The 115,343-nt window shown below is 40.7% G+C and carries 92 protein-coding genes (2 of these 92 running past the window's edge); 49 read left to right on the forward strand and 43 right to left on the reverse strand.

Annotated elements, in window-relative coordinates; all coding sequences use genetic code 11:
• Positions 1 to 947, reverse strand: the 5' portion of a protein-coding gene (gene recJ / locus DVR12_RS04815; protein ID WP_116975108.1) for a single-stranded-DNA-specific exonuclease RecJ. 763 nt of this gene lie to the left of the window's left edge; only the first 947 of its 1,710 coding nucleotides appear in the window; the start codon lies at positions 945 to 947; its stop codon lies beyond the left edge, outside the window.
• Positions 948 to 993: 46 nt separating this feature from the next.
• On the reverse strand, positions 994 to 1,959 hold the full coding sequence (locus DVR12_RS04820) for a polyprenyl synthetase family protein (RefSeq protein ID WP_116974342.1): 966 nt from the start codon (positions 1,957 to 1,959) through the stop codon (positions 994 to 996).
• A gap of 313 nt (positions 1,960 to 2,272) precedes the next feature.
• Here DVR12_RS04820 and DVR12_RS04825 point away from each other — a divergent pair, with 313 nt between their 5' ends.
• From DVR12_RS04825 to DVR12_RS04840, 4 genes are all read left to right on the forward strand, one after another.
• On the forward strand, positions 2,273 to 3,817 hold the full coding sequence (locus DVR12_RS04825) for an OmpA family protein (RefSeq protein ID WP_116974343.1): 1,545 nt from the start codon (positions 2,273 to 2,275) through the stop codon (positions 3,815 to 3,817).
• Positions 3,818 to 3,971: 154 nt separating this feature from the next.
• A complete protein-coding gene (locus tag DVR12_RS04830; RefSeq protein WP_116974344.1) occupies positions 3,972 to 5,924 on the forward strand; it encodes a KUP/HAK/KT family potassium transporter in 1,953 nt (650 codons plus the stop codon).
• Between the two features lie 171 nt (positions 5,925 to 6,095).
• Positions 6,096 to 7,841: a DUF4091 domain-containing protein gene (locus tag DVR12_RS04835; protein WP_116974345.1), complete on the forward strand. Its 1,746-nt coding sequence runs from the start codon at positions 6,096 to 6,098 to the stop codon at positions 7,839 to 7,841.
• A gap of 205 nt (positions 7,842 to 8,046) precedes the next feature.
• Positions 8,047 to 9,792, forward strand: a complete 1,746-nt coding sequence (locus tag DVR12_RS04840) for a DUF4091 domain-containing protein (RefSeq protein WP_116974346.1) — start codon at positions 8,047 to 8,049, stop codon at positions 9,790 to 9,792.
• 85 nt (positions 9,793 to 9,877) lie between these two features.
• Here DVR12_RS04840 and ftsZ read toward each other — a convergent pair whose 3' ends face one another.
• The 13 genes from ftsZ to mraZ form a co-directional block, all read right to left on the reverse strand.
• Positions 9,878 to 11,671 (reverse strand): cell division protein FtsZ, encoded by a 1,794-nt coding sequence (gene ftsZ, locus DVR12_RS04845; protein WP_116974347.1) that lies wholly within the window; start codon positions 11,669 to 11,671, stop codon positions 9,878 to 9,880.
• Positions 11,672 to 11,832: 161 nt separating this feature from the next.
• Positions 11,833 to 13,236 (reverse strand): cell division protein FtsA, encoded by a 1,404-nt coding sequence (gene ftsA, locus DVR12_RS04850; RefSeq protein ID WP_116974348.1) that lies wholly within the window; start codon positions 13,234 to 13,236, stop codon positions 11,833 to 11,835.
• Complete coding sequence (locus DVR12_RS04855) at positions 13,233 to 14,330, reverse strand: cell division protein FtsQ/DivIB (RefSeq protein ID WP_116974349.1); 1,098 nt, start codon at positions 14,328 to 14,330, stop codon at positions 13,233 to 13,235. Before DVR12_RS04855 ends, ftsA begins: the two co-directional genes overlap by 4 nt.
• A gap of 3 nt (positions 14,331 to 14,333) precedes the next feature.
• The gene (murC, locus tag DVR12_RS04860; RefSeq protein WP_233522129.1) at positions 14,334 to 15,698 is read right to left on the reverse strand and encodes a UDP-N-acetylmuramate--L-alanine ligase; all 1,365 of its coding nucleotides are present in this window, start codon (positions 15,696 to 15,698) and stop codon (positions 14,334 to 14,336) included.
• 17 nt (positions 15,699 to 15,715) lie between these two features.
• On the reverse strand, positions 15,716 to 16,810 hold the full coding sequence (gene murG, locus DVR12_RS04865) for an undecaprenyldiphospho-muramoylpentapeptide beta-N-acetylglucosaminyltransferase (protein ID WP_116974350.1): 1,095 nt from the start codon (positions 16,808 to 16,810) through the stop codon (positions 15,716 to 15,718).
• 40 nt (positions 16,811 to 16,850) lie between these two features.
• Complete coding sequence (locus DVR12_RS04870) at positions 16,851 to 18,047, reverse strand: FtsW/RodA/SpoVE family cell cycle protein (RefSeq protein ID WP_116974351.1); 1,197 nt, start codon at positions 18,045 to 18,047, stop codon at positions 16,851 to 16,853.
• A 40-nt stretch (positions 18,048 to 18,087) separates the two neighbouring features.
• Positions 18,088 to 19,428: a UDP-N-acetylmuramoyl-L-alanine--D-glutamate ligase gene (gene murD / locus DVR12_RS04875; RefSeq protein ID WP_116974352.1), complete on the reverse strand. Its 1,341-nt coding sequence runs from the start codon at positions 19,426 to 19,428 to the stop codon at positions 18,088 to 18,090.
• Between the two features lie 32 nt (positions 19,429 to 19,460).
• Positions 19,461 to 20,720 carry a phospho-N-acetylmuramoyl-pentapeptide-transferase gene (mraY, locus tag DVR12_RS04880; protein ID WP_116974353.1) on the reverse strand — a complete coding sequence of 420 codons (1,260 nt, stop codon included), beginning with the start codon at positions 20,718 to 20,720 and terminating at the stop codon, positions 19,461 to 19,463.
• Positions 20,721 to 20,806: 86 nt separating this feature from the next.
• Positions 20,807 to 22,273, reverse strand: coding sequence for a UDP-N-acetylmuramoyl-L-alanyl-D-glutamate--2,6-diaminopimelate ligase (locus DVR12_RS04885; protein WP_116974354.1), 1,467 nt, complete (start codon positions 22,271 to 22,273; stop codon positions 20,807 to 20,809).
• Complete coding sequence (locus DVR12_RS04890; RefSeq protein WP_116974355.1) at positions 22,274 to 24,379, reverse strand: penicillin-binding protein; 2,106 nt, start codon at positions 24,377 to 24,379, stop codon at positions 22,274 to 22,276.
• 198 nt (positions 24,380 to 24,577) lie between these two features.
• Positions 24,578 to 24,979 carry an FtsL-like putative cell division protein gene (locus DVR12_RS04895; protein WP_233522130.1) on the reverse strand — a complete coding sequence of 134 codons (402 nt, stop codon included), beginning with the start codon at positions 24,977 to 24,979 and terminating at the stop codon, positions 24,578 to 24,580.
• 67 nt (positions 24,980 to 25,046) lie between these two features.
• Positions 25,047 to 25,958, reverse strand: coding sequence for a 16S rRNA (cytosine(1402)-N(4))-methyltransferase RsmH (gene rsmH, locus DVR12_RS04900; RefSeq protein WP_116974356.1), 912 nt, complete (start codon positions 25,956 to 25,958; stop codon positions 25,047 to 25,049).
• A 10-nt stretch (positions 25,959 to 25,968) separates the two neighbouring features.
• On the reverse strand, positions 25,969 to 26,436 hold the full coding sequence (gene mraZ / locus DVR12_RS04905; protein ID WP_116974357.1) for a division/cell wall cluster transcriptional repressor MraZ: 468 nt from the start codon (positions 26,434 to 26,436) through the stop codon (positions 25,969 to 25,971).
• 486 nt (positions 26,437 to 26,922) lie between these two features.
• Between mraZ and DVR12_RS04910 the strand changes: the two genes are divergently transcribed.
• From DVR12_RS04910 to DVR12_RS04955, 10 genes are all read left to right on the forward strand, one after another.
• The gene (locus DVR12_RS04910; protein ID WP_116974358.1) at positions 26,923 to 27,753 is read left to right on the forward strand and encodes an outer membrane protein assembly factor BamD; all 831 of its coding nucleotides are present in this window, start codon (positions 26,923 to 26,925) and stop codon (positions 27,751 to 27,753) included.
• Positions 27,722 to 28,063, forward strand: coding sequence for a DNA-directed RNA polymerase subunit omega (locus tag DVR12_RS04915; RefSeq protein ID WP_089762923.1), 342 nt, complete (start codon positions 27,722 to 27,724; stop codon positions 28,061 to 28,063). Before DVR12_RS04910 ends, DVR12_RS04915 begins: the two co-directional genes overlap by 32 nt.
• Positions 28,064 to 28,160: 97 nt before the next feature.
• Positions 28,161 to 29,378, forward strand: coding sequence for a bifunctional phosphopantothenoylcysteine decarboxylase/phosphopantothenate--cysteine ligase CoaBC (coaBC, locus tag DVR12_RS04920; RefSeq protein WP_233522131.1), 1,218 nt, complete (start codon positions 28,161 to 28,163; stop codon positions 29,376 to 29,378).
• The gene (gene porD / locus DVR12_RS04925) at positions 29,371 to 30,294 is read left to right on the forward strand and encodes a type IX secretion system protein PorD (protein ID WP_116974359.1); all 924 of its coding nucleotides are present in this window, start codon (positions 29,371 to 29,373) and stop codon (positions 30,292 to 30,294) included. The genes coaBC and porD overlap by 8 nt, the downstream gene beginning before the upstream one ends.
• Positions 30,295 to 30,302: 8 nt before the next feature.
• On the forward strand, positions 30,303 to 30,788 hold the full coding sequence (locus DVR12_RS04930; RefSeq protein ID WP_116974360.1) for a DUF4296 domain-containing protein: 486 nt from the start codon (positions 30,303 to 30,305) through the stop codon (positions 30,786 to 30,788).
• Positions 30,789 to 30,806: 18 nt separating this feature from the next.
• Entirely contained in the window at positions 30,807 to 31,499 is a 693-nt protein-coding gene (locus DVR12_RS04935; RefSeq protein ID WP_116974361.1) for a CoA transferase subunit A, read from the forward strand.
• A 36-nt stretch (positions 31,500 to 31,535) separates the two neighbouring features.
• Positions 31,536 to 32,192: a CoA transferase subunit B gene (locus DVR12_RS04940; protein WP_116974362.1), complete on the forward strand. Its 657-nt coding sequence runs from the start codon at positions 31,536 to 31,538 to the stop codon at positions 32,190 to 32,192.
• A gap of 180 nt (positions 32,193 to 32,372) precedes the next feature.
• The gene (locus tag DVR12_RS04945; protein WP_147323407.1) at positions 32,373 to 33,743 is read left to right on the forward strand and encodes a DUF5723 family protein; all 1,371 of its coding nucleotides are present in this window, start codon (positions 32,373 to 32,375) and stop codon (positions 33,741 to 33,743) included.
• 122 nt (positions 33,744 to 33,865) lie between these two features.
• The gene (locus DVR12_RS04950) at positions 33,866 to 34,708 is read left to right on the forward strand and encodes an aminotransferase class IV (protein WP_158563200.1); all 843 of its coding nucleotides are present in this window, start codon (positions 33,866 to 33,868) and stop codon (positions 34,706 to 34,708) included.
• Between the two features lie 21 nt (positions 34,709 to 34,729).
• The gene (locus tag DVR12_RS04955) at positions 34,730 to 36,037 is read left to right on the forward strand and encodes a cryptochrome/photolyase family protein (protein ID WP_116974365.1); all 1,308 of its coding nucleotides are present in this window, start codon (positions 34,730 to 34,732) and stop codon (positions 36,035 to 36,037) included.
• 40 nt (positions 36,038 to 36,077) lie between these two features.
• On the opposite strand, the gene DVR12_RS04960 is transcribed toward DVR12_RS04955, so the two are convergent.
• A complete protein-coding gene (locus DVR12_RS04960) occupies positions 36,078 to 36,872 on the reverse strand; it encodes a 1,4-dihydroxy-6-naphthoate synthase (RefSeq protein ID WP_116974366.1) in 795 nt (264 codons plus the stop codon).
• 24 nt (positions 36,873 to 36,896) lie between these two features.
• Positions 36,897 to 37,565: a futalosine hydrolase gene (gene mqnB, locus DVR12_RS04965; protein WP_158563201.1), complete on the reverse strand. Its 669-nt coding sequence runs from the start codon at positions 37,563 to 37,565 to the stop codon at positions 36,897 to 36,899.
• A gap of 113 nt (positions 37,566 to 37,678) precedes the next feature.
• Between mqnB and DVR12_RS04970 the strand changes: the two genes are divergently transcribed.
• From DVR12_RS04970 to fabD, 3 genes are all read left to right on the forward strand, one after another.
• Positions 37,679 to 38,092, forward strand: a complete 414-nt coding sequence (locus DVR12_RS04970; protein WP_116974368.1) for a 6-pyruvoyl trahydropterin synthase family protein — start codon at positions 37,679 to 37,681, stop codon at positions 38,090 to 38,092.
• Between the two features lie 41 nt (positions 38,093 to 38,133).
• Positions 38,134 to 38,721: a GTP cyclohydrolase I FolE gene (folE, locus tag DVR12_RS04975; RefSeq protein WP_116974369.1), complete on the forward strand. Its 588-nt coding sequence runs from the start codon at positions 38,134 to 38,136 to the stop codon at positions 38,719 to 38,721.
• Positions 38,722 to 38,864: 143 nt separating this feature from the next.
• Positions 38,865 to 39,755 carry an ACP S-malonyltransferase gene (fabD, locus tag DVR12_RS04980; RefSeq protein ID WP_116974370.1) on the forward strand — a complete coding sequence of 297 codons (891 nt, stop codon included), beginning with the start codon at positions 38,865 to 38,867 and terminating at the stop codon, positions 39,753 to 39,755.
• A 35-nt stretch (positions 39,756 to 39,790) separates the two neighbouring features.
• On the opposite strand, the gene DVR12_RS04985 is transcribed toward fabD, so the two are convergent.
• The 3 genes from DVR12_RS04985 to DVR12_RS04995 all read right to left on the reverse strand — a co-directional run bounded on the left by DVR12_RS04985 (position 39,791) and on the right by DVR12_RS04995 (position 42,347).
• Positions 39,791 to 40,642, reverse strand: a complete 852-nt coding sequence (locus DVR12_RS04985) for a GNAT family N-acetyltransferase (RefSeq protein WP_116974371.1) — start codon at positions 40,640 to 40,642, stop codon at positions 39,791 to 39,793.
• A gap of 74 nt (positions 40,643 to 40,716) precedes the next feature.
• Positions 40,717 to 41,181: a GNAT family N-acetyltransferase gene (locus DVR12_RS04990; RefSeq protein WP_116974372.1), complete on the reverse strand. Its 465-nt coding sequence runs from the start codon at positions 41,179 to 41,181 to the stop codon at positions 40,717 to 40,719.
• 17 nt (positions 41,182 to 41,198) lie between these two features.
• Entirely contained in the window at positions 41,199 to 42,347 is a 1,149-nt protein-coding gene (locus DVR12_RS04995; protein WP_147323408.1) for a serine hydrolase domain-containing protein, read from the reverse strand.
• An 83-nt stretch (positions 42,348 to 42,430) separates the two neighbouring features.
• Here DVR12_RS04995 and DVR12_RS05000 point away from each other — a divergent pair, with 83 nt between their 5' ends.
• The 4 genes from DVR12_RS05000 to DVR12_RS05015 all read left to right on the forward strand — a co-directional run bounded on the left by DVR12_RS05000 (position 42,431) and on the right by DVR12_RS05015 (position 47,611).
• Positions 42,431 to 42,922, forward strand: a complete 492-nt coding sequence (locus tag DVR12_RS05000; RefSeq protein WP_158563202.1) for a DinB family protein — start codon at positions 42,431 to 42,433, stop codon at positions 42,920 to 42,922.
• Positions 42,923 to 42,970: 48 nt separating this feature from the next.
• Positions 42,971 to 43,669 (forward strand): NUDIX hydrolase, encoded by a 699-nt coding sequence (locus DVR12_RS05005; protein ID WP_116974375.1) that lies wholly within the window; start codon positions 42,971 to 42,973, stop codon positions 43,667 to 43,669.
• Positions 43,670 to 43,741: 72 nt separating this feature from the next.
• Complete coding sequence (locus DVR12_RS05010; RefSeq protein ID WP_116974376.1) at positions 43,742 to 45,655, forward strand: sensor histidine kinase; 1,914 nt, start codon at positions 43,742 to 43,744, stop codon at positions 45,653 to 45,655.
• A 36-nt stretch (positions 45,656 to 45,691) separates the two neighbouring features.
• Complete coding sequence (locus DVR12_RS05015) at positions 45,692 to 47,611, forward strand: tetratricopeptide repeat protein (protein WP_116974377.1); 1,920 nt, start codon at positions 45,692 to 45,694, stop codon at positions 47,609 to 47,611.
• A 75-nt stretch (positions 47,612 to 47,686) separates the two neighbouring features.
• Here the strand turns inward: DVR12_RS05015 and DVR12_RS05020 are convergent, their stop codons facing one another.
• Positions 47,687 to 48,697 (reverse strand): beta-ketoacyl-ACP synthase III, encoded by a 1,011-nt coding sequence (locus tag DVR12_RS05020; RefSeq protein WP_116974378.1) that lies wholly within the window; start codon positions 48,695 to 48,697, stop codon positions 47,687 to 47,689.
• Positions 48,698 to 48,879: 182 nt separating this feature from the next.
• Between DVR12_RS05020 and ruvA the strand changes: the two genes are divergently transcribed.
• From ruvA to DVR12_RS05045, 5 genes are all read left to right on the forward strand, one after another.
• Positions 48,880 to 49,467, forward strand: a complete 588-nt coding sequence (ruvA, locus tag DVR12_RS05025; protein ID WP_116974379.1) for a Holliday junction branch migration protein RuvA — start codon at positions 48,880 to 48,882, stop codon at positions 49,465 to 49,467.
• A 35-nt stretch (positions 49,468 to 49,502) separates the two neighbouring features.
• Positions 49,503 to 56,774 (forward strand): T9SS outer membrane translocon Sov/SprA, encoded by a 7,272-nt coding sequence (sov, locus tag DVR12_RS05030; RefSeq protein ID WP_116974380.1) that lies wholly within the window; start codon positions 49,503 to 49,505, stop codon positions 56,772 to 56,774.
• A gap of 125 nt (positions 56,775 to 56,899) precedes the next feature.
• Positions 56,900 to 57,241, forward strand: a complete 342-nt coding sequence (locus tag DVR12_RS27470) for a hypothetical protein (RefSeq protein WP_147323409.1) — start codon at positions 56,900 to 56,902, stop codon at positions 57,239 to 57,241.
• Between the two features lie 100 nt (positions 57,242 to 57,341).
• The gene (locus tag DVR12_RS05040; RefSeq protein ID WP_233522132.1) at positions 57,342 to 59,588 is read left to right on the forward strand and encodes a TonB-dependent receptor; all 2,247 of its coding nucleotides are present in this window, start codon (positions 57,342 to 57,344) and stop codon (positions 59,586 to 59,588) included.
• A gap of 9 nt (positions 59,589 to 59,597) precedes the next feature.
• Positions 59,598 to 60,812 carry a sialidase/neuraminidase family protein gene (locus tag DVR12_RS05045; protein WP_116974383.1) on the forward strand — a complete coding sequence of 405 codons (1,215 nt, stop codon included), beginning with the start codon at positions 59,598 to 59,600 and terminating at the stop codon, positions 60,810 to 60,812.
• Between the two features lie 73 nt (positions 60,813 to 60,885).
• Here DVR12_RS05045 and DVR12_RS27545 read toward each other — a convergent pair whose 3' ends face one another.
• The 8 genes from DVR12_RS27545 to dprA form a co-directional block, all read right to left on the reverse strand.
• Entirely contained in the window at positions 60,886 to 61,047 is a 162-nt protein-coding gene (locus DVR12_RS27545) for a hypothetical protein (protein ID WP_158563203.1), read from the reverse strand.
• A 150-nt stretch (positions 61,048 to 61,197) separates the two neighbouring features.
• On the reverse strand, positions 61,198 to 61,953 hold the full coding sequence (locus tag DVR12_RS05050; protein ID WP_116974384.1) for an SDR family NAD(P)-dependent oxidoreductase: 756 nt from the start codon (positions 61,951 to 61,953) through the stop codon (positions 61,198 to 61,200).
• A gap of 30 nt (positions 61,954 to 61,983) precedes the next feature.
• Positions 61,984 to 63,912 (reverse strand): PKD domain-containing protein, encoded by a 1,929-nt coding sequence (locus tag DVR12_RS05055; RefSeq protein WP_116974385.1) that lies wholly within the window; start codon positions 63,910 to 63,912, stop codon positions 61,984 to 61,986.
• Between the two features lie 65 nt (positions 63,913 to 63,977).
• On the reverse strand, positions 63,978 to 66,596 hold the full coding sequence (locus tag DVR12_RS05060; protein WP_147323410.1) for a PKD domain-containing protein: 2,619 nt from the start codon (positions 66,594 to 66,596) through the stop codon (positions 63,978 to 63,980).
• An 18-nt stretch (positions 66,597 to 66,614) separates the two neighbouring features.
• Entirely contained in the window at positions 66,615 to 67,406 is a 792-nt protein-coding gene (locus DVR12_RS05065; protein ID WP_116974387.1) for an alpha/beta fold hydrolase, read from the reverse strand.
• Positions 67,390 to 69,000: an apolipoprotein N-acyltransferase gene (gene lnt, locus DVR12_RS05070; protein ID WP_116974388.1), complete on the reverse strand. Its 1,611-nt coding sequence runs from the start codon at positions 68,998 to 69,000 to the stop codon at positions 67,390 to 67,392. The genes DVR12_RS05065 and lnt overlap by 17 nt, the downstream gene beginning before the upstream one ends.
• A gap of 284 nt (positions 69,001 to 69,284) precedes the next feature.
• On the reverse strand, positions 69,285 to 70,757 hold the full coding sequence (guaB, locus tag DVR12_RS05075) for an IMP dehydrogenase (protein WP_116974389.1): 1,473 nt from the start codon (positions 70,755 to 70,757) through the stop codon (positions 69,285 to 69,287).
• A 121-nt stretch (positions 70,758 to 70,878) separates the two neighbouring features.
• Positions 70,879 to 71,979, reverse strand: a complete 1,101-nt coding sequence (gene dprA, locus DVR12_RS05080) for a DNA-processing protein DprA (RefSeq protein ID WP_116974390.1) — start codon at positions 71,977 to 71,979, stop codon at positions 70,879 to 70,881.
• 94 nt (positions 71,980 to 72,073) lie between these two features.
• On the opposite strand from dprA, the gene DVR12_RS05085 reads away from it, so the two are divergent.
• Positions 72,074 to 72,880 (forward strand): 5'-nucleotidase, lipoprotein e(P4) family, encoded by an 807-nt coding sequence (locus tag DVR12_RS05085; RefSeq protein WP_116974391.1) that lies wholly within the window; start codon positions 72,074 to 72,076, stop codon positions 72,878 to 72,880.
• Between the two features lie 403 nt (positions 72,881 to 73,283).
• Here the strand turns inward: DVR12_RS05085 and DVR12_RS05090 are convergent, their stop codons facing one another.
• The 4 genes from DVR12_RS05090 to pckA form a co-directional block, all read right to left on the reverse strand.
• Positions 73,284 to 75,164: an OmpA family protein gene (locus DVR12_RS05090; RefSeq protein ID WP_116974392.1), complete on the reverse strand. Its 1,881-nt coding sequence runs from the start codon at positions 75,162 to 75,164 to the stop codon at positions 73,284 to 73,286.
• Positions 75,165 to 75,422: 258 nt separating this feature from the next.
• Positions 75,423 to 76,049, reverse strand: a complete 627-nt coding sequence (locus DVR12_RS05095; RefSeq protein WP_116974393.1) for a 7-carboxy-7-deazaguanine synthase QueE — start codon at positions 76,047 to 76,049, stop codon at positions 75,423 to 75,425.
• Positions 76,050 to 76,059: 10 nt separating this feature from the next.
• Entirely contained in the window at positions 76,060 to 76,947 is an 888-nt protein-coding gene (folD, locus tag DVR12_RS05100) for a bifunctional methylenetetrahydrofolate dehydrogenase/methenyltetrahydrofolate cyclohydrolase FolD (RefSeq protein WP_116974394.1), read from the reverse strand.
• Positions 76,948 to 77,312: 365 nt separating this feature from the next.
• A complete protein-coding gene (gene pckA / locus DVR12_RS05105; protein WP_116974395.1) occupies positions 77,313 to 78,914 on the reverse strand; it encodes a phosphoenolpyruvate carboxykinase (ATP) in 1,602 nt (533 codons plus the stop codon).
• Positions 78,915 to 79,219: 305 nt separating this feature from the next.
• On the opposite strand from pckA, the gene DVR12_RS05110 reads away from it, so the two are divergent.
• The 6 genes from DVR12_RS05110 (at position 79,220) to DVR12_RS05135 (ending at position 85,518) form a co-directional block, all read left to right on the forward strand.
• Complete coding sequence (locus tag DVR12_RS05110; RefSeq protein ID WP_116974396.1) at positions 79,220 to 80,512, forward strand: aminopeptidase P family protein; 1,293 nt, start codon at positions 79,220 to 79,222, stop codon at positions 80,510 to 80,512.
• A gap of 93 nt (positions 80,513 to 80,605) precedes the next feature.
• Complete coding sequence (pssA, locus tag DVR12_RS05115; RefSeq protein ID WP_116974397.1) at positions 80,606 to 81,376, forward strand: CDP-diacylglycerol--serine O-phosphatidyltransferase; 771 nt, start codon at positions 80,606 to 80,608, stop codon at positions 81,374 to 81,376.
• Between the two features lie 67 nt (positions 81,377 to 81,443).
• Entirely contained in the window at positions 81,444 to 81,689 is a 246-nt protein-coding gene (purS, locus tag DVR12_RS05120; RefSeq protein ID WP_116974398.1) for a phosphoribosylformylglycinamidine synthase subunit PurS, read from the forward strand.
• Between the two features lie 110 nt (positions 81,690 to 81,799).
• Positions 81,800 to 82,468 (forward strand): 16S rRNA (cytidine(1402)-2'-O)-methyltransferase, encoded by a 669-nt coding sequence (gene rsmI, locus DVR12_RS05125; protein ID WP_116974399.1) that lies wholly within the window; start codon positions 81,800 to 81,802, stop codon positions 82,466 to 82,468.
• 21 nt (positions 82,469 to 82,489) lie between these two features.
• Positions 82,490 to 83,551 (forward strand): winged helix DNA-binding domain-containing protein, encoded by a 1,062-nt coding sequence (locus DVR12_RS05130; protein WP_116974400.1) that lies wholly within the window; start codon positions 82,490 to 82,492, stop codon positions 83,549 to 83,551.
• A 77-nt stretch (positions 83,552 to 83,628) separates the two neighbouring features.
• Entirely contained in the window at positions 83,629 to 85,518 is a 1,890-nt protein-coding gene (locus tag DVR12_RS05135; protein WP_158563204.1) for a M1 family metallopeptidase, read from the forward strand.
• A gap of 33 nt (positions 85,519 to 85,551) precedes the next feature.
• On the opposite strand, the gene DVR12_RS05140 is transcribed toward DVR12_RS05135, so the two are convergent.
• From DVR12_RS05140 to DVR12_RS05170, 7 genes are all read right to left on the reverse strand, one after another.
• Positions 85,552 to 86,532 (reverse strand): patatin-like phospholipase family protein, encoded by a 981-nt coding sequence (locus DVR12_RS05140; RefSeq protein WP_116974401.1) that lies wholly within the window; start codon positions 86,530 to 86,532, stop codon positions 85,552 to 85,554.
• Positions 86,533 to 86,564: 32 nt separating this feature from the next.
• Positions 86,565 to 87,131 carry a DinB family protein gene (locus tag DVR12_RS05145; RefSeq protein WP_158563205.1) on the reverse strand — a complete coding sequence of 189 codons (567 nt, stop codon included), beginning with the start codon at positions 87,129 to 87,131 and terminating at the stop codon, positions 86,565 to 86,567.
• Between the two features lie 194 nt (positions 87,132 to 87,325).
• Positions 87,326 to 87,535, reverse strand: coding sequence for a hypothetical protein (locus DVR12_RS05150; protein ID WP_116974403.1), 210 nt, complete (start codon positions 87,533 to 87,535; stop codon positions 87,326 to 87,328).
• Between the two features lie 11 nt (positions 87,536 to 87,546).
• Complete coding sequence (locus tag DVR12_RS05155) at positions 87,547 to 87,954, reverse strand: hypothetical protein (RefSeq protein WP_116974404.1); 408 nt, start codon at positions 87,952 to 87,954, stop codon at positions 87,547 to 87,549.
• A gap of 12 nt (positions 87,955 to 87,966) precedes the next feature.
• Complete coding sequence (locus DVR12_RS05160; protein WP_233522133.1) at positions 87,967 to 88,554, reverse strand: RNA polymerase sigma factor; 588 nt, start codon at positions 88,552 to 88,554, stop codon at positions 87,967 to 87,969.
• Between the two features lie 121 nt (positions 88,555 to 88,675).
• Positions 88,676 to 89,305 (reverse strand): 16S rRNA (guanine(527)-N(7))-methyltransferase RsmG, encoded by a 630-nt coding sequence (rsmG, locus tag DVR12_RS05165; protein WP_116974405.1) that lies wholly within the window; start codon positions 89,303 to 89,305, stop codon positions 88,676 to 88,678.
• A 28-nt stretch (positions 89,306 to 89,333) separates the two neighbouring features.
• Positions 89,334 to 90,470 carry a glycosyltransferase gene (locus tag DVR12_RS05170; RefSeq protein WP_116974406.1) on the reverse strand — a complete coding sequence of 379 codons (1,137 nt, stop codon included), beginning with the start codon at positions 90,468 to 90,470 and terminating at the stop codon, positions 89,334 to 89,336.
• A 165-nt stretch (positions 90,471 to 90,635) separates the two neighbouring features.
• Between DVR12_RS05170 and tgt the strand changes: the two genes are divergently transcribed.
• From tgt to DVR12_RS05240, 14 genes are all read left to right on the forward strand, one after another.
• Entirely contained in the window at positions 90,636 to 91,766 is a 1,131-nt protein-coding gene (gene tgt / locus DVR12_RS05175) for a tRNA guanosine(34) transglycosylase Tgt (RefSeq protein WP_116974407.1), read from the forward strand.
• Between the two features lie 31 nt (positions 91,767 to 91,797).
• Positions 91,798 to 92,880 (forward strand): LptF/LptG family permease, encoded by a 1,083-nt coding sequence (locus DVR12_RS05180; protein ID WP_116974408.1) that lies wholly within the window; start codon positions 91,798 to 91,800, stop codon positions 92,878 to 92,880.
• A 509-nt stretch (positions 92,881 to 93,389) separates the two neighbouring features.
• Entirely contained in the window at positions 93,390 to 94,715 is a 1,326-nt protein-coding gene (locus DVR12_RS05185) for a citrate (Si)-synthase, eukaryotic (RefSeq protein ID WP_116974409.1), read from the forward strand.
• A gap of 108 nt (positions 94,716 to 94,823) precedes the next feature.
• Entirely contained in the window at positions 94,824 to 96,917 is a 2,094-nt protein-coding gene (gene recG, locus DVR12_RS05190) for an ATP-dependent DNA helicase RecG (protein ID WP_199417068.1), read from the forward strand.
• Positions 96,918 to 97,095: 178 nt separating this feature from the next.
• Entirely contained in the window at positions 97,096 to 100,737 is a 3,642-nt protein-coding gene (locus tag DVR12_RS05195) for a DUF7948 domain-containing protein (RefSeq protein ID WP_147323411.1), read from the forward strand.
• 6 nt (positions 100,738 to 100,743) lie between these two features.
• Positions 100,744 to 101,766, forward strand: coding sequence for a PorP/SprF family type IX secretion system membrane protein (locus DVR12_RS05200; RefSeq protein WP_116974412.1), 1,023 nt, complete (start codon positions 100,744 to 100,746; stop codon positions 101,764 to 101,766).
• A gap of 136 nt (positions 101,767 to 101,902) precedes the next feature.
• Positions 101,903 to 102,484 carry a hypothetical protein gene (locus tag DVR12_RS05205; protein ID WP_147323412.1) on the forward strand — a complete coding sequence of 194 codons (582 nt, stop codon included), beginning with the start codon at positions 101,903 to 101,905 and terminating at the stop codon, positions 102,482 to 102,484.
• A gap of 291 nt (positions 102,485 to 102,775) precedes the next feature.
• A complete protein-coding gene (locus DVR12_RS05210; RefSeq protein ID WP_116974414.1) occupies positions 102,776 to 103,456 on the forward strand; it encodes an HAD hydrolase-like protein in 681 nt (226 codons plus the stop codon).
• Positions 103,457 to 103,468: 12 nt separating this feature from the next.
• Positions 103,469 to 104,605, forward strand: a complete 1,137-nt coding sequence (locus DVR12_RS05215) for a TIGR03364 family FAD-dependent oxidoreductase (protein ID WP_116974415.1) — start codon at positions 103,469 to 103,471, stop codon at positions 104,603 to 104,605.
• 378 nt (positions 104,606 to 104,983) lie between these two features.
• Complete coding sequence (locus DVR12_RS05220) at positions 104,984 to 105,682, forward strand: LOG family protein (protein WP_116974416.1); 699 nt, start codon at positions 104,984 to 104,986, stop codon at positions 105,680 to 105,682.
• 204 nt (positions 105,683 to 105,886) lie between these two features.
• Complete coding sequence (locus tag DVR12_RS05225) at positions 105,887 to 106,528, forward strand: O-methyltransferase (RefSeq protein WP_116974417.1); 642 nt, start codon at positions 105,887 to 105,889, stop codon at positions 106,526 to 106,528.
• A 24-nt stretch (positions 106,529 to 106,552) separates the two neighbouring features.
• Positions 106,553 to 107,992, forward strand: a complete 1,440-nt coding sequence (locus DVR12_RS05230; protein ID WP_116974418.1) for a glucosaminidase domain-containing protein — start codon at positions 106,553 to 106,555, stop codon at positions 107,990 to 107,992.
• A gap of 49 nt (positions 107,993 to 108,041) precedes the next feature.
• A complete protein-coding gene (gene hpt / locus DVR12_RS05235) occupies positions 108,042 to 108,578 on the forward strand; it encodes a hypoxanthine phosphoribosyltransferase (protein WP_116974419.1) in 537 nt (178 codons plus the stop codon).
• A gap of 103 nt (positions 108,579 to 108,681) precedes the next feature.
• Positions 108,682 to 110,418 (forward strand): YfbK domain-containing protein, encoded by a 1,737-nt coding sequence (locus DVR12_RS05240; protein ID WP_116974420.1) that lies wholly within the window; start codon positions 108,682 to 108,684, stop codon positions 110,416 to 110,418.
• Between the two features lies 1 nt (position 110,419).
• On the opposite strand, the gene DVR12_RS05245 is transcribed toward DVR12_RS05240, so the two are convergent.
• The 3 genes from DVR12_RS05245 to DVR12_RS05255 form a co-directional block, all read right to left on the reverse strand.
• Positions 110,420 to 111,361 carry a class I SAM-dependent methyltransferase gene (locus tag DVR12_RS05245; protein ID WP_233522134.1) on the reverse strand — a complete coding sequence of 314 codons (942 nt, stop codon included), beginning with the start codon at positions 111,359 to 111,361 and terminating at the stop codon, positions 110,420 to 110,422.
• Positions 111,362 to 111,602: 241 nt separating this feature from the next.
• Positions 111,603 to 112,763: a molecular chaperone DnaJ gene (gene dnaJ, locus DVR12_RS05250; protein WP_116974421.1), complete on the reverse strand. Its 1,161-nt coding sequence runs from the start codon at positions 112,761 to 112,763 to the stop codon at positions 111,603 to 111,605.
• Positions 112,764 to 112,878: 115 nt separating this feature from the next.
• A complete protein-coding gene (locus tag DVR12_RS05255) occupies positions 112,879 to 113,430 on the reverse strand; it encodes a nucleotide exchange factor GrpE (RefSeq protein ID WP_233522135.1) in 552 nt (183 codons plus the stop codon).
• Between the two features lie 162 nt (positions 113,431 to 113,592).
• Between DVR12_RS05255 and DVR12_RS05260 the strand changes: the two genes are divergently transcribed.
• Together DVR12_RS05260 and DVR12_RS05265 are read left to right on the forward strand one after the other, a co-directional pair.
• Positions 113,593 to 114,765: a class I SAM-dependent rRNA methyltransferase gene (locus DVR12_RS05260; protein WP_116974422.1), complete on the forward strand. Its 1,173-nt coding sequence runs from the start codon at positions 113,593 to 113,595 to the stop codon at positions 114,763 to 114,765.
• Positions 114,766 to 114,883: 118 nt separating this feature from the next.
• A protein-coding gene (locus DVR12_RS05265; protein ID WP_116974423.1) for a hypothetical protein crosses the window boundary here: on the forward strand, positions 114,884 to 115,343 show its 5' portion. It continues 278 nt past the right edge of the window; 460 of the gene's 738 nt are visible here — the first part of the coding sequence; its start codon is at positions 114,884 to 114,886; its stop codon lies off the right edge, out of view.

The raw sequence follows: 115,343 nt of genomic DNA on the forward strand, positions 1-115,343 counted from the left end.
AAAATAGCGGCGATTGCAGCGGCTTTTTCTTCATCTGTTTCAATAAAGAGATTCACGGCTTTTCGGGCATCGTCCATCCTGCCGGCGGCATTTACACGTGGTGCAATAACAAAGACGAGGTTGGAGATAGTAAGTTTTTCTTTCAGGGCGCTGAGTTTTATCAGTGCTTTGATACCCGGGAGCGGGTTGTCATTGACTTTAATTAACCCATGAAATGCAAGGATTCTGTTTTCACCGACCATTGGAACAATATCGGCGGCGATGCTGGTAGCAACGAGATCGAGGTATTGATTGACCTCAGAAACGGGCAGTCCTTTCTTTTGAGCAAAAGCAGAAATGAGTTTGAATCCTATTCCACATCCGCTTAATTCCTTAAAAGGGTATGGGCAATCGTGTTGTTTAGGATTTAGGATTGCAACTGCAGGAGGAAGAATGTTATCCGGGAGGTGATGATCACATATAATGAAATCTATTCCCCATTCCCTGGCAGTGGAAATATGATCGATAGACTTGATACCGCAATCCAAAGCGATGATCAGGCTAAACTCATTGTCACGTGCATATTCTATCCCTTCTTTAGAGATACCGTATCCTTCTCTGTAACGGTGAGGGATATAGAATTCGATATTGGTGTAGATTTTTTGTAGAAAAGCGTACACAGTTGCAACAGCGGTGGTGCCGTCTACATCATAATCGCCGTATACTAGGATTTTTTCATGTTGAAAGAACGCCAGTTCAATTCTGGAGATGGCCTTATCCATGTCTTTCATGGTCCAGGGATCGTGAAGGTCCTGGAGGGAAGGTCTGAAGAACTGCCGTGCAGTTTCGAAGGTAGTGATATTACGCTGTACCAGTAATCTACAGAGTAAGGGATGAATACGTAACGAAGACTGCAGGAGTTGTTCCTGATTTGGTTGATATGCCTTTACTGACCAGCGCTTTTGCATCATTAGAATTTATGGCGATTGCATATTACATTATTTTTTATTCTTTCTAAAATGTTCGGTCGGTAGTAAAACGAACGAGGGCTTCGAGCCCTCCTCTGATTTCATTATCAGGGAATTTTTTAAGAATTGCTAATGCATCGTCGCGGTATTCAAACATTTTTTGTCTGGTATAATCGATGCCTCCGGAGGCTTTAACCAGGTTAATTACTTCTTCTACCTTGTCTTTATCCGTATTATGATTTTTTACAATATTGATAATTTTACGACGGGTTTCGGTAGAAGCATTATCGAGGGTATAGATTAGGGGAAGCGTCATCTTTTTTTCCCGGATATCTATACCGGTGGGTTTTCCGATTTTGGCGGAGCCATAATCGAAAAGGTCGTCTTTAATTTGGAAGGCAACCCCTACTTTTTCGCCAAAAAGGCGCATTTGTTCGGTAATTTCTTCGTCTCCAGAGCTTGCCCAGGCGCCTGCAGCGCATGCGGAGGCGAGGAGGGAAGCTGTTTTTCTGCGAATTATTTCGAAATAGATATCTTCTTTAATATTGAGTTTTCTGGTTTTTTCGATTTGGAGGAGTTCTCCTTCGCTCATTTCCTTAACGGCCACAGATAATAATTGCAAAGTTCTGAAGTCATTATTGTTAAGGGATAGCAGTAAACCTTTAGACAGGAGGTAATCGCCGACCAGGACGGCTATTTTATTTTTCCAGAGGGCATTAATAGAGAAAAGGCCTCTTCTTTCATTGGCATCATCCACAACGTCGTCATGCACGAGAGTAGCAGTATGAAGCAGTTCTACTAGGGCAGCAGCCCGGTAGGTGCTTTCATTGACTTCTTCATTAAAGAGTTTGGCAGATAAAAAAACGAACATAGGACGGATCTGCTTTCCTTTTCTTTTAACAATGTAATGCATGATCCTATCCAGCAACGGCACATGACTTTTTACTGAATCCGCAAATTTGTGCTCAAAATCTCTTAATTCTTTACTTATCAGGTTTTTAATCTCGTCCATGTCTCAAATAAAAAGGATTGCTAAGCTAGGTTTTATCTATCACATTTTAACATTTTGGCCTCTAATTTGTATAAGGAGTATAACATTCCTTTAACAGCAGTTAAGGAATCTGTTAACAAAGTATACACATAACCTTAACAGAACTGGAATTAAGGTATATAAATAGTTTCATTTAAGCTTTGTTAGTGAAGGACTTATCAATGAAAATAATATTGCAAGAAAAATTTGTATATTCATTTATGATATTTACCTTTGCTAGGTAAAAAACGGGTTATTAGTAAATTTTTAACAGTTTTTAATAAAAAAAACAATTATGGCAAGCAAAAAGTACTTATTACTGGCAGGCGCTGTGGGTTTACTGGCAGCATCTACTAGTTTTGCACAGGTTACACCAACCGGCTATGATGCGCTAGACTCCACTAAGGTTGGGCGCGGCCGTATGGTACAACAAACTAACTTCCTGAACCACCAATCAAATTTCCCGGCTAAGCCGAGAGATATGTGGGAACTGGGTCTTTCTGGTGGTCTTCACCTGATCGACGGAACTGTTCCTGCTTGGCCTGGTTTCGGTGGTGGTATTTCCCTGAGAAAAGCATTGGGTCATACTTTCTCTGTTAGAGCTGAATACATCGGTTCTATCGATAAAGGTCAGGACTATAAACTGCGTCCAACAGTTATTGCTAATGGTAATCCATGGGCTAAAACTGCTGCTCTGAATGGTGGTTATATCGTTCCTAACTACAGATCACAAAATCACCAACTGTCTTTAGACATGATCGCGTCTCTGAGCAACATCCTGTTCTACAGAGCTGAACCAAAAATCAACTGGTACGTATTAGCTGGTTACTCTATTGTATCTGCTGACGTTGACGTTGATGCATTAGATGCTAACGGTAACGGTTATGACTATTCTGGTATCAACTTCGGTGCTAAACGCAGCGATATCAGAAAACAACTGAACGACCTGAGAGACAAGAAATATGAGCAAAATGCTCCTTCTCAAGGTAACAGAATCGCTATTGGCCGTCACAACGACAACCAACTGATTCGTCACGCTCTTGACGTTGGTACTGGTATCGCGTTCAAAATCTCTAAACGCTTCAACCTGGGTGTGGAAGAAAAACTTACCATGCCATTTGATGCTTACTTAGATGGTTATCCTGGTCCTGGTGGTTCTACCAAAGACTTCTATTCTTACACTTCATTACGCCTGAACTTCAACCTGGGTAACTCTTCTAAAAGAGTTCAACCATTATGGTGGATCAACCCATTGGAGTATGCTTACAGCGAGCTCAGCGCTCCTCGTCACATGAAACTCCCAGCACCAATTTTACCTGATGCTGATGGTGATGGCGTAACTGACCAATTCGATCGCGAACCTAACACTCCTGCTGGTGCACCTGTTGATTCTCACGGTGTTGCTAAAGATACAGACGGTGATGGCGTTCCTGATTACAAAGACAAACAACTGATCACTCCTACTTACTGCCAACCAGTTGATGCTGATGGCGTTGGTAAATGCCCAGATCCTGAGTGCTGCAAACACATCACTCCTGCTTGCGCAAGCCTGGTGCTGCCTAGCGTTTCTTTCAAAGGCACTACTACTAAAGTAGGTAAAGATCAAGAAGCTATCCTCGCTTCTGTTGCTTCTACTCTGAAAGCTAATCCTTCTTGCAACGTGCTGGTTACTGGCCACGCTGGTGCAAAAGGTAAGAAAGGTGGTGTTGACCTGAGCAGCCGCCGTGTAGACGCAGTTATCGACTACCTGGCTGATAAACAAGGTATCGATCGCGGTCGCTTCATCAAACAAAATACTCCTGGTGATTCTGGTACTGTTGACTTAGCTCCTGCTAACTAATATTACCTCTCATCGAGTAAATATTCTCAAACCTCTCCCGATCTTCGGGAGAGGTTTTTTCTTACCCCGTATTTTTTTCCTCCCAACAATTTATTGTTGGAGTATCAATATTTCCCCATAATTTTGTGGGCTTTTTTAACCAACTTTTTATTACGTGGGCATTAACATTAACAAGGTTACAGTAGCCGGATTGGTTGTAGCTCTTGGAATTATCTATGGAGATATCGGTACTTCTCCTCTCTACGTTTTTAAAGCCATAGTGGGTGGTAATCCTATCAGCGATTTGCTGGTAATCGGAGGTATCTCCTGTATTATATGGACGCTAACCCTACAAACCACTGTTAAATACGTCATTCTCACCCTACGAGCCGATAACAAAGGGGAAGGTGGTATTTTCTCCCTCTATGCACTCGTCCGACGCCACGCTAAATGGACTGTAATATTCGGTATGATCGGCGGTGCTGCCCTCCTCGCAGATGGGATCATTACTCCTCCTATCACCGTTACCTCCGCAATAGAAGGACTTAGAACCCTGGAGGTATTTAAAGACTTAGGACAAATGACCATCGTAAAAATTGTACTCGCAATCATTACTGGTCTTTTTATCATGCAGCAATTCGGAACCGTTTCCATTGGCCGAATGTTCGGCCCCATAATGGTCCTCTGGTTCTCTATGCTCGGTGTTCTGGGAATTTCACATATTGCCGATGACCTTAGCATCCTTAAGGCATTCAGCCCTCACTATGCTATCGAACTTCTTACTATATACCCCAGCGGTTTCCTTATCCTGGGCGCTGTATTCCTTTGTACCACCGGGGCTGAAGCCCTCTATTCCGACTTAGGCCACTGCGGTAAGGGAAATATCCGCGTTTCCTGGATTTTTGTGAAAACCTGCCTTATTCTTAATTATCTGGGTCAAGGTGCCTGGTTATTAACTCAAAAAGGTCAGATTCTCCCTAAAGATCAAAATCCATTCTTTACAATTATGCCTGAATGGTTTGTCATCTTTGGGGTTCTTATAGCCACCATGGCATCTATTATAGCCAGCCAGGCCTTGATTTCCGGCTCATTTACCCTGATAGCCGAAGCTATGCGCCTAAATCTCTGGCCTAAAATGAAAGTGAACTACCCGACAGAAATGCGTGGCCAATTATACATTCCTGGTATTAATACCATGCTCTTTGTTGGCTGCGTGTCTATCGTGCTCCTGTTCCAGGAATCTGGCAATATGGAAGCAGCTTACGGATTGTCTATTACCATCTGTATGCTCATGACTTCCTGCCTCTTCGCCTTCTATCTATACACCAAACGAGTCTGGATCGGATGGATTCTCCTATATATGGCAGTGTATTTCACTATAGAATTCTCGTTCTTCTTTGCCAATATGGTGAAATTCACTCACGGTGGTTATGTAACTGTAATTGTGGCCGGTGGACTCTTCCTGGTGATGATTGTTTGGTTCAAATCCCGCAAGATTAAAAATCGATATGTCGAATTCGTACGACTGGAAGATTACCTGCCAATTATACAGGAATTAAGTAATGATACTTCTATTCCTAAATATGCTACTCACCTAGTATATATGAGCAGTGCAGATAATCCTAAAGAGATAGAACATAAAATTATCTATAGTATCCTTAATAAAAAGCCTAAACGGGCCGATATATACTGGTTTGTACACGTAGATGTGGTTGATGAACCGTATCTGAGCGAATACTCAGTTCAAACCATCATTCCAAATGAAGTAATCAGGGTAGAATTCCGTTTAGGGTTTAAGGTAGAACAACGTATCAACCTGATGTTCAGAATGGTAGTGGAAGATATGGTGCGCAATAAGGAGGTGAACATCACCAGCCGTTACGAATCATTAAGCAAGAATAATGTAGTAGGAGACTTCCAATTCATCGTAATGGAAAAATTCCTGTCACATGATAATGATCTGCCGCTTTATGAACGTATGATCATGAAAATGTATTTCTTCCTGAAGAAAATCTCCCTTTCTGAAGAAAAAGGCTTCGGTCTCGACTCTAGCTACGTTACTATTGAAAAGTATCCTTTAGTTGTAGCTCCTGTTACCAACCTGCAACTCCGGCGTATTATTCACTAGTTTAGAATAAACTGATCATGATAAGAGCGAAGATTATGTCATAATCTTCGCTCTTATTATTTATCCCATAACAGTATTACAAGAAAAATCCCGATTTTTTTTAGATATTTAGTTCTTATGAAAACCAGGGGCAGAAATCCCTGCAATGAAAAACATCTATAAAATGTAGCAATGGTGAACAAATTTTTTGGCATGCTGGTATTACTGGCATTGCAACAAAACTTATTGGCTCAATCTCCAGCCACAGACTATGCAGAACTTCCCAATCCCAAGCCCACTAATCAGGCGTCCTGGAATGCAGTAAAAGATGCTAAGTTGCATGCTGCTTTCGGCTCTTCAAATCTGCGTTATGAAAAGGGAAAAGCACCGTCAGAACAATTATCAACCCAGTGGTCTGTAAATGCCTGGAGAAATGAAAGAGTACATACCCAGTTTCTGCTTTGGTCTGCAACCGCACAACCACCACTTAGTATAAAGGTAGATGCCCTCACTAGCAACAAGGGGGATAAAATCCCGGCAACAGCCATAACTACGGGGTTTATAAGATATGTATTGACAGATAGCCTGAATAAGAAAGGCGAGGGGTGTGGATATCGCAAACCCGGAGAATATGATTCTTCTCTGGTAGCTGATGGAATTGATATTATTAACAAGAGAGCTTTGGCTGCTGCCACCACACAACCGGTATGGTTAAGCATCCAGGTACCAGCCTCTACTCCGGCCGGTATCTATAAAGGAAAAATAACCGTTATTGGCACTAAAGAACCAATAAGTCTTCCTTATGAAATAGTAGTTTCAGAACATTTATTACCTGCACCCAAAGACTGGCAATTTCACCTCGATTTATGGCAAAGTCCGGATGCGATAGCACGAATTCATCGGGTTAAGCCATGGTCTGATGAGCATTTTAAGGCAATGAAACCTTATATGCAAATGCTGGCAAATGCTGGGCAGAAAGTAATTACTACCGCCATTATCTACGATCCATGGAATGCACAGACAAAAGATATTTACAGCTCAACAGTTAAATGGACCAAAAAGAAAGATGGAAGCTGGAAATACGACTATACAATTTTCGATAAGTGGGTGCAGTTCATGATAGATCTGGGAATAAAGAAGGAAATCAACTGCTACAGTATGATTCCGTGGAATCTTAAATTTCATTATTACGATGAGGCACTGGCAAAAGATACATTTATAGTTGCCAAACCAGGTACTAAAGAATATACTTCGCATTGGGAACCGATGTTAAAAGATTTTGCTGCTCATCTGAAAGCCAAAGGATGGTTTAAAATTGCAACTATTGCGATGGATGAAAGACCAATGGATGCAATGCAGGAGGCAATTAAGGTAGCAAGGAGTGCAGATAAGGACTTCAGACTGTCACTGGCAGGCAGTTATCATGCTCCACTGGCATATGAACTATATGATTATTGTATTGCATCAGCAGAAACATTTCCTACAGATGTACTAAGGAATCGAATCGAAAAAGGATTACCTACTACTTTCTATACCTGTTGCGCCGAAGATTATCCGAATACCTTTACATTCTCTCCGCCGGGAGAATCAGCTTTCATGGGTTGGTATGCTGCAAACAAAGGCTTTAATGGATATCTGAGATGGGCATATAATAGCTGGAATACTGATCCGCTAAGAGATTCCCGTTTCGGTAATTGGGCAGCCGGAGATACCTATTTCGTATATCCTGGTGCCAGATCTTCTATGCGTTTCGAAAAAATGGTAGAAGGTATACAGGCTTATGAAAAGATCAGAATCCTGAAGGATTTATCGAAGGGTAATCCTACCGCGTTGGCGAAAATCGATAAGATCCTTAAACTGTTCGAAATAAAAGACTTGAAATCAAAAGCAGCAGCTGATTTACTTGCTAAGGCTAACAAGGAGTTAAGCGAATTATAGGCTGGTTTGGAGTATAATATTAGCTTGATAAGAGCGAGGATTATGTAGTAGATCAATACATAATCATCGCTCTTGAAATTTAGGGCCTGTTACGAGTGCTCTCAGTAGCTTTACATGAAAAATCCCGATTTTTTTTGGATATTTAACTCTTATGGAAACCAGGGGCAGAAACCCCTGCAATGAAAAACATATATAAAATGTAGCAATGGTGAACAAATTTTTTGGCATGCTGGTATTACTGGCATTGCAACAAAACTTATTGGCTCAATCTCCGGCCAAAGACTATGCAGAACTTCCCGATCCACGACCCGCTAATCAGGCATCCTGGAATGCAGTAAAAGATGCTAAGTTGCATGCTGCTTTCGGTTCTTCCAACCTGCGTTATGAAAAAAGAAAGGCTCCTTCAGAAGAATTATCCACCCACTGGTCTGTAAATGCCTGGAGAAATGAAAGAGTGCATACACAGTTTCTGCTTTGGTCTGCAACCGCACAACCACAGCTTAGTATAAAAGTAGAAGCCCTAACTAACGAAAAAGGGAATAAAATCCCTGCAACAGCCATAACTACAGGGTTTATAAGATATGTAATGACAGATAGCCTGAATAAAAACGGTGGAGGTTGTGGATATCGCAAACCCGGGGAATATGATTCTTCCCTGGTAGCTGATGGAATTGACATCATTAATAAAAGAGCTATGGTTGCTGCAACTACTCAACCAGTATGGTTAAGCATTCAGGTGCCTGCTTCCACTCCAGCCGGTGTTTATAAAGGTAAGGTAACCGTTACCGGTGGAAAAGAACCAATAAGTCTTCCGTATGAAATAGTGGTTTCAGAACATCTATTACCTGATCCGAAGGATTGGCAGTTTCACCTCGATTTATGGCAAAGTCCGGATGCGATAGCGCGAATTCATCGGGTAAAGCCATGGTCTGATGAGCATTTTAAGGCTATGAAACCTTATATGCAAATGCTGGCAAATGCAGGACAGAAAGTAATTACAACCGCTATTATCTACGATCCCTGGAATGGTCAGACACAGGATATTTACGGCTCCACAGTTAAATGGACCAAAAAGAAGGATGGAAGCTGGAAATACGATTATACGGTTTTCGATAAGTGGGTGCAGTTCATGATGAATCTGGGTATAAAAAAGGAAATCAATTGTTACAGTATGATTCCGTGGAATCTTAAGTTTTATTACTATGATGAAGCACTGGCTAAAGATACCTTTATAGTTGCCAAACCTGGAACTAAAGAATATACTTCGCATTGGGAACCGATGTTAAAAGATTTTGCTGCTCACCTGAAAGCTAAAGGTTGGTTTAATATTGCAACTATTGCGATGGATGAAAGACCAATGGATGCAATGCAGGAGGCAATTAAGGTAGCAAGAAGTGCAGATAAGGACTATAGACTATCACTGGCAGGCAGTTATCATGCTCCGCTGGCATATGAGCTATATGATTATTGTATTGCATCAGCAGAAACATATCCTGCGGATGTATTAAAGAACAGGGTAGAGAAAGGATTACCCACTACCTTCTATACTTATTGTGCAGAAGATTATCCGAATACTTTTTCATTCTCCCCGCCCGGAGAATCGGCCTTTATGGGTTGGTATGCTGCAAATAAAGGTTATAATGGATATCTGAGATGGGCATATAATAGCTGGGTGCCTGATCCGCTGAGAGACTCACGTTTCCGGAGCTGGGCGGCCGGGGATACCTATTTCGTTTATCCAGGTCCGAGATCTTCAGTACGTTTTGAAAAAATTGTAGAAGGGGTACAAGCTTATGAAAAGATCAGGATCCTGAGAGCTTTGTTGAAGAATAATTCTGGAGCGCTGGCGAAGATTGATGAAATTCTTAAAATGTTTGAAATAAGAGATCTGAAATCTAAGCCGGCAGCTGAAATACTGGCAAAGGCAAATAAGGAATTGAGTGAATTATAAGAGATTGCAGATAGCATAAAAAAATCCTCCAGGGAACTGGAGGATTTTTTTTTAACACAACTAAAAAACAATCAAATATCGTTCATCAATCGGGCTTTTTCCCATCTAAAAAGGTATTGATAGTATTGATTTCAGGGTGATAATTCTGGCCCTGATCACCAACAGTATAATTTGAATAGAATTGTTCTGCAGAACCTGCACCGTTTTCCAGGTTTACATTCCTACGTAGGTAAGCAGGAACATTTTCCAGTTCAGCGTTATTTTCCATGTTCTTTACATTGAAGCTGATGCTACGTAACTTGGCAACTCTTTCTGCTTGTTTACGTTTTTGTTCTTCCAGATCTTCATATGCCTGGTGCATTGGAACCTCTGGAGGAGCAGGTGGAGTATTTATGTTATTTTCTTCTTCTTCTTTAAATACCATTTTCATTTCGGGAGCAGGAGTAGATCCTGGTTCCACATAAATGTGTGCTGGCCTGTTCAGGTATCCACCAGAAGCGCTACCAGTTTGAGGCTGAATAACGTTTATATTCTGCTGTGGAATACTTTGAGTTGCCGGATGTTGATAAACCGGTTGTTGAATCGGTTGAGAGTACATCTGCGGCTGTTGTGGTGTCGGATCAGGAGATGGAGTTGGTTGAGCAGGAGGTACCTGTTGCACATTCAGCACATAATTCTGGCGTGAAGGTGCAATTGGCATCTGTTGCTGCGGTTGATTGAAAGAAGTTTCAGGATGTACAGTGGTAGGTTCCATTAATCTCGGAGCCATAATATCCTGTGATTCCTGGAATAATACGCCTTGAGATTGTTGTACATTCATTTTCTTTTCATCACCATCTTTACCTAATTGCATTACAATTTTAGGTTCAACTTTTTCCTGATTGGAAGGAGTTGATTTATATTGAGTAATAGGTTTTTGTTCGAAACCTGTAGCAATAATGGTAACACTTAATTGGCGATCGAGGGTAGTGTCGTAACCCACACCAAGGATAATATCGCAATCATCACCAGCCTGGCTTTGGACATAAGCCTGGATGATATCCATTTCATCGAGGGTGTGTTCGAATTCACCTTCAGAAGAAGAGATATTGATAAGAATCCATTTAGCGCCGCGGATATCGTTATCATTCAGCAATGGAGAAGACAATGCATCTTCGATTGCGGTTTGAGCACGGTTTTCACCTTCAGCAAGAGCAGAACCGAGAATAGCCACACCACCATCGCGCATAACCGTACAAACGTCCGCAAAATCGACGTTGATCTGGCCGGTGGAGTTGATTACATCGGTAATACATTTAGCTGCGGTAGCTAAAACGTTATCAGCTTTTTCGAATGCAGCCTTGAATTTAAGGTCACCGAATTTCTGACGTAATTTATCATTAGAGATGATCAGAAGAGTATCAACATAATCTTTTAATCTGTTAATACCTTCATCTGCCTGAAGCATCCGTTTTTTTCCTTCGTAAGAAAATGGGGTGGTAACAATGCCTACAGTAAGAATACCCAGCTCTTTACAAATACGTGCAATGATAGGTGCGCCACCGGTACCGGTACCACCTCCCATGCCTGCCGTAATGAAGGCCATTTTGGTATTAACCTCTAATATTTTTTTGATTTCTTCAAAGGACTCTTCTGTAGCCTGCTTTCCTATTTCAGGATTTGCACCGGCTCCAAGCCCTTGAGTAAGATGGGGGCCCAACTGTATTTTGTTGGGAACGGGGCTGTTAGCAATAGCTTGAGCATCGGTATTGCAAATAATGAAATTTACCCCTTCAATGCGTTGGCTATACATATGATTCACAGCGTTGCTACCACCGCCACCAATACCGATGACTTTGATGATAGAAGACTTTTCCTTAGGGAGATCAAAATGTATCATGACTCTATACTTTTATGGGTTAGTACGAATAATTAATAATGAACTATGGTGCGTAGGTGCTATTCTATTACTATGGTACTTTAGTCCTTTCATTATTAATTAGTGTGCTTTAGTTCTTAATTATAAAACGTTTCGTTTTTGCAACAATTGCGCCATTTCCGTTAAAGTTTTGCATCTTCTTCTTCTGTAAACATATCAATGATCTTAGTTTTCATTTTATCTAAGAAATTTTTAAGGGATGCATTCCTTTCTTTTGCTTTACGGTCCTGTATTTCCTGGGAACTTGGACTATTTTCTTCTATCCATTCTTCTTGCGGAGCAACAGTTTGTGAAGCTTGTTCTTTTGCGAAATAGCTTGTATTAATTTTTACATAGTTCTCTTCCAGCGCTTTCCGATCATTTTCGAAGTCGTTATACCCTTTCAATATCAGGCCAACACAAGTTGCGTACATTGGTTTGGTTAATTCTTCGATATGCCCGCTCGCCAGGTGCTCATTGGGGAATCCTATACGTGCACTTGCACCGGTGGTATATTCTGTCAGCTGTATCAGGTGCTTTAATTGAGATCCTCCACCAGTAAGGATAATACCACCATTCAGCATTTTGTTGTCCATTCCAATTTGCTTCAGATGATACACCACAAAGTCGAGGATTTCGCTCATGCGTGCTTGTATAATATGGGCCAGATTCTTCACTGAAATTTCTTTGGGGCTCTGGCCTCTTAATCCTGGTATTGTTATATATGCGTTACTTTTGGCTTCATCTGCAAGTGCATAACCGAATTGCACTTTCATTTGTTCGGCTTGTGTTTTGAGTACACCCAAGCCGTTTTTAATATCATTGGTGATATTTTCACCACCATAAGGAATGACAGCAGTATGTTTCAGAATACCTTCATAGAATACCGCCAGATCTGTTGTACCACCTCCGATATCAACAATGGCAACACCTGCCTCAAAATCCATGTCACACATTACAGCAGCAGCGGAAGCTAATGGTTGTAATACCAGATCGCGTATTTTCAAACCAGATTTCTCCACACTACGGTTAATATTTCTGATGGCGTTTTTATCGCCGGTAATGATATGAAAGTTTGCCCCTACCTTCACGCCAGACATTCCGATTGGGTAGGTGATATTTTGCAGACTATCTACAATGTATTGTTGAGGGATCACATCAATGATCTGATCACTTGCAGGAATAACTGTTTTATACTGATCGTTGATCAGTTGGTCAATATCTTTTTGGGATATCTCAGCATCAGTGTCGTTGCGTACGATATCTCCACGGGTTTGCAAACTTTTAATATGATGGCCTGCGATGCCAACATAAACTTCATTAATTTCCAGGTTGGGGTTGGACGCATAACAATTCTCGAGTGCTTGCCTGATAGCTTTAATAGTTTGATCTATGTTCAGCACCATTCCGTGCTGCACACCAAACGACGTAGCTTTACCGAATCCCAGGATTTCCAGTTTCCCGTATTCATTCTTCCTTCCTGCTATGGCAGCAATCTTCGTAGTACCAATGTCGAGTCCTACAATGATGGGAGCTTCCTGATTCATGGCGTTTTTTGTTTTTTTGATGTGTTAACAGATTTATTCCCTGGTTTATACACTGCCTTGGGCTGTTGTTTGGCTGGCGCTTTCTCTTTTGCTTTCACTTCTTTTGCAGGTTGCGCTTTTGCCTTTGGTTTTGCGGCTTCCACTTTTTCTTTTGGAGGTGCCGCTGGTTTTGGTGCAGGAGCTACAATCGGATTTGTTGATGCCGTTGCTGCTTCTGCTGGTGCCTCATCGTCTTCATCTGAAATAGGTCGTTCGTCTTTTGCAGGTAGTTCTATACTATCTTTAGTCAGAACTGGCTGCAAAGGTGCAACTCCTTCTTTTCTAGTGCAAACCACCTCATTTTCAAACGCAATGTTGATGCGACTATATTTGTTCCAACCTACCTTATTTAACCCTTCTTTATAGAAGGCAAGTAGCTTGTTGAATTTTTTTTCGATATCTATTCCGTCTCCAAATACAATCACCTGGTCACCGAGTTTGGGAATAAATTCAAATTTACGGTCTGGTGTTATCATCAACTGTTCTACCTGTGCCATCCAGAATGGATCTTTACCAATGAATGACCCCATTTCCACGATTTGCATACTAAGCAAACTATCTGATTGCTGCAGTTTTGCTGCATCAGTAGGGAAGCCTGTAAACACGGGTACTCTAGCTGCATAACGACTAGATACAGGAATATGTTCTCCGGTGATATCCAGATAATAACTATTTCCTGAAAAAGTAAAAATCCTTGCCACTGGTTCCCGCTGTTCTACCTTAATATTCAGGTTATGTCCATTATCGATGTAGATCTCTGAGTTTTTTACCCAGGCTTCTTTATCTACAATAGCTTCCAGCTTCCTGATATCAATTGTACTGATTCGTTTTCCTATTGGGTTCAATGCTTTGTCTTTAGTTATTAAAGCTTTGATATCTTTCGATCCAATAAAAAAATTATCGTCGGCACCTTGAAATTTTACAACAATATTTTTGCATTTACCTGCATCCTTATCCTGGATTGCAGCCACCAGCAACACTACAAAGCCTATTACCCCTACGGCCCAGAGGCCTATAGTAGCAACACGTTTTAATATGTTGGTGGTTTTGCTCATTTTTTACTTTTTATTATTTTGAAGCAAGGCGGCAATCGGATCTTTTAACTGATCAATATCACCTGCTCCTGCTGTTATGAGTAATGGAGTTTCCTGCGTTTGCAGGTATTCCAGTACTTTATCTTTTGGTACAATCGTTACCGGTACTTTTATTTTTGATGCGATCATTTCACTGCTTACACCTTCGATTGGTAATTCACGAGCCGGGTAAATGGGAAGTAATATTACTTCGTCGGCCAGTGAGAGGCTTTCGGCAAAGCCGTCTGCCAGGTCGCGGGTTCTGGTAAAAAGGTGTGGTTGAAAAATAACTGTAGCCTTTTTGCCGGGGAACAGTGCTTTTGCACTATTGATCAAAGCCCGTAATTCTTCAGGATGGTGTGCATAATCATCCACATACACCTGGTCATCACTTTTTACAGCATATTCAAATCGGCGTTTGATGCCTTTGAATGTGCTAACAGCAGCTTTGATTTTATCGCTATCGATACCTAGAATTTGTGCTACGGAAATTGCAGCTATTGCATTTTCTACGTTATGCATTCCTCCCAGATGTAGCTCCACATTCTCTATTCTTTTGCCTGGTAACACTACATCGAATACATAACCTCCATTGTTCATGCGTATATTTTCGGCATAGGCGTTGGCAACATCGTTTTGCAAACTGTATAGCAATTTGTTAGGTGCTGCAAGCTCGTTATTGCGATGCAGGCCGAACTTAGCAATCAGCGTGCCATTAGGCTTAATATTATGGGTATACTGAATAAATGCTTCTTCCATTGCCTCCGGAGTACCGTAAATATCGAGGTGATCTGCATCCATGGCAGTTAATACGGCAATATCCGGACTTAATTTCAGGAAAGACCTGTCGTATTCATCTGCTTCTATTACAGCAACACCCTTCTCACTGCTCCAGAAATTTTTATGGTAGTTGACACTGATTCCACCTAAAAATGCATTACATCCATATCCACTATCTGTAAGTATATACGCAATCATTGTGGAAACGGTTGTCTTACCATGAGTTCCTGCTACCGTAATAGCAAAAAGTGACCGGGTAATTTCCTGCAAAACATCACTGCGCTTAACCACTTCGTAACCATTTTCCCTGAACCATTTCAGTTCTGAATGCGTAGCAGGGATTGCTGGCGTATATACTATCAGGTTAGCTTCTTTATCTGCCAATTCAATATCATCTGTATAATGGATCTTCATTCCCTCCTCTTCCAGTTGCCTGGTCAATGGGGTTGCTGTTCGGTCGTAACCACTCACCGCAATTTTCTTTTCGTTAAAGAAGCGGGCAATAGCACTCATTCCGATACCACCGATACCGATGAAATAAACTCTTTTTATGTTATTCAGATCCATCATTTTTTATTCACTATCGCTTATTTAATAAGCTCTAACACTTGCCTGGCAATCACTTCATCAGCATTAGGATTACCAAGTTTGCCTATATTGTTTTCTAGTTGTTCCATCAATGCCTTATTCTGTAACAGGCTAAACAGGGTAGTACCCAATTGAGCTTCAACTTCGGCATCTTTAATGATCAGGCCAGCTTTTTTGTTAACCAGGTTCATTGCATTTGAAGTCTGATGATCTTCTGCTGCAAACGGATAAGGAACAAAAATCACTGGTTTCTTCACTACACAAAGTTCTGCAATGGCCAGCGCTCCGGCTCTTGACAGTACCACATCTGCTGCTTTGTAAGCTGCATCCATAGTATTGATGAAATCATATACTTTGATATGTTCACTATACGGAGCGGCTGCCTGAACTGCAGTTTCGTAATATGGTTTACCGGTTTGCCAGATCAGCTGTATATTTTTTTCAGCAAAAGATTTCAGTAATGGGGCTAATCCTTCATTAATTGATTTAGCTCCTAAACTTCCTCCTACTGCAAATACAGTTTGAACTCCCTGTTTTAACCCAAATTGCTTCAGTGCTTCTTCACGGGTGATAGCCGATTGCGAAATATTACTTCTAACCGGATTACCAGTCATTACCAGCTTATCTGCGGGAAAAAACTTTTCCATTCCATCGTAAGCCACACAAATTTTAGCTGCTTTTTTTCCCAATATCATATTGGTTTTACCAGCAAAGGAGTTTTGCTCCTGAATTAATGTGGGTATTCCATTCTTCTGCGCCCTGTTCAAAACCGGGAAGCTGGCATAACCACCAACGCCGATTGCAACATCCGGATTAAAACGTTTAAGAATGGATTTAGCCTGACCTAAGCTTTTCAGAATTTTAAAAGGCAGCAATATATTTTTAAAGATATTGCTACGATTGAATCCTGTTATTTCCAATCCTTCTATCGGGTAACCTGCTTGTGGCACTTTTTCCATTTCCATCTTTCCCTTAGCGCCCACAAACAGAATATCTATATCTGGTTGTATTTTTTTCAAAGCATTGGCAATCGCAATTGCAGGGAAGATGTGACCTCCCGTTCCTCCACCTGCTATTATCACTTTGCGTTGCATATCTGTTTCTTCTATTCTTTTAGTTTGATCGTTATATTTATTATGCTACTGCAGCATTTTCTGTATTTGCAATAACTTTTTCCAATCGTTCTTTTTCTGCACGTTTACCTTCCATTTCTTCCACATTCCTTGAAACGCTCAGGATAATTCCAATTGCCATACTGGTAAACAATACGGAGGAACCTCCCATACTCACTAACGGTAGTGTTACTCCGGTTACCGGAAATAACTGAACATTTACTGCCATATTTGTTAGTGCCTGTATCACCAATGTAACACTGAGCCCAACTGCCAGGAATGCTCCAAAAGCGTATGGACAACGCCGGTAGATTCTGATACTTCTCAACAACAATATTAGATAAGCTGCCAGGATCAGGAATGCGCCGAACATGCCATATTCTTCTATAATCGTTGCGTAGATATAATCGGAATAGGCATGCGGTAAAAAGTTACGTTGAGTACTATTACCGGGGCCTTTACCTAAAAAGCCTCCACCTGCAATTGCGATGTTGGCTTGCTGAACCTGATAGGGTGTTTCTGTATGATCGCCATGCAGAAAATTATCGATACGTTTTTCCCAGGTCTTAGTACGCATTTCAAGCCCGGTTACTTTAGCTACAAGAAATAGTAAAGCAACCATAACTACTCCGGCTGCAATCATTGATGCGAGGAACCTGATTGGTACCCTGCCAATAAAGCAGAGAATCATACAACTGGCGCCAAGCAACAATGCCGTACTCATATTGGCAGGCATGATCAGAAAACATATAAGTACAACGGGTGCAATAATAGGTAGGAAACCTTTCTTGAAATCGTTAATTAAATGTTGCCTTCTCGATAATTGTCTGCTTACATACATGAAGATGGCTAGTTTTCCCACATCTGATGTCTGAAAGGTCAGGTTAATTATCGGAAGCCTGATCCATCTGCTGGCTTCATTGATATTTGATCCGAATGCCAATGTATACATCAACAAGGGAATCGATAATAAAAAGCCTATTTGAGCTACTCTTGAATAAATAGTATAATTTACCCGATGAGCAAAATAGATGATTACCAGACCCATTACCAACACAGAGAGTTGTTTGAGCAGGTAATATTCAGTATGCCCACCTCTTTCACGATAAGCTAAAGAGCCGGTTGCACTATAAACGGCAAGCAGGCTTACCAGCGATAGAAATAATACTATCGTCCAGATTACCTTATCTCCTTTTGTTTTATAGAGCAGTTCTGTCATACTTTTTTGATTTATGATTTATTCAGCACCCCAATCTTTGCTACAAATTCTTTACTTCTTCCTTAAACTTCCTGCCTCTGTCTTCGTAATTTTTAAAGAGGTCGAAGCTGGCACAAGCCGGAGAAAGTAATACGATATCTCCTTTGGTTGCCTGTTTGAAAGCTTCGGTTACGGCATCATGCATGCTTTCAGTACTAACCAACACTGGTGTATCATTCGATAACGCATTGATGATAGGACTATTGTCTACTCCCATGCAAATGATTGCTTTTACTTTTTCTTTAACGAGATCACGAATTGCGCTGTAATCATTTCCTTTATCAATTCCACCCATGATCAGAACAATTGGTTTCTCGAAACTTTCGAGTGCAAACCATACTGAATTGACGTTGGTAGCTTTACTATCGTTTATGAAATCAACTCCTTTAATGGTAGCCACGTACTCCATACGGTGTTCGAGGCTTTCGAAGGAAGTAAGACTTTCACGTATTTTTTCTTTACGGATATCCATGGTGCGTGCAGCAATTGCAGCCGCCATAGAGTTATACAGGTTGTGTTTTCCTTTTAACGACAGGTCGTACATCGACATGATCACCGGTTCTCCGTTGACATCAATATGCAACTGGTCGTTGTCGATAAAGCCGCCTTCTTTAAGTGGTTTCATGATGGTAAAAGGTATTGATGCTGAATAAATGGGTTGCTGAGCTAAATGTTCCATGATCTCAGGATCGTCCATACAGTAGATGAAATAATCTTCTGCTGTTTGGTTCATGGCGATTCTGAATTTGGAGGCTACGTAATTTTTCATTTCGTAATCGTAGCGATCCAGGTGATCAGGGGTAATATTCAGTAAGATGGCAACATTTGGTTTAAATGTTTTGATGTCATCCAACTGAAAGCTGCTGATTTCAATCACATAATACTCTGCCGGTTCAGTTGCTACCTGTCTTGCCCAGCTTACACCAATATTGCCAACCATTGCCACATCCAGACCTGCGTTTTTGAAGATGTGGTAAGTTAATGCAGTAGTAGTGCTTTTGCCGTTGCTGCCAGTAATAGCAATAGTCTTTTTACCTGTCGAGAAACGGTAGGCCAGCTCTATTTCAGAAATTACAGGTATGCGTGCCGCGCGTACCTTTTTCATCAGTTCCGATTTTTCTGGGATACCCGGACTTTTTACAATTTCGTCCGATCCTAAAATAATATCCCAGGAATGATGACCTTCTTCAAAAGAGATCTGGTTTACCGCCAGTTCCTGTTTATAGTTGTCTTTTATTGTTCCTCCGTCGGATACAAATACATCATACCCTTGCTTTTTTCCAAGCAAAGCCGCTCCAATTCCGCTTTCTCCAGCTCCTAATATGATGAGTTTGTGTGCCATTCGTTTTTTCTTCTTATATAGATTTTAAATTGTTATCTCATTTTCAATGTTGCGATAGCTACTACCACGCACATAATTGTTACAATCCAGAAACGTACGGATATCTTACTTTCATGATATCCCAGCTTTTGGTAGTGGTGGTGAAGAGGTGACATTTTCAACAAACGACGTCCTTCTCCATATTTCTTCTTAGTGTATTTGAAATAAGATACCTGTAACATAACAGATAATGACTCAATCAGAAACACGCCACAGAAGATTGGTATCAATAGTTCCTTACGTACAATAATCGACAGAGCAGCGATGATACCACCCAATGCCAGGCTACCGGTATCGCCCATGAAAACCTGTGCCGGATAAGCATTGTACCAAAGAAAACCAACACATGCCCCAACAAATGCTGCAATGAATATGGATAATTCACCCAGATTCGGGATATACATGATGTTGAGATATTCCGCAAACTGAATATTACCAGATACATAGGCAAATATTCCAAGTCCTATTCCAATGATCCCAGAGACTCCTGTTGCCAGTCCATCCAACCCGTCTGTGAGGTTTGCACCATTTGAGACGGCAGTAATAATGAATATTACGATCAGGATATAAAGGATCCAGGTGTATTTCTCAGCGCCCGGAATCCAGGATATTAATTTTGAATAGTTGAATTCGTGGTTCTTCACAAAAGGGATGGTGGTAATTGGAGTTTTTACATCCACAAACCTGTGTCCATCTCTTGTAACTCTTTCGGGATGTGTAACAATCTGTCTTTCGTAGGGAGCCAGTTTTTTAGCGCCCATTACTTCACGTGATACAACCACATCTGTATTAAAGTATAAAGTGGATCCTACAATTAATCCAAGGCCCACCTGGCCCATGATCTTAAATCTACCTGCAAGTCCTTCTTTATTCTTTTTAAATACTTTAATATAATCATCCAAAAATCCGATCAATCCAAGCCATACGGTTGAAAATAGTATCAACCAGATATAAACATTCGCTAATTGTGCAAAGAGCAGGGTTGGGATAACAATCGCAGAAAGAATGATCAGTCCACCCATCGTAGGAGTACCTTTCTTGGTATTTTCGCCGTGCAGGCCTAAATCTCTGATTGTTTCTCCGATTTGTTTACGTTGCAGAAACCTGATAATCCATTTACCGAACAGCAATGAGATCACGAGCGACAGCAATAGCGCCATCGTTACACGGAAGGTGATAAATTGGAACATACCACCACCAATGATGTTGATCTTAAATTCTGTTTTCAGGTAATTTAAAAAATAATATAACATATACGTTTTAGTCGTAATCTGCCAGTGCCGGGGCAACCAGCGGATTTTTAATCATTGGATTATACTTAGTTTTAGTCTCTTTATTTTTATTTCTCCATCAGTTTCATCAACTCATTCAATACCTCTTTATCATCGAAATGGTGTTTTACCCCATTGATTTCCTGGTATTTTTCGTGTCCCTTACCTGCAACGAGAATGATATCTTCTTTGTTAGCGAGTGAGAGAGCTGTTTTGATGGCTTCTTTTCTATCGGTGATAGAAAGAACTTTCTTTTTCAGATGAACGGGAATACCAGCTTCCATTTCGTGGATGATAGCAACCGGGTCTTCAGACCGTGGATTGTCTGAAGTCAGGATTACCTTATCACTGCTTTCAGCGGCTACATCTCCCATTATCGGGCGTTTAGCGGTATCACGATCTCCACCACATCCTACAACCGTGATGATTTGTTCATGTCCTTTACGCAGATTTTTAATAGTAGCCAGTACATTTTTCAATGCATCCGGCGTATGTGCGTAATCTACAATTGCAATAATTTGTTCTTTATCTGAAACGATGTAATCGAACCGTCCTTCTGCTCCCTGAATATCGCTGAGGGCCTGTAATACTTTGGCTTTATCCATGCCCAATAAGATAGCGGTGCCATATACGGCCAGCAGATTATAGGCATTGAATTCGCCGATCAATCTAAAATGTACTTCAGTATCATTTACAGACATGATCAGTCCGGTCAGGTTATTTTCCAGGATCTTACCTTTAAAATCGGCCAGGGTACGGAGGCTATAAGTTGCTTTTTTAGCCTTGGTATTTTGCAGCATTACCATACCTCTTTTATCATCCAGGTTGGTAAGAGCAAAGGCATTGGATGGCAGATTATCAAAGAATGATTTCTTTACACGTATATATTCATCAAAAGTTTTGTGGTAATCCAGGTGATCGTGGGTGATGTTGCTGAAAATACCGCCGGCAAATTTAAGTCCGGCAATTCTTTGCTGATGAATAGCGTGGGAACTAACTTCCATGAAAACATACAGGCAACCGTCATTTACCATCTTTGCCAGAAGGGCATTGAGGTTGATTGGGTCGGGAGTTGTATGGGTAGATGGAATTACAGTGTCTCCGATTTGATTCTGAACGGTAGATAAGAGGCCGCAATGATAACCCAGTTTAGAGAACAGACGGAATAAAAGGGTAGCAATAGTTGTTTTACCATTAGTACCAGTTACCCCAACGAGTTGTATTTTATCTGACGGGTTATCATAAAAGTTGCCGGCCATAATTCCTGTGGCGGCGGCGCTATTATTTACCTGTACAAAGCAAATGTTACTGGTTAATTGAGCGGGCAGTGTTTCACAGATAATGGCAACAGCGCCCAGGCTAATTGCTTTATCAATGTATTGGTGGCCATCTACATGCACTCCCTTCACGGCAATGAAAGCATCTCCAGGCTTTACGGCTCTGGAGTCGGTAGTTAATTCATTTATGGAAATATCATTACTTCCATGAATGGATTGAATGCTTACATTATACAATATGTCACGCAATGTCTTCATCTAACTCAATTCTATTACGATAGTTTGTTCGTTTCCAATTTTAGATCCGCCGGGGAGTGATTGTGTTTTCACTTTTCCGGCTCCTTTGATTACTACTCTTAGTCCAGCGTTTTCGAGGAGATAGAGAGCATCTTTTAATCCCATTCCGGTTACATCGGGAACAGCGCCTTTAGTTTGGGCAACAGGATTGAAAGCAATTTTTTTATCAGTTACTTTAGCACTAACCCAGCTGTTATTGGCGGGAGCAGTACTTACAGGTAGCTGTAAGGTGTTCAGTATTTGTTTCCATTCGCCGCCTTTCCCATTTTTCAAAGCCAGCAGGGTATCAATTTGTAGAGATGCCTGCATTGGTTTTTGTTTTTCAACGGCAAGAGCGTACAATTTGTCTGCAACTTCTCTAAACACCGGACCCGCAATGCTGGCGCCATAAAAGCGTAAGGCATGCGGTTTATTTTTTATTACAACAACACAGGTATACTGTGGATCTTTGGCCGGGAAATAACCGGCAAAAGAAGCCTGGTATATTTTATCGGCATACCCTCTGTTACCATTGGCAACGAGGGCGGTACCGGTTTTACCGGCGAAGTTGTAATAGGGTGAGCGCAATTTTTTTGCTGTACCATCGGTTACAACCCCTTCCAGCATTGCTTGCACCTGTTTGAGAGTACCTTGGGAGCAGATGCTGTCCATGAGTACAGTAGGTTCAAACTGTTTTACTACCTGGCCATATTCCTGAATTGAATTGACAAGGTAGGGTTTCATCATTTTACCATTGTTAGCCACAGCATTGTAGAGCATACAAGTTTGCAGCGGGCTAACCAGCACTTCATATCCAAAAGCCATCCAGGGGAGAGTAGTATTACTCCATGTTTTGGAGGCAGTTGTTTTAATAACCGGGCTACCTTCACCAAGCAAATCGATGCCCGTATTTTGATCGAGCCTTAATTTTTTAAGGTGTGCGACAAAGTTATTAGGCTGGCGGTTATAATATTGATATGCCAGTTTGGCCATTCCTACATTCGAGCTAAGTTCGAAGGCATGTTTTACAGTAACCAGTTGAGGGCCGGGGTGAGGTTCAGAATCGAATACGGTTCTTCTACCTACCTGCCAGCGACCATTTTCCATATTCACCATGTTGTTCATGGTAACATATTTATCTTCGATTACTGAGATAACAGTAGCCAGTTTGAAAGTAGAACCAGGTTCCCCAACTTGAAGGGCATAGTTCATATCTTCCCAGTAGCTGCCGTCTGGTTGTCGGCCCAGGTTAGCGATAGCTTTGATTTTGCCGGTTTTCACTTCCATTAGGATACAGGTACCATGTTCGGCTTCGTTTGTGACCATCATTTTCATGAGGGCAGATTCGACGATATCCTGCATATTAACATCTAGCGTGGTTACAACATCTCGTCCGTTTTCGGGTTCAATATCATAACCATCAACAGGTACGTAAGTACCTCCGGCGATTCTGCGCATTAATCGTTTACCGGTGACACCTTTCAGAAAGTTGTTATAGGTTCTTTCGAGTCCAACGCTTTGGGAGTTTTCTCTGGCCAGGCCGATGGTACGGTTGGCGAGTAGTTTAAAGGGGTTGATACGCTTGCTTTTAGGTTCGGCGATCATCCCACCTTTATTTTTACCCAGGCGGAACATTGGGAAAGAACGTAAGGCCTGATATTGATTAAATGGAACGTCTCTTTTCAATAAAAAATATCGGTCTTTCGATTTATAACCTTCTCTCAACAGTGTTTTGTATTCATTTTTGGTGCGGTCAGCAAACGTATTGGAGAGGCAAAGGGAAAGGGAGTCGAGATTTTCGTCGAATACTTTTCCTTTTTTATCTCTGAGTCCATCGGCTGCGAAGTCGATACGAATATCGAAATACGGGATGGAAGTGGAGAGCATTCTGCCTTCTTCAGAGAAAATGGTACCTCTTTCCGCATCCAGCGCAACGTAGCTTGTGTGGAGGCTATCGGCCATGCTTCGCCAGTAATTGCCTTGTACTTGTTGGATATAAAATACTTTTACGAGGATAGCCACGGCAAAGAGGACCATGCCTATCAGGCATAGATACACTCTCCACAATATGTCCTTTTTTACATCCACTGTAATGCCACTTTAGCTATTGCGATTACCTGTTAAGGGAGCATTGATAGGTGCGCTTAACAGGATGTTACTATGTTGTTTTAGAAAGACACCTGACACTGGCTGTCATTTATTATAATTGAGATGCTTGCCAGAATTTGATTTCAGCATCCCCGACCTGATAAAATGGTCAGGCGGGCAGCGTCAGGCGTCAGTTTCCTAATTATTTTCGTTTTTGAGTTCAATTTTCTGTGGGGGTGAGCTAAGTTGTTTAAGGCCTAGCGGTTCCACAGCTTTACTGACTTCACTCATTTTGCTCTGAAACATGAGTTGACTTTTCACGTTCAGGTATTCCCACTTAAGTTCTTTGATTTCTTTGCCTAGTTTGTTAATACGTCTGATTCGTTTTTCGGCGAGGTGACTATTAGCGATATAGATAAGCGCCAAAACAGCAAGGAAACCAATGAAGGGCATGTTTCGAACCAACATTCTATAGTTGATGCGAAGCCGCCATTCTTTGCGTGGTTCCGGGGAATGAATGTTTTCATTGGCCGGATTTTCCTGGATCGTATCTAATGCTTCTTCCTGCAACACTTTATGCCTTTTTAAAAAAATTGACAATATAATCTGACAGCTATTAGCAGATGTGTAATAGGATAGGGTAGGATCGATGAGGCGATAGAACGCATCAAATTGTTTTTTCGGCTACCCGCAGTTTGGCGCTTCTGGATCTTCCATTGCGTTTGACTTCTGCTTCACTGGCGGTCACCGGTTTTTTTGTGATTAATCTGAACAATTTAGGGGGTGTTTCTTTAGCGAAAGGATCATCCGGTAATTCAACAAAGGTGCCTGTCTTCATAAAGTTTTTCACCATTCTATCTTCCAGCGAGTGGAAAGTAATAATAGCGAGTCTGCCACCCGGTTTTAATACATTCGCTGATTGCTCCAGTAAATCTTTCAGAGCGCCCATTTCATCATTTACGGCTATACGCAAGGCTTGAAAAACCTGGGCGAAATATTTTTGCGGATTGCCTTTTACGATAGGCTGAATCACAGATTTAAAAGCTGTGATAGTGCGCATGGGGTGTGTTTTACGTTGCTTTACAATTGTTTGGGCCAGTGTTTTAGCATTGGTTACCTCTCCATATTCCTGGAAGATGAGTTGTAACCTGGATTCGCTATAAGTAGCGATCAATTGAGCAGCGGTAAAATCAGTTCTGGTATCCATTCGCATATCCAGATCGCCTTCAAAGCGGGTGCTAAATCCTCTTTCAGCGGTATCGAACTGATGGGAAGAAACTCCCAGATCAGCCAGTATGCCATCCACCAGCTCGGCTTTATGTAATTTCAGAAAGCGTTGCAGGTGGCGAAAATTTTGTTGTACAAATGTTACGCGGTCATCAATGATCCTATTGCGGTAAGCATCTTCATCCTGATCAAATACTATTAGTCTCCCATGTTCACCCAGTTGCTCCAGTATGGCTCTCGAATGGCCTCCTCCTCCAAAAGTAGCGTCTACATAAATGCCATTCGGATTAATTTGTAGCAGCTCAATTGTTTCCTGAAGCAGCACGGGTAAGTGATATTGTTGTTCCCCCATATGCTTCCGTTTAAATTGAAATGTTATTATCTCCTCCACCCATTACCTGTTGTGCCAAATCACTATAAGCTCCTGGTGAGAAATTTTCAAAGAACTCCTGGTATTTACCTTTATCCCAAATCTCGATTTTATTTGTAGCTGCTGCCAGCACAATATCTTTTTCCAGACTGGCGTATGACAACAGATTTTTGGGAATTAATAATCTTCCCGCGCTGTCTAACTCCAAAATAGTAGCCCCGTTTAGAAAGTAGCGCCTGAATTCCCTTACCTTAGGGTCAAAGTCATTCAATTTGCTGATCCGTTCAAAAATGGGCTGCCATTCATTCATGGGATACAGGGACAAGCATTTTTCAAACCCTCGGTTAATCACAAACTGGTCTCCGGCGCCGTCTGAGAGCTGCTTTTTAAATCCAGCAGGTAACAGAAAGCGTCCTTTTGCGTCCAGCGTTGACTCATATTCGCCGAGAAATCCTGTCATACCATGGGGCAAAGTCCTTGAAAATCCATTTTCTAACACAAAATAACACTTTTTCCCACTTTTTAACGAAAAAATACTTTATAAATTTTTTCCACAGGTGAAATACCGTGAGGGATTGGACTTTAATAGATAATTATGCACTTATTATGTGTATTATGTGTGCAGATATGTTTATAAAATGTTTATAACCTATATCGATGTGTGAGTTTGTTGTTAAAATGTTGATTGAGGCTGATTTGAAGACAATTGATGAGATTGGAATTTTTAAGGAAAGACAGTTTTATGTGTACTTTTTTTTCCTAATTTGACCTCCGGTTCGCAATTCAGTATGTTGGAAACTTATCATGTAAAATATTTTTCTATAGTCAACGAACGAGAAAATCTTCTTTTTCAGCGATTTAATAGGCCATTTTGCAAAATTTTAACAGCTTTCATCATATCTCTGCCTTACATTTACATTTAATTCTTAATTTTGCCATTCTTTTTATGCGGAAATTTCTATTGTACATCAGTGTACTTGCGCTTATCGTATCTACTTCCTGTAACACAGAACTTAGGAGGATAGAGAGAAGCAATAACTTCGAAAAGAAGTTGGCCTATGCCGATAAGTTGTATCAGAAGAAAAAATACAATACTGCGCAAACACTCTACAGTGACCTTTTACAGGTTTATAAAGGAACTGATAAGTTTGAAGCACTGTACTACAATTACGCATATTGCTCTTATTACGTTAAAGATTATGTTCAGGCAGCTTTTCACTTTAAAAACTACCTCGAAATTTTCCCTAACAGCCCAAGAGCGCTTGAGATAGATTACATGCAGGCTTATTGCTATTACAAACAATCACCTAAGGTTACGCTCGATCAAACAAATACCATGAAGGCCATTGCTGCCATGCAAACCTTCGTTAACAACTACCCAACAGCCGATAAAGTGCCCGAAGCAAACCTGGTAATCGAACTCTGCAGAAAGAAACTCGAACAAAAAGAGTTCAACGCAGCCGAACTCTACTATAACCTCGGTTATTATAAAGCCGCTGGTATCGCTTTCAAAAACCTGATGCGCAATTATCCGGATTCAGATAAAAGCGACGGGTATAAAATAAAAGTTATCAGAGCTTATTTTAACTACGCTAAAAACAGCATCCCCGACAGACAAAAAGAAAGGTATGCTACCGTTTTAGAAGAATATCTGGACTTCGCCGATCACTATCCTAATAGTAAATTGAAGCCAGAAGCTGAAAAATTGTATAACTTAGCACAAAACAATATAAAATCACTGGATAATGAGCAAACTAAAGCGCAGTCTAACCAGTAGCCTTAATCCATGGGTAGAAACTAAAAATACTACCGATATTAAGAACAGAACTGGTAATTTATATGAATCTATTGCCGTGATTGCGAAACGCGCCAATCAGATCAATATCTCCGTGAAAGAGGAGCTCCATTCCAAACTGGAAGAGTTTGCCAGCCATACTGACAACCTCGAGGAAGTGCACGAGAACAAGGAGCAGATCGAAATTTCTCGTTTCTACGAAAGAATGGCTAATCCAGCTATTCAGGCAACTCAGGAATTCCTGGACAATAAAATTTATTTCCGTAAGAACGACGACGATTTATTTAGCTAATCTACTCGCATAATTTTGCAAGCCTCGTCTTGCAAACGGTAAAAAATATTAATTTCATGGCGGCAGAATAATATTTCTGCCGCTTTTTTATTGTCAAATGGCTAATTCCAATATCTTACAGGACAAAAAAATACTTTTAGGCGTTTCCGGAAGTATTGCTGCTTATAAAGCCGCTACCCTCGTACGTTTGCTCATTAAAGCCGGCGCCCAGGTAAAGGTAATCATGACCCAAAGTGCCGCTTCATTCATTACTCCGCTCACCCTCGCTACCCTCTCTAAAAATGAGGTAATGGTGAACATCAGTGACCACAACAGCTGGAATAACCATGTAGAATTGGGCAGATGGGCCGATGTAATGATCATTGCTCCTGCTTCTGCCAATACCATCGCTAAAATGGCCAATGGCCTCTGTGATAATCTCCTGATGGCTGCCTATCTCTCCGCTACCTGCCCCGTTATGTTTGCCCCGGCAATGGACGAGGATATGTGGTACCACCCCGCCACCAAAGCCAATGTGGATAAGTTATGGTCTTACGGCCATCAGCAAATCCCCGTTGCCACCGGTGAACTGGCGTCCGGACTCTTTGGTGAAGGCAGGATGGCCGAACCGGAAGAAATAGTGAATTGGTTATCGCAACATTTTACAGGAACTACCATCGATCGGCCACTTACCGGTAAAATGGCTATAGTAACCGCCGGCCCAACCATCGAACATATAGACCCAGTGCGTTATATCACCAACCATTCCAGTGGAAAAATGGGTATTGCCATTGCTGCTGCCCTGGCTGATGCAGGTGCTAACGTGAATCTGGTACTGGGCCCAACCAGCCAGGTATCCAATCATCCCGGAGTTACTACCCTTCCTGTGCAAACCGCCCAGGAAATGTTTGAAAAAGTAACTTCCCTCTACTCAGCCGCCAACCTGGTTGTTGCCGCTGCCGCTGTTGCCGATTACAGACCAGTAAATATTGCGGATAAAAAAATCAAAAAAGGGCAGGCGCAACTCCACATCGACCTTGAAAAAACACCGGATATCCTGAAATATCTCGGCGAACATAAAGTACATCAACTCCTGATTGGCTTCTCTCTCGAAACTGATAATGAAAGAGAGTATGCACTGAAGAAGTTAAATGATAAGCACCTCGATATGATTGTAATGAATTCTTTGGCTGATGCAGGTGCCGGATTTAATTATGATACCAACAAAGTAACCCTGTTCGGTAAAAACGGTATGGAACGCAGCCTGCCGCTTAAATCCAAACTTGAAGTTGCTAAAGACATCGTTTCCGCTATAATTGAATTGCAACATGCATAAACGCTTCCAGTTCTTCGCATTATTGACAGTACTTGCCTGCTACTGTCAGTTTACCCAGGCTCAGGAAATCAGAGCCAATGTTTCGGTTATCGCCAATCAGGTGCAAGGGGTCGACAGGCGGGTGTTTACTTCTCTCCAGAATTCCATAAAGGAGTTTCTGAATAACCGACATTGGGCAAAAGATGCCTTTACGCAGGGCGAAAGAATTGAATGTAGCTTTCTGCTGAATATTACCGGTTCCAGTGGAGGAGATGTATATAAGGCAAATCTGACAATTCATGCTACCAGACCCGTTTTTAACAGTAGCTATGTAACCAGTTTACTGAATATCCAGGATAATAATGTGGCTTTCAAATATACAGAATTCCAGCAACTCGAATTCAGCGATACCAGAGTTGCCGGGAATGATCCGATGGCCGCCAACTTAACCGCTATACTGGCCTATTATGTAAATATTATTTTAGGACTGGATTACGATTCGTTTTCACCAAGAGGGGGGGATGAATATTTTAAGAAAGCCTTGAATATTGTTAATAATGCTCCTGATGGCAAAGACGTTACTGGCTGGAAAGCTTTTGAAGGTAACCGTAACCGCTATTGGCTTCAGGATAATTTACTCAGTGCAAAATTCCTGCAATTCCATGATGTGATGTATCAATATCACCGTCAGGGGTTAGATTTGATGTATGATGATGTAAACAAGGGTAGGGCATCTGTATTAAATTGCATTAATATGCTTTATTCTATTCATCAGAATATTCCTAACTCTATGCTAATGCAGGTGTTTTTTAGTGCAAAAGCTGATGAGTTGCAAAAGCTGTTTTCAAAGGCAATGCCTCAGGAAAAAAGCAGGGCTGCAGAGCTACTGGCGCAAATGGATATTCCTAATGCCCAGAAATATCAACAGATGAAGTAAACGGTATAATGAAGAATATATTGAAATATGCCTCCGTGGCATTGCTAGGATTACTTTTATTCGCGTGTGGCGATGGTGAAAACGTGCCAAGACAATATTTGTCGAAAAAGGAAATGAGTGGTATTTTAAGAGATATGGCCATTGCAGATGCTTATAGCAATGAGCAGATGATGAGTACCTTTCACACATTCAGCGATTCGCTCCGTCAGAATACTTTAAAAGTCTATTACAAGCAGATACTCGATCTGCATAAGGTAACTGTACCCGAATTTATGACCAGTTACAGATACTATGAATCGCATCCCGACAGATTAAAAGAAGTATTGCAGATGGTGCAGGACGATATTACTGCCAGAAAAGATAAGTTGGGTAGCCTGGCAGATGAAAATGCACCAGTAAGATTCCGAATCAAAAACATGGTTCCTATTGCAGATAGTTTAATCCTATTGCCGAAAACTGATACCGTAATTCCATTTATAAAAAGGCATCCCTAATTATTAAAACACCAAAACATGAACAAAGTAGTATCAAATGCCGATGATGCCATACATGATATACAGGATAATGCAACGCTGATGCTGGGAGGATTTGGTTTATGTGGCATTCCTGAAAATTGTATTGCCGCTTTGGTAAGAAAAGGAATCAGAAACCTCACCTGCATTTCCAATAATGCAGGAGTAGATGATTTTGGTTTGGGCTTGTTATTGAAAACAAGACAGATCAGGAAAATGATGTCGTCCTATGTCGGCGAAAATGCAGAATTTGAACGTCAGTTATTGGCGGGAGAGTTAGAGGTAGATTTAATTCCACAAGGTACATTAGCTACCCGTATTCAAATGGCAGGAATGGGGATTCCGGCATTTTTTACTCCGGCTGGTTATGGTACGGAAGTGGCTGAAGGAAAAGAAGTGCGGGTATTTGATGGCAAGCCGCATCTGATGGAACTTGCCCTGCATGCAGATTTTGCAATCGTAAAAGCCTGGAAAGGTGATACTATGGGAAATCTGGTGTTTCGTAAAACCACCCGGAATTTTAGCACATCAATGGCAAGAGCCGGGCAAATTACTATTGCTGAAGTAGAAGAATTAGTACAACCAGGAGAGTTAGACCCAGACAATATCCACGTTCCGGGCATCTATGTACACCGAATTTTTAAGGGTAGTAATTATGAAAAACGAATTGAGCGCAGAACCGTTAAAATCTAACCTCAATTACTTCCTCACTCTCAAATCTGTAATGTTATGCCTTTAGATAAATTTGGCATCGCCAAAAGAATTGCTCAGGAATTAAAAGACGGAATGTACGTAAACCTGGGTATCGGAATTCCTACATTGGTTTCCAATTATATCCCTGCAGGTGTGTCTATCATGCTGCAATCTGAAAATGGTATTTTAGGCATGGGGCCTTATCCAGCCGATGCGGAAGTAGATCCCGATCTGATTAATGCTGGAAAAGAAACAGTTACCATATTACCTGGCGGAAGCTTTTTTGATTCATCTGAAAGTTTCGGGATGATTCGTGCAGGAAAAGTGGATCTGACTGTATTAGGAGCAATGGAAGTCTCTGATAATGGTGATATCGCCAACTGGAAGATTCCTGGAAAAATGGTTAAGGGAATGGGTGGTGCAATGGACCTCGTTGCATCTGCAAGAAATATCATAGTTGCTATGATGCATACAAATCCTAAAGGGGAAAGTAAATTGTTGCCTGCATGTACTTTGCCATTAACCGGAGTTAACTGTGTGAAAAAAATAGTAACCGAATTAGCTGTATTGGATGTTACTCCAGATGGTTTTAAACTGATTGAAAGAGCTCCTGGTATCAGCGTAGAGGAAATTCAGGCCAAAACCGCTGGCCGACTTATCGTGGAAGGCGATATTCCGGAAATGAAAATCTGATAACCTAGATAATTACGTTTTTAATATAGCGTGCCCTGCTTTTCTTTACCAGAGAGGCAGGGCATCTTTCTTTTTAAGAAAAAACCATTTATACTTGGTAAATAATTTAAATGTTTATATCCTTGCGCCCTAACGTTGATCCCCGAACGTTATTTATTCCTAACCGATTTAAAAGTAACTATGAAAAGGATTTTTACGAGCCTACTTCTGTCGTGCTGTGCTATGTATGTTCATGCCCAGGATTTGGCAGGTTTCCGTACCAGTAATTATGCGGGTGTAAACAGTGTATATTTCAACCCGGCCAATATTGCTAACAGTCCTTATCGTTTTGATGTCAACATTCTTGGAATCAATGCAGGTGTTGGCAACAATCAGATAAAGTTTAAATTGAATGATGCTGGTAACACTTTTAACGGAGACACAATCAAGAACCAGCTATTTGGCCAGAGTAAAGGGCTTACAAAAGCATTGGTAAACTTAAGTGTCTTTACTCCTTCTGTAATGTTTAATGTGGCTAAGTTCTCATTTGCAGTTACTACCCGGGTAAGAAGCACAGTGAATGTTACCAACCTGGATGGGAAGCTGGCAGATAGAGTAGTAAACGATCTTTCAGATAATACCAACCTGCCTTATACTATTGCCTCCAACGATAACATGGGTATAGCCGTGAACGTATGGGCTGAGTACGGAGGTACAGTTGCCCGTGAGATACTGGCAGTTGGTCCTCACCACCTGAGAGCTGGTATTACTTTAAAATACCTTGCAGGTGCGGGTAATGGGTCTATTAACATTGATAAGCTGCATGCAACCATGAATGTAGATGAAGGAAAACAGGATGCTTATCTTACTAATGCAAAAGGTGCTATTGGTATGAATTTCTCTGGTTTTAATGTATCTGATTTTAATGGAACTGAACTGGCTGAATTCAAAGGTCATGGTTTCGGAGCGGATTTAGGTCTGGTATATGAATACCGCCCTGGCACCAGTGGTAAATATAAATATCGCTTTGGTTTATCATTGGTAGATGCAGGTAAGATCAAATACGAGCGCGATGTAACCCGTAGCGGAACTTTCGCTATCAATATTCCTGCAGGTCAGCAATTCTCTCTGAAAAACCTGGATGGTGTAGATTTGGATAATTATAAATCAACGCTCTCAGGTTATCCTCAATATTTTACGCCGGTTGATGATAAAAGCTCTTACTCTGTAAGTATGCCTACTTCATTAAGAGTAGATGGTGACTATCATATCCTGAACGGATTGTATGTAAACCTGGATGCTCAGTTGGCGCTAACCAACGGAAAGAATAAAGCATACAACGTTCAGTATTTTAGCGGATTTAGCGTTACACCTCGTTATGAGAACAGAATCTTCAGTGCATTTTTGCCAATATCATATAACGAGTTGACTAAATTCACCGCTGGAGCCAGCTTCAGAGTGGGTCCTTTCTTCATTGGATCAGGTAGTATTTTGAGTGCCTTAATGGGATCTTCACATCAATTGGATGGGTTTATTGGTTTCCATGCCGGCGGACTGAAAAAGCATAAATAATTAACTTAACATTTGCAGTTGCAAATGCAAGAGGCATAAGGAGTTATCCTTATGCCTCTTCTGCTTTCCTTGCCTCTTTGTGATAAATTTGGTAACTTGTAGAGTTGATAAAATTGTTTGAGGTGCAAGTTGGATTTCTTTGTTATAATGGTAAATATATTCCTGCAGCTGACCCTATTTTTACTGCAGACAACCGTTCATTCAGGTATGGTGACGGCTTCTTTGAAACCTTAAAAGTTTACCAGGGTCAGGTATTGTTGGCAGATCTTCATTTTGAAAGATTATTGGCCACAATGCATTTGTTGCATTTTGATATACCGCCGTCCTTCACTAAAGAGTTTTTTGTCAGACAAATAATAGAGCTCTGCAATAAAAATAACTTTACCGATCTCGCAAGGGTTAGGGTAGCTGTTTTTCGCTCGGATGGTGGACTGTATGATCCTGTCAATAATCTTCCTAATTATGTAATTCAGTGTTGGGAACTTCCAAAATCTGTTCTTGAATTAAATTCGGAAGGCTTAATCGTAGATATATTTCCAGATGTTCAAAAGTCGTGTGATAAATTATCTACCATAAAATCAAATAATTGCCTCCCTTATGTAATGGCAGCAATGTATGCAAAGGAGAACAGGTTGAACGAAGTTATTTTACTGAATCAATATGGAAGAATTGCGGATAGTACCATTGCTAATGTTTTTATAATTGATAACGGAAATGTATATACGCCACCTTCTACGGAAGGAGGAGTATGTGGAGTGATGCGCAAATATTTGCTGAATGCAGATTTTCCGTTTCCTGTTTCAGAGAAGGTATTAACAATTGAAGATCTTGAGAAGGCGGATGAAATGTTCTTATCCAACGCGATATACGGAATCCGTTGGGTGAAGCAGTTTCGGGAAACCATTTACGGAAATGCGAAGGCAACAATTTTACATGAATTACTACACGAGAATATTCTATTTTAATATTTGTTAAACTCCAATTGCATGTCTCAACAAGTGGTTCTTTGCTGGCTGAGAAGAGATTTACGTCTGGATGATAATGCCGCATTATATCATGCACTGAAATCGGGGTTCCCGGTTGTTCCGGTTTTTGTTTTTGATACTAATATTCTGAATGATTTAACCGACAAGCATGATCGACGTGTGACCTTTATTTACGAGGTAATTGAAGAATTACAGACCGAATTAATTAAACACAAATCCTCCCTTGATGTATTTCATGGCACACCGGCCGCTGCTTTTAATCATTGGATTAGTAAATATAAGGTTCATGCAGTTTACACGAATCGCGATTATGAACCTTATGCAACAGAGCGGGATACTTCAGTTGCCGGGCATCTGAAAGAAAAAGGTGTTGAATTTTTCTCGTATAAGGATCAGGTTATTTTAGATAGAAATGAAGTATTGAAAGATAATGGAAATCCATATACCATTTTTACTCCGTATAGCAGACAATGGAACAACAGGCTTACGGCATTTCATCTGAAACAATATCCGGTTAAAAAATATCTGAACAAACTTCATCATCAATCTAAAATCTCATTACCATCATTGACGCAATTAGGATTCAAGGAAGGAGAGAAACATTTTCCATCCAAATCATTGAAAGAAAGTCTTATCAGGCACTACGATAAAACCCGTGATTTTCCCGCAATTAACGGAACATCCAGATTAGGAATACATCTGCGCTTTGGAACAATCAGTATTCGAAAATTGATGCAGCATGCATTGGAATGGAACGAAACATATGCGAAGGAGCTGGTATGGAGAGAGTTTTATCAGATGATCATCTGGCATTTTCCGCATGTTGTTACCCAATCATTTAAAAAGGAATACGATAAAATTGCCTGGCGTAACAATGAGAAGGAGTTTGAAAGATGGTGTACCGGAACCACAGGTTATCCTATTGTGGATGCAGGAATGAGGGAGCTTAACACTACAGGATATATGCATAACAGAGTGCGTATGATCACCGCAAGTTTTCTTACTAAACACTTACTGATCGACTGGCGATGGGGAGAAGCATATTTTGCAGAAAAACTATTGGATTATGATTTAGCTGCCAATAATGGAGGTTGGCAATGGGCTGCAGGTTCGGGTTGCGATGCCGCGCCTTATTTCAGGGTGTTTAATCCAACTTTACAGATGCAGAAATTTGATAAGGATCTGCAATATGTTCGTAAATGGGTGCCGGAATTCGAGAGCCCGGATTATCCGCTACCGGTAGTGTCTCATGAGGAAGCAAGAAAACGCGCGTTGGAGGTTTATTCTAAAGCATTGAAACATTCATAGGAAAACAAAGCGGATCATGATCCGCTTTGTTACATATAAGTTATTGCAACTTTTCAGCAGCACTCATTAAAGCAGTTACGGCAGCTTTGCCTTCATCTCCCAAATCAAGACTAAATTTATTTACATACAAATCGATATGCTGACGCATAACCGATTCATCCATCTCCTGTGCATGTGATGTCACATAGGAGGAGAGATTAGGATAAGTAGTATAACTATTTTGAAGGCTTTGGTGAATCAGCTCATCCAATTGCTTACGAATTTCGGCAGGCACGCTTTTTTTAATAAAGATGCCTCCTAATGGAATAGGATTACCGGTAGTTTTTTCCCAATATTCGCCCATGTCCATCAGCTTTACAAGTCCTTTTAACTGGTAGGTAAACCTGTTTTCATGAATAATTACACCAGCATCGACTTCACCGCTTAATACTGCATTTTCGATATCGGAAAACAGCATTATTTTTTTTTGTTTGGCATCAGGAAAGGCGATGGAGAAAAGTAGGTTTGCCGTAGTATTTTCTCCGGGTATTGCAATAGTCAGATTCGCTATTTCATCTAAAGGAATATCTTTTCTGGCTATAAGAAGTGGCCCGCATCCGCGACCTAATGCGCTTCCGGAGTTGAGCAATTCGTAGTTCTCTTTTACTTTTAAATATACGGCAAAGCTAAGTTTGGTGATATCTAATTTACCCTGTAAAGCCCAGTTATTCAGTGTTTCAACATCTTCGAGATGTGTGTCGAATGAAAAATTGCTGGTATCAATTTTCTTATTCACCAATGCATCGAAAATAAAAGTATCGTTTGGGCAGGGTGAAAAACCTAATGATAATTGCATATTGAGTCTTTTTAGATTGATCTGTTATTGATTTCCGACCAGTGCTTTTATAGTATGAATTAATTCGTCATTTAAGGCTTTAACGGCCAAAGGAATTTTCCATTTACTTTTATCGCGGATTTCTACATAGTTTGAAATACTACGTATCTGCAGGAATGGAATATTGGCAGTCAGACAAGCATAGTGAAAAGCGGCCCCTTCCATACTTTCTATGCCGGGGATATATTTTTCATTTAACCTGGCGATGGTAGGTTCGCTACCGCTGACCAAATTTACGGTTACCCCGGTTACTTTGGGCAAATTTGGAACATAAGGAAGACTATTGAAGGTATTAACCAGGCTTTTTTCAGTAAATGGGGCCTGAGATGGTTGCCAGAGGCCTATATCAAATAAATCTTTAAACTGATCATTATCTTCAGCTCCCAGATCGGCCAGATTTTCCTCTGCCACGAGTACCAGGCTACCCAGTTCTTTATTATGGTCGAAACTCCCGGCAATTCCACCCTGAATAGCGATATCGGGTTGTTTTAAGGCCAGATAGGAACCTAAATTAAAAGCGGTATGCATCATACCAATACCGGCTATAAGGACCTCTATTTCCCAATTGGCAGGTAAAGTTGGGCGAAACTCCTCCAAAAACCCGATAAAAGGCTGTATTTCCAATGTAGTAGCCGCAGTAACCAATATTTTCATGGCATAAAAGTACATTAATTACTGAGTTGGCCATGTAAAACAATTGACAGGAATTAGGATAAATTGGCAGTACTCATTTAATAGTGGTATTTTTGCGAAAATTTTTTTCAAAAATGATCTATTTAACGCGAGTAGAGAACTTTAATGCAGCGCATAAGTTATCTAACCCGGGCTGGAGCAAAGAAAAAAACGAGGAAGTCTTTGGTAAATGTGCTAATGAAAATTGGCATGGTCATAATTACGAACTACACGTTACAATAAAGGGAAATCCGGATCCTGAAACAGGCTTTGTTTTTAATGCTAAAACATTAGGAATTATTATCAGGGATACAATTATAGAGAAGATTGATCACCGTAATCTGAATCTGGACGTGGATTTTATGAAAGGCAAATTCACCTCCGCAGAAAACCTTGCTATTGCCATCTGGGATCAATTAGCAAAACATTTACCAGCAGAAGTTCAGTTGCACTGTATTAAATTGTACGAAACGCCTAGGATATACGTAGAATACTATGGCGGTAAGTAAATGAAATAGCCAACTTTGGAACCTGTTTAAAACATATAAGAATGGCGTATAATAAGATAGAAACTTACGATGAAAACATTACAACAGGACTTATAGACAACTATAAAGACTGTTTACGACTATTGGGCGAGAATCCGGCAAGGGAGGGACTTGAAAAAACTCCTGAGCGGGTAGCTAAGGCTATGCAGTTTCTTACCCAGGGTTATCAGCAGGATGCTAAGGAAATTCTGGAAGGAGCTAAGTTTACCGAAGCATATAGCGAAATGGTGATCGTAAAGGATATAGAATTATACTCTATGTGTGAGCACCATATGTTGCCTTTCTTTGGTAAAGCGCATGTTGCCTATATACCTAACGGTTATATTACTGGTTTGAGTAAAATTGCCAGAGTAGTGGATGTTTTTGCCCGCAGATTGCAGGTGCAGGAAAGACTAACTCACCAGATCCTGGATGCTATTCAGGAAACCCTGCAACCACAGGGAGTAGCAGTTGTTATTGAGGCCCAACACCTATGTATGATGATGAGAGGGGTACAAAAACAAAATTCTCTTACGACTACTTCCGCCTTCAGTGGCCAATTTGGTAACGGAACTACCAGGGCCGAATTCATGAAACTAATAGGTAAATAATTTTCACACAAAGTAGCAAAGAAGCTAAGACGCAAAGAAATCTAAAATTAAATTCTTTGCCACTTTGCTTCTTTGCTACTTTGCGTGAAAATTTCGTGAAACATTTTATATTTGAAAATTATTAATTTGATAATTAAACTTACATGAAGCATGCTTTCATATTTCCCGGACAAGGATCTCAATTTCCGGGAATGGGTAAAAATCTGTACGAGTCAAATACCAAAGCCAAAGATCTTTTTGAAAAAGCTAATGAAATCCTAGGTTTCAGAATTTCGGATATCATGTTCAATGGTACTGAAGAAGATCTGAAACAAACCAAAGTAACTCAACCAGCTGTTTTTTTACATGCTGTAATTGCGTTTCTATGTACAGATCATGCAAATCCCGATATGGTTGCTGGTCACTCGCTGGGTGAATTTTCTGCTTTAGTTGCCAATGGTGTATTATCATTTGAAGATGCGTTGAAGCTGGTGGCAATCCGCGCCAATGCAATGCAGAAAGCTTGTGAGGTTCAGCCTTCTACTATGGCTGCTATTTTAGCACTGGATGATGCTAAGGTTGAGGAAATCAGTGCTGCTGTTACTGCCGAAACCGGTGAAGTAGTTGTAGCTGCAAACTATAATTGTCCTGGTCAATTAGTTATTTCCGGCTCTATAAAGGGTATTGAAATTGCTTGTGAAAGGATGAAAGCTGCTGGAGCTAAGAGAGCCCTGGTATTACCTGTAGGTGGTGCTTTCCACTCTCCGTTAATGGCCCCTGCCAAAGAAGAACTGCAAGCTGCTATCAATGCTGCTGTATTCAATACTCCAAGCTGCCCTGTTTATCAGAACGTTGTTGCAAAAGCAGTAACCAATCCTGCTGAAATTAAACAAAACCTGATCGATCAGCTTACCGGTGCTGTAAGATGGACTCAATCCGTTCAGGCAATGATTGCTGACGGAGCAACTGAGTTTACCGAAGTTGGTCCTGGTAAGGTGTTGCAAGGGTTAGTACAAAAGATTAATAAAGAAGCTGTAGTAAACGGCATCAACTAATATTTTAAAGGGTGGAAATTTTCCACCCTTTATTTTTAAATATCCATCCCCATCTCATACTGGGAAATATATTGAGTTAATCCTGCCTGTTCAAGAAATGTAATAATTCCCTTTTGTTCGTCATCGATATTAATAATAGAAAAGGGGCCGGAAAGCTGCTCTACTGCACATTTCAGCAATGCATTTCCTATTCCCTGTCTTCTGTATTCCTTTGCTACTCCAATACTGCGTATTCTTCTCGTATCGCGATGCACTGTAAGATACCCCACTGTTTTATCGTCGATTTTTGCTTCCCAGGTAATAATATAGGCTGCTTCACGGATCATGCTTACTATCGTATTGGACCAGGATGGCGTCATATCAGAAAACTTACTTAATGCTGCCCAATCAGGGTTTTTGTTTTTAATGATGTTGATATCCGGAACTTTCTTTGAAAGCTTTATATCGCCCTTAAAACACTGAAAAAGGCGTAGCTTCCTAAAACCAGTGGAAGAATAGGATTTGATTGCAGGCAAATTGGTGCTGATAACCTCCAGTAACAATTGTTGTATTCCTCTCTCCTGATAAACCGGAATAAACTTATTATACATCTGCTGTACCAACCTTTGCCCCCTATGAGAAGCTATAACTCCGGTACCTCCATTGTACAGGATTTTTGGATGCTTGTCGTTATCCGGAGCATGTAAAATAAAACCTCCAAGTTCATTATTAAAAAATGCTCCGATAGAATGTGGTAATTGCAGGTTTTCTGCTTCAATTTTTTGTTGAAGAATAGAAGGGGTAAGATGTAATGGAACTACATAATCACTGAATGCGGTATTAAAAATATCGCATAAATAATTAATTGAAACTCCCTGTAACGTTTTGATGTTTGGACACTCAGCCATATTAGAAAAGGTATGTCAACAATTTAGGAAGGATTGATGACATACCTTTCATGAATTATATGAATGGAATAATATTATAGATCGATGCTGACATTGATCCATTCAGGATCAAATTTATCTGTATATTTTTTATAGAAGTTGATAGCTGGTGTATTCCATTCCAATACCTGCCAGACTATCCCATTAAAATTCTTCTCCTTTGCTTCCACAATTAATTGATCCAAAAGGAGTTTGCCTAACCCTTTACCTCTGAAGCTTTCGGTAACAAGAATATCTTCCAGATACATTCTGCATCCTTTCCAGGTGGAATAGCGAATATAGTAAAGCGCAAATCCCTGTACTACTTCCTTCCCATCTACGAGGGTTGTTGCTACAAATGCTTTCCACACAGGATTTGGGCCAAATCCGGCTTCTTCAAAATGTGGAAGGCTAACAGTAACCTGTTCCGGCGCTTTTTCATAAATGGCCAGTTCCATTACTAATTCCATTAAACGCGGGCAATCTTCCTTACGCGCAACTCTTATTTTAATATCTTCCATACTTATCTTTTGAAACTTTAGTCTGTTGGTTTCGAGTTAATTCCCAACGAATCCCCAATTTGCTTCAGAATAGCCGGCCACCAATCTACTGACCCCCATTTCTTACCAAAACGAACTATAACGGCCTGGGTACGCGGACAAATGTAAATAAACTGCCCCTTTGCACCTAGTGCAAAGTAATCAAAAGTTGAGTCATCAATTTTCCATCCCCACCAAAGGTATTTGTAATAACCATGGTTACTGGCTGTCCAACGGCTAAGAGGAGGATTCAATACCCCGAGGTACTTTTTACTGTCGGGCTTCGTAGCTGGTGGACAAACTGCTTCATGCAGCCAGTCGGTTGAAACGATTTGCCGGCCATTCATTTTCCCACCTTGCAGGCATAGTGCTCCAAACCTCACAAAATCCATTGCCCGGGCATTAAAGCCGCTTTCCATTTTGGCAAACCCTGAAGTTTTACTATCCAAACTCCAGGAAGCATCGGCTTCAGCACCAATGTATTGCCATATTTTTTCCTGAAAATATTGAGGAACAGGAACACCTGTAACTTTTTCCAGGATTAATCCAAGCAGCAGTAAATTGTAGTTGTTATAGTGGTAGGTGGTACCTGGACTTTCAATGACTTTGGCTTTTAAAGCTTGTTCACGGAGATTTAGGCCGTAGTAAACTTTGGCGTCATCAGACCAGGGAGTTACCCCTTCCTGATATGATAAGCCAGAAGACATAGTAAGGAGATGTCCGATGGTAATGGAACCATGTTGAAAATGAGGTAGATATTTACCGATAGGGTCTTCAATACTGGTAATTAAACCTTCATCGAGGGCGATTCCTACCAGCACTGCAACCATCGATTTTGCAACTGAAAAAGAGGTGTTTATAGAATCTTTAGTATAACCATTGGCGTAATGTTCAAACAAAATCTGGTTTTGTTGCATGACAATGCAGGCAGTAGTTCCTGTTTGATCTAACAGAGGAATAAGTTCAGCACTCAGCGGTTGTTGTTTAAACTGATATTCGATAGTTGGGGGCTGCCAGATGTCCGGGGCCGGGATAAAACTTGTAGTTGCAGGCCCTTTCTTAATAGTGGCAAATGGAAAGTACCGATAGTCAGTAATGCGGGGTACATTATGAAATATACACCTGTTCAGATAAATAAGCTTGTTCATGGTATAGAAATCAATGGCATCACAAATATCGTGTAGCAAAATCAAACAATATTGTAATTTGTATGAATTCTAAGAGAGCGAATATGAAAAATGTTCTTCTTCCGTACATTTCCTATAATCATTGGGCGAACCAACAATTGACCAAAGCCTTATTGAAGTTAAAGCCTGAGCAGGTGGATATGACCTGGGGTAAGGCAGAAATTTCGGTCCGGGAATTGGTAAAACAGTTATGGACCTTTGAATTTAGCTGGTATCAGCGACTTTTGATGGTAGAGAAGGTGGTGGACCCGTCGGCCGGTTTCGAGGGGGATTTTGAAGGGTTATGCAGCAGATGTCTGGAGCAATCAGCTTTATTGGAGAATTGGGTCAACACTGCAACAGTGGCCCGGTTGGATCATACGGTGGCCTATACGTTGAAGAAGAATGAACATTTCAAAACGTCGGTTCGGGATGTGTTGCTGGAGGTCTGCAATGGAAGTTCATTGCTACGTGGACAGCTAATCGGTTTATTGCAGCAAATAGGGGTTACCAGGTTGCCGGTAATAGCTTATCGCAGTTTTAAGCCTAAAAAGTAACGTGTTTTTATTATTTTTACCAGATATTCTGCCTATTAAAGTTCCGTTATGAATGCAGCTTCCTCATTTTATAGTAAAGCGCCACGACACCTGGTGGCGGTAGATTGTATCATTTTTGGTTTCGATGAAGGTCGGTTGAAGCTGTTGATAATGGAACGTAAAGTGGCTCCTATGGCCGGTGAGTGGTCATTGGTTGGAGGCTTCGTACAGGAAGGGGAAGGTATAGATGAAGCCGCGGCCCGGGTCTTGGAATTTACAACGGGTCTGGATAATATTTATATGGACCAGCTTCATTGCTATGGAAGTGTTAACCGCGATACGGGTGCAAGGGTAATTTCTGTAGCCTACTATGCGCTGATTAGGATTAAAGACCATAACAGGCCACTGGCAAGAGAACATGGAGCCCATTGGTTAGAATTACATGAAATCCCTACACTGATTTTTGATCATAATAAGATGATAGAAGATGCATTGGCGGCTTTACGCAACAATGCACAATTCCATCCCATTGGCTTTGAACTGCTACCGGAGAAATTTACGTTATCCCAACTCCGTAGCCTTTACGAAGAGATCTATCAACGCACCCTCGATAAGCGTAATTTCCGGAAAAAGATCCTTTCTCTGGATGTTATAGAGAAATTAGAAGAAAAGGATAAAACATCTTCAAAGAAAGGGGCACATCTCTATCGTTTCGATCCCGAAAAGTATGAAGCATTAAAACGCAAAGGGTTAGTTTTCGAGATTTAGGAAAATGAACAAAATGGCTAACCGTTTTGCTTTTGTTTAGTGCTACTTTTATAGGGCGTAAAATACCCTTATATGCGCTACATCCGTCGGGTGGGCATTCTTGGTCTGTTGTTCGTTTATACTACACTCTACGCCCAACGTTATGAAATCAGGACTGCTAAACAATTGCTATCATCTGCCACCGATAGTATCAGATATGTAGATGCCCTGAATAAAGTATCTGCATTGTACCTTAATTGCCAGTTGGATAGTGGGGGCATTTATGCCCATAATGCCTATAACATTGCGGCCAGAAACAAATATCTGAAAGGCATAGCTGATGCTAATAGAAATCTGGGCAGATACTACTTACTGCGTCCGCAGGTTTATTTGGCTACCAGATGTTTTGATCATGCCCTGATTCACTACCGGCAAGCCGGCGACTCTGTGGGGGTAGCTTTGACATTGGCACAGCTCGCTGTTTGTTATCACTTTCAAAGAAATCAGGTAGGAGCCAATCTCTCTATTACAGCATCTTTCAAAAGTGTTATAAAACCTTCAGACTCCATTAAAAGTTTTTTACTGGTCACTTACTACGCTGTATTTATTAATGACAGTACCACTCGTAGGGCCGCAAAATCAGCTCTAAATGAGCTAAATAGCTTAAATAGCCAATCAGTACCCCTGAATGTCAAACTCTTAGCACAGTTATACGTTGCCAAAGAACTGATTGAAGCAGGGAAAATGGATACTGCTATTGGGTTATTAAAAAATAATTTGCAGCAATCCGATACGAGCGGACTGACGTATATGTCGTTATATACCTGCAATTTTTTAGGTACTCAACTGGCAGTCAATAGGAACAAAGACTCCATATTCTATCAGCAAAAAATGATAGAATACGGTGTAGAAGGGGGATATACTGGTTTAATATTAGGAACAGTAAATAAGCTGGCATCCTATTATTTAAAGAAAAATGATCAGACGAGAGCGGCAGAATATAGCCGGATAGCCCTGCAAATAATGCAGCAGCAACAGGAGGGAATAAAACAGGGGGAAGCTGATTATCTGTCTTATTTTTTTGGGGATGAAAAGCTGAGAACATTAAAGCGGCAACACGAATCTCAATCTGCTTTATTGGCCAGCACTTCTACCAATAGTCGTTTTGCCTATTACCAGATGATCCTGATAATAATTGCAGTATTGATTTTAGGAATATTCCTGTCGGTAATTTACAGGCTGTATAAATTATCTTATAGCAGCACAGTTTCTTTAAAGGAGTGGCAACATGAATTGGTTATAGGGAATAGGGCATTACAACAAAATGATGATTTCAAGAATAAGCTTATTTCCATGATTGCTCACGATTTTAGAACCCCATTACATAATATTGTTAGTATAACCGGTTTTGTAAATGAAGAAGTATTAACAGTTACAGAAGCAGCCGCCATGATAAAGCAGGTTGATAAAACAGCGGAATATACTTTGCAATTGTTTGAGGAAATTTCGCGTTGGATCCGTACTCAGATTTCAGGTTTCAAATATCAACCAATCAGCCTGTCTGTTAATGAATTAATTTCAAAAACACAACAAAGTTTAGGACAAACACTCCATGAAAAAAATATAAGACTGGTAGTAGATATTCCGCCATCTACATACGTCCTGGGAGATTTTGAAATGATTCAGTTCATACATAGAAATTTCCTTCATAATGCTATTAAATTTTCATCTGATAACGGAATTATCAGAATTGTTAGTGAAAAGGAAAATGGCGTAGTAAAAATTTTGTTTGTTGATGAAGGAGCAGGAATTGATAAAGATATTTTACCTCAATTATTTATTTGGAATAACACTACAAAAGATAAGGACCGGATGAATAAAGGAGCAGGTTTGGCATTGATAATTTGTAAAGATTTTATAGAAAAGATGAATGGTACTATAGGTGCTTTTAATAATGAAGATGAAGGAAGCACATTTTATTATCAACTACCCTGCATTGAAATTTAATCGTATCTGCATGATATAACATTGGGTGTTCGATCGATGGCTTATGTATTTAAAACAAGCTTTCGCAGCTGTGTTTTTACTATCATATGCCTGATTTTAATATTGCCTGTCAGCAATGTTAAGGCTCAGCGCAATTGCGTAGGTAAATTATACAAACAACTTGTTACTTGTAATGATAGTATTCAGCTCGCCAATACCCTTGGCGCAATAGCGGTGTGTTATCAATTCTCTGAAACAGATAGTAGTATCAGGTATGCCACCGAGCAACTAAAGCTTGCCGCTAAAATAAATTATAAAGCAGGTAAGGCAGATGCGTATGATGTATTAAGTGATAGTTATGCTTTAAGAACAGATTATAACCTCGCAATTCTTTATGCATATCAGGCTTTACAATTATACAAGGAGCTGAATGATAGTATTCGTGTTTGTAACTCACTGAGTCAGGTAAGTAATTATTATGCAATTCAGGGAAGAGTTAGTGATGCTAACAATTACTTTTATGAAGCATTGAAAATTGCTAAAGAAATCAGTCCGGTTGCTGATTCCATCTATGGTGAAATGCTAACAAGTTATGTTAGAAAGTATTATGGAGATTATAAGTACAGAGACTCTGTTGATTGGGCTTTGAAGAAAGCTATCCCGATAGGCAGAAAGTATCCGGGTAGCAGTATGTCTATTTACTTGCAGGCTTATGACCTTGATACCTTGCTTAAAACCGGGCAGGGGCATCTGGCTGAAGATTCTATTAATTCTTTGGCTACCATAGCCATTCATAACAACTGGCCACTTGTGGCTATTGATCTGTATAACCGGCTTATTTCCTTTAGTGATTTGGGGTATCCTACTGATTCTATACATTATCAGGAATTAATTTTTGAGTTGGGTAAGCAGTGTAAGTGTCTTGAGTTGAATCTTGCTGCTATGGCCGGATTATTTGATCATTATAAACAGGTGGGAGATACAGAAAAGCTGGAATGTTTTACTAAAGAAATACTTACTATTTCGTCAAATAACCGCTATGATCCTGAAGTACACATGATTAATTTTCTTGAGTATTTCAATAAAGAGAAATCGCTTTATCAGTTGGCTAGCAGTAATCAGTTAATGCAGAGCGAGCTGAATGAAATTAAAATGACAACAGCACAGCGTAAGTGGATATTCAAGGCTTGTATTATTATTCTGATGTTACTTGTGATTTTGTTGATAAGTAAATATCGTTCTTACCATTTGTTGAAACGGCAGCAAGAAATACAGATAATAAAAAATGCCAGTGTTTCTTTGGCACATATTAAACTGAGGGCAAATGATGAGTTTAAGAATAAGTTGATTGCTATCATAGCCAATGATTTCAGTGCACCATTGAAGCAGATTTCGGCGATTACCGGACAGCTTAAGGTATCTGATGCTGACCAGGTTTCAAGTATTAATCATATAAAAAAAATAGCGGTTGTTGCTCGGGGTTCTCTTTGTGTTTTTGATAATATTTTAAAGTGGGTAAAATTGCAATTATCTGGTTTTACATATTCCCGGAAACCTTGTAAACCTTATGAGATTTTAAAGGGAGTCCTTAAGCATGTTTCTCTGGATATCGAATCCAGGAACATCCTATTTGTGAATCAGATTCCTCAGCAGCTTGTTTTTTTGGCTGATGCAGAAATGCTTACAATGGTGCAGCAGCACTTGATGCAATTGTCTATCCACTTTACAGAGCCGGGAAAGTTATTGGTTATATCTGCCTGGGAAGACGACGCAACGTCGCATATCCGGCTGATTACGGAACCTTCGATGCCAGTATCAATGGTAATAAAGAACCTTACAGACTGGCAGAACAATATGTATGCTTTGAGCTATGCAATTACTCAGGATTTTATTCAGAAAATGGAGGGAACATTAGAGGTAATTGCAGCAGAGGAAAAGTATTTAGTTTTTCATGCTATGTTGTCAAAAGACAAGTAGTAAATAACAAAGAGAGGGTGTCTCAAAATTAGTTTTGAGACACCCTCTCTGGTTGGAGGTATGTAACTAAATCAATTATTTGCCGACTTTGTCTCCATCATAAGCCCATTTGATGTAGCTGGCACCCCAGGTGAAGCCACCGCCAAATGCGGCCATGATAAGATTGTCTCCTTTTTTCAATTGTTTTTCATAATCCCAGAGACATAATGGAATAGTACCGGCTGTGGTATTACCATAGCGTTGGATATTCATCATTACTTTTTCATCCGGAACATTGATGTATTGAGAAGTAGCAGAGATGATACGTTTATTTGCCTGGTGAGGTACCAGCCATGCAATATCTCCGGAATTGAGATTATTGCGGTCCATCAGGTTTTTAGCCGCTTCCGACATATTAGACACTGCATATTTGAAAACCATTTTACCTTCCTGGTAAACATAGTGTTCACGATTGGTAACAGTTTCAATTGAAGCAGGTTTAACAGAACCGCCAGCTTTCATGTGCAGGTATTCACGACCATGTCCGTCACTCTTCAGGATACTGTCGATCAGTCCATACCCTTCGGTATTAGGCTCCAGCAATACGCCACCGGCGCCATCACCAAAAATAATACAGGTAGTTCTGTCGGTGTAATCGATAATAGAGCTCATTTTATCGGCTCCAATTACCATTACTTTTTTGTAACGGCCACTTTCAATAAAGCGGGCGCCTGTATCCAATGCATAGAGGAAACCAGAACAAGCTGCACTGATATCGAAACCGAAAGCATTTTTTGCTCCGATTTTGTCAGTAACCACATTAGCGGTTGCAGGGAATGTCATGTCCGGAGTTACAGTAGCGACAATCAACAAATCTATTTCTTCAGGAGTTATGCCCCTTTTCTTGCATATCTCGAGCGCCACAGGTACACATAAATCTGATGTTCCCTTGCCTTCTCCCTTCAAAATTCTTCTTTCCGAAATACCCGTCCGGGTTAAAATCCAATCGTTTGTTGTATCTACTAATTTTTCTAATTCCTGGTTAGTTAGCACGTAATCGGGAACATACCCACCCACCGCTGTAATAGCGGCCGTTATTTTATTCATATAAACTAAATATGTGTTTAAAACGAGGCGTAAAAATACGATATAAACGTATATTTCCTAAAAAAGTAGAATATGTTGAACTTTAAAGGTTGCCAATCCGTTAAAAGTTAGCATCTTTGCGCAGGTTTACGCGGTATATTATTTTCCGTAAGTTTACTAAATTACTGAACCTTTACCTTTGTATGATTGCTTATCTCAATGGAAAATTAGCGTATAAGTCACCTGCTCTTGTTCATCTGGATGTGAATGGAATCGGTTATGAAGTGCAAATTAGTCTGAATACCTACTCCAGGATTCAGGACATGGAAAGTTGCAAACTATTAACCTTCCTCCAAATAAAAGAAGATGCACACACCTTATATGGTTTTTTTGAAGAAGCTGAAAGAAGCCTGTTTTTATTGCTAATCAGCGTTTCAGGAGTTGGGGCCAGCACTGCAAGAATGATGTTATCTTCTCTTCAACCGGAAGATATCCAGCGCGCCATCATGATGGAAAACGAGAGAATGCTGGAAAGTATTAAGGGAATTGGTGCAAAAACAGCCAAAAGAATTATTCTCGAACTGAAAGACAAAGTAGGGAAGATCAAGGAAACGGGCATACATTTATCTGCTGCCGTAAACAATACAATGCAGGAAGATGCGTTAAATGCTCTGGTAACTCTGGGTATTACCAGAAACATGGCCGAATCGGCAATCCAGAAAGTCATGAAAAATGAGCCACTATTGCAAAACTTGGAAGAGCTGATCAAAAAAGCCCTGAAAAGTTTATAATAAAAATTTAAAGTCCTCTATAAAACCTATTTTTCTTGGCAAGAAAAACATACTATGGTGCTATTGCAGTAACAGCAATCGTATCCTTTTTAATTGTTAATACTGCCGCTAGAAATCGTTCGTGGGATCCGAATTTACTGAAGATAAGACCTGTGACGCCCGATTCTGTTATCAACGGGCAAGCCAAAATCGATTCTACCGGAAAGAAAGATACACTGAAATACCCCCTAAAGGATAGACGTGGCCCCAATTTAACAGATAAGGGGGCAGGATCAGCTATTGACCTTAAAGATCCTTCCAATATTAACAAAACTGTGGAATACGACCCGGTTACTAAACAATATACCGTTACCGAAAAGATTGGTAATCAATATTATCGTAACCCTACCTATCTCAGTTTCGACGAATTCTATAAGCTTCAATCACAACAAAGCGAACAAGACTACTGGCAAAAACGTGCCAGTACCCTGGGAAACCTCAACCAACGTGGTAATGGTCCTACCCTCTACAATGGTAATAACCTGTTCGACAGAATCTTTGGCGGTAGCAAAGTAGATATACGCCCTCAAGGAAGCCTCGATCTCACCTTCGGATACCAGGGCCAGAATATCAAAAACCCCGTATTGGTCGAACAAGCCAGAAGAAATGGCGGATTCAATTTCGATATGGGTATCAATATGAACGTTGTTGGTAAAATCGGTGATAAACTCAAACTTCTCACCAACTACAACACCCAGTCACAATTCGATTTCGAAAATCAGGTTAAACTCGAATATACCGGCTATAATGATGAAATCATCAAGAAAATAGAAGCCGGTAACGTGAGCTTCCCCCTCCGCAGTACCCTCATCTCCGGTATTCAATCCCTTTTCGGGGTGAAAACACAACTGCAATTCGGAAGGTTAACAGTAACCAGTGTTCTGTCTAACCAAAAATCCCAAAAGCAGAATATGATGCTGAAAGGTGGTACCCAGGTACAGGACTACAATATCAGAGCCGATGAATATGAAGATAACCGACACTTCTTATTGGCACAGTTCTTCCGGGATACCTTCAATTATGCAATGTCTAATCTCCCCATCATTCGTTCAATGGCGAATATTACACGCCTCGAAGTATGGGTTACCAATAAAACTGGTGCTACTACTCAAACCCGCGATATCGTGGGCTTGATGGACCTTGCAGAGTACAAACCATATAACCAGAGCATTCACGTTAATACAAGTTCTCACCTGCCCGACAGAGGAACTAACAACTTATATGCTAATCTGATCAGTGACCCGGCCAGCAGAAATACCGGAACGGTCGTCAGCCGCTTATTGGCTTTAGGCCTGCAACCTGTCTCGGAATTTGAAAAAACTTTCGCCCGTAAGCTCGATTCTACCGAATACATTTACAATAAACAACTAGGCTTCATCTCTCTGAATCAGCAACTCCAACCCGATGAGGTACTGGCAGTTGCTTATCAATATACCTACAATGGTAGGGTATACCAGGTCGGTGAATTCTCTCAGGATGTACCTCCTGATCAGAATAATAGTGCCAACCAACCCGTATTATTCCTGAAACTCCTGAAAGCAACTTCCGCCCGCCCTGTTCTGCCTATCTGGAACCTGATGATGAAAAACATCTATGCTACCGGTGCTTACCAGGTAAGCAAGGAAGATTTCAGAATGGATGTTTATTACAAAGATCCGGGGGCCGAAGGACGCCCACCCAGCGATAAAAGATATATCCCTGATGCGAAAGGCGATTATGCCGGTGCGCCGATTATCTCCATCCTGGGCCTCGACCGACTCAATAACCAGTTAGACCCTCAGCCAGATGGGGTATTCGACTATGTTGAAGGCTATACCATCAATTCCCTCAATGGTAAAATCATGTTCCCAACATTGGAACCTTTTGCCGATGGATTGAAAAAGGCTTTTGGAAACGATGCCGGACTGGAAAAACAATATCTCTACAGAGTACTCTACGATTCAATCAAGGTGGTTGCACAGCAATTTCCGCAACTCAACAGGTTTGTAATCAGAGGTTCCTATAAATCAACCAACTCCTCCGAAATATTGCTGGGAGCAGGTATCACCATTCCTCCAGGTTCGGTTACTGTTACCGCAGGTGGACAACTTCTCCGGGAAAATGTGGATTATATTATCGATTATAACCTGGGTCGTTTGAAAGTTATTAATGCAGGTATCCTGAATTCTGGAGTACCTATTAATGTACAGTTCGAGAATAATGCCCTATTCGGTCAGCAGGTCAGAAACTACTTTGGTACCCGCCTCGATTATGTGATCAACGATAAATTTAGCCTGGGTGGTACGGTAGTTAGAATGAGCGAGCGCCCTTACTATCAGAAAGTGAACTACGGTGAAGATCCAATCAAGAATACAATGGTGGGATTCGACGCTAACTACGCTTCTGAATGGAAAGGACTCAATAAATTCCTTGATAAATTACCTAACTATACCAGCACTTCTCCTTCTACCATTCTCTTTACCGGGGAGGTAGCAAGATTATTTCCTGGTCATAGCAAATTAGTAAATCAGCCAGGTTCAAGACAGGGTACTGCATATATAGATGATTTTGAAGGGGTGAAAAGTGGTTACGATCTTAAGTTCCCTGCAACCAGCTGGGCCCTGGCTTCTACACCGAAAGGTGCAACCAGTGCAAGCGGACAGGTAATGTTCCCTGAAGCTGAAGCAACCAATGTACTCGACTATGGTAAAAACAGAGCGAAAATAGCCTGGTATATCATAGAACCTACCTTGCAGTTGCCAAAATCACCAAACCTTCCGGTTGGTATCTCTCTGGATGATCAGTCAGATCCCCGGGTAAGAATGGTGTACCAGAAAGAAGTATTCAAAAACAGATCTACCGATTTTGGTCAAAGTCAGCTTAGTACGCTCGACTTAGCTTACTATCCAACAGAAAGAGGTCCGTATAACTTTACTTCTTCGAATTTGCAAATGGACCGTAACGGATTGCTGAATCGCCCGCAAACCCGTTGGGGAGGTATCATGAGGGCGATTGATAACAGTGATTTCGAGACTTCAAACATTGAGTATATCGAATTCTGGATACAGGATCCATTTATCAAACAACAGAATAGCACCGGTGGTGCCCTCTATTTCAACCTCGGTAACGTTTCGGAAGATATCCTGAAAGACGGTAAGAAGTTTTTTGAAAACGGAATGCCAGATCCAAACCAGGACCCTAATAAGATCGACTCATCTAAATGGGGCCGTTTCCCTAAGTTCCAGCAACAGATCACTCAGGCTTTTGATAATGATCCAAACATCCGTAATTATCAGGACGTTGGTTATGATGGTCTGAAATCTCAGGATGAAGCTGCGTTCTATCATGAATATATGGATACCCTGAGAATGAATTTTGGAGGAACTCCGGTTTATAATCAGGCACTCAAAGATCCATCGAACGACGACTATAAGCATTACCGCGATCCATCCTATAATGGCTTGCCTATTCTGCAACGCTATAAAAATTATAGCAATCCGGAAGGTAACTCTCCTGTTTCCGATTCTAAATCCCAGTATTCTTCAGCTGCAACCAACATTCCTGAATCTGAAGATTTGAACAGGGATAATACAATGAATGAAACAGAGGAGTATTTCCAATATAGAGTAGACCTGAAGCCTAATATGCAGGTAGGAACAAACTTTATTGTTGATAAGATTGAAGCAGATGTTACGCTACCAAACAATAATAAAGTAACAGAAACATGGTATCAGTTTAAAGTTCCTATCAATCAATACAATAATAAAGTTGGAAATATCCCCGACTTTAAGTCTATCCGCTTTATGCGTATGTTCCTGACCGGGTTCACTGATTCTGTTGTAGTACGTTTTGCGAAACTGGAATTGGTACGTAACCAATGGCGCAGGTATATGTATGAAGTAAAACCCGGAGATCCTATTCCTATCGATAACAGCACCACATTCAACTCTTCTGCTGTTAATATCGAAGAGAACTCCAGCCGTACACCTATCCCTTATGTACTGCCTCCGGGAGTGGTAAGACAAAACACTATCAGCACCAATAACACTACATTACAGTTGAACGAGCAGTCATTGTCTGTACAGGTTTGTGATTTGAAAGATGGAGAAATCAGAGCATTGTACAAGACACTGAATATGGATATGCGTCAGTATAAAAAGATGCAGATGTATATGCACGCCGAAGCAATGGGTTCTGCTACCGGATTGAGAGACGGACAGGTGCAGGCAGTAATCCGTATTGGTAGTGATTTCGTAAGCAACTATTACGAATATCGCATTCCATTGAAAGTAACAGATTGGAACGGTGCTAAAACAGCGTATGATATCTGGCCGGAAAGAAATAATCTCGAACTGGTATTGGCACAGTTGAGTGCATTGAAACAGAAGAGAAATATGTGTGATTCCTGCTCACCATTACTTCCATATCCTCAGAACCCGGTTGCTGACGAATATGGTAACTATATGACTGTAATGGGTAACCCTAGTTTGGGTGATGCAAGAACGATGATGATTGGTATCCTGAACCCTAAAGACGACGGAATGCCTAAATGTGCAGAAGTGTGGTTTGATGAACTTAGGTTATCTGATTTTGATGAAAAAGGCGGATATGCGGCATTGGCAAGAGTAGATGTTCAATTGTCTGATCTGGGAACAATTTCAGTTTCCGGAAATATGCACACAGCCGGATTTGGAAATATAGACCAGCGGGTAAACGAACGTTTCAGGGATAACTTCACACAGTATGATGCTGCTGCAAACCTTGATCTGGGTAAACTATTACCAAAGAAAGTAGGGCTGTCAATTCCTGTGTATGCCGGCTATTCACAAGCTGTAAGTAATCCGGAATACGACCCTTACGACCTCGACATCAAACTAAAAGATAAAATCGCGCTGGCAAGAAATAGAAGAGAAAAAGATTCTATTCGACGGGATGCACAGGACTTCACTTCAATCAAGAGTCTGAACTTCACAAATGTGCGTAAACTGAATTTAGGAGGAAACGGAAAACATAGGCTATGGGATCTGGAAAACTTTGATATCAGTTATTCCTTCTCGCAGATTATGCGCCATAATCCACTTATTCAAAACGATATGCTTACCAAGCATAGAGGCGGGGTAGGCTATAACTACGCAGGACAACCACATTATATAGAACCATTTAAGCGACTTATAAAAACCAAGACACATTGGTTTGATCTGGTCAAGGACTTTAACTTCAACTATGTGCCGGCTATTCTTAGCTTCAGGGCAGACGTGTCGCGACAGTTTGGAGTTACACGCGTTCGAAATGTGGGCGGTGATGTGAAGTACCAGTTGCCGGAAACGTACAATAAGTACTTTACTTTTGATAGATATTATACAGTGAAGTGGGATCTTACCCGTAGCATAAATTTTGAGTTTAATGCGGTTAATAATGCGAGAATTGATGAACCATTTGGCAGACTCGATAATTCAGAGAAGAAAGATACGGTACGTCGAAACTTCTTTAAAGGAGGTCGAAACACCAACTACATGCATAATGCCAACTTCACTTATACACTGCCTACTTCAAAATTCCCTGCTTTAAGCTGGACCAATGTTTCATTGGGATATAGTACAGAGTATAGATGGACAGGTGCATCACAATTGGCATTATACCTGGGTAATGCTATCGAAAACTCTCAGCAGAAGACTTTGAGAGCAGAGTTTAAGTTTACCGAATTGTATAACAAATCTAAGTTCCTGCGCGATATCAATGATCCTCGCAGAATGAATAATAACAATCAAAATAATAACAATAAAAAACCTAACAATAATCAACAAAATCAATCTACCCAACAACAAACAGCATCCAATGAAATCTCTCCATGGGTGAAAGGTATATTGAAACCATTAATGATGTTGAAACGTGTAGGCTTTAACTTCAACGAAAATGCCGGTACAAGATTACCAGGATATATAGACAGTACAAAGGCTTTAGGTATGAACTGGGCCTCAATGTCGCCAGGTTTGAACTTCGTTCTGGGATATCAGCCAGACAGAAAATGGTTCGATAAATTTGCTCAGAAAGGATTGGTAACTCCGGATACTATGTTCAATATTCAGGCACAGCAGCAATATACTGTGCGCTGGGATTTACAGGCCCAATTAGAGCCGGTTAATGATTTAAGAGTTGATTTAACAATGACTAAATCATTCACTAAAACCCATACTGAGTTATTTAAGAACCTGACAGATCCTGTAGACTTCCAGCACCTGAGCCCTTATGACGCAGGTGGATTTGAAATATCCTACATTGCTATTAAGACAATGTTTGGAAACATTAAAACGAAGGATGGTATTTCGCAGACTTTCCGCAATTTCGAATCTTATCGTAATGAAATATCTAAACGTTTGGGTGCCTTAAACCCTTACAATAAAGATCCGGGTGTTCCATCTACCGATCCTAAAGATCCGACATATGCGTACGGGTATACCCGTTATGCACAGGATGTGTTGATTCCTGCATTCCTTGCTGCATACACAGGTAAAGATCCTGATAAGATTTCGTTGTTGAAACAAGGAAACGATAATGTAAAAAGTAATCCGTTTAGTAACTATATTCCAAAACCAAACTGGAGCCTGACTTATAATGGATTAACGAAGATCGAACCATTTAAGTCATTCCTTACAAACTTTACTTTAAGACATGCTTATGTTGGTTCATTAAGAATGGATTCATACAATACATCCATGTACTTTGAAGATCCGCGACTGGCTGGTTTCCCTGCCTTCAGAGATACAGTATCAGGTAATTATTATCCATACTTTATGGTGCCAAACCTGACACTTACCGAATCATTCTCTCCGCTTCTCGGTGTAGATATGACTTTCATAAATAGTCTGAATGCCAGAGTAGAATTCAGGAAAACCCGTTCACTCAGTTTAAGTCTTATCGATTATCAGCTGACAGAAGTAAAATCCAGTGAAATAATAATCGGTGGTGGATATAGAATCAGAGGTTTACAATTGCCATTTGCTGTTAATAAGAGTGGGGCGCGCAAATTGCAGAACGATCTTAATATCCGTTTGGATTTAAGTTTCAGGGATGATAAGACAGCTAATAATCGTTTGGATGCCGATCTTGTTATTCCAACGAGCGGGCAGAAGGTAGTGGGTATTTCTCCATCTATCGACTATGTAGTAAATAACAGATTAAATCTGCGCTTCTTCTTCGACAGAAGACAGACTATTCCTGTTATTTCAACAGCATATCCTATTACCAGTACGAATGGAGGTCTTACATTCAGATTCATATTATCGCAATAATAATTGTGTAAAAATCATAATAAATGCCGGGGCGAATTTTATTGCTCCGGCATTTTTTCTTTGTGGTTTTGCTTGAAATGAATTAGGTTTGCGGCGTGAAACTCATTCCAATTATATGCATATTCATGGGGCTTTTGCTGCAAAACTTCAGCAAAAGCGTTATTGTTTTGCAATACTGGGCAAATGAGACCTATATCGCGAACAATCTTTGTGAAAACAGAGATAAACCCCAGCTGCATTGTAATGGTAAATGTCACCTGAAGAAAGAGCTTGAAAAAGACACCCAACAAGAGAAAAGTAATAGCAACAGCAAAGAGAAATTTGAAGTGATGTTTGTAGAGAATGTTCCGGTTTTTGAGAGCATTTCTTTTGAAGAACATACCACTAAATTTGCTGGATATCAAGACCCCATCTTCATTATTCCTGTATTTTCCATTTTCCATCCACCGCAGGTAGTAGTTGCATAAACATTATGACCTTACTATCTAACCACTGTTCGTATTAAAAGTACGAATCAGGCTACTTATTACGCACATGAGACAATGTTGTTTACTCATCATTGCTTGTATGACTGTACTATGCAGTTATGCACAGCAGATACATGGGCGTGTGGCTGATGCACAAACCAGGGAAGCATTACCCGGGGTTTCGGTACGGCTATGCCATGCCCCTAACGGAAGCACTACTAATTCGGCTGGAAAATTTGATTTATCAGCAACACCCGGCGATTCAATTGAACTATCCTATATGGGATATATAGGCTTGAAAATGCCTGCAGGAGAGGTTTCTGCAAAGAGTGTAATCTATCTTCAACCTTCTTCTACCAATCTTAATGAAATTATTATTTCATCTGCAAGAGATCAGCAACCCCGTACTTCAGCCCCTGTTGCTATTAGTACGGTATCCTCACAACAGCTGAATGAAGCAAAGCCTACTACTCTGGATCAGGTTTTGAATAAAGTGAGCGGAGTGTATATGGTGGATCTCGGGAATGAACAACATACTATGGCTATTAGACAGCCAATAGGATATAAAAGCTTATTCCTTTACCTGGAAGATGGAATTCCTATCAGAACCATCGGGGATTTCAACCATAATGCACTGATAGAAATTAATATGGCCGCACTCCGGAATATAGAGGTAATAAGAGGACCGGCTTCTTCCCTTTATGGAAGTGAAGCAGTTGGCGGAGCTATTAATTTTATTACAAGTGCCCCTGCTTTAGTGCCCACAGCTAAAGTACAGCTGGAAGGAAGCAACTGGGGATATAGAAGGGCAGATGTGAACATCTCCGGCACTTCCGGAAAAGTAGGTTATGTATTTGGTGGGTACTATGCTAATCAGCATAACGGATATATGGATCATAGCGATTTTCATAAGCTGGCCTTAACGGGAAAAATTGTTTACCAGCTTAATGATCGTAATAAATGGACCAATGCTATTTCGTATGTCGATTACCAGACAGACCAGATCGGGGGATTGGACAGTGCACATTTCTATGCCAGAGACTATAAGAACTTTCAGACTTTTACATATAGAAAAGTAAATTCTCTACGTATCAGAAGTACCTGGGATCATACGTGGAACAAATCTAACTATACATCCTTTACGGCATTTTTCAGAAATAATACAATTGGTCAGAATCCTTTTTATGCTATTAAGGATATCAGAGGCACCTTAAATGCCAATGGGCAAATCAATAGCGATGGCTTTAATAGTTATGGAATTATTATACAACACAAGAAACAATTCAACTGGAAGCAGGCAGCCCTGATTGCCGGTGTAAGCGCCGATTATAGCCCGGCTTCTTTCTGGGCCGACTATATAAATATTACGAAAGATGCTGATGGATATTACAGAAGTTTTGTGAGAACAGATTCTGCACTTACAAACTATAATGTGGGATTATTTAACAGTGCCGCATATACGCAGTTTGAATTTGTACCTGTTGAAAGGTTGAAAGTATTGGCGGCAGTGAGATATGACAGAATGGATTATAATTTCACCAATCATCTTACACCTTCTGCATATACCGGAGCGCCTAGTGAAAGAAATAATTTTAATGCGCTTACCCCAAAAGTAGGGTTAACCTATGATCTGATGAATAACCGGGGATTGTATGCTAATTACAGCGTGGGTTTTGCACCACCAAATATTTCCGAATTATATACAGGGGTAAAAGTACCGGTACTGAAACCTGCTACCTACTATAACTACGAAGTGGGTGGTTGGCTTGGGTTTGCAGATTCAAAAGGCTATATAGATGTTAGTGCCTATTATATGAAGGGTAGTAACGAAATTATAAGTGTCAGAAATGCAGATGGGTCTTATGAGAATAGAAATACCGGCGCTACTTCGCATAAGGGGATTGAATGGAATGTAAAGTACACGCCTATACGTAGTTTGTTTGTGAGAACCAGCGGTACTTACGCCATCCATTTATTTAAGGCATATGCCGATGGAACAAAAGTATATACTGATAACCAAATGAGCGGAGCACCTCGCTGGATCACCAATACTGAAATTACCTGGAAACCTCAGTTGATAAAAGGGTTTAGGATTGGAGCTGAATGGCAGCATTTGGGAAATTATTTTATGGACCCGGCAAATACATTGAAGTATGGCGGCTACGATTTATTTAATGCACGAATTGGCTATGAGTGGAAGGGATTTGAAACATGGATTAATGCAATGAATCTGGGCGATAAACTTTATGCAACAACTGCAGAAAAATCTGCGTATGGTGCAACATACAGGGTAGGGCCGCGTCAGACATTTAACTTTGGGATAGCTTACACTTTTACCGGTAAATAATGAATCTTGATGAAGAAGTTGTTTTTTATAGTATTGATAGCATTGGGTTTCTTTGCTTGTAGGAATACCACGGTGACAGATAACAAGTCACTAATAGTTTCGCATGTGAATAAAGATGCTTCCTGTCCTTATTTTACGAAAACTGCTCAGGGCTTACCTGTAGTAAGTTGGATAGAGACCGATAGTGCTGCAGAAACCGGAATGATGTATTATGCAGTTTTTGATTCTGGTAGCTTGAATTTTAATGCACCAATTGCTATACCTACATCTGCAGGTGTGGTACCACATGACGAGAACCTACCTAAAATACTCTTTAAGCCAGATAATGTTGTGATTGCAGTTTTTGGTGTAGAGACCAACGATGTAAGAAATAAATATGCCGGCAAAGTGTTGTATACCCAATCTACTGATGGAGGAAAAACCTGGCAGGAGGCCATTCCATTGGTCAATGATACTGCCGGGTATGATCAGCGCTATTTTGATGTAGCCTTATTACATAATGGTGATGGAGCTGTTGTTTGGTTAGATAATAGAAAAACAACTTCTGATGAAGGTTCTTCCCTTTATTATGCACAGGCCAGGGGAGAGGAAGGATTCAGGAATGAGAGGAGAATTGCAACCAGGATTTGCCAATGTTGTCGTACCCGCTTATACGTTACTCCGCAAGGAGATATTCATACTGTATACAGAGCTATCTTAAATGATTCTATTCGTGATATGGTACATCAGTTATCCACAGATGGGGGAAACGTATTTTCTGACCCTGTAAGAATCAGTGCCGATAACTGGGTAGTTCGTGGATGCCCACATACAGGGCCCACGCTTACTTCAAATAGTGAAGGCTTGCATTTTGCATGGTTTACAATGGGAAATGGCCAGGGGGCATTCTATTGTCGATCTACCGACCAGGGTAAGACTTACACAAAGAAACAGTCGTTGAGTGATGCTCCTATGGCAAAGCATCCGCAGATTGCATCGATTCAGGACAATTTGTTATTGGTTTGGGATGAACCGGTGGCCTATAAACAAAGTTTTAATAGCAGGATAGGATTTCAGGTTAGGAAACCTGATGGAACAATATTTAATAAAGGAGTATTAACAGATAGTACTACCTATTCGAGTTACCCGGTGATTGGAAGTCATGGAAGTACGGCGTTAGTGGCTTATAAGCAAATAAAAGATGGAAAGGGGGAGATTGTGGTGAAGACAGTGAAGGCGGATTAACAACTCTTATAAATGTTTTGGGATTTAGCCAACTAATATAATTAGTTCGCTAAATCCCAAATCTTGTAGTCTCTCAGTTGTAACCCAGTGAATAGGATTCCTGACCGCCCCAATTTTTCCCTGAGGCCCAACGGCCATAATTTCCTTTTCTGGAGTTACCGAAGTAGAAGCGCCATCCTGCTTTCCACCTTGGGTAATACAGGCGTAGCAAGTACACAGTGATAAATGTAAGCATAGGGATATGGTTTCAAGTTATTGGATAGTTCTAGTCTAGTTAGATTAATGGCATAGATCTCCCTCCAAAGCACAGTATGGGCGAAAGATATATAATAGTTTTCAAATATAAAATTTATCCCCAATGCACAGTATCACATAAATGTGTTATTTATTTTCTTTCGGTATAATAAGCGTTGGCTTGTTGAATTGGTGTCATTACCAGATCGTTTATACATACATGAGGGGGAAGGGTAGTGCAATAGTAAACAACATCTGCAACATCCTGGGCCGATAAGGGAATCATACCATCATAAACGGCTTTGGCTTTATCTTCATTTCCCTTGAACCGTACCATGGAGAACTCGGTTTCGGCGGCACCCGGGTGTACGGCGGTAACCTTAATATGATAGGGTAAAAGATCTATTCTCATGCCTTGGGTAATAGCATCTACGGCCGCTTTGGTTGCGCAATAGACACTCCCTTTCGCATATACGATTTTGGCAGCGGTAGATCCGATATTGATAATATGTCCGCTGGTCCTGGATGTCATCCAGGGCATTACCACGTGCGATACATACAAAAGCCCTTTAATATTGGTATCGATCATTGCATTCCAATCGTCCGGGTCGGCCTTCTCGATGGGGTCTAAACCGGCAGCCAGGCCTGCATTATTGATCAGAATATCTACCTTCTTCCATTCTTCCGGGATATTTCCCAATATAGTATTTACTTCCTCTTCGTTCCGAACATCGAAGTTGAGCGCCAGTACATTGATTCCAAATTCCTGGCTCAACTGGGTTTTTAATTCTTCCAACCGCTCTTTTCTGCGGCCGGTAATTATTACATCATATCCTTTTGCTGCAAAAGTAGTTGCGCAAGCCTGACCAAAACCAGCAGTAGCACCGGTAACAAGAACAATAGCCATGAAACAATTTTTTATGCAATTTACTAAGGATCACCGGATCAAGGTAACGGTTCCTTTTTTAGTAATATCTCTACCATTAAAATCAACGCCTTCAAGTATCCATATATAGGTATCTACAGGTGCCGGTTCGCCCTTAAAGGTTCCATCCCAGCCAGCATGAAAATCTGTAGAGGAGTAGACTTCAACTCCCCATCTGTTATAAATCCTGAAAAATTTATAGGTAGTAATTCCTACCGGAACAAATCTGAAACGATCGTTTTGTCCATCTCCATTTGGTGAAAAGGCTGTAGGAATATACATATCCGGTCCTGTATAATATTTGACATGAACGGTATCGTAACCAACACAGCCTTGTTGATTGGATACTTTAAGTTTGTAGGTCATGTCTTTAGATGAAGTTAATATTGGCTGGGCAATAGATGGATTGCTGAGTCCTTCTGCGGGTTCCCATGCATAGTAATCTCCTCCGCTTCCCTGCATTACCATTGTTTGCCCTTTGGCAAGAATTGTATCATTGCCGGCAAAGGGTTTTACTTCATATATTTTAAGGTCTTTTGTAACTGTTTTCTCGCAAATATGATCAGTTTTGATAGTCAGTTTAACCGTATATGTATTACCGCTTGAATAGGTATAAGCGGCAGTTCTGTTGTCGGGATTGCTGGTCATTGAATCTGAATTTCCAAAATCCCATTTCTGGCTGATGATATTACCATACTGATAGGTAGATAGATCAGTAAACTGAATTGGAGTTCCTTTACAAAGTCCATCTGCCGTAAAATCGACCTTCAGGCCTGGGAAATTGTGTACTACTCCTACTGCGCTATCAGTGCATGATAACCCGGGATTTATTACCATTTTAATTTTAAAAATACCGGTATCCGGAAATGCATGATAGAATAATTTCTGACTTGTAGTAAGCGTATCAGTTCCGTCTCCAAAATCCCAAAAATAGGTAGAGGTAAAGCCCGCTACACTCGAATTGCTCATCGGGATACTCAATGATGGATCTTCAGCGCAATTTGTGATGACAGGGGGAAATTGTGCTGTTATTTTAGTTTGGCAATCGAAAATTGTGAGCAGGATATCCTTACTATGTTTCCCCAGAAACTTACCTGTTGCCCTGTCATATTCGTTTACACATACCGTTACTACATATTTCCCGGCTTTGGAAGGTGTACAGGTAATTAATCCCTGATTGGATATACTGATGCCCGGATTACCATTAATTGGGTTACTACCGGAGTAAGGTGATATATATCTTACCGAAACATCGTAGGGAGGGGGAGTTACGGAGTTATTATCATTATTGCTTGTGCCATCTGTAAGCGCATTACATAATTGATAGGTAAGGCTATCGCCATCTTCATCACGTGCTGCATAGTTCAATGTAAAAGGCATTGAATTGCAAATGATAATGGCGGTATCCTTATCAAAATAGGCGCTGTTATTACCAGGCTTGACATCTGATCCGGGGATGGTAGTATAATAGGTAGAACCTTCATGTTCGGAGTCGTAGATGTTGCTAAGTTTTTCTCCTCTGCAACATCTTTGGGATACGATGTAATACCCTCCCGGAATTGGGGGAAGTTCAACTGTATCTGTATAGAATGCTACCTCAAGATGCTGTGATTTAGGGGCCAGACAAGGGTTCTTAAGAGTATCGATCAATGGTTTCGTAAAGGCTATTGTTAAATAGATAGATGACATGAGCTGACCACCTGATGCAGCATATATATTTGCTGAAACTGGGTTCTCAAACCGATCTATACAACCTTGCCTGTCGCCGCACGTAAAATCTGCGTCGCGGTATAACTTGAGGGTTACGAGATAACGGTAGCGGGTATTATCTCCATTCATTCCTAACGTTTTGTAATAGATTTCGCCACCAATGATATGATATCCAGCTGCACAAATTGGGTACAAACAGCAGCAGAGTATCAGTAGTACTGCTATCTTCATGATGGGGGGTTACTGCTCTCTGAATTTAACAAAAAAAACACTGAGCAGGTTCAATCGGGTCCACTTTATCTTATGAGGGTAACAGTGCCTTTGCGTTGAATAGTGTTATTGTTGATATCTTTTCCCTGAACAACCCAAACGTAAGTGCCTACACCTGCTGGCTCTCCGCCTACCGTTCCATCCCAGCCTTTCATATAGGCAGTAGTTTCGAACATGAGTTTTCCCCAGCGATCAAACACCCGGAAGTATTCAAGTGAGATAATTCCAACAGGCAATGGGCGGAAAATGTCGTTCTGCCCATCTCCGTTTGGTGAAAAGGCAGTAGGGATATAGATTTCAGGACCTTTGATGAATCGTACAAAGATATCATCTGTTCCGGTGCAGCCTTCAGTAGTATAGGCCGTAACGGTATACCTGATATCACGGTTATACGTTGTAATAGGATCTTCTACATTATTGATATTCAGTCCGGAAGGTGGTGTCCAGGTATATCTGACCCCTCCGGTTGCATGTAACTGGAAAGGCGTATTTAGCATTACTATTGTATCGTTTCCGGCAAAAGCATGAACTTTTGGAACAACATTCACTAAGGCAGTTGCAATCATCGGTTTAGGACAACCCAAAGTATCCGTTACTGTTACTGTAAATAACATGGTATCGGGAGGATGGGCTATTGTAACCGGCTGGGTAGCATTATCTACATAATACGAAGGTTTCCATCTGTAATATGCACCACCGGTTGCCCGCAAGGTTAACGGAACATTGAAGCATACTGTTGTATCGGGCGCAGCAGTAGGTTTAGGTGGATCAACAACTTTCAATGTCACAGTATCTGAGGCTTTACATTTGCCCAGGGTAGCCATGATTTCATAACTCTGGATAGGTGGAGCAGGGAGTACAATTGCATCTGAAGCCCGCGATACAACTTTTTGAGAGCTAAGTTCAGTCCATTGATAAGCATATAATCCATCACTGTATGATGGTAAATGCACTTCATCACTTGTACAAACTGTGCTATCGGAGATCGTTTTTACATTGATACTTGCACGTACATCTACAAAAATATCCTTGGTATTCACACAGCCCTGATTGTCTGTAAAGGTCACCTGATACGTCTGGTCATTAGGTGGAAATACAATAGGATTAGGAGTATTGGGCTGTAAAATATAGTAGTTGCTGGGTGTCCAGCTATACTGCCCAGGTAAAGAACTGGTTGCCCACATCTGCAAACTGTCTTTGGCGCATAACAGTGTATCTGATGTAGCTGTAAAAGGTGGCTTATCGTAGATTGTCAGTGTTTTTGTAAAGGTTTGTTCACAGCCCTTTTCATTTCTTGCGTATAGCTTTATATCGTAGTTACCGGGTGTTTTATAGGTATAATTCGGATTAGGAAGATTACTGGTATCACCATTTCCAAACTCCCATTTATAGTAGGCGATATTTCCGGCGTCTGAGCGGGTAGTGGAAGTAAACTGCGTACCTTTATTGGTGCAGGCGCCTACACTTACAAATGAAGGTTTAAACACGGGGTAGGCATAAACGATAGCTGTTGCACTATCCCCGCAATTACTGTTTTTATCCACATACATTTTTACCGTATAGGTTCCTTGCTGGGCATAAGTATGGGTAAACGGATCTGTGCTATTTGTGGTATAAGTTGTATTATCCCCAAAATCCCAGAAGTAAGGCTTGCCCAGGGTACTGTTATTGGTAAAAGTGACCGTCAGACTATTACAATCAGCATATTTATCAGGCATAGCAGCAGTTACCTGCTTCATGCATGTTGTTACGTTTATGTGGAAATCTTTGCGTAATATGCCAATTCTAATACCATTTCGATATTCATTTACACAAACTGTCACCACATATTTACCAGCTACCGGTGCAATCCCTGAAATAATGCCGGTATTAGGATCGATTTTTACATTGGGGCCTAAAGGACTGCTACCTGAATAGGGCGGAATGTAGGAAACGAAATTATAAGGAGGATTTACGGCAACAGGGGGAATACCTGTTTGGTCGGTAGTACTACCTCCTTTGTAAGCATCGCAGAATTCATACACCAGTTTATCGCCATCAGGGTCAGTAGCCGAAAAATCGTAGGTAAATTTCTTTTCGGCACATACCAATGTAGCTTCTTCTTTATTAAATACAGGGCTTGAATTATTAGTAGCATTCAGATCTTTGCCCGGAATATCTATAAAATATGTAGCGCCGGTGCCCAGATCGCCCGGGCGGCCACCCGGAACGGGTTCTGCCACTATATTCATCATATACGGATCCCGGCAGCAGCTTTGGAAAGAAATAGTATAACCGGCATTATTTTCTTCCAGCGTAATATCGGTTTCGTATAAACCAACCTGGAAACAAACCGGAGGAGGATTCACAATACAGGGATCTACCTGTCCCAGATTTTTGGTTTGGAAATCGGTAATATCTATCCTGTAACTATCAATTTTTCTGTTGTTACTTTTGTCGAAGGAGGCCAGATAGATGACCTTAGGCATTTCTGCGATATTTTGCCCGCTTCCACAAATTCTGTACAACTTCATCGACACCCGGTAGGTGATAAAATTCCCGGTTTTACTAACGAATTTATAATACACTTGTCCGCCAATTATGTGGCTGGCATGGGCTGTAAGGCCGCATACAAGGCATAGTAGGATGACAAGAGTTTTCTTCACCAAATGAGAGTTTTATAATTATAGTTGACAAAATGAAATAAACTGCTCTAATACCAGGTTGCTGGCGGCCGGAATTTCCCACATCCCCATATGTCCAACTTCTTCAAAAATATGCACACTACTAACTGCCGGCATTGCAATTTGAGGAAGGATATTATCTAATGGCACAGCATTATCATCTTTACCTACCACAAATAGTACGGGAACTTTTAACTGTTGTAATACAGCTGTTCTATCGGGGCGTTCTTTCATTGCTTCATAATAGGCAATTAAAGCAGATAAAGAACATTCCTGCCCCATTTTTATACAAGCGTCTATTAATTCCGGGTGCTTACTTTTAGTAGCTGGGCTAAACATATTTGGAAGCGTTTGACGCAGAAACGTATCAGCTCCATATTGTTGCATCAGATTGATTGACTTTGATCTATTCTCTTTTTTCTCTTCACTATCAGCTTTTGCGGTAGAATGAAAAAGACCTAGTCCCTTTATCAGAGCGGGATGTTTCTCTGCTAAGGCCAGCGCAACATAACCACCCATAGAATGTCCGATAACCACTGCTTCTTTTATATCTTCCTCTAACAGGATAGCATAAACGTAATCAGCCATTGATTCTATGCTGAGAGGCTGAGTTAATGGGGCGGCCAATGTACCGGGAAGATCAGGTACAATAACCCGATAATGATTTTTTAGCCTGTTGGTCTGTAGATGCCACAGACCTGCGCTCTCAGAGAATCCATGTATTAATACTACAACAGCACCGGTTCCTTCCTCTATCCATGTAATGTTTCCGTTATTAATTGCCTTTCGCATATCCTAAGCCGGGTATAAAACGTGAAATAAGCGATTGTATGATCAACAAAATACAAAAAATTAAGGCGCCTTTCGACAGTAAATCGCCATTTTTCACATAGAACGTATTTCCTGCCCTTGGTGTTACAGTTGTTGAAAAAACAGCTTGTTCCCAATAAGGTTGAGGATCATGTATATTTCCCGCAGGATCAATTACTGCGGAAATTCCGGTATTGGCACTTCGTGCAATCCATTTACGGGTTTCAATAGCCCTGATACTGGCATATCGGAGATGTTGACGATGTCCTTCTGTTCTTCCCCACCATCCATCATTAGTAATAATGACTAACAAATCTGCACCAGGTTTAATATGTTCTGCCACATAATTACTAAATACAGATTCGTAGCAGATTACAGGAAATATATTGATACTGTCTTTTGGATTCGTAAACATATTCACACCAGGTTCGCGTCCGTAACTTCCGCTGATACCACCGAAATCAAGTGCTACCTTTTGAAGGAATGAAAGATAACGTACATATGGAACTAATTCAGCTCCAGGAACTAATTCGTATTTATGATAAACCTGTACCGAATTGGAGGTATCTATCTGTAGGGCACTGTTATAAGCATCGAATCTGGCTCCATCATTCAATGTTCTTGCTGTTACAGGAACCTCGTCAGTGCTGTTATACAGCTTAAAAGTAGCAGCGCCACTTATAAGTTTGGCTTTAGGGTATTTGCGAAGTAATTCTTTAATAGCAATTATTTCAGGTTGATAATTTAACTCGTGCTCCCATGCACCTGTAGGAAATAATGCAGTTTCCGGCCAGATGATATAACTGGTATTGCTATCAATTTTTTGAGAGGTTAATTGTAATAATTTCCTCAACTGCTCCATAGAAGTGCCATTGTTGAACTTTTCGTCGTATGGATCAATATTAGGCTGAACGATTACTATACTGGTTTTTTTATCCGGGTTATCGGGAGCTGGTTTGATGAAAGCTGAAATCAGCAGTGGCAAACCAATCACCAGCAATGGTTTCCAGGCTTCATAACGCAATAGTTCTTTACTGGTTGCGTCGTATATCCGTGCCCGTTTCCAGGCATTATAGATTATTATATTTGCTAACATTACCCAGAGAGTACCACCACTGGTACCGGTAAATTCGTACCATTGAATCCATCCCGGGTGCATTGCAAACGCATGGCCAAGCACCAGCCATGGCCAGCTGAATTCCCAGGTTTGATGAATATATTCAAAGGTTAACCAGTATACAATTAAAGCAAAGTAGGCGGCATTGGGGGATAAACGATGTTTAGTTTGCCGGTATGCCATCCACGGAATGCTCATTAACAGCGCATTGAATACATTGGCAAATACGCCACTCATTGGAAGGGTAGTGTTGCCAACCCACCAGGTAGATGCAACATTCCATACAAGAAATGAAAGGAAGATAAGTCCGAAATATTTTCCGGCATGGGATACTTTATCTGTAATGTAGAGTAAGGGAGTAAATGCAACAAAAATCAGCAGTGTTAATGGCATAGTGGGCCAGGCCAGCCAGCATAGCAGTCCACTTACTAAACTCAATAAGAGGTAAGGTTTTTTCATTCGTCGTTAAATTATCTGACCACCTGAGGGTCGAAGCGAAGATAGACGTTTTCTGCTTGCGGTTTCTCGTTCTTTCTCGCAAAGGCGCAAAGATTAATATTAAGGCACAAAGGACTTTTTTTAAGAGTTATAAGGATTGGAGCGAATGTTATTAAGGGTTACAGATTGATTCCCATTTTTAAGGGAGATTTCTGATGTTCTTAACAAAATTACCTTCGATCTTTATAACTCTTAAAAAAAGTCCTTTGTGCCTTAATATTAATCTTTTGCGTTTCTGCGAGAAATTAACGGCTGTAGTTAGGAGCTTCTTTAGTGATCACCACATCGTGCGGGTGATTTTCCTTTACAGTAGCAGCTGTGATTTTTACAAATTGTGCGGCTTGTAAAGCTTTCACATCTTTAGAACCTGTTAAGCCCATACCAGCGCGTAATCCACCAACGAATTGCTGTACAATTTCAGACAACATTCCTTTGTAAGGTACGCGGCCAACAATACCTTCCGGTACTAATTTCTTGATATCGTCTTCGTCCTGGAAGTAACGATCTTTACTACCTTCCTGCATAGCCTCAATAGAGCCCATACCACGGTAGGATTTAAATTTACGTCCTTCGTAGATGATTGTTTCTCCAGGGCTTTCTTCTACTCCTGCAAAGATAGATCCTGCCATGATAGTAGAAGCACCTGCTGCCAGGGCTTTAACCATATCGCCGGTATAACGGATACCACCATCTGCGATTACCGGAATACCTAATTTTTTCAGGGCTTCAGAAGCCTCCATAATAGCAGAAAGCTGAGGGAAACCAGCACCGGTAACGATACGGGTAGTACAGATAGAACCTGGTCCTACACCTACTTTAACGGCATCGGCACCTGCTTGTGCTAATGCTAAAGCTCCTTCGGCTGTAGCAACGTTACCAGCAATTACCTGCAGTTTAGGGAAGGTTTTCTTTAATTTCCTAACACTGTTTAATACAGCGATAGAATGGCCGTGGGAGCTATCCAGACAAACTACGTCTACTCCAACATTAATTAAAGCCTGTGCACGATCCAGTACATCTGGAGTGATACCCAGGGCAGCACCAACCAACAAACGTCCAAATTCGTCTTTAACGGCATTTGGATAGCTGGTTAATTGTAATATATCTCTGTAAGTAATTAATCCGGCGAGTTTACCTTGTTTATTAACAACCGGTAACTTTTCGATTTTGTATTGCTGAAGGATTTTTTCGGCTTTCTTGAGGTCAGTTCCTTCCGGTGCTGTAATGAGGTTTTCACTTGTCATTACATCCTTAACCAGGCGCTTTTTATTTCTTTCGAAACGAAGATCTCTGTTGGTTAGGATTCCTACTAATTTATTGTTATCGTCAATTACTGGAATACCACCAATTCCGTTTTCTTTCATTAGTCTTAAAGCCTCGCCAATAGTGGCTTCTGGTTTTAAGGTAACAGGGTCCATGATCATTCCACTTTCACTACGCTTCACTCTTCTGACCATTTCTGCCTGTCTTTCGATGCTCATGTTTTTGTGGAGAATCCCTATACCCCCTTCACGAGCTAACGCAATAGCCAAAGTGGCTTCAGTAACAGTATCCATCGCTGCAGATACCATAGGTATATTCAGACGTATGTTTTTTGTTAATTGCGTACTAATGTTTACTTCTTTTGGTAGTACTTCAGAGTAGGCCGGTACCAGGAGTACATCATCAAATGTAAGTCCGTCAGCTACAAATTTGGGTTTAGATTTTCCCGAAGGCATGATGCAACTATTAATCAGTTAAAAAATAATTGCACGCAAATGTACGATTTATTACGCAATAAATAAAATCTGTAACCCAACCTGACGATAGAATGACTATTAAGAAATTCTTAACAACTTCCTACATTAATTCATACATCTGCCCCGGTAGCCGCTTCACTAGCTGCTGCATTTCCAACCCAAACATGGCATTGGCTATCTGGCTACCCGAAAAGGCTGTAATACTGTAAAATTCCTCCAGATGCCTGGGAGATCTTTCCTGTAATATATCCAATAACCCCCTTTCTGCTTCAGTAAGTACAGGAAACAGTGTATGGCTTATTTTTTTGATATGTCGACTCCTTTCATTCCAACCCATCATCTCCAACACTTCGGCTGCAGAGGTAATTAATGCCGCCTTATTTTGCCTGATCAGCCAATTGCAGCCCTCAGACAATAAATCGGTGGTTCGCCCCGGAAAACAACAAACATCCCTATTATAACCGTTAGCCAGGTCTGCTGTAATTAATGACCCTCCTTTGGTACTACTCTCAACAACGATTGTCACATCACATAATCCCGCCACTATACGGTTTCTTCTCGGGAAATTCTGTTTATCCGGTAAAGTTCCACTGGGGAAATCTGTTAATAAACCACCATTTTCCACCATCTGAGCCGCAATTCCTTTATGAACAGGCGGATAAATCCTGTCTAACCCATGTGCCAATACCCCAATAGTCGGAATCCCTGCTTTAAGCGCACTGGCATGGGCAATAACATCTATTCCATATGCCAATCCACTCACAATAATTATCCCTGCTTCTTTAAAGTCATTAACCAGCTTTTCCGTTAGCATAACTCCATAAGCACTGGGTTTACGGGTACCAACTATACTGACCATTTTTAAACTATTCAGGTCTGTATTGCCTTTATAATATAACATAGCCGGAGTATCATAACATTCGAGCAGGCGTCGGGGATAGCCCGAATCGGTACAGAACAACGGTTTGATCTTATATCGATCTAAAAAATTAATTTCCGCTTCTATACCCGCAAAATCATTAAAAGACTTTAAAGCTCCGGCTCTGATACTTCCAATATTCATTATTCTTTCAAGATCATTTTTTTTGGCTTTAAAGATGGATTCTGCACTGCTAAAATGCTCTAGCAGCTTTTTAATAATCACATCGCCGATTAAAGGAATACGGGTTAAGGCAAGTTGATACATGAGTTCTGAAGGCATAACAAACAATATATTAGAACTGAAATTACAATTTTTCCAGTTTCACTTTTAATGCATTTACTGATTTATTTTTGCAACCTACAAAGCATCTGTTATGAAGAGAAATGGGATATTATTTGGATTGCTTATCACAGCATTTTTTGGATGTAAAACAACACAATCTGTAAGTCATCAACCTACAGAACCTCCATTGCTAACAAGCGGACCTGCATGGGCGGCGCTATGGCAACAACAATCCGGCGAGTATAAAGCTTTATGCTTTCAGGCCTATCAACTTGCTACCTGGAGATTGGATCAATACCTGCAAACTAAATCAGATAAACCATTAGCCGTGGTTACTGATATAGATGAAACAGTACTCGATAATAGTCCTTATAGTGTTCACCAGGCCCTGGCTGGCAAAGGATATGATCCCGTAAGTTGGAAAGAATGGACTGCAAAAGCCATTGCTGATACCGTTCCCGGCGCTCCGGCATTCTTTAAATATGCTGCCAGTAAAGGTGTTCAGGTATTTTATATTACCAATCGTGAAGAAGCAGAAAGAGAAGCTACTCTGCAAAACCTGCGTAAATACAATTTTCCGTTTGCAGACGATCAGCATTTAATGCTTAAAACCACTACTTCCGGTAAAGAACCACGTCGGCAGCAGGTTTTACAACAATTCGATATTGTAATGTTATTTGGTGATAACCTCAGCGATTTCAACGAAATCTTTGACAAGAAACCTTTTGAAGAACGTAATAGTAATGCGCTGAATAAAGCAAGCCTCTTCGGAAGTAAATACATTGTTCTGCCTAATCCGATGTATGGCGACTGGGAAGGAGCCATCTATAATTTTCAGTATAAACTTAGCCCTCAGCAGAAAGATAGTATTATGAAGAGGAGTATGAAGAATTATTGATTCTGATTGATAAATTTCCTTAACCGTGGGGGGCTCCAATGCTATTAAGTTAATGGGAATGGGTTTCGATTTTATTGCCTTTATCTGATTAATAAATTTCCTTAACCGTAGGTAGGGCAGGGGGTAAACCCTGCCCCTACAGGGCTTCATCGAAATTAAATTTTCTTCTGGTAGATATATTTCATGTTAAATGTCAATCTACTAATTTCAATTCTGTAAAGAAACAATTCTACAATATAGAAACGGCAATTCACTGAAATCCTGTAGGGGCAGAGTTTTACCCTGCCCTAACTACGGTTAAGGAAACCCGTTCTTTAAATAGAATTCAATATTCAATCAACATCTTTCCTCTTAACTTAATGGCACAGGGTTTACCCATGTCCTTCCTTAAATAATCAAACATTTACAGACTTGTAACTTTAAATACTGTTCTCCTGTTCTGAGCGCGTCCTTCTTCTGTATCATTACTAGCCACCGGTTCGCTTTTTCCAAACCCTTTAGATGATAATCTCTCGGCCGTTATACCTTTGCTGGTAAGATATTTCACCACTGAAGCCGCACGGTTTGCCGACAACACCTGGTTGGCCTGATCGCTACCAACATTATCTGTATATCCTGCAATCTGAATTTTCATTTCAGGATTTTCTTTTAACAGTGCCACTAATCTTTCTAATTCAATTACAGATTCAGGTTTAAGATCAAATTTATTACTGTCGAAGAAGATGTTATGTAGTACTACACTGGCATTTAGAGCAAGTGATTGCAACGGAATATTTTTTTCGAATGAAGTTGTTGATGGATGATCTTTCAGACTGAAATTATCAGAGTAGAATAGGTATCCTTTTTTATTCACATTTACAGCATAATCATGTTCTACAGGCAATGGAGCAAGATAGAATCCGGTTACATCAGTGTTTACTGTTGCTATATTATTGCCGGTTTGCAGGTCTATTACTTCTACTTTGGCGGTTAAACGATCATGACTCAGTGAATCATAAACATATCCTTTTACGTATAAAGTCTTAAGTGGCCGGGCTTCCGGATATAATTCAAAGCTATAGATATCCAGTGAGCCGCGGGAGTCGGATCTTTCAGATGCAAAGTAGGCAGTTGTTCCATTTGCATCTACTACTAAAGAAGCATCTTCGTCTATTGTATTTATCGGATATCCGATATTGATAGCAGGCCCCCAGGAGCCATCGGGCTGGCGACGTGAATAATAGATATCCATATTACCATAGCCAGGATGGCCATTAGAGGCAAAGTATAGCGTTTGTCCATCGGGGTGAATAAACGGAGTTCTTTCATGACCAGTAGTATTGATATTTGGGCCAAGCGGTTGTGCAACGCCCCATTGTCCGTTAGGGAGGCGTTGACTTACATAAATATCTGAGCCATTGGTCTGAGTTTCCCGTGAGAAATATAATGTTTGTTTATCTGCACTGAGGCTGGGTTGCGATTCCCAATCTCTTGTATTAATAGCTGGCCCCATATTCTTGGGAGCTGTCCATCCATTGCTGGTTTTTTCGGAGTAGTAAAGATCGCAGCTTCCTTTTCCTTCAGGAAAGTCGCAACCGGTGAATATAAGCAGAGTACCGTCCTGGGAAAGGTTTTGGGCACCTTCATTATAGGAAGAGTTGATTGGCTCGCCCATATTTACGGCAGTACTCCAGCGATTCTGATCATCGCGGTGTGTGATGAAGAAGTCTTCATTTCTACCGTTAATTCTACGTGTGAAAATAAGGGTACGACTGTCGATAGTGAATGTAGGGAAATACTCTCCATCCTTACTATTAATGGCATCACCCATATTTTGTGGTTGGAAAGGAATATTTTTAGAATTGTTGACAGCAAAAGAATAGTTTTCTTTCAGTTTTTCAGCAGCCGGGCTTTTTCGGATACTGAGATATTGATTGATCAGATCCAGGGCTTCTTTAAAGTTGCCCGTTCCTGCCAATGCTTTAGAATATGGCACCATAACCATTTTCAGTCCATTGTTATCGAGTTGGATCAATTTCTCAAAAGCCTGTTTTGCGGCAGCATAATTCTTCATTTCAACATAGCACAAGCCCATTTGTCCGTATGCATCTGCAAAGTTGGGAGCTGTTTTAAGCGCTTCCTGTAAATAGTTGATGGCTGATTTGTATTCGTATACTCTTGCGGCTTCGATGGCCTTATCGAAACTGGCCACGGCTTTTTTAGGAGCTGTTTCATATGTGACAGTTTGAGCTTTCAATGAAAAGCTAAGTGCAATGAGCAGAAAAGGCAGGATATAGTGTTTCATAGTTTTATTCGTTATAGTATTAACGAACTAAGGATTACAAAGTTGTATAGATTTCTCGCAAAGGCGCAAAGATTAATATTAAGGTATAAAGGATTTTATTAAGATTATAAAGATGGAAGCGAATGTTATTAAGAATAGCAGATTGACTTCTAATTTAATAGAAATATCTCTTCAGTTCTTAAGAACATTCGCTTCAATTCTTTTAAAAAAAACTTTGCGCCTTAATATTAATCTTTGCGCCTTTGCGAGAAACAGCGTTTATGGTACATTGATATATTTATGAATTTGTAAACAGAGTGTCCATTTAGGATTGTCTTTTACATAATCAATTATCAATGGTGTCATTTCAGCGCTACGGCTCCACTCAGGTTGCAGATATAATTTGCAATCGGGTTTTACGAGGGCGGCATATTTTTCAGCCCAGGCGAAATCGGATTTATTATATACAACCACTTTTAATTCGTTAGCAGCATCGCAGGCTTCCTGTAATGGTGCTTTGAATTTTTTGGGAGAGAGTGTAATCCAGTTCCAATGCCCGCTTAGGGGAGAAGAACCGGAGGTTTCGATATGCGTGCGCAAGCCGGCTTTTTGTAAAGCAGCCGTTAAACCATCCAGTTGGTGCATGAGTGGTTCACCACCTGTGATTACAGCAATACGACCAGGATAAGAGGATGCTGCATTTACAAGATCAGCAATTTCCACGACAGGATGTTTGTCGGCATCCCAGCTCTCTTTCACATCGCACCATACGCAGCCTACATCGCATCCGCCCAGCCTGATAAAATAGGCTGCATGGCCCTGATACAGACCTTCGCCCTGAATGGTATAGAATTGCTCCATAACAGGCAGCGCAGTAGTGTTACTATTTGTAAGAACAGCAGACATTTTCAAAATATTAATTCATGCTTCCTTTTAAACCAATCGCAGCATGATAGGTGTTTTTCAATAATGCTGCAATGGTCATAGGGCCAACGCCTCCTGGTACCGGAGTAATATAGCTAGCTTTAGGAGCAACTTCTTCGTAATTCACATCACCTTTCAGGCGGAAACCGCTTTTTTTGCTGGCATCTTCAACTCTGTTGATACCCACATCAATTATCACAGCTCCTTCTTTTACCATGTCGGCAGTTACGAAATCAGGTTTTCCGATTGCAGCGACGATGATATCGGCCTGGCGGCAAATTTCAGCTAAGTTCTGAGTCTGAGAATGGGTAAGTGTTACGGTACAGTTTCCCGGGTTAGTATTACGGCTAAGCAGGATACTGATTGGTGTACCTACAATATGGCTGCGGCCAATTACTACGGCATGTTTTCCTTTAGTTGGAATATTGTAATGCTCAAGCATCAGCATAATACCATAAGGAGTAGCAGGAATGAAAGCAGGTAAACCACTTACCATTTTACCAACGTTCATTGGATGGAAGCCATCAACATCCTTACTAGGATGAATGGTGTTAATCACTAATTCTTCGTTGATATGTTTTGGTAAAGGAAGTTGCACGAGAATACCATCTACCTCCGGATTTTCATTCAGCAGATTGATCTGGTCGAGCAGGTGCTTTTCAGAGATTTGTGCGTCAAATCTCAGCAAAGTGGAGTCGAAGCCGCAAGCTGCACATGATTTTACTTTGGAAGCAACGTAGGTTTCACTTGCAGGATTGTTACCTACCAGGATGGCTGCCAGATGAGGAGGTTTCTTCCCAGCGGCCTTTAATTCAGCCACCTGAGTGGCTAATTGGGCTTTAATAGCCTCAGAAACTAGTTTACCGTCTAAAATTTGCATGTGCAAAGGTAAGGAGTTTCACGCAAAGGCGCAAAGAAGCAAAGAGGCATAAGGAATTTAAGGATCGAAGCGAATTTTTAAGAACCGCTGTAAGAATCTCTGATTGATATCTATCTAATCTAGTAACTTAATAGCATTTCTTAATAATTTTCGTTTCGATCCTTAAATTCCTTATGCCTCTTTGCTTCTTTGCGCCTTTGCGTGAAAAATTTTCTCCGAAGTCCAGCAAAACAAGCTTCATTAATTGAAACTTGTTTTGCTCGAGCCTTGCGCCCGTCAGGAACTTGCGTATGAATCAGTGGAAATTATAAGGCAAAAGATAAATATATATCTTTTGTACGATACTTGAAAGTACCAGTTTTCAGCTATATCACCGGAGCGGCCGCCAGTATCTCTTTATCTGCGGCTTCCGAGTATTTTTCAAAGTTTGTAATGAATTTTTCTGCCAGCACACGTACTTTAACATCGTACGCCGCTTTATCGGCCCAGGTATTACGTGGGTTCAGGATTTCTGCCGGTACATCAGGGCAGCTGTCTGGCATAGCAAATCCGAATACTTCCTGAGTTTGATAAGTTACATTATCCAGTTGGCCATTTAATGCAGCTGTGATTAATGCACGGGTATATTTCAATTTAATGCGGTTACCGGTGCCGTAAGGACCACCTGTCCAGCCAGTGTTGATCAACCAGACATGAACATTATGTTCGCGCATTTTTTCACCGAGCATCTGAGCATACTGAGCAGGATGAAGCGGTAAGAACGGAGCTCCGAAGCAGGCACTGAATGTAGATGTTGGTTCAATTATTCCGGCTTCTGTTCCTGCAACTTTTGCAGTATACCCGGAAATAAACTGGTACATAGCCTGTCCTGGTGTTAATCTGGCAATAGGAGGCAATACCCCGGATGCATCACAGGTCAGAAAGAAGATGTTCTTTGGAACACTACCAACGGATGGAATTCTTGCATTACTTATAAATTCCAGAGGATATGACACGCGTGTATTTTCAGTGATGGATTTATCCGCGTAATTCACCTCGTCTGTTCCCGGGAAGAAAGTCACATTTTCCAAAAGAGATCCTTTCCTGATAGCACCAAAGATTTCAGGTTCTTTTTCAGCAGAGAGATCGATTACTTTAGCGTAGCAACCACCTTCAAAGTTGAAAATGCCCTGGGAAGTCCATCCATGCTCATCATCACCGATTAATTTTCTATCTGGATCGGCGCTCAGTGTAGTTTTACCGGTTCCGCTCAATCCAAAAAATACGGCACTGTCACCTTCGTCGCCCATATTGGCAGAACAGTGCATGCTGAGTACTTTTTTGTCGTGAGGCAGAATGTAATTCAACACAGTAAAAATTCCTTTTTTGATTTCACCTGTATAGGCGCTTCCTCCAATGATGATTACTTTTTTGGTGAAGCTTACAATTGAGAAGTTGTCCTGGCGGGTGCCGTCTGTTGCAGGATCAGCCAGACATTCAGGGGCCTGAATAACCACCCATTCAGTTTGTTGAGAAGCCAGTTCATCTTCTGTTGGCCTTAAAAACATATTGTAGGCAAACAGGTTAGACCATGGAAGAGCGGTGATAACTTTAATGTTTACGCGGTAATCCTGATCGGCACATGCGTAACAATCACGTACCCAGACTTCTTTTCCGGTAAAATACTTAGTAATTTTTTGGTACAGGCGATCAAAATGTTCTTCTGAAATTGGATTGTTGAAATCGTTCCAGTTTACTGTGTTCGTTGTGATGGCGTCTTTTACGATGAACTTGTCTTTTGGGCTACGTCCGGTATATTTACCGGTATTTACTGCTAAGGCGCCGGAATTGGCATATACTCCTTGCTTACGGGCAACCGTTTGCTCCGCCAGTTCTTCCGGAGATAACTGGTAGAAAACGCGGGATGCGTTCTCTATTCCCAGTGCTCTCAAGTCAGCAACAGGATTCCTTACGCTACTTATTTGCATAAAAGCAAGATTGTTTTGGTGTATTAGCAAAACTAGGGATTTTTTGATATTGTCAAATTTAAACCCCCATATCTCCTTAAAATTTAGAAATTGATAACTAAAATCCCTTTGTTTGTTGAGATATTTTCAATATGTTCCATTTTCATTGCAGGTTCGTATAGCGAGTTTTGCGGATTTTTTGATTTGTCTATTTACCACAAATTTGCATAGCATTTAAATTGTCCTAATCCTTATCACATATTGGCCTGTTCTTAGTAAATCCGAAAATTTGCATAGGTTTGGACCATCATTAGAAATAAAGAGATATGAAAAATCTGCCCTTAGATCCGCAGTTGTTCGTAAAGAACCGTGAACGTTTTGTGGCGAAAATGCAGCCACACTCAATCGCTATTATAAACTCCAACGACGAATTACCGACAAACGGTGACGCCCTTTATAAGTTTAAGCAAAATTCCGACCTGTATTGGTTAACCGGTATCGATCAGGAAGATACTATGGTAGTATTATTCCCTGATAATCCGGATCCTAAATACCGTGAAGTACTGGTATTGGTACGCCCTAACGAGTTAAAGGAAAAATGGGATGGCCACAGACTACGCAAGGATGAAGCCTTCGCTATCTCTGGCATGACCACCATAGTATGGCTCGATGCGTTGGATGGGTTGTTGCAGCAATGGGTTCATGATTCTACCAATATCTATCTGAATACCAACGAAAATAACCGTAAATCCAATTACGTACCTGTAAGGGATTACCGCTATGCACAGGAGATGAAACAACGTTATCCTTTGCATAATTATCTTCGCGCAGCTACTATCTTTAAAGAACTTCGTGCAGTAAAAACTCCTGAAGAAATTAAAGTAATCCAGGAAGCAATTGATATTACAGAAAAAGCTTTCCGCCGTATTCTGAAGTTCATTAAACCAGGTGTATGGGAACATGAAATTCATGCCGAAATATTGCATGAATTCCTTCGCAATCGCTCTGCCGGAGAAGCTTACGGCTCTATTATCGCATCTGGCGATCGCGCACGTACACTACACTATGTTTCCAATAACCAGGAATGTAAAGCAGGTGAACTTATATTAATGGATTTTGGTGCTGAATATGGTGGTTATAATGCCGATCTTACCCGTACGGTACCGGTTAGCGGTAAATTTACCCCGCGCCAGAAAGAAGTATACAACTCCTGCCTGCATCTTCATATGTATGCAAAAAGTATCCTGAAACCAGGATTAACCATTGCAAAATATCATGAAATGATGGGAGAGGAAGCTACCAGAGAATTCATCAAACTGGGGCTCCTTACGGAAGAAGAAGTGAAAAACCAGGACCCTGAAGTTCCTGCTTATCGCAAATACCTGTATCATGGAATTTCTCACCATTTGGGAGTAGATGTTCATGATCTGGGACCGTCTTTCAATCAGCCAATTCCTGAAGGTGCTGTACTCACAGTAGAACCAGGCATCTATATAGAACAGGAACAAATGGGAATTCGTATAGAAAATAACATCTGGGTGAAATCATCCGGCAATGTGGATTTGATGAAGAATATTCCTATTACGGCAGATGAGATCGAAGCACTCATGAATGCCTGATTTTAAAAAATTTATGGATAACGGATGCAGGAGTTTGGGATTAAGTATATCTTGATACCAAATTCGGGCATCCGTTTATTTAAAAATCTATAAATGAAACAACTACCCAATATTCTTACCCTATCGAACCTTTTTTGCGGTGCACTGGCGATTATTTGCATTCTCCATGCACCTGAATACAGAGCAGAAATTAACGGAACCGACTATACGGTAATTACTCCGGAACCAATTTATTGGGCATCTGTTCTAGTAGTTTTAGCCGGGGTATTTGATTTCTTTGATGGCATGGTTGCCCGCTTATTAGGTGTTTCGGGACCAATGGGCAAGGAACTCGACTCATTAGCGGATGTAGTTACTTTTGGAGTAGTACCGGGAATGATGTTATACAGGTTATTAAAAAGCGCCTATTATCAATCGCCCGATGTTTTTGAAGTATCTATTATCAACCTGGCTCCGGCCTTATTGGTTCCCTGCTTTGCGGCTTACCGCCTTGCAAAGTTCAATATAGATACCCGTCAGTCCGAAAGTTTTATTGGAGTACCAACACCGGCTGTTGCCCTTTTGGTGGCTTCTTTCCCGCTGATAGTACTATTTAATCCTTTTAATCTGGCGCACTGGCTTCAGAATATCTGGGTATTATATATCATCATTGCAGCTTTATGTTACCTGATGATAGCAGAAATACCAATGATAAGCCTGAAATTCAAAAATAAAAGCCTGGCCGACAACTGGCCTCGCTTCCTGCTCATCGCACTTACATTACTAAGTATTCCAGTTCTGAAATTTGCTGCTGTTCCGTTTATTTTCGTCGTTTATGTGCTGCTATCCATCATTGTACCGCCTAAAGTGACGCCAAAATCATGAACAACACGCTAAAAATCCAAGAATTACAAAATTTTTGATGTAGGTTTGCGGCAAAATTTCTAATACAATGACATTTACTGCACTTATCAATGTGATGCCACTGAAAGAATTATTGGACCCTCAAGGTAAAGCTGTACTGGGTGGGCTCAAGAATCTCGGAATGGGCCAGGTGCAAGATGTGCGGATTGGTAAGCACATTACGCTTCAAATTGAAGCCGCCAGCCAGGAAGAAGCTAGACAGATCGCTGAAAATGCCTGCCAAAAATTGCTGGCTAATCAGGTTATGGAATCTTTCGAAGTAGTAATACAATAATTGCCGAAAGCAATTTATTTTCTTAAGAGCGCAAAGGAATGATAGCTACTATCTTAATTCCTCTGCGCTCTTAATTATCTTCCCTCTTCCCTGGTTGAAATTTGCTGATCATGAAATTATACATCGTTCCATCGCCCATTGGTAATCTGGCTGATATCACTTACAGAGCTGTTAAAATTCTGGAAGAAGCTGACCTGGTGCTGGCTGAAGATACCCGTACCTCCAGCGTTTTACTGAAACACTATCAGATCAATAAGCCTATCACTCCTTACCACCAGCATAACGAACATAAAATCACTCAGCATCTCGTACAACAATTACTTGATGGCAAAACAATGGCATTATTAACCGATGCCGGTACTCCAGGCGTTTCTGACCCAGGTTTCCTCCTGGTAAGAGAATGTACCAGAGCCGGTATAGCTGTTGAATGCCTGCCTGGTGCTACCGCTTTTGTTCCTGCCCTCGTAGATAGCGGAATTCCTATGAACAGGTTTGCATTCGAAGGGTTCTTACCTCTGAAGAAAGGCCGGCATACCCTGCTCACGCAATTAGCTACCGAAGAACGCACTATAGTTTTTTATGAATCTCCAATGCGTTTGGTAAAAACATTGGCCGATTTCATCCAGTACTTTGGGCCAGAACGCCCTTGCAGCGTTAGCAGAGAGCTTACCAAAATGTTTGAAGAAACTAAACGCGGCACATTACAGGAAGTACATGATTATTTTTCCCAGAAAGGTGTTAAAGGTGAAATTGTTGTAGTAGTGCAAGGATTGGCGTAATTTATACGGCAAATAACTTTCATGAAACCCGAAGAATTTTTAGCATACCGACTGGCCAATCACCAACTTCTTTCCACCTCTTTATCTACCCCTCTCGATATCGTTAGCCATATGGGGCCCATTCAGGCCCAGGAATATGGTAGCAGCCATTGGGCTATAGGCGCCCGACTTCCCAATTGTACTATTGAGGATGTGCAACAAGCTTTCACTAATAAGGAAATTGTTAGAATAACCTGCCTGAGAGGTACTCTTCATGTTGTTGCAGCAACAGAGGTACGTGCAATATTGCAGGTAATTGCGCCTGCGGTAAGAATCAAGCTAAAAAGCATGCAAAAGAAACTGGAGATGGATGAAAAGGTGCTGGCAAAAACGAACTCCTTAATTGTAAAGGCACTAAAAAAGAAACAACTAAGCAGGGAAGAACTCTCATATTATCTCCACCAACATGGTGTAAATATTGAAGATAACAGGATGAACCATATTTTGTACGAAGCCGCCATATCCGGTTTAATATGTAATTCACCTGACAAAGGAATATATGTACTACAGGAAGATTGGCTACCTCCTGCTACAAATATTACCGGAGCAATGGCGTCCGGAATACTTGCCAAACAGTATTTTTCGAGCCATGGCCCCGCTTCCCTGGCCGATTTCGCTTTCTGGTCGGGGCTTTCTGTTACTGAAGCTAAGTTGGCATTGCAGGGTATCAAAGATCAGTTATCAGCATATTCAATCAATAATACAGAAATATATACGGTTGTACATAAAAAACAATCAACTATATCATCGGCCTTCCTTCTACCGGCTTTCGATGAATATTTTCTGGGATATAAAGACAGAAGCCAGCTGATCGATCAGGAATTCATTTCAAGAATTATGACTAAGAACGGGATTTTTAACCCTATAATGGTTTTGAATGGTAGAATAGCCGGATTATGGAGAAGAACCATTAAATCGGGCATAGAAATGAATTTACAACCATTTAAAGCACTTGCTAAGAAAGAAATGAGGATGTTTGAAGAAAAAGCTGAGGAATTTGCCCATTTTATGAAACTCCCATTGAAGCGGCTGGAGATCAGCTGACCTCGCCGATTATCAATTTTGTAAATTACTCAAGTGGTAAATTGATTATTTTAGCCCTTCAATCAAAAAGAGAAGGAATGAATTTTCGGGTTACAACAGGATGCCTGGTGGCATTTAGCATGTTAGCCGGAGCCTGGTCTCAGGTTCATGCACAGTCGGACCGTTGGCAGCAACGCGTAAAATACACAATGGATGTTAAGGTAGATGCACCTGCTAATCAGTTTAAAGGGCAACAGCATCTCGAGTATTTCAACAACTCTCCGGACACTCTTAAGAGGGTATTCTATCATCTGTATTGGAATGCGTTTCAGCCCAATAGTATGATGGATGTGCGCAGCAGAGAATTAGGGAAAATTTTATTAGGTAAAGATAAAAAGGGAAACGACAGGTATGACTGGGATGCACGCGTACGCGATCGCATCTCCAAACTTACTCCCGATGAAATAGGTTATCAGAAAATTATTTCATTAAAGAAAGATGGTAAGCCTCAATCCTATAAAGTAGTTGAAACTATACTGGTAGTAGAATTGGACAAACCTATTATGCCTCATTCGAAAGTAGTTTTTGATATGGAATTTGAATCGCAGGTTCCTGTTCAGATTCGTAGAAGTGGCCGCACCAACTCGGAAGGTGTCGATTTCTCAATGGCACAATGGTATCCTAAAATGTGTGAGTACGATTATGAGGGATGGCATCCAACTCCCTATATCGCTCGTGAGTTTTACGGTGTATGGGGCGACTATGATGTGAAAATTACCATGGACAAAAAGTATGTGATTGCAGGTACTGGTTATCTTCAGAATCCAAACGAAATTGGCTATGGTTACGAGGCGCCTGGTACTAAAGTAAATCGCCCGGCTGGTGATAAAATGACCTGGCATTTTGTTGCGCCTAATGTTCATGATTTCGTATGGGCAGCAGATCCGGACTACAAGCACATCACACAAAAAGTAGATGGCTTCACTGCACATTTCTTCTATATAGAAAATGATAAAACCCGTGAGACATGGCCACAACTGGCAAAGATGATCCCGGCAGCCTACGATTATATTAAAGTTCACTACGGCCCTTATCCTTACAAACAATACTCCTTTATTCAGGGTGGAGATGGCGGTATGGAATATCCGATGGCCACTCTTATTATGGGTAATGGAACTATGTCGGGTCTTTATGGTGTAGCTATGCACGAATGGATGCACAGTTGGTACCAGGGAATGCTGGCTACTAATGAAAGCCTGTATCCATGGATGGACGAGGGTTTCACCACATTCGCAGAAAATAATGTGATCTATAATACAATAGATTCCCTGAAAGGTCGCAATCCGCAAGCGGGCGAGTATGATGGCTATTTTGCGTTGGCAAACAGCAAATATGAAGAACCTGCATCTACACATGCAGATCATTATAATACCAATTACGGGTATAGTCTGACTGCTTACTCCAAAGGAGCTGTATTCCTTGAGCAATTAGGTTATGTAATCGGTGCAAAAAACAGAGATAACGGTCTGCTTCGTTATTACAACGAATGGCGTTTCAAACATCCGAATGCAAACGACTTTATTCGTGTAATGGAGAAGGAAAGTGGTATTATGCTCGATTGGTATAAACAATACTTTATTAATTCTACCAAGCATATCGATTATGGAATTGATAGTGTATATGCCAATGGAAATAAAACGATTGTAAGGTTACGTAAAATAGGCCTGATGCCAATGCCAATAGACCTGATGGTTACAAGTAAGCAAAACAACAAATTGCTGCATTATATACCGCTGTCTATTATGTTTGGAGAGAAGCCAAATGAAAATCCATCTATCAGGCGTGTAGTCGATAACGTTTGGTATTGGACCAATCCTACTTATGAAGTAGAAATTAATATGCCATTAACTGAGATCAAGAAACTGGAAATTGATCCTAGTGAAAGGATGGCAGACATGGATAGAAGTAATAATACAGTTGTATTCTAAAATAAATAGGTTAGGGGATAGTAAAACTATTCCCTAACCTAATATCTTTTGAGCGATTTGTTGCCCATACTCCAACATTTCCTTCATGACAGGAGGAGAAAATTCCAATCCACCCAACGCCGCTGCCAATGCCTTTTCCGGTCTGATAATTTGCAGATCTACCGGGAGTTTTTCTTCAAAAGGATTTTCAGGAATCTCAAAATACTTATTAACATCGGAGGCAGATATACCATTGTTTTCCAGGTTGGCTTTAACGGCTGAAATGTATTTCAGTGCTTTATTTTGCAGTTGTAATGTTGAAATATCTGCTTCGTTGATGGAAACTGTATTCAGGTCTATTTGCCGTTCGAGAATGTCGATGAGGTCCTGAAAGAATACTTGTTTATTTGAAGAGGTAACAGGGGTAAGCTGAATCAGATAGATGGAGGTAGCGCCTCTTTCAATAGCCATTTCTATTGGTTTGTATAATTGCCCTCCACCGGTGAAATACTGTTGGGAATTGATTTCAACGGGGGGCATAAATACGGGGGCACTGCAAGCAGCCAGTACTGCTTGTCGGAATGCGGTGATCTGGCGGGTTTGATGAATGTTTTGTCCTTTTTTTACGGGGATTTCATTGGGCGTGAAATAGGTAATCTGATTTGTTTGCAGGCCCATTGTTGCAATAAGGACTTCTTTTTCAGACTCTTTTAATGCGTTGAATCTGGCATCAGTAAAGATGTTACTGATTTTCTGAATGAAAGCCGTGGTATTATAGAGGGAATTGCTGTTAGGGAATCGTTGTAACAATGTGCTGGTATTAAGCAGATCAGCGGTGCTGTTGCTGGTAAAGAGCTTTTCCAGTAAATTGATTTCTCCTAATGCAGCCAGGGAAGCTATAATAGCACTGGTGCCGGTACCGCAAAAAATGTCGAATTGAATTGGGGAACGTTGCGAATGTATGTATTTCAGTGCACCTACTGCAAACGCAGCTCTGGAACCACCACCGCAAAGGACTAACGCAGTTTTAGCCATGACGATTTTTTAGGTTGCTGGCACCAATTTACTTAAAAAATCAGTTGTTGCAGCTGATTTTCCCAAGACTGTCCGACCGGCTCCTGGTCCTGCATTTTTCCCAAATGGTGTTGTGTATGATAAATGATGGAATAAAGCGTTTCCCGGATTGTCAGTTTCCCCATCAAAGGGTGAGGTAAGCGATACTTGTCGAGATCCGATTCTGTCCATCGTTTTAATCTGTCCAGTAATTTTATACGTAGAGAAAGTAGTGCACTTAATAATACTACTCTTTGCCCCGGATAAGTTATGCCTGGTTTCCAGATTTTGATGCTTTTACAGCCGTTGCCCAATAGAGCCCGGTAGTTGGTGCTCAGTTCATCATAAGATCGGGAAGGCAATGGGCTTGTTCCAAAATAAAGCAGGGTAAGTTTAGGATAGGCCATTACGTTACATATTGGCCTGATGGATTTTACGAGGTGCTCGAGCTGCTGGCCGGCCGACCACTGGCCATTTAGAGCCGCTGTAAAACGTATATCCGGAAGCGTGTTGATGTAATCGACGAAATCATCGAAACCTTTATCGAGGAGCCCACGAATTTCTAATTGGTTCAGGTACATAGGAAGAACATTTAAGGGTTCAAAACACATTTTCGAGGCACTATATTCAATATACCCGCGCCCTTTACAATCTACCTGAAGATACGCCAGTTTTGCGTATCAGCCAATTCTGTTAGGATATATTAATTTGTATTATGTGTGTATTTTGATGGGAGTTCTGTGATAAATCAATCAAAAATCAAAATAAAATCACATCAATCTAAAATATCACATATAAACCCCTGCTTCCTAACAAAAGCAATTATTACTTGCTCTTCTACACCGAGATCTGCTATTCTTAATACCTTATCGCAGTCTTCCAGGTCTACGTTACAATTTCCTACCGGAAAACTTGTTGAAATCGCCTGAATCAAAGCTCTGCTGGCTTCAGAGGTTGCTACATTGGTCTTAAATATCCCGATCATGTTGGTTAAAATTAAAGAGTAGGTTGATCTTTACTGGTATCCGCTGGTTTATTCGGTTCATCTTTTTTACAAAACTCTTCAGCAAAAGCATTGAATCCGCTTTTGCAGCGATTCTTAAATGCTTCTTTCATTCTCTCTCTTTCTTCTTCAGACATATTTTCCATTCTGTCGCGGAATTTATTTTTCCACGCTCTTCCTTTAGGGCCGCCTGGGCCACCATGCCAGCCAAATAGTAGTTTACCTAACAATAATAATCCCAATGCCTGCCAGAAACTTATTACAGGGCCATGAAATAATTCAGGGATGAGACAATTCCACAGGCTCATTGTCACCAAACCAACAACGGTGATGAATACTAAACCTAAAACTATAAATTTGGCTATATGTGCTGCTTTTCTTCCCGGATTTCTACGGTACATAACTTTAAGAATTTAATCGTCTAATAATTCGTTGTACAAATCTGCCAGCTTTTCGCGCAGAAGTAGTACTGCATAACGTTTACGCGATAGCAGGGTATTTACACCAATACCTGTTTCGGCACTGATCTCCTTAAAGGATTTACCCTCTATTTCATGCGCGATAAATACCTCGCTTTGCTCAGGTGGTAATGCTGCAATTGCTTCCATAATCGATTCATACATTACTTTCCTGAAGAATGGAGTATCTGATTCCTGCCCTCTGCTAGCCAAGAGCTCTGGTAATAATAAAACTTCTTCTCCTTCAATTTCTCTGGTATGGTCTGAAAACGGTGATTCTCTCTTTTTCCTGAAAAAATCAGTAATCCTGTTACGGGTAACGGCAAACAGCCAACCTGTAATGGAATCGATCTGACTACCTAACCTTAAATACTCAGTGAATTGATAGAAAACATCTTGCAAAATATCCTCCGCATCCGACGCATTATTTACCCGCTGCCGGATAAAATGCAGTAATCGTTTGCGCTCCTGTTTTACAGTAGCCTGTATACGTTCGTTCTGTTCCAGGGCCATAATATTTCTTGAAAGGACAAGCTGTTTCATCTTAATAAGGATGACGAAGCAGCAAATAGGATATTTTATTTTTTAGAAAAAAAATTGAGATACGATAAAAGTACAATAGAATGGAGCAAAAAAAAGGCCGGTAGTTTTACCGGCCTTCTATCTAACTTTTTACTAATACTACAAATTTCTCTTTAAAACTCTCTTCCTGGAAGATATCATAGACCTTTACCATTTGAGGCTTTAGTCCGCTTTCTGAGATCTCCTGTGCCAGATCTCCACCTTTCAGACAGATCAGCCCTTTATCGAACTGTTTGCCTTGTACTCCGGATTTTTTCAGCAATGGTTTGCTCCAGCGCCATAAGTCACCCAGCGGAGCCACTGCCCTGGAAACTACGATGTCAAATTTCCGGTTCTTTATATCTTCTACCCGGCTATGTGCGGTGGTTACATTTTTTAATTGCAGGGCTTCTGCCACTCCTTCCACTACTTTTATCTTTTTACCGATAGAGTCTACCAGGTGAAACTGTACTTCAGGAAAGAAAATGGCCAGTGGAATACCAGGAAATCCACCTCCGGTACCTAAATCCAATATTTGGGTGCCGGGCTGGAAATCTGCCAATGCGGCTATACTAAGAGAATGCAATACATGCCTCTCATATAATGAATCGATGTCTTTACGGGATATTACATTGATCTTCTCGTTCCATTCCTGATACAATCCTTGTAATGCTCCAAATTGCGACGATTGCTCCGGCGTAAAGTCGCTGAAATATTTCAGAATAATTTCCATTTGGCAAAAGTAACCAGTATTCCAGTGATTACCACCTGTTTTTAGATTTAAACAGCAGGGCAGGGGTAAAAATAATGTAATAGAATACCATGAAAATATCCATCAGCCAGCTGAATTTAAATAAGTCAACCTCATCGAGTTTCCTCATTGCAGCATAGGTAATAACTGATTGGATCAATACTTTAGCTCCGAAAATACCCAGAACATACCAAAGAATTGGAGGGGTAAAGAATAATCCGAAGATAAATGCCGGATAGAATAAGAAATGGGTAAGTGAAAATAGTCCTAACACCAGCTTGTGCCAGAAGCGGTAATGCTTACCGGTAGACATATGCCTGGTTTTTTGTAAGAACCAGCCTTTCCAGCTTTGTTTAGGTTCTGAATAGGTAAAGGCTTGTTTGTTGATCACTACTCCCACATTTTTTCTGGTGGCAGCAGCGTTTACAAACAAATCATCATCGCCGCTGGCGATGTGTTGGTGGCCGGTAAACCCTTTATGCTTGAAAAATAATTCTCTCTTATAAGCCAGGTTGCGGCCTACACCCATATAAGCCATACCACTCATGGCAAAAGATAAATGTTGTAATGCGCTGAAAAAGGTTTCATAGCGGATTACCTTATTTAAGAAACCAGGTTTTTTGTGGTAGGCACCATAACCCAGTACAATTTCCTTGTCATTTCTGAAGCCCTGGCTCATCAACGACAACCAATGTGTACTACCGGGTTTACAATCGGCATCGGTTAACAATACGGTTTCATATTGTGCGCCCTTTAAACCGATTGATAATGGATATTTCTTACCAGGAATAAATTTGGCAGCCTGTTTAATCTCAATATGTCTGTAATGTGGATAACCTGGCTCGATGGAGCGCAGATAGTACTTGGTGTCATCTTCTGAGTTGTCGTTCACCACAATCACCTCGTATTCGGGTTTCATATGTTGGTGATAGCGCTGTTGCAGAACGCCCGGCAGGTTTTTTTGCAGGTTCAATTCCTCATCCTTGGCACAGATGATAACAGAGAATGGCCCGTCCGGTATTTGGTCCAGGTCAAATTTACGTCTATAAAACGCTACCCGGGAAAAGATAAATAGATAGTATATAATCTGAATCCCTGCTACGGTAGCAAAAAAGTATAAGGCAATTTCACCTAGATGGTCAAGCATAATGCTGGCAAAAATATAAAATTTTTGTTATCTGTAAAAAGAATTAAATCATTTTTCCTTAGTCTTAAAACCCCGTTAAAAAGAACGGAATATCTGTACCTTACTGCTAAAATAACCTGAATCCCCGAATCAATTCAATATCTTTGCGGCCTGAAAACTTGAAGTGTGAACTTTGAACTGACAACAATCGACACAAATAGTAAAGCCAGGGCCGGAAAAATTACAACCGATCATGGCGAAATTCTTACGCCTATTTTTATGCCTGTGGGCACAGTAGGAAGCGTAAAAGCAGTAACACAGGAACAATTAAAGGATGCGGTAAAAGCTCAGATTATCCTGGGTAATACCTATCATCTTTATCTGCGTCCGGGCCTGGAAGTTTTATCTGCCGCCGGGGGGCTACATAAATTTAATGGTTGGAACCGTCCTATTCTTACTGATAGTGGTGGTTATCAGGTCTTTTCATTGGCTGCCAACAGGAAAATTAAAGAAGAAGGGGTTGTTTTTCAATCACATATCGATGGAAGCCGACACCTTTTCACACCTGAAAATGTGATGGATATTCAGCGTACCATTGGTGCCGATATTATTATGGCATTCGATGAATGCCCTCCTTATCCTTCCGAATATCGTTATGCCCGTAAATCTATGGATCTGACTCACAGGTGGTTGGATCGTTGTATTCACCGGTTAAAGGATACTATGCCGGCCTACGGTCATGAACAAACGTTGTTCCCGATCGTACAAGGTAGTACATATAAGGATCTGCGCAAGGCTTCTGCAGAATATATTGCCAGCAGAGACTGTGCAGGTAATGCCATCGGGGGATTAAGCGTGGGAGAACCTGAGCAGGAAATGTATGAGATGTGTGGACTGGTTTGTGAAATACTGCCGGAAAATAAGCCCCGTTACCTGATGGGAGTGGGAACCCCCTGGAATATCCTGGAGAATATTGCTTTGGGAGTAGATATGTTCGACTGTGTGATGCCTACCAGAAATGGACGTAACGGTATGCTTTTTACCTGGAATGGGGTTATCAATATAAAAAATAAAAAATGGGCTACTGATTTCACGCCAATAGATGAAAATAGCGAATGTTTTGCAACCCGTGATTATACAAAAGCATATATTCGTCACCTGTTTGTGGCTGGTGAAATATTGGGCATGACTTTAGCGAGTATCCATAACCTTGCATTTTATCTTGAATTGGTTACAGAAGCGAGAAAACAGATCCTTGCAGGTACATTTGCTGCCTGGAAGAACAGCATGGTTAACCAGTTAAGAACGCGCCTCTAACTATAAAATAATCTAATATCTTTGGGGTCATATGATCACTAAAATAGATTGGTACATTTTACGAAAGCTGATAGGTACATTCATTTATTCCCTAATGATATTCCTATTGATTTCTGTTGTGATAGATGTTACGGAGAAGGTCGACGACTTTATGAAGAACCATCTGTCTTTAAAAGAAATCGTTGTAGATTATTATTTTGGATTTATTCCGCATATCCTGGCGCTATTATTTCCTCTCTTTATATTCTTATCGGTAATATTCTTTACCTCCAAAATGGCTTATCGTTCAGAGATCATTGCCATTCTGAGTTCAGGTGTCAGCTTTTCCCGATTTTTAAGAGCATATTGGATTGGAGCATTTCTGTTTGGCGGAATCCTGTGGCTGGCCAACTTCTGGGTAGTACCAAATGCCAACAGGGTGCGTACCACCTTCGAAAACAAATATCTTCATAATCATGAAGATCAGCGGTCGCAATACAATAAGATTGTACGTATCGATAGCTTCGCATATGTAATGTTCGGTACTTACGATCCTAACTATAAAACTGGTAGCAGCTTCGAGCTGTTTACAGTTGATAAGCAGGAAATGGTTTCCAAACTGAAAGCAGACAGAATTTCCTGGGATACAGCCACTAAAAAATGGAAGCTCGATTTTGTGTCGATGCGCACGATGGACGGATTGCATGAACATTGGTATTCAAAACAGGATAGTTTGCTTAAAATACCACTGGTACCTAAAGACCTGGTAGAAGAGAAGAATCTGCAGGAAGCAATGACAACGCCTGAGTTGAGGAAATATATTAAGCGGGAAGCCATCCGGGGCTCTGAAGGGTTAAATACCTATAGAGTAGAATACTACAGGAGAACCGCTTCAGCTTTTGCCGTAGTGATTCTTACGCTGATTGGTGGTATTATTGCTGCCAAGAAAGTGAGAGGAGGAAGTGGATTGCACCTGGCATTAGGAATTGTAATCAGTGCGAGTTATATAATATTCCTTCAATTTGCCACCGTATTTTCGGTGAAGGCCGATTTAAGCCCGTTGCTGGCGGTGTGGATACCCAATTTTATTTTCGGTGGATTAGCATTCTATCTGTATAAGAAAGCACCGAAATAGCTCGCTGGCTCGCTGTTTCTCGCGAAGGCACAAAGATTAATATTAAGAAATATAAAGATCGAAGCGGATGTTTTAAGGACTACCGATTGGTTTCAACAATATTAGAAATCATCAGTAACTCTTAAAATATCCGCTTCGCTGCTTAATAATATTATCTTCTATCCTTAAAATCTTAAAAAAATCCTTTGCCCCTTCATATTAATCTTTGCGCCTTTGCGAGAAATAGTATATCTGCGAGTTCTGTAAATTTTTCTTTCAAAATTTTCAATTCATTCTGAAAAATTTACATTTCTTTAACGTCCATTTAAATTATTTTTATTTTTTATTTGTATGTTGATGATTAACATATGTTGAATGCCGTTTAGTTTAAAAACTTCGATTACCTGACACGGCTCTTTTTTCTTGTTAATTTGCCATTAAATACTGTTTAAGGGTGGTAACTTCGTTAACAAATCGTTACTTTTGACTATTGATCGTTTTTGTTTTCATTCATAACAATAGCTGTAAAAATGGGGTATATAAAAGAGAAGTTCAAGAGTAAAGCAGATGAACTTAACGTTGAAGTAAAAGACCTGATCAAGAATCATGGTACCAGGAAAATAGAAGATGTGACGATAGCACAGGTGTATCAGGGTATGCGCGGAATTACAGGTCTGGTAACAGAAACTTCCCTTCTGGATGCTAACGAGGGTATTCGTTTTCGTGGATATTCTATTCCGGAATTAAGGGATCATTTGCCGAAAGTTGCTGGTGGTGCTGAACCCTTACCGGAAGGTCTTTTTCATTTGATGTTGATTGGTGAATTACCAAACGAAGCAGATGTACAATACCTTTCAAGTATGTGGGGCCGCCGTTCTCATGTGCCTAACCATGTTTTTGATGCTATTGATGCCTTGCCTATCACTACTCACCCGATGACTATGTTCACAGTGGGTATTATGGCATTACAAACCGAATCTTCCTTTGCAAAAGCATATGCAGAAGGAATCAATAAAAAAGACTACTGGAGCTACACCTATGAAGATACAATGAATCTCATAGCGCGTTTGCCTCGTATTGCTGCTTATATCTACCGTCGTAAATATAAAGGCGGCCAACATATTCAACCCAACGGAATGCTCGACTGGGCAGGTAACTTTGCTCACATGCTGGGTTACTCCGATCCCGGATTTGCCGAATTAATGCGCCTTTACATGACAATTCATGCCGATCATGAAGGTGGAAACGTAAGTGCTCATACTACTCATCTGGTAGGTTCTGCTCTAAGTGATGCCTATCTTTCCTTTGCCGCCGGAATGAATGGCCTGGCTGGTCCGTTACACGGATTGGCAAATCAGGAAGTGATTAAATGGATTCTTCAGATGCGCGAAGAATTAGGTGGCGGCGCTCCTACTAAAGAACAAATCGAAGCTTATGTTCGCAAAACATTAGCTGATGGTAAAGTAGTTCCAGGCTACGGTCATGCCGTTTTGCGCAAAACCGATCCTCGCTTTACCGCGCAAATGGAATTCGCGAAAAAACATTTACCTAACGACGAATTAGTAAAAATTGTATGGACCGTTTATGAAACAGTGCCTCCAATTCTGCAGGAATTAGGTAAAGTAAAAAACCCTTGGCCAAACGTAGATGCTCACTCAGGTGCATTACTCGTTCATTACGGAATGGTAGAATATGAATTCTATACCGTATTGTTCGGTGTTAGCCGTGCTTTGGGCGTACTGGCTTCCCTCTGCTGGGATAGAGCTTTAGGACTTTCTTTAGAACGTCCTAAATCCGTTACTACTGAGTGGATGAAACAGTTTGTTGAAGGAAAAGTAGACGCAATAGCCGAATAGTTATAATTGTTTTTTACAAAAAAGGGCAAGTGGTAGATTTTTACCATTTGCCTTTTTTTTACTTTTGCTATTTACCAAACGAGAAATATTATTTCAACTTTTACCGCCATATTATCCAATCCCATCGAATACCTGAAAGGTGTTGGGCCACAAAAAGGAGAACTGCTGCGAAAAGAGATCCAGATTTATACCTTCGGAGATCTCCTGCAATACTTCCCCTTCAGATATGTAGATCGTACCCGTATCGATAAGATCGCTGATCTTAATGGATATGAAGATTTTGTGCAGATACGTGGTCGAATTATCAATATGGTAGTGATGGGCGAAAACAGATCCAAACGCCTTGTTGCTACTTTTAAAGATGAATCCGGAACCATAGACCTGGTTTGGTTTCAGGGCTGGCAGTGGATGCAAAAATCCCTGCGCGAAAATGTAGCCTACCTCGTATTCGGCAGAATATCCGTTTTCAATGGGGTAACTCAACTTGCCCATCCCGAAATGGATTTACTCACCGAAGAAATAGCCAGCGGTAAGCAGTTTTTAGAACCGGTTTATTATACAACCGAAAAATTAAAAGCAAGAGGTCTAACGGCTAAGGCTATAGGAAAATTAACCCGCAATCTTTTAGAACAATTATCACCCCTGGAAATCAGAGAAAATATCCCGCTGGAAGTTCTTCAGCAATATCGACTGATGCCCAGAGCTATGGCATATTTCAAAATACATTTGCCAACCGGAGAAGAAGATTCAAGGCAGGCCCAACGCCGGCTTAAATTTGAAGAACTTTTTATTGCCCAAATACGCATATGCCGACTCAAACTGAAAAGGCAACAACAATCGCATGGCTTTGTATTTTCCACAGTAGGAAATACTTTCAACGATTTTTACAATAACCATCTTCCCTTTTCCTTAACCGGAGCACAAAAAAGAGTGCTAAAAGAAATCAGAACCGATACCGTACATGGGCGCCAAATGAATCGCCTCGTACAGGGTGATGTAGGAAGTGGAAAAACAATGGTGGCCTTACTGGCTATGCTACTGGCAAAAGATAATGGCTTTCAGGCCTGTCTGATGGCCCCAACAGAAATTCTTTCCCAGCAACACTATAAAAGTATTGCCGAATTACTTGAGCCTACAGACGTAAAAGTTGCCCTGCTCACCGGCAGTATTAAAGGAAAAGCAAGAAAAAAGATACTGGAAGGAGTAATTAACGGGGAGATTGACATCCTGGTGGGTACACATGCCCTGCTGGAGAATGAAGTGGCATTCAAAAATCTCGGATTGGCCATTGTAGATGAACAACATCGCTTCGGAGTGGCCCAACGTGCCCGTCTATGGGAAAAGAATACCATACCACCTCATATCCTGGTTATGACTGCCACGCCAATTCCAAGAACCCTGGCCATGACTATTTACGGTGACCTCGATGTTTCCGTGATCGATGAAATGCCTCCGGGCCGTAAACCCATTACCACCGTTCATCGAACAGAGTGGCAACGCCCACAGGTGATGAACTTCATCAAAGATGAAGTGGCAAAAGGAAGGCAGGCCTATATCGTATACCCGTTGATTGAAGATTCCGAAAAGCTGGATTATGAAAACCTTATGAAAGGGTATGAAGAAGTTAAAGCCTTTTTTCCTGAACCCAAGTTCTATATAAGTATGGTTCATGGCCGCCAGCCAGCCGACCAACGCCAGACCAATATGCAGCGCTTTGTAACCGGAGATACACATATTATGGTGGCTACTACGGTAATTGAAGTAGGCGTTAACGTTCCTAACGCCTCCGTAATGGTCATCGAAAGTACCGAACGCTTCGGCTTGTCACAGCTTCACCAGTTAAGAGGCCGGGTGGGTAGAGGTGCCGAACAATCTTTTTGTGTCTTAATGACCGGAAATAAAGTAAGCAAAGATTCTAAGGAACGCATAAACGTTATGGTTCAGACAAATGATGGTTTCATTATTTCTGAAAAAGATATGGAACTTAGAGGGCCGGGAGATATTGAAGGTACCCGTCAAAGCGGAATACTCGATTTTAAACTGGCTGATATTGTTGCAGACAGGCCAATTTTAGATGCTGCCAGGACTAGCGCCGAAAAGATTCTTGAAAATGATCCCGACCTGTTACTGCCTGAGAATCAGGGCTTAAAGGATTTTCTGGCATCTCAGCGTAGTAAATCTTTATGGAGTAAAATTTCCTGATGATTTTAACGTTTATTAATTAAAGTGAGTGAGAAATAGCTATAGGCTAGTTTTTCGTTTATGCGGAAAAGTCGCATTGTGATTTAGTTTATCAGCCTTTGAGGCGTAACAATTTATATGGTTGCTGCGTTTATAAGTGGTATATTGTTTTTTAAGTTTAAAATTAAATCTGATACCGTTGAAATTTACTCTCCCGACAGGCCTTATTGGAATGATGATTTGCTTTTTGTTGCCCGTATTAACCATTCAGGCGCAAAAGCAATATGTGAACTACAATCCTTTGAACTTTATTGAAAACAAAGGACAGTGGGAGAAAGAAGTAATTTACAAATCAGAATTGGACGGTGCTTCAGTTTTTCTCGAGAAAAATGCATTTACCTTTCTGCTCCTGAACAGAGATGATCTATACCAGTTAAACGAATTTGTTCATGGCCATTCACATCGGGGTGATACCATTTTCATTCCCCGCGGTGGAAGCGCTCCTGCGAATACCCCGATTCCTCCACGCCCAACTTCTTTCCCGGATGTAAGAGGGCATGCCTATAAAGTTAGATTTCTGAATGCCAATCCAAATGTTGCTGTATCTCCGGATAAGCAACAGGAAAATCTTAGTAACTACTTTATTGGCAATGATCCATCTAAATGGGCTACAGATGTAAAATCTTTTCAAAACATCAATTACTTAAATCTTTACCCGGGTATAGATGCGCATGTATATTCTGAAGCTTCCCAACTCAAATACGATCTGATTGTACATCCAGGTTCCAATCCCGATAATATTCAAATGAAATATGACGGAACTACCGGAATGGAACTCAAAAAGGGGCAGCTTTATATACATACTACTGTAGGAGATGTTATTGAACAACTTCCATTTGCCTATCAATATATCAACAATCAACGTGTACCCGTAAAAGTCACTTATCGCCTGAATGGAGATAAACTGGGATTCAAAGTATCTGGTGAGTATAATCCTGCCTATACATTGGTGATCGATCCGGTATATGTTTTCTCAACAGTTTCTGGTTCCCGGTCCGATAACTGGGGATTTACTGCAACTTATGATGAAGCAGGGAATTTCTATGGTGGTGGTATCGTATTCGGTACAGGTTATCCGGTCACTCCAGGCGCTGTACAGAGTGCTTATGGTGGGGGCAGATTTGATATAGGTATTTCAAAATTCAGTTCTAACGGAACCCGGCTCATTTATGCCACCTATATCGGGGGGGATGGATTAGAACAGCCGCATAGCTTATTTGTTGATCCCCAGGGTAACCTCGTCATCTCAGGACGTACTACCAGCGGCAATTATCCAAAAGCCGTAGTGGAAGGTTCCCGAGGAGGATGGGATATTGCTGTTACCAAACTGAATGCTGCTGGTAATGGTATTATCGGTAGCCTGATTGTTGCAGGAACCAGCGACGATGGTGTGAATATGCGTGAAAACAGAGAAGGCGGGGATTATATACTCCTGAGAAATTATGGTGATGATGCCCGTAGTGAAGTGGTGGTAGACGATGCAGGTTACATCTATGTTGCAAGTTGTACCCGCTCTGCCGATTTCCCGATGCGGGGCAACGGTTTTCAAACGAAATTCGGAGGTAAGCAGGATGGAGTAATTATGAAGATTAATCCACTGTGTCAGGCATTGGTATGGACTTCCTTCATTGGAGGATCAAACGAAGATGCTGCCTATGTTATAGCATTAAACGGTCTTAATTCCTTATACGTTGCCGGAGGTACTGCAAGTACTGATTTCCCTGTTACGCAGGGATCTATTTATCCAAATTACAGAGGGGGTGTTTGCGATGGCTTTATTGCTCACATAACCAATGATGGAAAAAGCATTATGCAAGCTACTTACCTGGGTTCCGATAATCCGTCTGCCGATCAGGTTTACGGTATTCAGTTAGATAAAAAAGGGTTTGTATATGTGATGGGTACTACCGAAGGAGCATGGCCTATTAAATTATTGGATCCAAGCAATTATAATGGAAATGGCTTACAGTTTATTTCGAAATTGCAACCAGATCTTAGCAGTTTCGTATACTCTACAACTTTCGGCCGTTCCCGTACTTTAGTTACTTCTCCTAATATTTCACCAACCGCTTTCCTGGTAGACAGATGTGAAAATGTTTATGTATCTGGTTGGGGAGGTGGTATTAACCAGGCTTTGAGATATCCGAATTCGGGTACTGGCGGTTTGTTTGTAACAAATGATGCCTTACAAAAAACTACAGATACCAAGGACTTTTATTTCTTTGTTATGAAGAGAGATGGAGTATCTCCACTCTACGGTTCCTACTTTGGCGGTGCCGGTTTATACGAACACGTAGATGGCGGAACCAGCCGGTTCGACCGCAACGGAATTATCTATCAGGGTATTTGTGCCTGGTGTAACGTGGATGCCAGCGGTTCCAAACCAAGATATCCTACAACTCCCGGTGCTTACTCAAGCACCCCTCCAATGTCCTGTAATTTTGGGGCACTTAAAATTGCCTTTAACCTGGATGGGGTAAAAGTTGGTATTAAAACCTTAGACAGAAGAAAGAATTACTGTGTACCCGATAATATCACATTTGTTGATACCACCGGCCTACCAGGAACTGCTTATGAATGGCATTTTGGAGATGGTTCACAAGTTCTGAAAGGAGGACCTGAATTAGATACTGTTTCTCACCAGTATACACAAACTGGTCCATTCACTATTATGGTTGTTAAATTCGATCCTAATAGTTGTAATGTATCGGATACAGCATATTTGCAGATCAAATTAGGTACTAATCGTGCCGATCTGGAATACGATGCTAAAAGGATGAATCCTCCCTGTGATAGTTTGAAGTATATATTCACCAATAATTCAACTCCTGCGGCTCAATTTAAAGATAGCTCCTTCATCCTCGATTATGGTGATGGTACTCCTCCGTTTTACGTTGGGATAGATACTTTCCCGCTTTATCACTACTATAAAGCAGCCGGAACCTATACTACCTCACTTACACTTGTGGATACGAACTTCTGTAATGCCCCGCAGACTATTACAAAGCAATTACGTGTAGCCATTAACGTAGAAGCAAGATTTAATCTGCCTGATACAATTTGTAGAGATACAGAATTGCAATTAGACAATACTTCATTAGGTGGTGAAAGTTTTGAATGGACCTTCCAGGATGATGGTTCCAAACCTACAGACCCTTATCCGTTACATACTTTTAAAACTGCAGGTCTCTGGAAAGTAAAGCTGGTAGTTCATGATCCGAATACCTGTAATAAAATAGACAGCATAGAGAAAACTATTCTGGTAGTAAATCCGCCTACTGCTGATTTTGAATTCACTCCATTGAAACCAGTCGAAAACACGCCGGTTCAATTTGTAAATATGTCGCAAGACGCCACTCAATATCTTTGGAATTTTGGAGATGGAGATACTTCCAGTTTAAGAGATCCATCACACCAATACCTTAGAACAGGTACTTATCACGTATGTCTGACAGTTACCAACAAAGCTGGCTGTACAGAAAATATCTGTAAGGAAGTAAGTGCTATTGTTGTGCCGCTGTATGATGTACCAAATGCTTTTGCGCCTACAGGAAAGAACAATATGTTTTATGTGAAAGCTTTTGGCGCTACCAAATTCAATATGAAAATTTATAATCGCTGGGGACAAATGGTTTTTGAAAGTTCAGACCCAAGAATCGGATGGGATGGAACATTCAAAGGAAATCTGCAGCCGATGGACGCATACGCTTATGTAGTAAATCTGGAGTTTACTGATGGTACTAAAGCCAGCAAATCAGGTAGTGTAACTTTGTTAAGATGATGAGACATGAATCAGATTGTTAAATTATTCACTTGTCTGGCAGGTTTGTTGATTGTTGCGATGGAAGTATCTGCACAAGATCTCCATTTCTCACAGTTCTTTAATTCGCCATTGACAACTAACCCTGCTAATACCGGTTTTATTCCTGATGGAAATTACCGGATTGGTATTAATTACAGAGACCAATGGTCCAGTATTCCGGTGCCGTACAAAACAATGTCGGCATATGGTGATTTCCAATTATTCCGCGACCGACTCGAATACGGTTGGGTAGGGGTAGGTGGAGTGATTTTAAGAGATGTGGCGGGTGCCGGAAATCTTACTTCTACCAAGGCATATGGCTCTATTGCTTACCATCAGCTCCTCGGATTCAGTAGCTTATTATCATTAGGCTTCAATGCCGGCTCTGCGAGTAAAAGAGTGGATATGACCAAATTGCTTTTTCCGGATCAATGGAATGGAAAGTTCTTTGATTCACAGATTCCAACAGGTGAGATGATCACTCAAAGCAAAGTGAATTATTTCGATTTACAAGCAGGTATGAATTATGCCTATTTTCCTACAGATAATATCTATGTGAATGCAGGTTTTTCAGTACAACATATCAATACACCGAGAGAAACATTTTTTGATGGAAACAATACTATCCCGCGTCGGTATATCGGGTTCCTGAATGCAAGCCTGAAAGTAAGTGATAAGGTTATACTGAATCCCGGAGCATACTATGCCAAACAAGCAGGTTCCAGAGAATTTATGTTGGGCCTTAATGCCGCTTATAATCTTTCTGGCGATGGGGTGCAGCAATTGTATGGAGGGCTTTACTACAGAGCCAATGATGCTGCCATTTTCCTGGTAGGATATCAGCTCCAGCAATTCAAAATAATGTTTAACTACGATATTACTACCTCAAATTTATCAGCCGCAAATAATCGACGTGGTGCCTATGAAGTTGGACTGGTATATACCGGATTGTATCCAAATCTTTCCTTCTCGCATGCCCGACGATCTACTATTTGTCCGTCTTTTTAGGTAGCAATATGCAATAATCTTTTTCAGATCAAATATCTCTGCTGTTTATAAAAACAAATAGCAGATATTTGATCAAATTTTCCGACGATTAAACTTTAGTTTTTTCGGTAGGTTTAATAGAAATATATAGCTGAATATGAAACGTATATTGCTTAGTCTTTTGCTTTTAATGAGCGTGCATCTGCTACATGCACAATATTATAAAACTGATACAGCCAAAGGATTTGATCGTTCCCGTCTGATACTCGGAGGTTCTTTAGGGGCAGTGTTTGGAGATTATACCAACCTTGATCTTTCTCCAATAATAGGATATCGGTTCTCAGAATATATTGCCGCGGGTGTAAACGTAAATGCTCAATATGGTAGTTATAGATTGAGAGATTATTACACCGGTAACACTTCACAAAGAGATAAGTATACAATTTTTGGCGCAGGGGTTTGGGGCCGTGTATATCCACTTCCTATGCTGTTTGTGCATGTACAACCTGAATATAATTTTATTAATCAGTCTAGTACTGTTTATAATTCAGTGGGTGATAAACAAACTTTTAAATACAACTATAGTGTTCCAAGCCTGCTGGTAGGTGCTGGCTACACGCAAAGTGTTGGTGGCAGAGTAGGTATTGGCATTTCAATTCTATATGATGTAATCCAGGACGATCGTTCTCCTTATCGTAATAACATAGTATATCGTGTGGGAGCTGGTTTAGGCTTCTAGTTGCTCGCAAAGCCGTAAAGTTTAATATTAAGGCACATAAGTTTTTTTTAAGTTTTTTAAGGATTGAAGTAGAAATTATAAGATTTGCTAATTTGTTTTAATCATAGTTAAAATCAATTAGAGAGTCTTAATAATATTCACTTCAATCCTTATTTACTTAAATAAAAACTTATGTGCCTTAATATTAAACTTTGCCTCTCTGCGTGAAATATTAACCGCATGTTAAATGTTTATAAAGGCTAAACTTTATTTTACAACATTTATATCTTTGCCCTTTCAAAGATTAGAAAAATGGGAATTCAATTAGCTGTATTTGATATTGCCGGTACAACGTTGCACGATGAGTCGAACGTTGCATTAGTACTGCAGGCAGCCTTGCAATCTGAAGGGGTAAGTGTATCCTTACCTGAGGTAAATGAAGTAATGGGGTATGCTAAGCCTTATGCAATCCGTTACCTGTTACAACAACACGAACATGATGGATATACAGATAAGCGCTTCATTTCTCAGCTACACGATCGCTTTGTAACTGCAATGAAGGAGCATTATGCCACAAGCAAGGAAGTTAGAGAGAAAGCAGGTGTTTCGGCTGTTTTTCATACACTCCGCGAAAAGGGGATAAAAGTAGCACTGGATACTGGTTTCGACAGAGAAATTACCAACGTTATTCTGGAAAGGGTCGGTTGGTTGAAAAGCGGACTTATAGATGCTGTTGCTACCAGCGATGAAGTGGCCTATGGAAGGCCCTATCCATATATGATCTATAAAATCATGGAGGAGCTTCATATACGCAGCATACAGTCTGTTGCTAAAATTGGAGATACTATCAGTGATCTTGAAGAAGGAACCAATGCAGGTTGTAAATATGTTGTTGGAGTTACTTCTGGTGCATATACGAGAGAAGAACTAACCAAAGGTCCTCATACCCATTTAATAGCCTCTTTAGAAGAATTGTTACCTATTCTTTCATAATTAACTCATTATATGCAACAACAAGCAGAAGTAGCTGTAATTGGTGCCGGAATTGTAGGATTGGCCATGGCATACAACCTGGCAGCTAAAGGAAAAAAGGTAGTAGTTTTCGAACGAAATAGCAAAGCAATCAGTGCATCTATTCGCAACTTCGGATTAGTATGGCCTATCGGGCAAACTGCCGGAAAAATGTACGACAGAGCAATGAGAAGCAGAAGTACCTGGAAGAAAATTGCAGCTGAAACCGGGCTGCAATGCGAGGAAACAGGTTCCTTACATCTCGTTTATGAAGCAGATGAACTGGCAGTAATAGAAGAATTTGCAGCATCAGCATCAGATAACGGGTATAATTGTGAATTAGTATCTCCCTTAAACATTGCCAAGTATACTCAGGCTGTTAAAACCAAAGGATTGAAAGGAGCATTGTGGAGTCCTACCGAAATGACAGTAAATCCTCGTCAGGCCAGTGCTGTTATCGCTCAATATCTTCAGGAGAAAATGCAGGTAACTTTCAGATTTGGTACAGCTGTAAATAGTATAGAATATCCGTTTATAATCACTAAAGATGAAAAGTGGAAAGTAGATCAGGTATTTATATGTAGTGGTGCCGACTTCGAAACCCTTTACCCCGCTGCGTTTGCAGCTGCACCTCTTAAAAAGTGCAAGCTGCAGATGATGCGTACAGTTTCTCAACCCAACAACTGGCAATTAGGACCGGCTTTATGTGCCGGACTCACCCTCACTCACTATTCAGCCTTTGAAAGCTGCAAGGCTTTAGCTCCATTAAAAGAGAGATTTGCAGCTACTATGCCTGAATATGTAAAGTGGGGAATACATTTGTTAATATCACAAAATGGAGCCAACGAGCTAACAATAGGTGATTCACATGAATATGGCCAGGATTTCGAACCATTTGATAAGGCAGTAATCAATGATCTCATCCTGGATTATATGCACACCTTTCTCGAAGCACCTGAATATACAATTCAGGAACAATGGCATGGTATCTATCCTAAACTAACCAACGGGCAACCGGATCTTGTTTTCTCACCTGAAGAAAATGTCACGGTAGTAAACGGATTGGGAGGAGCCGGAATGACACTGGCATTCGGTCTGGCAGAGGAAGTAACGGCTGCCTATACAAGATAAATTAGGATATTGTAAGAATTATTAATAAATTCAAAGTATATACGAGACCATAACGATAGTAATAAAGCTTCTCAATACATTTTAGCATATTATTTTGGTCCATTGCCAACATTAGCAACGTTTCTGCAGCGATGTTTATTCAACGACGCTGCACGTTCATAACGTGTTAAATGGAAGGCGGGTTCCTTTATAGTTACCCGCTTTTTTGTTTAAAATGCTTTTATGCGTCTTATCTGTATCGTTTCTGTAGCGATGCAAAACCTTTATAGTTACCTGCTTTTTTTGTTTATTGCACTCTACTGTAAGCCAATTATTATAACTTACAATAGTTCTACATGGCTGCATGCCAATGGAAGTAGATAAACTAAAAAAAATCGCATGAACAGTAGTATTAAAAATCTGAAGGAAAGAGATTGGACAGAAACACGTGCTCACAGCAGTTGGCAGATCTTCAAAATAATGGCAGAGTTCGTTGATGGATTTGAAAAATTAGCTAAAATTGGTCCTTGTATCTCTATATTTGGCTCCGCACGCACAAAACCAGGTAGCAAATACTATAATTTAGCAGAGGAAATTGCTACCAAACTGGCAGATGAAGGTTTCGGAATCATCACCGGTGGTGGCCCTGGTATTATGGAAGCCTCTAATAAAGGCGCGCAAAGGGCACACGGTAAATCTGTTGGTGCCAATATCACCTTACCACATGAACAACGACCTAACGACTATATTGATCCTCAGAATAACCTGAACTTCGACTATTTCTTTGTTCGTAAAGTTATGTTCACCAAATACTCTCAGGGTTTTGTAATGATGCCAGGTGGTTTTGGAACGATGGACGAATTCTTTGAAGTAGCCACTCTTATCCAAACGCGGAAAATGGAAGAAACACCATTGGTATTAGTAGGTAGAGAGTACTGGAGCGGGTTGCTGGAATGGATCCGTAATGTAATGATGGAGAAGGAAAGCAACATCAATCCGGAAGATTTAGGGTTGCTTCAGCTCTTCGATACAGCCGACGAAGTAGTGGAATATTTCAGGGTATTCTATACAACCAACAAATTAAGACCAAACTTCTGATAACTGGCTTTAAAAGCCCGAAAGCTATCTCCCGAGCCTACAGCAAAACTACGTTATAGCCTTGTTTAGAGAATAAATACAAGAGTTCTAACGTTTATAAATATATTTGCTGCTAGCCGTTCCGGCGATAGCTTTCGTATTTTATAGCATAGCTCTTTATGCTTTCCCGCTTTATCCCTAGCTTTGCATAAATTTTTTTAATGTATGGAGCTCATACCAGCAGCAGTGGAGGCATTCTCTGAAAAGTATACCAGTTCTGAAAATGAGTTACTTTACCGTTTAAACCGGGAAACTCATTTGAAGGTTGAACAGCCGCATATGCTGAGTGGTCATGTGCAAGGCCGTTTATTAAGTATGATCAGCCATATGATCAGGCCTCAACGTATATTGGAATTGGGAACCTACACCGGGTATTCTGCTATTTGCCTGGCCGAAGGTTTAGCAGAAGGTGGTATCTTACATACGGTAGATATCGACGAAGAGCTGGAAACAATGTGTAGCAAATATTTTGAAGCCACCGGGAATGCAAACCGTATCAAAATGCATATTGGGAAAGCTGCAGATGTAATTGCATCCTTAAACGAAACATTTGACCTTGTATTTATCGATGCAGATAAATCTGGTTATGAACAATATTATGACCTGGTTTGGGATAAATTACGTACCGGTGGGATTATTCTCGCCGATAATGTACTATATCATGGCCAGGTACTGGATACTGAGGCACAACAAGGTCGCCAGGCTAAAGCAATGGTGAAATTCTGTGAGAAGGTATTGGCCGATGATCGTGCAGAACAAGTACTGCTTACCATAAGAGATGGTTTGCTGGTAATCAGGAAAAAATAATACGCCCATTAAATCCATACATACATGCAAGTAAGAAAATCCTTGTTACTGATCTGTTTTCTTATTGGCTTTGTGAACGCTTTGTTTGCGCAGAAAATTACTACGCAGCAGTACATTGCTACCTATAAAAACTTAGCCATTGAAGAAATGCGCCGTACCGGCGTTCCTGCTGCAATCAAATTAGCACAGGGAATCGTTGAAACCCAATCCGGTAATGGCACCCTGTGTTTACAATCCAATAACCACTTTGGTATTAAGTGTAAAAATACCTGGACCGGTAAAACTATCAGATATGATGATGATGCCGCTCAGGAATGCTTCAGGGTTTATGAAACAGCAAAAGAATCCTATCGCGATCATTCCGAATTCCTGAAAAGTAATCCGAGATATGCCTTTTTATTCCAATTTGATGGCGATGATTACAAATCCTGGGCTTTTGGTTTGAAACAGGCAGGATATGCTACCAACAAAACCTATCCACAGCAACTTATAAAGGTTATTGAAGATAATAATCTTCAACAATACTCCCTGATTGCAATGGGTAAAATGGCCGCCCCTCCGGATGCCTTGCCTGGTAACGATTCTTACGCTGAAGCCACTCCAAGAGATAATAAATCTACTCATAATACCAGCAATCGTAATACCTCCTCAGGTAAAACCTCTCCTACTTCTTACCCTAAAGGGATTTTTACCATCAACGGGCGTAAAGCCGTTTATGCAAAAGCAGGTAGCTCACTGATCCAGCTGGCCGACCAATACAATAAGAAGTTGCGTAAAATCGTAAAATTCAATGATTTGGATGGTGATAACTCCCTGGCTGCCGATATGATTATTTTCCTTGAAAAGAAAAGCAAGAAAGGAGCTAAAACCTATCACAGCGTGGGTAACGGAGAAACCATGCACGATGTGGCACAGGCCGAAGGAATTCAGCTAAGATGGTTACGCCGTCGTAATAAAATGCGCGAAGGTGAAGAACCGGCAAGTGGTCAGAGATTAACACTCGAAGGTTTTGCCAGCAGCGCCCCACGACTGAGTTCAAATGCCCGAATTGTGAAAGAAGAGGATAAAGAGCCGCCTTCTACTTTGTCTGAGGCATTAGGAGGAAGTTTACCGGAAGTTACCAAAACTGAAACCAAGCCACCAGTTCAGAAAACTACCAGCAGCATACCCGACGGAATGCTGGAAGATCTTAAACAGGCTGGCATGGTACCTAACTCTACTGCTTCAAAGCCATCTGCCCCCGTTGCAGCACCTCAACCGGCCCCATCAACAGCTCCAACGGTTCCGGCAGCTCCTAAACCTGTATCTCCGGGAATATCATCAAAATATCACGATGTACAACCAAAAGAAACATTATACGGGATCGCTAAAATGTATAATAAATCTGTAACACAGTTACAGGAATGGAATAATCTTCAGAACTTTGACATCAAAATCGGACAACGTCTGGTGGTCAGTAAATAAGCGATCATTTGTTCGCTGTAATTGTTAATAAAGGAAATGTAGAAGTATTATGTCAGTGATTCAGGTGCATGACAAGCAGTTTCAACCCTATATCAGTGCTGAAGAATTAACACAGCGCATCAAGGAGATGGCTGAGCAGATCAGCAAGGATCTGGATGGAGAACGTCCGTTATTTATTGCCATTCTGAATGGCTCATTTATGTTTGCAGCCGAAATATTTAAACATATTTCAATTGAGGCAGAGATATCTTTCGTTAAACTGGTATCTTACAAAGGCACAAAATCTACCGGTAATGTAATTACCGCTATTGGATTAGATGAAGATCTCTATGGTCGTACAGTGGTGATCCTGGAAGATATAATCGATTCAGGAAAGACTTTAAGCATGTTCCTTCCACAACTGGAGCATCAGCAACCTAAAAAATTAATGGTTACTTCCTTATTAACCAAACCAGATGCTATTACCCATCCTATTAAAATAGATTATTTAGGATTCTCCGTTCCAAATAAGTTCTTACTCGGTTATGGATTAGATTATGATGGCCTCGGACGAAATCTGCCTGAAATATACCAGTTGGTAGAGTAGTTTTTTCTCGCAAAGCAGCAAAGGGAGCAAAGTTGTAAAGGAAAAGATCCTTAAACACCTTTGCTCCCTTTGCTGCTTTGCGAGAAAAATAGTAACTTAATATATGCGATTTTTATTCTTCCTTCTACTGATCGCAGGTGGAAACGTAACAGCACAAACTGTATGGATTGCAGGTGCTGTGGAAGATAGTATAACACATCGCCCGATTGCCGGAGTCACAATTCGGGTAGTAAATGATTCTGCGACTACAGTAACTAACAATTTCGGGCTTTTTGGAATAACGATTCGTCAGGCTACTACTGTTACTTTAATATTAACACATCAACATTATCAACCAAAACAAATAACAGTAAAAGCATCTGAAAAGCCGCTGATTCCACTATCCTTAAATCAGAATTATGATCTTGTAAAGCTTGCAAAAGCCAAAGCAAGAATATTACAGAGTAGTAATCCTTACTATGGCAATAATGCCATGGGTACCCGTTCTTTCTATAATGAAACCTATGGAACTATTTTTGAAAATCCCTTTGTAAAAACTGCTCAACATCCGGCATCTATTTTTGCAGTAGATGTAGACAGAGCTGCATATAGTAATGTAAGACGCTTTCTGAAACAGAAAGAGCCTGTTCCTGCTGATGCAGTAAGGATAGAAGAAATGATTAATTATTTCCATTATAAATATCCCGCTCCTCCCGATAATCAGCCTTTAGGTATTAGTAGCTGGTATACCGATTGCCCCTGGGCAAACGGGCATCAATTACTTGAAATTGCCATTAATGCAAGAACATTGGATGTAACACAGTTGCCACCGTGTAATCTGGTGTTTCTTATAGATGTTTCAGGATCAATGGGAGCACCAGCTAAGCTATCATTATTACAGGCAGCATTCAGAATATTAACCAATAATCTCCGACCCGTAGATAAAGTAGCAATTGTTACCTATGCCGGAAAGCCCGGATTAGTATTGGCATCTACACCCGGAGACAAGAAAGAGAAGATTTTGAATGCAATAGATAACCTTCATGCCGGTGGTTCTACGGCCGGAGAAGCTGCTATCAAAATGGCTTATAAAATAGCTACAGAGCAATTTATTACTGAAGGAAACAACAGAGTGATACTCGCTACTGATGGAGATTTTAATGTAGGACAATCTAGTGATGAGGAAATGGAACAGCTGATCACAGAGCAGAAAGAAAGTGGTGTATTGCTTACCTGTCTGGGTTTTGGAATGAGAAACTATAAAGATTCGAAACTGCAAAGTCTCTCCAGGAAAGGGAATGGAAACTTTGCGTATATAGACGATCTGGAGGAAGCAAGCAAGATTTTTGCACATGAATTTGGCAGTACATTGTTTACAGTGGCAAGAGATGTGCAGGCTACTTTAATGTTTAATAAAGAGAGCGTAAAGTCGTATAGGCTTATAGGTTATGAGAATAAAATTTTGCCTGCTGATAGCACTATCAGAAAAGAATATGATGGCGGAATCATTGGTAGTGGCCATTGTGCTGTGGCGATGTACGAAATTATCCCCGCTGCAATGAGTGGTAATTCATCATTAGGAAGTTTAAGTATAGCATACAGATTACCAGGTGATACAACAGTTTACAAACTAACCTCAGTAATTCAGGGAACTACACACTCATTTGATGCATCGTCAGATGACCATCGTTTTGCAGCAGCTGTTGCGCTTTTCGGCATGCTGCTACGGCAATCTGTCTATCTTGGAGAAGGTGATTTGCAACTTGTACAGCAAATCGCAGAACGATCTATTGGCGAGGATCCGGGAGGATACCGACAAGAATTTCTGAAGCTTTTGAAACTGGTAAAGCGAAAGAAGTAATCTATTTAATCAGCTTATAGCATTTTCGGATGAGCTTTTGCTGAAAGTCGAATGGCAATGTTTGGGCTGTAATATCCTTTATGCTACTGGCTTCTATATTTTCTGAATCAAGTACAAATCGTCTGTAATTATTACTAAAATATACTATTCCATCTTTTTTGGTAGCCATCAATACTTTATTGAGAAGAGTTACATGATCTCTTTGTATATCCAGGAAATCCTTCATTCTCTTACTATTGGAAAAGGTAGGAGGGTCCATGATTACCAGATCATAGGTATTGATCTTTAGATTATCCAGGTATTGTAAAACATCTGCATGCTCAAAAGTATACTGTGGGCCGTTAAAGCCATTCAATTGCATATTTTCTTCAGCCCAGGAGAGATAGGTTTTAGAGAGGTCTACACTAGTAACAGATGCCGCGCCACCAGCGGCAGCATATACAGAAAATGAGCCGGTGTAACAGAAAAGATTCAGTACTTTTTTGTCTTTAGCTTCACTTCTTACCATATCTCTGGTGATACGGTGATCCAGAAACAGGCCGGTATCCAGGTAGTCGGAGAGGTTTACCTTAAATTTTAATCCACCTTCATTTGCGGTGAGAATATGGCTTTCCTGGCTCAGCTTTTCATACTGACTTTGTCGGTTTTCTTTTCTTTGCCGTTGTTTTACCCAGATTTTTGAAGGAGAGATATCGAGTACTTTGCTGATTAGTTCCAGGCAGTTATCTAACCAAGCTTCATGGGCGTCTTCGTCCATGGTGTGTTTACGGCTATATTCAGCGATATAGGCATAATCTTCATAAATCTCTATGCTAAATGGGAATTCGGGAATATCGTCGTCATACACCCTGTAGCAGGTGATGTTTTGACGGCGGGCAGATTTAGAAATATGTCGGAAAACTTTCGTTAACCTATTCTCGAACATTTGCAATTTAGCATCCATGAAATTGTGTTTTTTCTCGCAAAGGCGCAAAGATTAATATTAAGGCGCAAAGGATTTTTTTTAAGATTTTTAAGAAATTGGAAATGTTTTAGGAATCGCGATTGTTATAAGAACTACTAATTGGTTTCACTTTAGATAGAGACCAATTGGAGGTTCTTAAAACATTTGCTCCGATCCTTAATAATCTTAAAAAAAATCCTTTGCGCCTTAATATTAATCTTTGCGCCTTTGCGAGAAATATTTAGCTGAAAATATCTCTTACTTTTTCGAAGAACCCTTTCTCTGTTTTTTCAGGATTAGGTTTGAAGTTTTCGGAAGATTGCAATTTATCTAACATTGTTTTTTCTTCCGAAGAGAGGTTTTGTGGTGTCCATACATTCACCTGAATGAGTTGATCACCTTTTTCGTAAGAGTTTACGGAAGGGAATCCTTTACCTTTCAGTCGGAATATTTTACCACTTTGAGTACCTGCAGGTATTTTAATTTTAGCTTTACCGTCTATAGTTGGAACTTCAACAGAAGTGCCGTATACCGCATCCGGGAAGGAGATATAAAGGTCGTAGGCAACATTTAATCCATCTCTTTGTAATTCAGGATGTGGTTCTTCTTCTATCAGGATTAGCAAGTCACCGGGAGCGCCGCCTCTTTCGCCGGCATTACCTTTACCGCTCATGCTGAGTTGCATACCTTCCTGAACACCAGCCGGGATATCGATGCTTACCATTTCTTCACCATACATCCGTCCTTCACCTTTACAGTGGGTACATTTGCTGGTAATGATCTGGCCTTCACCCTGACAGGTAGGGCAGGTGGTTACGGTTTGCATCTGACCGAGGAAGGTCTGTGTTACTTTTCTAACCTGGCCTGAACCGCCGCATGTGTTACAGGTTTGGAAAGCATTTTTATCTTTAGCTCCTAAGCCGCCGCAATGTTGACAAGGAACGTATTTTTTTACTTTGATTTTTTTATTGGCGCCTTTAGCTATTTCTTCATAGGTGAGGCGAATTTTTACGCGGAGGTTTGATCCGCGGGTACCACGCCCCCGGCGATTTCCACCACGGCCACCGCCGCCGCCGAAGAAGCTTCCGAAGATATCATCGTTGCCGAAAATATCTCCGAAATTGGAGAAGATATCGTCCATGTTCATGCCACCACCAAATCCTCCACGGTTGCCATTCATACCAGCATGCCCAAAGCGGTCGTATTGCGCTCTTTTATCAGGATCGCTCAATACTTCGTATGCTTCTGCAGCCTCTTTGAATTTTTCTTCCGCCTCTTTATTGTTTGGGTTGCGGTCGGGGTGAAATTGCATAGCTACTTTGCGGTAAGCCTTTTTTATTTCATCCTGGGAGGCAGATTTGGCAACAACCAGTATTTCGTAATAATCTCGCTTGGTAGACATTATAAAAATCACTTAATGCTGGTGCGAGGCACCAGCTTTTAACTGTAAAAAATATTGTTATACGTCGGCTTTAGGCACAGGCAATAAAATATGGAGGTTATGCCACATCGTCACTTTATTTGCCTACAATTACCTTTGCATGACGGATTAATTTGTCATTCAGGTAATATCCTGGTTGCAATACGTCCACTACTTTGCCGGATTGTTCCGGGGTTGGAGCAGGAATTTCGGTAATTGCATCGTGCAGATCCGGGTCAAAAGGAGTGTCTATACTCTCCATTGGCTTAAGCCCTTTGGCTTGCAAGGTGTTTTTTAGCTTGTTAAATACTAATTTAACACCATCTTTAACTGCTTCAACATCAGTTGTATTTTCCAGTTGCTTAATAGCCCTATCGCTATCATCTAAAACATCGAGCAAAGATACGATAACTTCCTTACCTGCGGTTTGCAGCAGTTCCATCTTTTCTTTTGCTGTACGTTTTCTATAATTATCGAATTCAGCCTGCAATCTCAGATATTTATCACGCAACTCACTTATTTCCTGTTCCTTCTTTTCCAGCTCGCTTTCACCTGAATTATTGCTCATGTTTTCTTCGGGCATGCTGTTTTCGTTTTCACTGTCGGTAGCCTGACCGTTTGTCTGCATGTCTTTTTCGTTTTCTGCCATAATAAGTAATAATTGTCTGCATACCATTTCAGTCAATTTCTTTGCCAATAGGGAATTTGCCGACAAAAAGGCAGAATTTTTAAGTAGTTCAGTCAGCTGTTCTTTTATAAATTCAAAAATCCCAAAATAAAGTGGGAACTTTGCCGCTTCGAATTATAGTCAATGACGAAAGTTTTTTTAAAGAAACAAATAAAAAGCAGGGTGCTGCTAGGCCACCCCTGGGTTTTTGGTAATGAAGTAGCCGAAATCAAAGGTGACGTAACCCCTGGAGATATAGTGGAGGTATTTACTCATAAAGGCACCTTTGTGGGTAGAGGATATATAAACCCGCAATCTCAAATCCTGGTGCGCATTCTGACCCGCGACAGGAATGAAGTAATAAACGATGAATTCTTTTATCAACGTATTCTGAAATGCTGGCAGTATCGCCAAAAGATAGGATATGTGGAAAACTGCCGCTTGGTTTTTGGAGAAGCAGATGATTTACCGGCTTTGGTAATTGATAAGTTCAACGATTACCTGGTGTTGCAAACCCTTGCATTGGGCATTGAAAGATGGAAACCGGCCATTGTTGCGGCACTGAATCGTATTTTCCAACCTAAAGGAATATACGAAAGAAATGATGTGCCAGTACGCGAATTAGAGGGAATGAGCCAGCAAAAAGGGTTTTTAAGCGCTCCTTTCGATACAAATATCATCATTAATGAAAATGGTTTAAAATTTCATGTAGATATAGTAAACGGACAAAAAACCGGCTACTTCCTGGATCAACAGGATAATCGCAGAGAAATTAAGAACATCGTTAAAGGTGCAGATGTAGTAGAAGCTTTCTGCTATACCGGTACTTTCTCCTGCCATGCTGGTTACTATGGCGCTAAAAGCGTGTTGGGATTAGATATTTCTGAAACTGCCATTCAAACTGCCAGAAAAAATGCAACATTAAATGGACTCGACGATATCTGTAAGTTTGAAGCATTGAATGCATTCGATCAATTAAAGCAATGGACTAAAGAAGACAAAAAATTTGACGTTGTAATGCTTGATCCTCCTGCTTTCACAAAGAGCCGTGAGAACATTCAAAAAGCTGTGACAGGATATAAGGAGATTAATTTGCGAGGAATGAAATTACTGAAACCGGGAGGTTTTCTGGTAACAGCATCCTGTACTAATCTTGTATCACCAGACCTGTTTTTACAGACCGTTGATGCAGCCGCACGTGACGCCAGGAAAAGATTGAAACAGGTTACTTTCCAGGCCCAGGCCCAGGATCACCCAATTCTTCGAAACGTTGATAATACAACGTATCTGAAGTTTCTAATAGTAGAAGTATCTTAAAAAATAGTAGATAAGCATCTAAAAAAAAGTCTCCCTTTCTAAGGGAGATTTTTTTTACATTTATAGCTAGTGTTAACCACATTTCTCACAATTCAAATTTAACCTATACCAATTTATCATGAAAAGAATTTTTCTATTACTTCTAATTGGAGTAGCAGCATTACACGCAAAGGCACAAAATAATTTCCCGGATTCTGGAAATGTATTAATAGGCACACGTACATCTGCTGGAGCTTTAACTGTTAATGGTTCAATAGCTATCTGGTCTTTAGTCGGTTCGGGAAATCCTCGTCCTGCAATTACTGCAGGTACAGCCAGAGGAGAGATTAGAGCAATGAGTCCTAACAGAGCGGATTTAGATGATGGATTTTTTAGATTAAGTGCAGGAGGAGGTTCAAATGCCTCAGCAAAAACCTATATTGATATTTCGGGATATTCAACAACTCCGGATATGGATCGTAATATAGTATTTGGAACATTGGGAACAGAAAGAATCAGGATACTTTCGAATGGAAACGTTGGTATTGGAACCAGTACACCAAATGTTAAACTAGCCGTAAATGGTGATATAAAGGCAA

It is taken from the genome of Chitinophaga silvatica, assembly GCF_003419895.1.
In the GTDB taxonomy this organism is placed as follows: Bacteria; Bacteroidota; Bacteroidia; order Chitinophagales; family Chitinophagaceae; genus Chitinophaga; species Chitinophaga silvatica.

What these genes read in the sequence shown, in the direction of transcription:
- DVR12_RS04825 (WP_116974343.1), top strand. Translation starts at nt 2,273, where the DNA reads ATGGCAAGCAAAAAGTACTTATTACTGGCAGGCGCTGTGGGTTTACTG.
- DVR12_RS05210 (WP_116974414.1), top strand. Translation starts at nt 102,776, where the DNA reads ATGGGAATTCAATTAGCTGTATTTGATATTGCCGGTACAACGTTGCAC.
- DVR12_RS05095 (WP_116974393.1), bottom strand. Translation starts at nt 76,049, where the DNA reads ATGTCTGCTGTTCTTACAAATAGTAACACTACTGCGCTGCCTGTTATG.
- lnt (WP_116974388.1), bottom strand. Translation starts at nt 69,000, where the DNA reads ATGAAAAAACCTTACCTCTTATTGAGTTTAGTAAGTGGACTGCTATGC.
- rsmH (WP_116974356.1), bottom strand. Translation starts at nt 25,958, where the DNA reads ATGGGGGAACAACAATATCACTTACCCGTGCTGCTTCAGGAAACAATT.
- DVR12_RS05185 (WP_116974409.1), top strand. Translation starts at nt 93,390, where the DNA reads ATGGGGTATATAAAAGAGAAGTTCAAGAGTAAAGCAGATGAACTTAAC.
- DVR12_RS05000 (WP_158563202.1), top strand. Translation starts at nt 42,431, where the DNA reads ATGAAAAATGTTCTTCTTCCGTACATTTCCTATAATCATTGGGCGAAC.
- mqnB (WP_158563201.1), bottom strand. Translation starts at nt 37,565, where the DNA reads ATGAAAATATTGGTTACTGCGGCTACTACATTGGAAATACAGCCTTTT.
- DVR12_RS05155 (WP_116974404.1), bottom strand. Translation starts at nt 87,954, where the DNA reads ATGTACCGTAGAAATCCGGGAAGAAAAGCAGCACATATAGCCAAATTT.
- DVR12_RS05130 (WP_116974400.1), top strand. Translation starts at nt 82,490, where the DNA reads ATGAAACCCGAAGAATTTTTAGCATACCGACTGGCCAATCACCAACTT.
- DVR12_RS05020 (WP_116974378.1), bottom strand. Translation starts at nt 48,697, where the DNA reads ATGAATAAAATAACGGCCGCTATTACAGCGGTGGGTGGGTATGTTCCC.
- porD (WP_116974359.1), top strand. Translation starts at nt 29,371, where the DNA reads ATGCATAAACGCTTCCAGTTCTTCGCATTATTGACAGTACTTGCCTGC.
- DVR12_RS04930 (WP_116974360.1), top strand. Translation starts at nt 30,303, where the DNA reads ATGAAGAATATATTGAAATATGCCTCCGTGGCATTGCTAGGATTACTT.
- DVR12_RS05110 (WP_116974396.1), top strand. Translation starts at nt 79,220, where the DNA reads ATGAAAAATCTGCCCTTAGATCCGCAGTTGTTCGTAAAGAACCGTGAA.
- DVR12_RS05225 (WP_116974417.1), top strand. Translation starts at nt 105,887, where the DNA reads ATGGAGCTCATACCAGCAGCAGTGGAGGCATTCTCTGAAAAGTATACC.
- dprA (WP_116974390.1), bottom strand. Translation starts at nt 71,979, where the DNA reads ATGCCTTCAGAACTCATGTATCAACTTGCCTTAACCCGTATTCCTTTA.
- rsmI (WP_116974399.1), top strand. Translation starts at nt 81,800, where the DNA reads ATGAAATTATACATCGTTCCATCGCCCATTGGTAATCTGGCTGATATC.
- DVR12_RS04855 (WP_116974349.1), bottom strand. Translation starts at nt 14,330, where the DNA reads ATGAGCAAAACCACCAACATATTAAAACGTGTTGCTACTATAGGCCTC.
- DVR12_RS05205 (WP_147323412.1), top strand. Translation starts at nt 101,903, where the DNA reads ATGAAACGTATATTGCTTAGTCTTTTGCTTTTAATGAGCGTGCATCTG.
- DVR12_RS04945 (WP_147323407.1), top strand. Translation starts at nt 32,373, where the DNA reads ATGAAAAGGATTTTTACGAGCCTACTTCTGTCGTGCTGTGCTATGTAT.
- DVR12_RS05015 (WP_116974377.1), top strand. Translation starts at nt 45,692, where the DNA reads ATGGCTTATGTATTTAAAACAAGCTTTCGCAGCTGTGTTTTTACTATC.
- DVR12_RS05135 (WP_158563204.1), top strand. Translation starts at nt 83,629, where the DNA reads ATGAATTTTCGGGTTACAACAGGATGCCTGGTGGCATTTAGCATGTTA.
- DVR12_RS04940 (WP_116974362.1), top strand. Translation starts at nt 31,536, where the DNA reads ATGCCTTTAGATAAATTTGGCATCGCCAAAAGAATTGCTCAGGAATTA.
- DVR12_RS04995 (WP_147323408.1), bottom strand. Translation starts at nt 42,347, where the DNA reads ATGAACAAGCTTATTTATCTGAACAGGTGTATATTTCATAATGTACCC.
- DVR12_RS04970 (WP_116974368.1), top strand. Translation starts at nt 37,679, where the DNA reads ATGATCTATTTAACGCGAGTAGAGAACTTTAATGCAGCGCATAAGTTA.
- guaB (WP_116974389.1), bottom strand. Translation starts at nt 70,757, where the DNA reads ATGCCTTCGGGAAAATCTAAACCCAAATTTGTAGCTGACGGACTTACA.
- rsmG (WP_116974405.1), bottom strand. Translation starts at nt 89,305, where the DNA reads ATGGAAATTATTCTGAAATATTTCAGCGACTTTACGCCGGAGCAATCG.
- DVR12_RS05005 (WP_116974375.1), top strand. Translation starts at nt 42,971, where the DNA reads ATGAATGCAGCTTCCTCATTTTATAGTAAAGCGCCACGACACCTGGTG.
- DVR12_RS05255 (WP_233522135.1), bottom strand. Translation starts at nt 113,430, where the DNA reads ATGGCAGAAAACGAAAAAGACATGCAGACAAACGGTCAGGCTACCGAC.
- murC (WP_233522129.1), bottom strand. Translation starts at nt 15,698, where the DNA reads ATGATGGATCTGAATAACATAAAAAGAGTTTATTTCATCGGTATCGGT.
- purS (WP_116974398.1), top strand. Translation starts at nt 81,444, where the DNA reads ATGACATTTACTGCACTTATCAATGTGATGCCACTGAAAGAATTATTG.
- DVR12_RS05140 (WP_116974401.1), bottom strand. Translation starts at nt 86,532, where the DNA reads ATGGCTAAAACTGCGTTAGTCCTTTGCGGTGGTGGTTCCAGAGCTGCG.
- DVR12_RS04910 (WP_116974358.1), top strand. Translation starts at nt 26,923, where the DNA reads ATGCGGAAATTTCTATTGTACATCAGTGTACTTGCGCTTATCGTATCT.
- DVR12_RS05215 (WP_116974415.1), top strand. Translation starts at nt 103,469, where the DNA reads ATGCAACAACAAGCAGAAGTAGCTGTAATTGGTGCCGGAATTGTAGGA.
- DVR12_RS05260 (WP_116974422.1), top strand. Translation starts at nt 113,593, where the DNA reads ATGACGAAAGTTTTTTTAAAGAAACAAATAAAAAGCAGGGTGCTGCTA.
- mraZ (WP_116974357.1), bottom strand. Translation starts at nt 26,436, where the DNA reads ATGACAGGATTTCTCGGCGAATATGAGTCAACGCTGGACGCAAAAGGA.
- mraY (WP_116974353.1), bottom strand. Translation starts at nt 20,720, where the DNA reads ATGTTATATTATTTTTTAAATTACCTGAAAACAGAATTTAAGATCAAC.
- DVR12_RS05150 (WP_116974403.1), bottom strand. Translation starts at nt 87,535, where the DNA reads ATGATCGGGATATTTAAGACCAATGTAGCAACCTCTGAAGCCAGCAGA.
- hpt (WP_116974419.1), top strand. Translation starts at nt 108,042, where the DNA reads ATGTCAGTGATTCAGGTGCATGACAAGCAGTTTCAACCCTATATCAGT.
- DVR12_RS05145 (WP_158563205.1), bottom strand. Translation starts at nt 87,131, where the DNA reads ATGTACCTGAACCAATTAGAAATTCGTGGGCTCCTCGATAAAGGTTTC.
- DVR12_RS04820 (WP_116974342.1), bottom strand. Translation starts at nt 1,959, where the DNA reads ATGGACGAGATTAAAAACCTGATAAGTAAAGAATTAAGAGATTTTGAG.
- DVR12_RS05065 (WP_116974387.1), bottom strand. Translation starts at nt 67,406, where the DNA reads ATGCGAAAGGCAATTAATAACGGAAACATTACATGGATAGAGGAAGGA.
- DVR12_RS05055 (WP_116974385.1), bottom strand. Translation starts at nt 63,912, where the DNA reads ATGAAGATAGCAGTACTACTGATACTCTGCTGCTGTTTGTACCCAATT.
- DVR12_RS04870 (WP_116974351.1), bottom strand. Translation starts at nt 18,047, where the DNA reads ATGACAGAACTGCTCTATAAAACAAAAGGAGATAAGGTAATCTGGACG.
- ftsA (WP_116974348.1), bottom strand. Translation starts at nt 13,236, where the DNA reads ATGAATCAGGAAGCTCCCATCATTGTAGGACTCGACATTGGTACTACG.
- coaBC (WP_233522131.1), top strand. Translation starts at nt 28,161, where the DNA reads ATGGCTAATTCCAATATCTTACAGGACAAAAAAATACTTTTAGGCGTT.
- fabD (WP_116974370.1), top strand. Translation starts at nt 38,865, where the DNA reads ATGAAGCATGCTTTCATATTTCCCGGACAAGGATCTCAATTTCCGGGA.
- pckA (WP_116974395.1), bottom strand. Translation starts at nt 78,914, where the DNA reads ATGCAAATAAGTAGCGTAAGGAATCCTGTTGCTGACTTGAGAGCACTG.
- folD (WP_116974394.1), bottom strand. Translation starts at nt 76,947, where the DNA reads ATGCAAATTTTAGACGGTAAACTAGTTTCTGAGGCTATTAAAGCCCAA.
- DVR12_RS05200 (WP_116974412.1), top strand. Translation starts at nt 100,744, where the DNA reads ATGAATCAGATTGTTAAATTATTCACTTGTCTGGCAGGTTTGTTGATT.
- DVR12_RS05245 (WP_233522134.1), bottom strand. Translation starts at nt 111,361, where the DNA reads ATGGATGCTAAATTGCAAATGTTCGAGAATAGGTTAACGAAAGTTTTC.
- DVR12_RS27545 (WP_158563203.1), bottom strand. Translation starts at nt 61,047, where the DNA reads ATGCTTACATTTATCACTGTGTACTTGCTACGCCTGTATTACCCAAGG.
- DVR12_RS05040 (WP_233522132.1), top strand. Translation starts at nt 57,342, where the DNA reads ATGACTGTACTATGCAGTTATGCACAGCAGATACATGGGCGTGTGGCT.
- DVR12_RS05090 (WP_116974392.1), bottom strand. Translation starts at nt 75,164, where the DNA reads ATGAAACACTATATCCTGCCTTTTCTGCTCATTGCACTTAGCTTTTCA.
- DVR12_RS04990 (WP_116974372.1), bottom strand. Translation starts at nt 41,181, where the DNA reads ATGGAAGATATTAAAATAAGAGTTGCGCGTAAGGAAGATTGCCCGCGT.
- DVR12_RS05160 (WP_233522133.1), bottom strand. Translation starts at nt 88,554, where the DNA reads ATGAAACAGCTTGTCCTTTCAAGAAATATTATGGCCCTGGAACAGAAC.
- pssA (WP_116974397.1), top strand. Translation starts at nt 80,606, where the DNA reads ATGAAACAACTACCCAATATTCTTACCCTATCGAACCTTTTTTGCGGT.
- DVR12_RS05010 (WP_116974376.1), top strand. Translation starts at nt 43,742, where the DNA reads ATGCGCTACATCCGTCGGGTGGGCATTCTTGGTCTGTTGTTCGTTTAT.
- DVR12_RS04960 (WP_116974366.1), bottom strand. Translation starts at nt 36,872, where the DNA reads ATGCAATTATCATTAGGTTTTTCACCCTGCCCAAACGATACTTTTATT.
- DVR12_RS05050 (WP_116974384.1), bottom strand. Translation starts at nt 61,953, where the DNA reads ATGGCTATTGTTCTTGTTACCGGTGCTACTGCTGGTTTTGGTCAGGCT.
- DVR12_RS04915 (WP_089762923.1), top strand. Translation starts at nt 27,722, where the DNA reads ATGAGCAAACTAAAGCGCAGTCTAACCAGTAGCCTTAATCCATGGGTA.
- murD (WP_116974352.1), bottom strand. Translation starts at nt 19,428, where the DNA reads ATGGCACACAAACTCATCATATTAGGAGCTGGAGAAAGCGGAATTGGA.
- murG (WP_116974350.1), bottom strand. Translation starts at nt 16,810, where the DNA reads ATGCAACGCAAAGTGATAATAGCAGGTGGAGGAACGGGAGGTCACATC.
- ruvA (WP_116974379.1), top strand. Translation starts at nt 48,880, where the DNA reads ATGATTGCTTATCTCAATGGAAAATTAGCGTATAAGTCACCTGCTCTT.
- DVR12_RS04955 (WP_116974365.1), top strand. Translation starts at nt 34,730, where the DNA reads ATGTCTCAACAAGTGGTTCTTTGCTGGCTGAGAAGAGATTTACGTCTG.
- DVR12_RS04840 (WP_116974346.1), top strand. Translation starts at nt 8,047, where the DNA reads ATGGTGAACAAATTTTTTGGCATGCTGGTATTACTGGCATTGCAACAA.
- DVR12_RS04935 (WP_116974361.1), top strand. Translation starts at nt 30,807, where the DNA reads ATGAACAAAGTAGTATCAAATGCCGATGATGCCATACATGATATACAG.
- dnaJ (WP_116974421.1), bottom strand. Translation starts at nt 112,763, where the DNA reads ATGTCTACCAAGCGAGATTATTACGAAATACTGGTTGTTGCCAAATCT.
- DVR12_RS05045 (WP_116974383.1), top strand. Translation starts at nt 59,598, where the DNA reads ATGAAGAAGTTGTTTTTTATAGTATTGATAGCATTGGGTTTCTTTGCT.
- DVR12_RS04885 (WP_116974354.1), bottom strand. Translation starts at nt 22,273, where the DNA reads ATGAAGACATTGCGTGACATATTGTATAATGTAAGCATTCAATCCATT.
- DVR12_RS05180 (WP_116974408.1), top strand. Translation starts at nt 91,798, where the DNA reads ATGATCACTAAAATAGATTGGTACATTTTACGAAAGCTGATAGGTACA.
- DVR12_RS05170 (WP_116974406.1), bottom strand. Translation starts at nt 90,470, where the DNA reads ATGCTTGACCATCTAGGTGAAATTGCCTTATACTTTTTTGCTACCGTA.
- folE (WP_116974369.1), top strand. Translation starts at nt 38,134, where the DNA reads ATGGCGTATAATAAGATAGAAACTTACGATGAAAACATTACAACAGGA.
- DVR12_RS04985 (WP_116974371.1), bottom strand. Translation starts at nt 40,642, where the DNA reads ATGGCTGAGTGTCCAAACATCAAAACGTTACAGGGAGTTTCAATTAAT.
- DVR12_RS27470 (WP_147323409.1), top strand. Translation starts at nt 56,900, where the DNA reads ATGGGGCTTTTGCTGCAAAACTTCAGCAAAAGCGTTATTGTTTTGCAA.
- DVR12_RS05240 (WP_116974420.1), top strand. Translation starts at nt 108,682, where the DNA reads ATGCGATTTTTATTCTTCCTTCTACTGATCGCAGGTGGAAACGTAACA.
- DVR12_RS04835 (WP_116974345.1), top strand. Translation starts at nt 6,096, where the DNA reads ATGGTGAACAAATTTTTTGGCATGCTGGTATTACTGGCATTGCAACAA.
- DVR12_RS05220 (WP_116974416.1), top strand. Translation starts at nt 104,984, where the DNA reads ATGAACAGTAGTATTAAAAATCTGAAGGAAAGAGATTGGACAGAAACA.
- DVR12_RS05230 (WP_116974418.1), top strand. Translation starts at nt 106,553, where the DNA reads ATGCAAGTAAGAAAATCCTTGTTACTGATCTGTTTTCTTATTGGCTTT.
- DVR12_RS05085 (WP_116974391.1), top strand. Translation starts at nt 72,074, where the DNA reads ATGAAGAGAAATGGGATATTATTTGGATTGCTTATCACAGCATTTTTT.
- ftsZ (WP_116974347.1), bottom strand. Translation starts at nt 11,671, where the DNA reads ATGATACATTTTGATCTCCCTAAGGAAAAGTCTTCTATCATCAAAGTC.